This window comes from Bradyrhizobium sp. AUGA SZCCT0169 (genome assembly GCF_018130085.1).
Lineage (GTDB): Bacteria > Pseudomonadota > Alphaproteobacteria > Rhizobiales > Xanthobacteraceae > Bradyrhizobium.
Genome location: NZ_JAFCMC010000004.1, coordinates 56,395 through 171,737 on the forward strand (window position 1 = coordinate 56,395; position 115,343 = coordinate 171,737).

Below are 115,343 nucleotides of genomic sequence, written 5' to 3' on the forward strand. Positions count from 1 at the left end.
GCTCGACGGCGTGCGCTTCGACTCCGAATTGGGCGACAACGGCGAGAAGACCGGCCAGAATGGGCGCGACGGCAAATATGTCGAGCCGAAGTCTCATATCATCGTGACGACGCAGCCGCTGTTCGAGCGCTGGCTGCGCGCGCACAAGGACTGGTGGGGCAAGAAACTCAAGAACGTGCCGCAACAGATCGGCGCCGCGCTCAAGGACGAAAGCTTCTACACCCAGGCGATCTCGACGGATGCGGCGGTCGTGAACTTCAGCGAATTGCCGATCGCCAAACCCGCCTCCGCCACGTCAGCCTTTGCGATGCTGGGCGGGCGAACCCAGGACGCCGTGCCTGATGCCGCGGATGAAGTGTTCGTTTCGGCGCTGGCCAACGGCAAGGTCTACGTCGCCTATGGATCGATCAAGCCCAAGGTGGAGGTCCCGGCCTGCGTTGCGATCAAGGCGGATTACGACAAGAAGGCCGACAAGGCTGCTGACGATCTGCAGTCCAAGCGGATCGACAGCAAGGCCTACGACAAGCTCGGCGATCTCAGGCAAAAGGGCGAAGACGCCTACAAGAAATGCTTTACCGAGCGCGCGCCGCAGCAGCCGTCATTTGCTGAAGCAACCAGGCAGGCGCAGGCCTTGCTGGCGCGGGCGATGGGAAATTAGCGCGAGGCGACACAGCCAGGGCGTGAACCAGTTGATCCTGATCCGTCGCACGTGCACTCCGGCATGCATTGCACACCCAAGTCAGACAGCTAGCCATGCACCTTGCGCAACAGGAGGCGTTGCCTCGACACCTATCTCACTCACATCCACATGATGTAGCCTGCCCGCAGGAAGCGCCGCGCATTTCAGACGCTGGCTGTCGAGGAAACTACATCATGAAATATCTATTCCGCGCTCTTGCAGCGCTTGCCGTTCTGCTGACCTGCGCAAGTGGCGCTTGGGCACAAGGCTGGCCGAACCGGTCGATCCGCATGGTCGTCCCCTACACGCCGGGCGGCTACACCGATCTGATGGCCCGCCTGGTCGGGCAAAAGATCTCCGATGCGCTCGGCCAGCCCATCGTCTTCGAGAACAAGCCCGGCGCCAACGCCATCATCGGCACCGACGTCGTCGCCAAGTCCGCACCCGACGGCTACACGTTCGGCACCGTGATCGCGGCGCACGCGGCAAACGCCACGCTCAATCCAAAGCTGCCCTACGACACGCTGAAGGACTTCAGCTACGTGTCGCTGATGAGCGTCGCACCGCTGATCATGATCGCGCATCCCTCGGTGCCGGCGAACAATTTGAAAGAGCTGATCGCGCTCGCTAAGGCCAAGCCGGGCGAGCTCAATTTTGCGTCGAGCGGCATCGGCGCTGCGGCACATCTCACCATGGAGATGTTCATGAGCCGCACAGCCATCAAAATGCAGCACATTCCCTACAAGGGCACGGCCGGCGCACTGCAGGATACCGTCGGCGGGCAGATCAACGTGATGTTCGACATCGTTGGTCCGCTGATGCCGCAGGTGCGCTCCGGGAACGCCAAGGCGATCGTCGTCACCGCGAAAGAGCGCATCCCGGCGGCGCCCGACGTGCCGACGATGGCCGAACAGGGCGTGCCGGATTTCGTGTCCGGCACCTGGGCCGGAATCATCGCACCGGCGGGCACGCCAAAGGAGATCGTCGACCGCGTCTCCGCCGAGGCCAGGAAGGCGCTCGCCGACCCGGCATTGCAGGCAAAACTGGTCGAACAGGGCATCGTCCCGATGGGCAGCAGCCCGGAGGAATTCCGCGGCTTCGTCACGGAAGAGATCGCGCGCTGGCGCAAGGTGATCACCGACGCCGGAATCAAGATGGAATAGCGAGGGCTCGATCCGAAGCTAGCCCGGCCGTGCATCCGCCGGCCGGGTCTGCTTCAGCAATCGCGCGCAGACGATTCCGAGCGCGACCATGATGGCCGCGGCGGTGAGCAAGGTCGGCACCTTGCCGGCGTGCTGGATACCGAAGCCGTAGGCGATCGGGCCGAGCGTCTGGCCCATGAAAAAGAAGAACGAGTGCAGCGACAGCGCCGTCGCGCGCGCTTCGACCGACAGCTCGCTGGCAAATACCTGCAGGCAACCGTGGATCATGTAAAAGCCCCAGCCCATGAACAGCAGGCTCAAGGCCTGGAGCTTCCATTGCGGTCCCATCGCGACCGCAACGAGTTGCACCGCGACCAGCGTCGCACCGGCGAGCATCATGCCCTTGACGCCGATCCGGGGCAGGAAACGCGAAATCGTCATGGTGTAAAACAGGCCGCCGACCGCAAAGCCGGCGATCACGATGCCGGCGATCGAGAGCGAGGTCTCGCCGAGGTCGAACAGGAAGGCGGCGATGAAGGGAAACAGGCCAAGCACGCAGCAGCCTTCGATGAATACCGCCGAATAGCAGATGCGCGCGTTCGGGTTGGTGAAGATGGTGCGGTAGCCATGCGCGAGTGCCGAGAGGCTGGTCCGCGGCGGATTTTTCAGGTCGGCGCCCCGGAAACCGGCCGCCACCGCAATCGCCGCCAGCACCACCAGAGCGCCGAGGATCGCCAGCACGCCGCGCCAGCCCATGAAATCGCCGATCAATCCGGAGAACGAGGCGCCGAGCAGGTTCCCGGACATCGAGCCCATCAGCGTGCGCCCGATCGCAAGCTGGCGTTTCTCGGGGCCGACGAGATCGCTGGTCAGGCCGAGCGCAATCGGAAACACCCCGCCCGAGCCGATACCGGCGAGGATACGCGTTGCAAACAGTTCCGGGAACGACGTCGCCATCGCGCCCAGGATGTTGGCAATGCCAAGCAGCACCAGGCAGACGATCATCAGCCGTGCCTTGCCGAACATGTCGGCGGTGGCGCCGAGCACGGGCTGGATGATTGCGAAGGTGAACGCGAACACGGCGGCAAAGCCGGCAGCGGCGGCGATGCTGACGCCGAAATCCTCCGCGACGTGCGGCAACACAGGATCGAGCGCGCGAGCCGACAGGCTGGCCGCAAAGGTCGCGAGTGCGATGATGTTAAGGGCCGGCGGCAGGCGGTTGGTTGCTGCGGTCACGGCATGGCCCGCGCCATCAGCGCGCCGTGCTGTTGGCAGTTAGGTTCTTGGCGAGCGCATCGAACCCCATCAGGGTCTTCACCAGCGCTTCGAACTCGCGCAGCGGCACCATGTTGGGTCCGTCCGACGGCGCGTTATCAGGGTCGGGGTGGGTCTCGATGAACACGCCGGCCACCCCGACCGCGACCGCCGCGCGCGCCAGCACCGGCACGAATTCGCGCTCGCCGCCCGATGAAGTGCCCTTCCCGCCCGGCTGCTGCACCGAATGGGTGGCATCAAAAATCACCGGCGCGCCGGTGGTGCGCGCCATGATCGGCAGCGCGCGCATGTCAGACACCAAGGTGTTGTAGCCAAAGGATGCGCCGCGTTCGGTGACCAGCACGTTCGGATTGCCGCCTGATGTGATCTTGCTGACGACGTTGGCCATGTCCCACGGCGCCAGGAACTGCCCCTTCTTGACGTTGACGATCTTGCCGGTCGCGGCCGCCGCCGTCAGCAGGTCGGTCTGCCGGCACAGGAACGCCGGAATCTGCAGCACGTCCACCGCCTGCGCCACCTCGGCGCATTGCAAAGCCTCGTGGACGTCTGTCAGCACGGGCAGTCCGAGCGAGGAACGTATCTCGGCGAAGATCGGCAGCGCCTGCTTCAGCCCGATGCCGCGCGCGGCCGAGGCGCTGGTGCGGTTGGCCTTGTCGAACGAGGTCTTGTAGACGAGCCCGACGTTGAGACGACCCGCAATCTCCTTCAGCGCCGATGCCACTTCGAGCGCATGGCTGCGGCTTTCGAGCTGGCATGGCCCGGCGATGATCGAAATCGGCAAGTGGTTGCCGAATTTGACCGGACCAGCCGTCACCACCGGTGCTGCAGAGATGTTCGCGCTCAAGGGATTTTCCTTTGCTCAGCGCGGACCATGCCGGTCCGCGCCATCAGGATCAACCCTGTTTAACCCCGGAATATCAGGGTTGCACGCAAGGTTACTTCACCGAGGAGAAAGCCGTCGGGACCAGCAATTGACTGACGATGTTGTCGATGATCTGGCCGTCCTCTTCGCTCTTGGCGCGGCCGGCGATCCAGTCGGGGTCGGACTGAAATGCCGTCCATTTCTTTTCGCGGTCGGCGAGCGAATCCCAGGTGACGAAATAGGTCAGTTCCTGGTTGGAGGTCCCGATCAGCGTGGTGTAGAAACCGGCCTGCTTGATGCCGTGCTTGTCCCACAATTTCAGCGTCAGCGTGTCGAAGCGCTTCATCAGCGCCGGCAGACGGCCCGGCAGACAGCGATAGACACGCATTTCCATAATCATCGGCTTCACTCCCCTGATTGTTGTTCTTGCAGGTAACGGAAGCGGTTTGTCGCAACAATTGGCGCGTTCGTCAAAGGCTGGTGGCGCAGCCTCTCGTCACACCAGCCGCGACTGCACCACCGCCGCCTGAATGAACGATGCGAACAAGGGATGCGGCTCGAACGGGCGCGATTTCAGTTCGGGGTGGAATTGCACGCCGATGAACCAGGGATGGTCCTCATATTCGACGATCTCCGGCAGCACGCCGTCGGGCGACAGGCCCGAGAAGCGCAGGCCGTGCTGTTCGAGGCGGTCCTTGTAGGCGGTGTTGACCTCGTAGCGGTGGCGGTGGCGTTCCGAAATCTCGGTGGCGCCGCCATAGACCGCCGACACCCGGCTGCCGCGATTGAGCGCCGCCGGATAAGCGCCGAGCCGCATCGTGCCGCCGAGATCGCCGGACTTCGATCGCTTCTCGAGTTCGTTGCCGCGCAGCCATTCCGTCATCAGACCGACCAGCGGCTCCCTGGTCGGACCGAACTCGGTGGAATTGGCGTCCTCGATGCCGACGAGATTGCGCGCGGCTTCGATCACAGCCATCTGCATGCCGAAGCAAATACCGAAATACGGCACGTGGCGCACACGCGCGAACTGCGCCGCGCGGATCTTGCCTTCGGCGCCGCGCTGGCCGAAGCCGCCGGGCACCAGGATGCCGTTGACGTGTTCGAGGAACGGCGCCGGATCCTCGTGCTCGAACACCTCGCTCTCGATCCAGTCGAGATTGACCTTCACCTTGTTGGCGATGCCGCCATGCGACAGCGCCTCGATCAGCGATTTATACGCATCCTTCATGCCGGTGTATTTGCCGACGATGGCGATGGTCACCGCGCCTTCGGGGTTGCGCACCCGCTCGTTGATGTCGTTCCAGCTCTGCATCGCGGGCGGAATCTTCGGCGCGATGCCGAACGCGGCCAGCACTTCGTCATCGAGGCCGGCCTCGTGATAGGCTTGCGGCACCGCGTAGATGTTGTCGACGTCCCTCGCCTCGATCACGGCGCTTTCGCGCACGTTGCAGAACAGGCCGAGCTTGCGCCGCTCTTCCTTCGGTATCTCGCGGTCGGTGCGGCACAGCAGGATATCCGGCTGGATGCCGATCGAACGCAGCTCCTTCACCGAGTGCTGGGTCGGCTTGGTCTTCAACTCGCCGGCGCTCGGGATGAACGGCAGCAGCGTCAGGTGAATGTAAACCGCGTGCTCGCGCGGCAATTCGTTCTTGAGCTGACGGATGGCTTCAAAGAACGGCAACCCCTCGATGTCGCCGACGGTGCCGCCGATCTCCACCAGCACGAAATCATATTCGTCATTGCCGGAGAGGACGAATTCCTTGATCGCGTTGGTGACGTGCGGAACCACCTGGATGGTCGCACCGAGATAATCGCCGCGGCGTTCCTTGGTGATGATGTCCTGATAGATGCGCCCGGTGGTGATGTTGTCGGCCTTGGTGGCCGGACGCCCCGTGAAGCGCTCGTAATGGCCGAGATCGAGATCGGTCTCGGCGCCGTCGTCGGTCACGAACACTTCGCCGTGCTGATACGGCGACATCGTTCCGGGATCGAGGTTGAGATAGGGGTCGAGTTTGCGGAGACGGACCTTGTACCCGCGAGCCTGCAACAGCGCACCGAGTGCCGCTGAAGCCAGACCTTTGCCGAGCGAAGAAACCACGCCGCCGGTGATGAATATGTACCGCGCCATGGGACTCAACCTTTAAGGCCACTGCTCCGATTCGCCAAAACGAATCGCTTCGCTTGAGCGAACATTTTGCCGGGCTGTGGGTGACGTGAAAATTAAAGCGATTTCAGAGCATTGATGGGAAGTTCTGATGCAGGACGGTAGTCGCCGTCCTGCATAGCCACCCTGCTTTATTGCGAACGCGGTGCTTGCGGCCCCGACGGCGCCGGCGGGCTCTGCTGTTCGTCGACCTTCTTCAGCGTATCCAGAACGCCGCCGCTGGTCGGCGGCGCGATCGGGGTCCCTCCGGGCTGGGACGGCGTCGCCGGGCCCGTGAGAATCGAGCTGGGCTTGCGATCGAGCCCTGCGGACCAGGCCAAATACAGGCTGGTGACAAAGAAGCCTGCCGCCAGAATCGCGGTCATCCGCGTCAACAGGTTGGAGGTTCCGCGGCTCGACATGAAACCGGCGCCGCCGCCCATGCCAAGGCCGCCGCCTTCGGATTTCTGCAGCAATACCGCGCCGATCAGCACGGCGACGATCATGAGGTGAACGACAATAACGACGGCCTGCATTTCTAACCTTCCGTCACAAGCCATGAGCGCCGGGCTTCGGCTGCACTATTGAGCTTGCGGGTTTTCCTGAAGTTGCGCGGTGTTACACGATCGGACGGGGCATTGTCACCCCCAACAGCTGCTCCGGAGATAATTGCCGCAGGCTTTCCAACAAGCCGCGGAGCCGCACGAAGTCGCGACATTTCCAGCTTGCGAGCGGCGGCCGACTTCTCTTATAGTAGACATATGGATACTATTGTGGACGACTTGAGCAACCGGCTGGCGCAGCGCCTGCGTCTCGAGCGCGACAGCCGCGGCTGGTCGCTGGCCGATCTCGCCGAACGATCGGGGGTCTCGAAGGCCACCATCAGCAAGATCGAGCGTGCCGAAGTCAGTCCGACCGCGGTGGTGCTGGTCCGGCTCGCAAGCGCCTTCGACCTCACGCTTGCCGGCCTGATGTTGCGCGCCGAGGGCCAGGGCGAGCGCCTTTCGCGCGCCAGCGAACAGCCGGTCTGGCGCGATCCCGAGACCGGCTATCTGCGCACACAGCTATTTAATCGCCCCGATCATCCGCTCGAAGTCATCAGGGTCGAACTGCCGGCACGACAGCGCGTGACGCTGCCGGCCTCATCCTACGCCCATATCCGACAGGTGGTCTGGGTACAGGCGGGCGCACTCGTGATCATCGAGGCCGGCGAGAGGTATCTCCTCGGTACCGGCGATTGCCTCGGATTCGGCCCCCCCGCGGAGACGACCTTCGCCAACGAGAGCGCCGCACCCTGCATTTATGTCGTGGCGCTGGCCCGGAGCTAGCAACGATGTCGGAGGTTGCCTTCAAGAGCACCGCGATCGAACAGGCGAGCCCCGCCAACGATATCGCGGCCGGCCACAATGGCGGCCCACCACTCGACGATAAGCACCGGCCGGAATGGGGTGATGAGGGAATCGGAAATTACTTCTACTGGAAGGCTGCGCACCGCAGGGCATGGCACAACCCCTCGCCCGGCATCGTCGCCTTTCGCATTCAAAAGGCCGAACGGCTCGGACTCACTTATGAAGAGTACACGTTGGAAATTCTCGAACGCAGCCGACATCTCCAGATCGAGGATGTCGAGCGTATTGCAGAGATCAAGCAGGCCCGTGCGGCCAGGAAACGAGGGCTGAACGACATGCCTGATATCGAAATCAAACCCTTGAGCCCGTCGCCCGATATCCGCGCGAGCCTCAGTGAGATACTGATCGAGGCGGTGGCCCATGGCGGCTCGGTCAGCTTCATGCATCCGCTGGCACCAGAGGTCGCCAATGCCTTCTGGGACAAATCGCTGGCTGCGGCGGCGCGCGGAGAACGGATCATTCTCGGCGCCTTCGACGGCGATCAACTGGTCGGAACGGTAACGCTGGTGCTGGACCTTGCACTCAACCAGCCGCACCGGGCGGAAATCGTCAAGATGATGACGCGGGTCAGCCACCGCGGCCGTGGCGTCGCTAAGACGCTGCTATACGCGGCCGAACGCGTGGCGATCGATCATGGACGCCGGCTGCTGGTGCTCGACACCGCCGACGACGAAGGCGCTGCCGGACTATACGAGCGTGTCGGCTTCAAGTTGGCAGGGATCATTCCGGACTATGCGTACAAGCCCCTCGGCGGCATGACGGGCACGATGTTCTACTGGAAGCGGCTAAAGGACGCCGCGCCCATCTGAGCTCAACACCCCGCCGCGATCGCCAAAAAGTCCGCCGCCTTCAGGCTGGCACCGCCGACCAGAGCGCCGTTGACATTGGCGACCGCCATCAGTTCGGCGGCGTTCGAGGGCTTGACCGAACCGCCATAGAGAATCCGGATCTTGCCGCCCTCGGCCTTAAATCGGTCGGTGAGAACACCCCGGATAAACGCATGAACTTGCTCGACATCCTTGGCCGTCGGGGTCAACCCGGTGCCGATCGCCCAGACCGGCTCATAGGCCACCACCAGATTGGCTGACGTCGATCCGTCCGGCAGCGAGCCTTTGAGATGGCCACTGCAGACGTCCAGCGTCTGCCCGGCGTCGCGCTGGCCCTGGGTTTCGCCGATGCAGACGATGGCAGTCAGCCCTGCTCGCCAGGCGGCTTCCGCCTTCTGCCGGACCAGGGCATCGGTCTCGCCATGGTCGGCGCGGCGCTCGGAATGACCGACAATGATGGCGCTGGCGCCGGCATCGGCCAGCATTTCGGCCGAAAGGTCGCCGGTATGGGCGCCCGAGGCCTTCGGGTGGCAATCCTGGGCGCCGACGGCGAGTTTTGAGCCCTTGGCCTTGTCGGCCAAGGTGGCGATCAGGGTCGCCGGCGGGCAGACCAGCAGGTCGGCCTTGGCGGCCACCGCTGCGGCACCTTCGCGCATCGCTTCAAATTCGGCCAGGGAGGACTTGAGGCCGTTCATTTTCCAGTTGCCGGCGATCAGGGGCCGAATGGGGTCGGTCATGTCGATTTTCTCTCGAATATGGGGCCCCCTCCGCTAGCAGAGGCGCGCGACCAGTTCCAGATACCGCTTCAAGGTGATCTCTGAGCCGTTAACCGCTTCAATAGGCCCGTGCAGAGATCCTTAAGCTGATTCCGAAATTTTTAATAAATGCGGACCAGCCTCCGTTCCCGACAGGAGGTGTGCCATGCGTGATCATGACTTCGTGTCCGGCGGATTCCTCGCGCTAATCATAACCGCCCTTGTGATGTTGTGCTCAAGTTGGCTCGTTCTTGCGTTCAGCTAGCCCGGCGGAGTGCCTCGTCGGCAACTGATCAGAGAGCGTCCGGGGAATTTGTGGCTGACCGTCGGCCGCCGCCATTGGAATGGGCGGCCCGAGTTGAATGGGTGCGAAATACCCGCGTGAAACGGCGGGCCGATCTGACCTGAGTCTGTACGCAAAGAACAAGTTTGTTGTGTGACTCCTGACACATTCAAATTTGAACAGACGGCTAGCCTACCGACATGACAAACGACCGCCACCGTGGAGAGGGACCGTGCCTGAAATTCGCGAACTGAATATGGACGAGCTCGGGACCGTTAGCGGCGGCGGCGATGACTTCACAATGGCCGCGGCCCTTCAACTTGACGCAGCTGTAAAGGAAAGCGCAGCGCCGTCGAAGCCCGTTAGGCAAACATCGGGGGCCGCCGTTGCTAAAATTGTTCACCAGACCAGTATAGCGGATGCGGTTCTGCGGTAAGAACGCCGCGTGGCTGCGCGACAAATGAAACCGTGAAGCGCGTATCGACCGGCCTGCCTCTGCCGACGCAATTGACGGGCCCTGCGTGGGCTCGCTCCCGCTCCTTCCTATGCAATTTGTGCCAGCGCCGGCTGTAGCGCTCGGTACTACTACTAATTTTTCCCAATCTTCTTTTCCACGACGGAGCTGACTGTTAGCTTTCTGCATGGCGCTCTCGCAGAGCGCCTGGGTTTGTTCGATCTTGCGCTAGGACTCAATGAAGAGACAGCAGCATGCCCGACGTCGATCGGTTGTGGGCAACCATTCCAATCAGTGAAGACAATGCAGAGGGCGCCACTGAGATTTGGATGCGCTATGAACTTGGGGCGCGCGCAACAACGCATCACAAGTTGAACCGGTTAACCGCCGAGGGACGTATCAAGCGAATATCCCGCCTCATGCCAAATGGCGGCGAAGTGCATTTGTATTATCGAGCCGAATGATACGGATGCGGCTGCAGCCGGAAACAAGGTCTCAACGCTGAGACTTGGTCACGACGTAGTCGCGGACCAGCGTCGCCTCGACAATCAGGATCGATTCATGGCCGTGATGTGACTCGGATTAAGGCCGGGTATGCCCACCCGAGTCGTGCGGCCTACCGGTGCGTCGAACCGTCATCTCGATCGACAGTGAAAAGACCGGCATGCGAGTCGAGTTGCCGCTGCCGCAGCCGGAGACTACGCTCGAGGCCGGCCCCACCGGCGACGTCGGCGTCATCGTCCGTGGCGCGCCGTGGACCAAGGGCGCGCCGGGGGACCGAATTCGTGGCGTCGGCCAGACAGATCTGGCGGGTGAGGCCCGGAAATCGGTTCACGGCATGCGCACGGCCGCGGTGACCCGGGCGGCCGGAAATGTGGCGACCGAGCGCGAACCGGAGGCCGTTTTTCGGCTGGTCCGGTCGGCGGATGGCGACGCTGTACGCCAAAAGCGCGAACCGCGGCAGGCTTGCCGCGGGGGCCATCGGCAAGTTAGACCGTGCCGAGACCGAAAAAAGAACATCTATTCTCGCACCTATGGCTGAGGTGCGGGCGGGAAACCGAAAAAGCTAATGAAATCAGCCCCTTAATTTTTAGATAGAAGACGGACCCATGCTTCGAGGAATACGCAAAGCCTCATCAAACTGGCTCGGCAAGGCCGTCATGAGCGTCGTGATGGGCGTGCTGATTCTCAGCTTTGCTGTCTGGGGCATCGCCGACATCTTCAAGGGCTTTGGGCAGTCGACGCTGGCCAAGATCGGCAAGACCGAAATCTCGACCGAGCAATTCCGCCAGATCTACACCGACAAGCTGCAGCAGCTCGGCCGTCAGTTCGGCCGTCCGCTGACCCAGGAGCAGGCCCGCTTGTTTGGGCTTGATCGCCAGGTGCTGCAGCAGACCATCGCGGAAGCCGCCCTCGACGAGGAGGCGCGGCGCATGGGCCTTGCACAGTCGGATGCCGAGGCCATGCGGGTTATCTACAACGATCCCGCGTTCAAGGGATTGGGCGGCAATTTCGATCCGGCGCGCTTCCAGGCCGCGATCCGCCAGGCCGGCTACACCGAGCAGCGCTACCTCGCCGAGCGGCGGCGCCTGGGCTTGCGGCGCCAGATCGCGGACACCGTCACGGCCGGGCTCGAGCCGCCGAAGCTCATGATCGATGCCTTGACCCGGTACCAGAACGAGCAGCGCTCGGTCGATTACATCAAACTCGACGCCGCGCAGGCCGGCACCATCGACACGCCCTCGCCCGAGACGCTCGCCGCCTATTTCGAAGACCACAAGACCCAGTTCCGCGCACCCGAGTTTCGCAAACTGTCGTTCATCGTGGTCAGCCCCGAGGAACTTGGCAAATGGTCCGAAGTCTCCGACGAGGATGCGAAGAAGGTATTCGAGCAGAGCCGTAACCGGATCGGTACGCCCGAGAAGCGCGAAGTGCAGCAGATGGTGTTTCAAAACGCCGAGGAAGCCCTCACCGCGCGCAGCCGCATCACATCCGGAATGTCATTCGACGACGTCGCCAAGGAGCATAACGCCAATCTTGTTGACCTCGGCATGACGGCAAAATCCGCCATCATCGATCCGGCCATCGCCGACGCGGCGTTCGCGCTGCCCTCCGGCGAGGTGAGCCAGCCGATAAAAGGCCAGTTCGTCGTGGCGCTGGTCAAGGTCGGCAAGATCGAACCGGCTACGACGCCTTCCTATGAAAGCGTCGCGGCGCAGATAAAAAAGGAAATCGCGACCGAGCGGGCGCGCGGCAAGGTCGCCGAACTCCACAACAAGATGGAAGACGAGCGTGGCGGCGGCGCCAGCGTGGTCGAAGCCGCCCAGAAGCTCGGACTGACGGCAGTCACCATCGAGGCCGTCGACCGCTCCGGCCGCGGCCCTGACGGCCGGCCGGTCGGCAATATTCCGCGCGGTCTCGAAGTGGTCAGCCAAGCCTTCGCAAGCAATGTCGGCGTCGACAACGATCCGATCCAGTTTGCCGGCGGCTATGTCTGGTACGACGTACTCGGCGTTACACCGTCGCGTGAACGCACTCTCGACGAGGTCCGCGCCCAGGTCGAAACCAAGTGGCGCGAAGACCAGATCTCGAGCAAGCTGCGCGCGAAGGCGACCGAGATGGTCGGCAAGCTCGAGGGTGGCGGCACCTTGGTCGAAGAAGCCGCGTCGATCGGCTCGAAGGTCGAAACCGCAACCGGCTTCCGGCGCGACGCCGCTCCATCCGGCGTGCCCTCGAGCCTCATCACCGCGGCGTTTCGCACCGCCAAGGATGGCGTCGGACAAACCGCCCGCGCCGGGGGCAGCGAGTGGATCGTGTACCGCGTCACCGATGTCAGCATGCCCTCGGTCAACGTCGCGGCCGACGAGGTCACGAAACTGAAGGAGACATTGCTGCGGGGCCTCACCGACGAACAGATCGCGCAGTACGTCACGAAGATCGAGTCAGAGATCGGCACGACAATCAACCAGGCGGCCTTCGCACAGGTGACGGGCGCGAACAGCAACTGAGCATTATCCGGGACGTGGGCACCGGTTTTCCCTCGACAAGCGCGTAGCGTTTGCTCGAAGGTCATGCTCAAGCGATAAAGACGTCCCAATCCTGAAAGCAACGCGATGGACGACCTCAAATCTATCATCGGAAAAGTCGCCACCGGTGCGACGCTGTCGCGTGAGGAGGCTGCCTCCGCTTTCGACAGCATGATGTCCGGCGAGGCGACGCCCTCGCAGATGGGCGGACTATTGATGGCGCTGCGGGTGCGCGGCGAGACGGTCGACGAAATCACCGGCGCGGTGTCGGCGATGCGCGGCAAGATGCTGCGGGTCAAGGCGCCGGCGGAGGCCGTCGACGTGGTCGGCACCGGCGGCGACGGTTCCGGGTCGGTGAACGTGTCGACCTGCGCCTCCTTCATTGTCGCGGGCGCCGGTGTGCCCGTCGCCAAACACGGCAACCGCGCGCTGTCTTCGCGCTCGGGAGCGGCCGACGTATTGGCCTCGCTCGGTGTCAGGATCGATCTTTCGCCCGACCAGGTGGGCCGTTGCGTACAGGAAGCCGGCATCGGATTCATGTTCGCGCCCGCGCACCATCCGGCCATGAAGAACGTCGGCCCGACCCGGGTCGAACTCGCCACGCGTACGATCTTCAACCTGCTCGGACCGCTGTCCAACCCGGCCGGCGTCAAGCGGCAAATGGTCGGCGTATTCTCGAGGCACTGGGTGCAGCCGCTGGCGCAGGTGCTGAAGAACCTCGGCTCCGAGTCGGTCTGGGTGGTGCACGGCTCCGACGGTCTCGACGAAATCACCCTCACCGGCCCGAGTTTTGTCGCAAGCCTTGAGAACGGCAATGTCCGCACCTTCGAGGTGACGCCGGAAGAGGCCGGCCTCGCCCGCGTCGGCGGCGAAGCGTTGAAGGGCGGCGATGCCGACGCCAACGCGGTGGCGCTGCAAGGCGTGCTGAGCGGCAAGCCGAGCGCGTATCGCGACGTCGCTCTCCTGAATGCCGCGGCGGCGCTGATCGTCGCCGGCCGAGCCAGGGATTTGAAGGAAGGCGTCGCGCTGGGCACCAAATCGCTCGACGGCGGCGCCGCCGCTGCAAAACTCAAGCATTTGATCGCGGTGTCCAACGGCTGACCGCGGGAGCGCCCGACATGTCCGACATTCTGAGCCAGATCGAGACTTACAAGCGCGAGGAAATCGCCGCCGCCAAGCGCGAGCATCCGCTGGCAAGCCTTGAAGCGCTGGCCAAAACCGCGCCGCCGCCGCGCGGCTTTTTGCATGCGATCCGTGAAAAGCTTGATCGCGGTGACTACGCGCTGATCGCGGAGGTAAAAAAGGCTTCGCCCTCCAAGGGGCTGATCCGAGCCGACTTCGATCCGCCGGCATTGGCAAAAGCCTATGAAGCCGGCGGTGCGGCGTGTCTGTCGATCCTGACCGATACGCCCTCGTTCCAGGGCCACCTCGATTTCATGGTCGCAGCACGCGCGGCGACCAATTTGCCGGTGCTGCGCAAGGATTTCCTGTTCGACACCTATCAGGTGGTCGAGGCCCGCGCCCATGGCGCCGACTGCATCCTGATCATCATGGCCGCACTCGATGACGGCACGGCCAGAGATCTGGAAGATGCCGCCATCGCGCATGGCATGGACGTGCTGATCGAAATCCACGACCGCGCGGAGCTCGATCGCGCGCTAAAGCTTCGCTCGCCGATGATCGGCGTCAATAACCGCAATTTGCGCACCTTCGAGACCACGCTGGTGACCAGCGAGGCGCTCGCGCCGCTGATCCCCGGGGATCGCCTGATGGTCGGCGAAAGCGGCATCTTTACGCCGGCGGACCTTGCGCGCCTCGCGCGCGCCGGCATGGCGACCTTCCTGGTCGGCGAAAGCCTGATGCGCCAGGCCGACGTCACTGCGGCCACGCGGGCGTTGCTTGCCCGAACCGACGTGCCGCGCGCCACCGGGACGCGCTAGGCGATGGCGCGGAAGGCTTCCAAAGGCGGCGCCCTCACCCACATCGATGCATCGGGCGAAGCGCGGATGGTCGACGTGTCGGCCAAACCCGCCACCGAACGCGCAGCCGTTGCCGAAGGCCGCGTCGTCATGAGCAAGGCGACGCTCGAACTGATCGTCTCCGGCAACGCCAAAAAGGGCGACGTACTGGGCACCGCCCGCATTGCCGGCATCATGGCGGCCAAGCGCACCTCGGATTTGATCCCGCTGTGCCATCCGCTGGCGCTATCGAAGGTCACGCTCGACGTCACGCCCGACAAGAAATTGCCCGGCTGCGTCGTCCGCGCCACCGTGAAGGTCACCGGGCCGACCGGCGTCGAGATGGAAGCGCTGACGGCGGTGTCGGTCGCGTGCCTGACGATCTACGACATGATCAAGGCAGTCGAGCGCGGCGTGCGCATCGAAGGAATTCATCTGGTCGAGAAAAAGGGCGGCAAGTCCGGACATTACCGCGCCGGGGACTGATCGCAATCGGCGAGAAACACCGTTCCGTCCGCCGGTCGTGACCGAGTGACGGGTCACAATGATTTATCCGGCGTTGCGTTGCCGCTCGCGATAGCTGCGTGTTTTCATCCGGTTCCCGCACAGCGATGACATGCACCAGCGCCGCGTCGATGGTTTCGAGCGGTCGAAGAATACCCGGCGGCATTCGTCAGACGCGCACATTTTCAGCCGATCAAGCGTTCCATTTCTGGAGCCGTCATAGAGTTCTGCGACAATCGGCGACAGTCCTGCGAGCGCATCTTCGCGCGCTGCCTGCAGCACCATGCCGTCATCCCCTGCGGCCACGACCAGCGGAAAATATTTCAGCGCTTTGCTCAGCGCGCGAACCGCATCTCTGTTTCCGTGCCGCTCCAGCGGATCGCACTGCAGATAGTCGCGAACCAACGTCCGCAGCTCGGTCGCGGTTGCAAACATCGCCGGCGTGAGCTTTGCGCTGGTGGGCGCCAGCCCGCGCTGCGACATCCAGCTCGCGAGCTCCCGCGCGCTGATCAGCTCATCGCCTTGCGGATGCGGCACGCCGTGATGCGTGAAGTGCCTGACGTCGAGCGTATTGGCGAAATCATAGAGATTGGCCAGCTCGTCCGGAACGCCGAACTTTTTTGATTCCCGCGACATCAACACCAGTAAAGCATATTTACCGGTTGACAGCAAGAGACACCAGTATAACTACTATACAGGTGTCGACGCATGATCCGATTCCGACCATGTCGATGACGGAGACAGAGAATGGATATCGCCACCGCGGATTTGCATTACCTCGAGCTCACGCAGATTGCGGCGCGCATCAGGACGCGCCGGATTTCGTCGCCGGAAGTCACGCGCGCACACCTCGACCGCATCGCTGCCCTGGACGGTGAACTCGCCAGCTACGTCCAGGTGATGGCCGATGCCGCGATGGCCCAGGCCGAAACGGCGCACGCCGAAATTGCTGCCGGACGCTATCGCCGGCCGCTGCATGGCGTCCCGATTGCGCTCAAGGACCTGTTCTGGACCAAGGGTGTTCCGACGGCCGCCGGTACCGCCGTCCATCGCGATTTCCGTCCCGATCAAGACGCAAGCGTGGTGCGCCGCCTGAAGGAAGCCGGCGCGGTGGTGCTGGGCAAGCTGCAGCTTACAGACGGCGCCTATTCCGACCACCACCCGTCAGTGACTCCGCCAAAGAATCCATGGAATGCCGATTATTGGCCGGGCATTTCGTCGAGCGGCTCGGCGGTCGCAACGGCGGCAGGGCTTTGTTACGGCTCGCTCGCCTCCGATACCGGTGGCTCGATCCGATGGCCGTGCGCCGCCAATGGCCTGACCGGCTTGAAGCCAAGCTGGGGACGCGTCAGCCGCCACGGCGTGTTCGAACTCGCAGCGACCCTGGACCATGTCGGGACCATCGCCCGGAGCGCGGCGGATGCCGGCGCGATGCTCGGCGTCATCGCCGGACCCGACCGCGCCGATCCAACGGCCGTCCCCGCGCCCGTGCCCAACTATCTCGCCGCGGCCGGGCAGGATGTGCGCGGGCTGCGGATTGGGTTCGACGCGAAATGGAGCATCGACGGCGTGGACCTAGCAACCCAGCGGGTGCTCCGGGAAGCGATCGAGGTCATGCGTGCGCAGGGTGCTGATCTCGTCGACCTGCAGTTTCCCGACGTGAAGCAAGCCGTCGCCGATTGGGTTCCGAACTGCGCGGTGGAAGCCGCGGTCGCGCACGAAGCAACCTATCCGGCGCGCAAGCACGAATATGGTCCCGTTCTCGCTTCCGTCATCGAGACAGGCCGCGCGCTATCTGGGCTGGACTACCAGAAAATACTGCTGCGGCGACTGGAATTGCGCGGCCGGATCACATCGCTGTTCGAGACCGTCGATGTGCTGCTGATTCCAGTACACCCATTTCCGCCCCTGACCCTCGCCATGATCAAGACGCTCGGCGAGCAGCCGGACCTGATTGCCAGGCTGCAGGAATACACCTGCCCCTTCAACATGACCGGCCATCCCACCATCACCCTGCCCGGCGGCTTCTCCGCAAACGGGTTGCCGATCGCATTTCAGCTTGTGGCGGCGCATCTGGACGAAGCCACGCTGATACGTGCCGGCGCAGCCTTCCAGAGGAGCACATCCTGGCACCGTCGCCATCCCGCTCCGAGCCCGTGGAGGCAATAGTGAGTATCCAATCCGCGCTGCCCAACTCCCGCATCTTCTATGGCTGGTTCGTCGTGGCGGCCGCGTTCGCCGTAACCTTCGTCGGCTTCGGCTGCGCCTATACGTTCAGCGCGTTCCTGGAATCGCTGCAGCGCGATTTCGGCGCCTCGCGCGGCTCGGTCTCGCTGGTGTTTTCGCTCGCGGGCTTTCTCTATTTTGCCCTCGGCATCGGCAGCGGCCCTCTCGCCGACCGCTACGGCTCCCGCCGCCTCGCGCTGGCGGGCATGCTGCTGATCGGGCTCGGGCTCGCCGCGGCGGGTGCCGCACGCAATTTGCTCGAGGTCTATGCTGCTTACGGCCTCGGTGTCGGACTTGGCATCGGCTGCGCCTATGTGCCCGCGGTCGGCGCGGTGCAGCGGTGGTTCGTGCGGCGGCGCGGCTTTGCCTCCGGTCTTGCCGTGAGCGGCATCGGCGTCGGCACGCTGGTGATGCCGCCGCTGGCGACGCTGCTGATCGAGACGCTGGGATGGCGCGGCGCTTACCTGGCGCTCGGCGCCATCGCCGCCATCCTTGGCGGCGGGATGGCACTGCTGCTGGAGAACGATCCGCGCGCGCGTGGTCTCAACCCCGACGGCGATCCGGTCCTGCCGGGCGCCATCACGGCGCAGACGGAGGGCGCCACGGTCAGCGGGGCGATCCGCTCACCACACTTCATTGCGCTCTATGCCGCCTGCCTGATCTGCTCGTTCGGCCTGTTCGTGCCGTTCGTGCACCTCGTTCCCTATGCCGGGGATCACGGCGTTGCGGCCTCCTCCGCGGTGCTGCTGCTCGGTGTCATCGGCATCGGTTCTACCGCCGGCCGCTTCTTCCTCGGCGGGCTCGCCGACCGGATCGGCCGCCCGACCGCCCTGCTGCTGCTCTTCATCGGCATGGCAGGCGCGCTGGCGATCTGGCTGGTCTCGACGAATTTCTGGCAGCTCGCCGGCTTCGCCTTCGTCTACGGCATGATCTACGGCGCCTGGGTCGCAGTGCTTCCGGCCGTGGTGATGGACTATTTCGGCGGCCGCAACGTCAGCGGCATTATCGGCATCCTCTACACCAGCGTCGCGTTCGGTACCCTGATCGGTCCCAGCACCGCCGGCTACGCATTCGATCTCACGGGCGATTATACGCTGCCGATCCTGGCCGGCGTCGCCGCCAACATGATCGCCGCCGCCATCGTTGCAATCATGTTCCGCCCGACCCACGCCCCCCTTCGGAACTAGGCCCTGCCGAGGTTGTCATGGGCAGCATTCGCTACCTGGCTAACGTTTCGTTAACCAGGCTTGCTAACGTCAATTCCATCTCGGCGCGGTAGCACAGTCACGGACCGGAAGTACGCAACACTGCTTCCGGGATTAATTCCTGGCAGCGATCTCGTTCAATGGGTTCAGTCAACACCGCCTCTTTCACGATCAAGCCGATCTTTCGCGGCGGTCCGATCCGATGGCTGATCCTGGGCGGCGTGCTGCTGATCGCCGCGATCGCGATCGGCGCGACCATCATGGCCGGCAATTTCCGCGAACGCGCGCTGCGCAACAGCGAGCGCGAGCTGGAAAACACCGTGCTGCTGCTGGCCCGGCATTTCGATCAACAGCTCGAAGATTTCGAGGTCGTCCAAAAGGACCTCATCACCTTCATGCGCACCAGCGGGATCGCCACTCTGGAGAACTACAAGCGTCGGATGTCCACCGCGGAAATCCATCTGATGCTGAAGTCCAAGATGGACGCGCTGTCCTATGTCGGCAGCGTCAACGTCCTGGACGCCGACGGCCAGCTGATCAATTCGTCGGCCGCCTGGCCCGTGCCGCCAGTCAATGTAGCGGACCGGGCTTACTTCAGGACTTTCAAGTCCAGCCCGGATTCGCCGGCGATGCTGATCGAGGCCGTCCACAGCCGCATCACCGGCGCCTGGACCACCGTGATCCTGCGCAAGGTCACCGGACCAAACGGCGAATTCCTGGGCGCGATCGGCCGAGGCATCGAACCGGCCAATTTCGAGAGGTTCTTTGCCACGGTGGCGCTCGGCCCTGACGCCGCGATCGCCATGCACCACCGCGACGGCACGCTGCTCGCCCGTTATCCGCACGCGCAGGATTTGATCGGCAAGAATTTCAAGACCGGCCCGGCCCGCCAGCAACTGGTCTTCGACCAGGATCATACGACGTCCCGCCTGACCAGTCCGCTCGACGGCAAGGACCGCGTGATCTCCTCCCGCGCGCTGAGCAAATTTCCAATCGTAATCGTCGCGTCGACGACGACATCGGCCGCGCTCGCCGACTGGCGTGAGCAGATCAGCCTCCTGATCGCGGTGGCAGGCCTGTCCGTGCTGGCGATTGCCGTGCTGTTGTCCCTGGTGGTGCGCAAGCTCTTGCAGCAGCACCGCGCATCGCGACAGCGGCTGACGCTGGAAAAGCAGCGACTCGACACCGCCGTCAACAATATGACGCAAGGCCTGCTGCTGTTCGATTCCTCGCAGCGCCTCGTCATCTGCAACCAGCGCTATCTCGATATGTACGGCCTGTCGGCCGAGATCGTGAAGCCGGGCTGCAGTTTCCGCGACGTGATCGCGCATCGGAAACAGACCGGATCGTTCACCGGCGACGTCGACCGCTACGTCGTGCGGGTGCTGCGCGACGTTGGACAGCGCAACGCGATGATCATCACGACGCCCGACGGACGTTCGGTCCAGGTCGTCAACGAACCGCTGGCGGACGGCGGCTGGGTGGCCACCCATGAAGACGTTACGGAACAACGCCAGGCCGAGGAGCGCATCACCCACCTCGCCCATTACGACGCGCTGACCGACCTGCCGAACCGCACGCTGTTCCACGAACAACTCAAGCAGGAATTGCCTCACGTCGCGGCCGACCGGCAGCTTGCCGTGCTCTATATCGACATCGACGAGTTCAAGAGCATCAACGACTCGCTTGGACACATGATCGGCGACGAGTTGCTCAAGGCCGTCGCGGTCAGCCTCCGTGCCTGCGTGCGCGAGACCGATTTCGTGGCGAGGCTCGGCGGCGACGAATTCGCCATCGTGCAGACTGGGGTGACGGGCGCCGACGAGGTTACCGAACTCGTCCACCGCATCTATGATGCGATCCGCGCTCCTTACGAATGCCTCGGCCATCACGTGACCACCGACGCCTCGATCGGCATCGCGCTGGCGCCGAAAGACGGTTCCGACCTCGACCAGATCCTGAAGAACGCGGATCTGGCGATGTACGCCGCCAAGGCCGCCGGCCGCCGCACTCATCGTTTCTTCCAGCCGGAAATGGACGCCCAGGTGCGCGCCCGCCGCGTGCTGGAAATGGACCTGCGACAGGCCATCGTCGATGGCGGCTTCGAGGTTTATTACCAGCCGTGTCTGGACCTGCGGGACGGCAGGATCACCGGCTGCGAAGCGCTGGTGCGCTGGCGCCATCCGCAGCGCGGCATCATCTCGCCGGCCGACTTCGTCCCGATCGCCGAAGAGACCGGCCTGATCAATCAGCTCGGCGAGTGGGTGCTGACCACGGCGTGCGCCGAGGCCGCGACCTGGCCGGACGATGTCCGTCTTGCGGTCAACGTTTCGCCGGTGCAGTTCAAGAGCGGCACGCTGGCGCTGAAGGTGATGGCAGCCCTTGGGGCCTCGGGCCTGGCCGCGGGCCGGCTGGAACTCGAGATCACCGAAGCGGTGCTGATCCGCGACGACGAAGCGGCGCTCGCCATCCTGCACCAGCTTCGCGCCATCGGTGTCAGGATAGCGCTCGACGATTTCGGGACCGGCTATTCCTCGCTGAGCTATCTGAAGCGCTTCCCGTTCGACAAGATCAAGATCGACCGCTGCTTCGTCACCGATATCGGCGAGCCGGAAGGGTCGGCCAGCATCGTCGAGGCGGTGGTGAACATCGCCGCCGCGCGCCACATGACGACGACGGCGGAAGGCGTCGAGACCGAGCAGCAGCGCGAATTGCTGCGCGCGCTCGGCTGTTCGGAGATGCAGGGCTATCTGTTCAGTCCGCCACGACCCGGCGCGGACATCAAGCCCCTGCTGCTCGCGCACCGGCCTGCCGCCGCCGCGAGCCCGGTGCGGTCCCGCAGGCGCAAGCCCGCCGCTTAGGCCTGACGACATTCGTCATACGTCGCTCTTCCTTTTCCGTAGGGTGTCTCCTCGCTGGTTCCATCCTCGCAGGAACTTTCTGAAGTCGCTTTTCCGTGCTCTCGACATCGACACAAATCGACCTCGGAACGGGAACGGCTGCGCCACACCATCGTTTTTAGTTGGAGCAACCCGGCGGCTCGTTCGCCAGTTCGCTCCCGTGCAACACGACCGATGGCGCAGGTAACGTGCCGCCGTGTCGGTTGCGTACCATCGCCTATGCTGTTTGCAAGGTGAGGCTATGCGGCTCAAGCAGGCGGCATGCAAAGATGCGTGGAACGCGATGTGCCGCGCGACGGAACCAGCAAAAAAATTTGAGGAGGTACAGAAGATGGAAACCGGGATCATGAAGAGAAAACTTCTACTCAGTACCGCAGCGCTGTTGGCGGGCGTGACTGTCGCGACCGCACAGGGAATGCGCGAGGGCGCAGGTACCGGCGGCATCAGCGGCGCCGGTGAACACGGGATGTCCTCGGGCGCATCTGGCGGCCGTTCCTCGGGAGCCCAGATGCAAAACGAGACGCGCGGACAGGGAGGCATGAGAGAAGGCGGGCGGGCCGAAGGCCCGAGCGGCCGGCAGATCGATCGGAGCGAGACCCGTGGCAAGGAAATGCAGCGTTCGCAGACAACGACAGGACAGGCCGGGCGCGAAGGTTCCCGCGGCGAGGAGCAAACCGAGCGGCAGATCGATCGTAGCAACAAGGCCGAGCGTGGCCAGGCCCAGCGAGACCAGGGCCGCAAGGACCAGACCATCGGACAGGGTCGGAACAGCGAGCAAACTCGCAAGTCGGAAGGTAACAAGCCCGATGCTACGCGGCAGGACGGCGCTCAGACGCGTCAGCAAGATCAGTCCAAGGCCGCAACCCAGAACCAGAACAAGACCGGCGCTGATGCTCAGCAGCAGACGGGCAACCAGGCGCGACAACAGCAACCTGACACCGCTACGCAGAACCAGGGGACGACAGGCGCAGCAACCCAGACCCAGAGCGGTTCGGCAACCCAAGGCCCGACGCAAAATCAACCCGGCATCGCAACTCAGAACCAGGCGAGCCAGACCACCAGCCAGACTACCTCGGCTAGCGGCATGACGCTTAGCGCGCAGCAGCAAACAACGATCCACCAGTCGGTGATCTCTGCGAGCAACGCCCCGCGCGTCAACATCAATAGCGTCAACTTCGCAATCAACACCGGCGTGATCGTGCCTTCGCATGTGCATGCGGTGTCGATCTCGGCTTTCCCCGCCATGATCGATGTATTCCCGCAGTACCGCGATTACAGCTTCTTCGTCGTCGAGGACGAAGTCGTGTTCCTGGATCGCGAACGCCGCGTCGTCGACGTTGTGCCGGCCGGGCCGCGTGCGCGCTTTAGCAGCGGCGGTAACGGCGGAGGCACCATGGCGCTCAATCTCAGCGAGATCGAGATCCGCGAGGTACAGCGGGTTCTGATTGATCGCGGCTTGCTCACCACTGAAGCGGATGGCGTGTTGGGTCCCCGGACACGCGAGGCGCTGATCACCTTCCAGCGGCAGCAGGGCATCCAAGCCAGCGGCAGCATCGATACGAGCACCGTTGGCGCACTGGGACTGTCAAACCGGATTCAGACCGGCCAGAACGTAACCGGTAGCCAGTCGACCAGTCAGTCGACCAGCACTCCATCGAACACGACCGGCCAGGGCCAAGTCGGAGCGCAGCAACCCGTGACTCAGCAGAACGCGGCCGGACAGGGAAGCAACCAGACCAACCCGCCCCAGCAGCAGTCGACGACAGGCCAACAGCCGTCTGCCCAGAACCAGCCGGCGCAGCAGAACACGACCGGACAGGCCGCGCCGCAAAACCAATCCGCGGTTGGAGAGGGTAGCAATCAGCCGGCTGCAAACCAGAACACGCAGCCCGGGCAGACCACCGGCGCGGCGCCCTCAACTTCGGGCCAAGCCAACCCGCCGGCGCAAAACCCTGATCAGAATCCAAATAGCAAGTGACGAGACCACAAATCTCGAGCCCCGCTCCGGCGGGGCTCTTTTTTAAGTCTCTCGATCCGCGACGGCGCCGCTGCGGAATCTGCCTAGTTCGGCACCGCCCGCTTCGACGACGCGACCGCCGGCGCATTGGCGTTGACGGTGACGCCGCGCAGCAGATTGTAGGCGGCACCGAGCGCCTTGTCATCCTTGACGTCAGGCGGCACGTAGGATTGCGAACCGGTCTGCTCGGCGCCGTCGCCCGCCAGGTGGCCACGCATCGACGCTTCGCCCTTCAGCTCGGCGCGGCTCTTCAGTTCGTCCGGCACGTCCTGCAGCACCTCGATGTCAGGCGTGACGCCCTGGGCCTGGATCGATTTTCCGGACGGCGTGAAATAGCGCGCGGTCGTCAGTGCCAGCGCGCCGTTGGACTTGCCGAGCGGAATAATCGTCTGCACCGAGCCCTTGCCGAACGAACGCGTGCCGATGATGGTGGCGCGCTTGTGGTCGCGCAAGGCGCCGGCCACGATTTCCGAGGCCGATGCCGATCCGCCGTTGATCAGCACGACGAGCGGTTTGCCTTTGGTCAGATCACCGCCGCGCGCGACGAAACGCTGGGTTTCCTCCGGCGTGCGGCCGCGGGTCGAGACCACCTCGCCCCGCCCCATGAAAGCGCTCGACACCGACACCGCCTGATCGAGCAAGCCGCCCGGATTGTTGCGCAGGTCGATGACGTAGCCGACGAGCTTGTCGGATGGGATCGACTTTGAAATATCCGCGATCGCCTTGCGCAGGCCGTCGGTAGTCTGCTCGTTGAAGCTGGTAATCCTGATATAACCGATATCGCCGCCCTCGGTGCGGAAGCGCACCGGCCGCACCCGGATGATTTCGCGCACGATCGCGACCTCGACCGGCGTATCCGCGCCCTTGCGGACGATCTTGAGGCGGATCTTGCTGTTGGCCGGCCCCTTCATCTTGCTGACGGCCTGATCGAGCGTCATGCCCTGAATGGAATCATCGTCGATCTGCGTGATCAGATCGCCCGACATGATGCCGGCCTTGGCGGCGGGCGTGTCGTCGATCGGCGCCACCACCTTGACGAGGCCGTCATCCATCGTGACCTCGATGCCGAGCCCGCCAAATTCGCCATGCGTGGTCTCCTGCATGTCGCTCCAGCCCTTCGCATTCATGTAGCGCGAATGCGGATCGAGCGAGGAGATCATGCCGTTGATGGCGCCCTCCATCAGCTTGGAATCGTCGGGCTTCTCGACGTAGCTGGCGCGAATACGCTCGAACACGTCACCGAACAGATTGAGCTGCGAATAGGTGCCGTCGGTGCGGGCCGCAGCCTTGGCGGCCGCAACCAGATGCGCCCCCTGCGGTCCGGCGACCAGAAGGGTCAAACAGGCGCCGGTGACCGTGCCGAGGAGAAAGGTGAGATTCCTGCGCATTTGCGTTCCTTCTCGCTATCATCAGCCAAATTCAGGTGAATCGGCGTCCCGGGCTCCGGCGCGGCCAACCAACAACGGCTTTTTGGTCGGATCAAGGCGGTTTCGGCCCGGGCCATTACGGGTTTGCTAAGTATAGGGTTTCGGCGGGAAATGGGCTGGTTTTGGGCCCTCCTGAGCCGCCGGCCCAAAGTTATTGCGAAAGACATCAACTCCGAGCGCTCGAATGCGCGAAGCCGCGGCGTATGGGTCCCCCGATGCGCAATTGCGGAGTTTGTTGTTGCACCGTGCATCAAGCACACTTTCGCCTTCTCGCGACACATTGCGCCCGAGGTTTGCTGCAAACGTTCCGCCCTCCAAACACAGAGGGCGCAGGGAATGCCGGATGCGCGCTGCACCCGCGGTCTCATGTGCGATTGTGCTAAGAAAGCTGCACATGAGCATACAGGGCAGCGGAGAACATCCGACATTCCCTGCGCAATGGCTTTACGGCTTATGCCGTGATCTCCCCGGAGACGAGTTCTTGGTTGACTCCGTCGCTGCCGTTCGGCTCTCGCCTACCCGGCAACTTGACACCTGCAACGGGTGCCAGGACCACACGGTTTTGCCGTACGCTTATCCACGCCGTCGTCGAAGCGTAAACCAGCGTCCACCGCAACCCGCCCAACGTCCGTGACGACGGCCGACGCCCTTCTGACCAGGACGGGATGGGCGAACACATACCTCTGATTTTCCTTCTGGTAAACGGAAATATTTTTTATTCTGGGGCTTGACACGATTTCTGCTAATTCGAAACGACCTTGCCATCGGGCTGATCACCTGCCGTAACGGCGAGAGGCAGTTGAAGGGCGAGACGCTCCGCCATCGCAGCGCCAGCCGCGTCTTTGGTATCTCGGAACCATTTTTTTCCATCGATGTTTTGGTACCGGGGCCATCGCGCACGGCAGATTGCCGCCGTGGCAGATGAGCCGTTGGGTGCGGGTCGGTAGCGGCAGAAGCCATCGATGGACGACGACGACTTGTTCTTGGCCATGCTGGGACTGGCAATAGCCGCGGTAATGCTGGTGGCGGGCGCCCTTTTTCTCATAGCGAGACACGAGACGGGCGAACCGGTCACGCAGCCCGTTCCGGCCGTAATCTTTCCCTTGGAAGACATGCACGCTTTTGAGCAGTTGGGCGCCTCGCTCCTGAGCGGAGTATTGCCCTTCGAACGGTCCGCTTGTCGAAGGCTCTGGCGGTGTTGATTTTCTCTTCTACGAAGGAACCGAAGCCATTCGTTCTGGTTTGGCGGTACGCGCGATCACCGTTGCCGCGCATGGAGGTAGATGTCGTGGTGAAGAAGAGGCTGCACGATGGAGAGAAGCGCAATCTCACTCCCAACCCTGTCTGACGGACTGTCCCGCTACCTCGCGGAAATCCGCAGGTTTCCCATGCTGACCCCGGAGGAAGAGTGTTCCTACGCCCGGCGCTGGCGAGAGCAAGGTGATCGGGACGCCGCCTACCGGCTGGTTACCAGTCACCTGCGTCTCGTGGCCAAGATCGCCATGCGCTATCGGGGCTACGGGCTGCCGATGGCCGACATCGTGTCCGAGGGGAATGTCGGCTTGATGATCGCGGTGAAGCGCTTCGATCCGGAGCGCGGCTTTCGCCTTGCGACGTATGCGATGTGGTGGATCAGGGCCTCCATTCAGGAGTACATCCTGCGCACCTGGTCGCTTGTGAAGATGGGGACCGGTACGGCTCAGAAGAAACTGTTCTTCAAGCTTCGCCGAACCAAGGCGGAGATCTCCGCACTCGAAGATGGTGACTTGCGCCCGGAGCACGCTCAACTCATCGCTACCCGCCTGGGCGTGGAGCAACGGGATGTCATCGATATGGACCGGCGCCTTCGAGGTGACGTTTCCCTGAATGCCCCGGTCAACGATAGCCGTGAGGCCAGCGAATGGCAGGATTGGCTGGTCGACCCGTCCTCCGACCCGGAGATGGCGAGTGCCGAACGCGAGGAATACGACAAACGTCGTGCGGCGCTCAGCGGTGCGCTGGAAAGTCTAAACGCACGCGAACGCGAAATCGTTCAGGCCCGGCACCTTGCGGATGAACCGGGGACGCTGGAAGCTCTTGCGGCCAAATACGGCGTGTCGCGCGAACGCGTGAGGCAGATCGAAATGCGTGCGTTGCAAAAGCTAAAGGCTGGCGTGAAGGCGCGACTGCCGTTGGCCGCGAGGTGAACCAGAACTCGGCTGCGCGCCCCTCGAAAACTGCCCAAGGCAGCCACAAGGTCCCTGCGGGCAAGCAATAAAAAATTTTAGTCACCCCTCTTGAACCCGGTTTTTGCCGCGCCTAGGTGGGTTTTCGCCTGGGGGCCGTCGTGGCCCCCCGGCCTTATGACATCGTTGAACCGCAAAGGAGGAAACTCATGCATTTCCGTCCATTGCACGATCGCGTGTGTGGTGCGACGGCGCTTAATTGGTTCATGTTCGCCATGAGCTATGCAACGATCGCCTGGATCAGTTTTCGAACGATAGGAGGATGAGATGATCACTGATCAATCCCTGGTCTCCGCTCGTGCGGAGAAACAGAATGCTCTCGGACGGCGTCTGGTCCGGGGGATTCTCACGGCTTCGACCGCCATAGCCTTGACCCTGCCGTCGCTGGCGGCCTGGGGGCTGGATAGCCCGCGCAACACGCCGACGTCCGGCAACGCCTTCGAGCAAATCGCGCTGCCGCCGATACCGTATCTGGATTCGATGCCTTGGTTGGAGTGGAATGCCGGCGACGCGTTGAAGGTCGACACCCTGCTTGCGCCCCTCCCAGACCCGTGGGGACTCAAGCTGGCACCGGACGAGCGCGATAAAAGGAAGCCGGCGATCAGCTAATCCGAGCCCGATGCGATCTGCGCCGGCTTGCCGCAGATCGCATTTCCGGGTTTTCAGATTCATCATGCACGCACGGTGCAGCGCAACAGTTGCCCGAAAGGAGCCTCGGCCGTTCCGTCGCTTTACCTGCCATTAACAGCATGCCCAAGGTCGGCCAGGTCCCGAAGAAAATTTCACAGATTCCCTCTTGAAAATTTTTGCCGTTTTTCTAAGTCGGTTTTTGCCGGACGCCAGCTTGGGTCCGGCGAACCAGAGTGGGCGCCGGACGGTGTCCGACGCTCCTTCGTATCCATCTTGCTCTTAGGAGGACTTGGCTATGAGGACTTTTGACTTTTCGCCGCTGTGGCGTTCCACGGTCGGCTTCGACCATCTGGCGGACCAGCTTGACGCGAGCCTGCGGCAAACCGCCGACGATAACTATCCTCCCTACAACATCGAACGTTCCGGCGACGACGCCTATCGGATTTCGCTGGCGGTTGCCGGCTTTGGCGTGAACGATATCGCCGTCACCGCCGAACGGGACACGCTGATCATCGAAGGCAGCAAGCCCGAGGTCACGGAGCGCGAATACCTTTATCACGGCATCGCCTCACGGCCATTCCGCCGGGTGTTCAGTCTGGCTGACCACGTCAAGGTCAAGGAAGCGTTTTTCAAAGACGGCTTGCTGATCGTCGACCTGGTACGGGAAGTGCCGGAATCCATGAAGCCACGGCGGATCCCGATCCGTGGTGCGGAATCGTCTCCGCAGGTCGAGCGGAAGAAAGCGGCTTGAGCCGCGGCACGTTCGATGACGTACGCGCGCACCAGAGATCCGCGCGGAGCTTCTGCGCAAGAAAAGGAGGACAACATGGGTTTTCGTGATCTTATTCCGTGGTCGAGAAATCAGGAACTCGCGCCAACGCGCGAGAACTATGATCCGTTCATCACCTTTCACCGGGAGATGAACCGGCTGTTTGATGACGTATTCAGCGGGTTCGGAACGCTGGGACGCAGCGGCAGCCCGCTGATGGAAGGCCGCTTCGGCTGGCCGAAAATCGAACTGAGCGAGACCGACAAGGCGCTTACCGTTTCGGCCGAGTTGCCTGGCCTGACCGAAAAGGATGTTCAGGTCGAAATCGCCCACGGCGTCTTGAGGCTGCGGGGCGAGAAAAGGGCCGAGCGCTCGGACAACGGAAAGTACTTTTCCGAACGTTTCTACGGTTCGTTCGAGCGGCAAATCCCGCTCGATGGCGTTGTCGAAGAGAAGGCCGAAGCGTCGTTCCGGGACGGCGTGTTAACGATCACGTTGCCGAAATCCGAAGAGGCTCGTTCCGACGTCAAGCGCATTGCGATCAACAAGCAATGACACCGGCTGGAGGCGTTGCAAAGGCGCGCCTCCATCCACCTTCCCCCGTCTCTTAGAAAGGAGCGTTAAGGAGACAGTTCGATGACCAAGACCCGTTCGACCCCGACTGAACATGTTCTGTTCCATCCCGCCGCCCACTACGATTCACCGGATGATGTTTTGAACGATCGGCGCCTCTCCGACCCCGAGAAGCGCGTCGTGCTTTCTTCCTGGGCTTCCGACATCTACGCGGTGGAATCCTGCCCGGCGCTGCGGGACATCCCAGGAATCGGCCACACCATCCGGCTTGCCGACATTCTCGCCGCCTTGCGCCGCCTTGACGGCCAGGACGACGATCCCCCGCCGCGCGGTGGAGCGGCGATCCGGTTGCGGCGGCCCAGTTGGACCGCCGCGCTCTCCCGGAGATCGCAGCCATGCTGACGCCGACGATCCTCGCGCCTGTGCTGGCCAGCCGTGATTCTCGCGGCTAACGGACTACTCGCTTGGGCCGGAGAACGAAGCTCAGGAATTTGCTGAGTTGGGTGGGATTCGAAGACATGGTGGCGAGATGTTAGCAAGCTTACCCGGATGAACCAACGGCTGGGCGCAACGCCAGCTGATCAACGAATCCGCAAAACCCGCGCGCCGTTCCCGCATATCGCTGACGCAGGCACAATATCGAATTCATCTCCCATCCGCCGAAGAAAACTCCGGTACGGTTCTGCCAAATCCCGCCGCGACGGATGGAACGCAAGCAGGCTCGCGTTGACAGTCAAGACGCCGGACGGATGGATCGCTGCGAACGACGGCAAACACCTCGACCGCATGGTCGTAACCCTTGATGGGCTGCCTTCCGATCGAGGCCAGCGGGATGCGATCCCTGACCTGTTCGGTGACGACAGGGTCGACCAGTATCTCGGCGTCGTCGGCCAGACTGCAAAGCCGTGATGCCAGATTGATGACGTTTCCGATCGCCGTGTAGTCGAGGCGCCCTTGATAGCCGAGGGTGCCGACGGTCGCGGGGCCCATCGCGATGCCCACGCCGAAGCCCACGGTGCAGCCGCCGGCGGACCAGTTGTTGGCCAGGGATTGCACGGCGGCCTGCATGTCGATCGCAAGCCTGATGCCGCAATGCGCCGGGTCCTCGCACCTGACCGGCGCGTTGACGAGAACCATCACGCCGTCACCGGCGAAGCGGATCAGGGTGGCGGCATGGCGTGCCGTGACCGCGCCGATGGCTTCGTAATATTCTCTCAGCACGGCCAGAATGGCCTCGGGCTCGGCGCGGGCGGAAAACGCGGTGAAGCCGCGCAGATCGCCGAAAATCGCAACCACGTCACGCCGCTGTCCATCCAGCAGCCGCGGATCGGAGTGTTCCACCAGTTCGGCGACCTGCGGGGCCAGGAATTGCTTCAGGCGATTGATGCGCTCGGATTTCTGCTGCGATGCCCCGAGTTCCTCCGCCATCTGGTTGAACCGGACTGCCAATTGCTCCAGCTCGTCGCGGCTTTCGATCGCGATGCGATGATCGAGCTGTCCCATCCCGATCCGCTCCGCGCCCTCCTCGAGCTTGCGGATCGGCACCCACATGCGGGATGCGCGCCAATAGGCGAGCACCAGCGCAAAAACGGTTCCGATGGCGATGAACATCAGGCAACGCCACACCGTCGCGCGCATGGATTCAAACGCCTCGACGATCGGCTGCTGGGCAATCACGGTCCAACCCACATTCGCGGCCTGTACCGACAGCGCGACGAAATCTCTCCCGTCATCGCCTGTGGTGACGACCGCCGATCCATTCGCAGCTGACACAACCGATTTGAGCCGGCTGAACTCGCCTGACCCGGCGCCACTGCGCAGCACCAAGCTGATGTCCGGGTGAGCAATCAGGCGTCCTCCGTCATCGACGACAAGGGCGTGGCCGGTGTTGCCGATCTTGATCGCCGCGATGACATCCCAGATCAGTTTCAAATTGATGTCGGCAACGACGATTCCAGCGGCCGCGCGGTTTCCCGCGACGGCGATCCGCATGTAGGGCTCTGAATCGCGCTGATATCGCACCGGACCGTACCAGACCCGGTTCGCACGCGCCCCCACCACCGCGGGATCATCCGACATGTCCGTACCTCGATTGGTCCGGTTCAGACTCATCCTGGATACGAACACGCGTTCGGTGCCGGTCGGGTCAACCAGCGACACCGAAACGATCGCCGGCACCTGCTGCAGCAGCCGCAGCCCGTCGACCCTGCGCCGGTCGTCCTCGCCCTGGGTCCAGGGAAACTGCACGAGCCAGCCGAGCTGATCGCGTATGCCATCGGTAAAGGTCTGGATCCGGTCGGCCGCAGCGCGGGCCTCGATCTGGAGCACTTCATTGAGATGAAGGCGATGGTCGCGAAAGGAGAACCAGGCCTCGATCACGGAGCCAAGTGTGAGCGGCACCACCACTGCGACAAACAGTGTGACGAAGTACTTGACGAACAGGGAGCGCCGCGGCCGGGTCATGCTGGCGGCGCCCGGCAACTGGAGCTGCACGTCACGATGAGATGTGCCGGCCTCATTCGATCACCTTGTTGGCGCGAAACAGGATGGAGGATTTGTCCAGGTCGATGCCGAGCAGTTCAGCCGTCCGGAGATTGACGACCAGCTCGAATTTGGTGGGTTGCACAACAGGAAGCGTGGCGGGGTTTTCGCCGCGCAGGATCCGGTCGGCGTAGGTCGCCAGCGCGAAATAAGTCGCGCGCTGGTTGGCGCCATAGCTGATCAGCCCGCCTGCGTCGCAATACTCGCTCCATCCGAACATCGAAGGCAGCCGATGCTTGATGGCGAGCTGGGCGATTTTTTCGCAATGCACCAGCGTGAGAACATCCGGAAAGACGAGCAACCCATCCGGATGCGCGTCGCCCACCGCTCCAAGCGCGTGGTCCAGCTCGCTTGCCCCTGCAAAGGGAACATAGCGCAGCGCGATGCCGAGCTGCCGGGCGGCGTCCTGCGTCGCGCGCCACTCCGATTGTTCTCCCGGATGAAGACTGTTCGAGAGGACCGCCAGGGTGCGCAGGCTCGGAAAGATTTCCTTGAGCAGTTCAACCCGTTTCCCCGCCACATCGAGCGACAGGAAGGTCGAGCCGGTGAAATTGCCGCCCGGTTCCCCGAGACTCTTGACGAGGCCGAGCTCCACCGGATCGCCGCTCAACGCAAACAGGACCGGAACATCCGTTACCTCCGTCAGCGCGCGGGTCGCAGGGCCGCTCGACACGGCAAGGTCGACGTTGCCGCGCCGGACGTTCGATACCACCTCGCGCAGCGCCTGCGGATTGCCGGGCGCATAGTGCAATTCCAGGGCAACGTTCTTGCCCTCGACATAGCCCCGCGCGCGCAATCCTTCGCGGAACCCGTCGAGGAACGGGTCGGGCTGGGACCCGGTGGAAACCCAGAAAATGCGATAGACCCTTGTCGGATCATGAGCCAGTGCGGCGACCGGCCAAGCCATCGCAGCACCGACAAGCGTTATGAAATCTCTTCGTTTCATGCTGGCCACCATGGCCCAGACCGGCTTTCCAAGCTTCGAGCCGGCATTCAGATGAGCTGCAGATAATCTTGATTTTTCCCTTTTTTGGGCGGATCGGGGTACCGGGACGCGTCCGCGGCGATCTTCCAAGCCGCGGCGTCCCTACTCCACCCCATAGCGCGTGAAGTGATCGCCGATGCCGGCCTGGATTGTCCTGGCCGCCGAGATGTCGCTATCGCTGCCGGCCTTGTCGCCCTTCCTGAGCTTGGCAAGCCCGCGCCCATAGAGCGAGCTCGCCAGCTTCGGCTCGGTTCGCAACGCAGAATCATAGTCATCGATCGCCGCGTCGAGCTGGCCCATCTTCAGATGAACCAGCCCACGCGAGTCGTACGTTTCGGCATTGTTGGGTCCCGACTGAAGCGCCCTGTTGCAGTCCACCAGCGCGGTGTCCAACGGCCCGAGGACCGCACGTGTCCAGCACCGCCCGCTCCATCCGGCGGCCAGATCGGGCTGGACGCGAACCGCCTCGTCATAGTCCCGCGCCGCGCGATCGTACTCGTGCTTCTTCAGGTAGATTCCCGCACGGTTGGCGAAGGCTCGGCCGTAGTTGGGGTTGAGCTTGATCGCCTGATCGAGAGACTGGATGGCGAGGTCGTATTCGCCCTTTTTCAGGTGAATTACACCCCTGTTGTTGAACGGCCGGGCATCGCCTGGATTGAGCTTGATCGCTTGATCGAAATTAGGGATGGCGCGGTCGTAGTCGCCCCTTGAGGCATAGGCATTGCCACGATTGTTGTGGGCGACAGCCAGGGAGGCCGTCGTGAGTTGACCCGACCCGATAAGCGCCGTGCAAGCATTGATCCGGCGCTCGAGCGACGCGCGATGCGAACCGTTGCACAGCTCGAGATTCCCGAGATAGGTGCTGCTCTTCGGGTTCTGTGCCGCCGCCGGTGATCCGAACAGCAGCAAGGCGAGGATCGGCGCCAGGCCGAGGACAATGCGCCCGCTTATGTTGGATTCCATGTCAGGCTTCCGGGTCCTGGAATAAGGGGATGTGCGGTCGACCGCCTAGCACCCCCGACAGATTTTCAGATTTGACCCGGGAGGCGTTGGTTCGGATGGCGCCGCCGCCGGTCTCCCGGGCTTTCGCATGACCTTGCTCTTGCCTTCTTCAATCAGGGTGGAAAACTTGAATGTCCCATCGTCCGAAATTTCGACGTGCGGCGTGGTGCCTCGAATCCCCATTGTCGCGACGGGGGTATCGACCTTCATGTCGCCGGTCTTCGCGACGTGGCCGGCAACAAACGTGAAAGTTCCTTTGGTCAGGCTGAGCAAGGTCTTGTTGGACTTTCCGTTTGGGTCGTACACGAACTCGCTCAAGGCCATGCGCGCGTTGCTCGACAGATTGAACGCGGTGCCATCCGTAAAACTAATGCCGACCCGGCCATCTGCGCCGGTCGCGACCACGTCGCCCTCATAGACGACATCACCAACCTTCGCCTGACCGGCTTGAGCGTCGGCGCGAACCTGAATGACGCTTGCACCGGCGCGTTCGATGGTGACCGAACCTGTCGCGACAACGACTTTTCCAATCGGCTTGGATGCGACATCCTGAACCGCGGGCACCGCAGAACCGCGTTGCGCCTGAGCCGGGCCGGAGAAGAATCCGGCGATCGCCAGAGCGAAGCCTGTCAGCAAAACGGCAATCTTATGGTTGCACATGAACGGCCCCTTCCCGAGCAAATCTCGTTCGTGCGGCCACACCGGTTCCTTGAACCGCTGGCCAGGGCAATAATGGATGCGATTGGATATTATGCCGGACCGGCTGCTCCGCGCCACCTCCCCCAAAAGGAGTACCCCTTTTGCGCCGCGGGCCTCGTGCAGACTTTCCTCATCCCGTCCACCGGATTGCGCTATTTTGGCACAGACGATTTCCACGGTCAGTCGTTGGCTGACCGCGCCAAATGTTTTGACCTGAATGCGCAACAAGTAGCGGCAGGCCGGGACGGAACTCATGTTCACAGGGTCCCACGCCGAAACCGGGGACGATCGTAACGCGGCAGCGGAGCGGCTTCCCCGCGTCATCGGCAATGTTCAGACGGAAGCCGGTAGCCGCCCCCTCGGCCAGGGGGCGAAGAGCGATTGCCCGCACGCCGACAGGCCATTTCCCGGCATTTCGGGCCGCACGCACGCCCGGTTCGGCCTGCTGTGGCTTACAGCGCTGACCTTCTCCACGATGAAGGAAGCCGGAGCTGCGGACCCGAATGTCGTTTTCCTTGATGATGGCAGCATAACCTACAAGGATCTGGAGCACGGAAGCTTCGAGCTTGTGACCAAGGAGCCTATCCCGCGGCACTTCGTCGTTGAGGATCCCGGCGAAACGATCGTCCTGCGCGTCGAAGGATCCTCGATCAATATCAGCCGGGTCACAAATTCCTCCTCGCGAATGGCGGAGTTGCAGGCAGCCCAGCAGGAAGCGCTCGCCACCCTTGCGAAAGGCATGGAATCATCCGGATCGAGCACACCTCCTTTGGTCGATCGGCTGCCGGTGCAACCGATCAATTTTATCGAGACTGACGTCCCCACCCCAACGGGGGGTTCGCTCCTGCCGCTGCCGGTGCCCAACTTCCCTTCCACCCAAGTTATTATCGCACTGCCGCCTGTCCCGCCGACGCTGAATGCCGTGACAGGGCCGACCGAAATCGACACCTCGGCGTTTGACACCTTCACCGCGACGAGCGGAACTTTTGTTGCCAGCAGCACCAACAGCACCACACTGACTTACGGCATCAGCGGCGGGACCGCCGGCAGCACGGTACTGGATGGGGAGACATTCGATGTCTCGCAGACGGGCCCCTACGGCACGCTTTACCTCGACAGCACGACCGGCGATTACACTTTCGTTCCGGACAGTCACGCGATCAATGCGCTGACCGAGCCCACGACCACGAGCTTCACCGTCACGGTGTCTGACGGCGCGCTCGAAGCCAGCCAGACCTTCACGATCGCCATCAACGGCACCAACGACGCGGCTGTCATTTCCGGTGCCGCGACCGGTTCAACGGTCGAGGCCAGTGGCGTCGCCAACCGCGCGCTGGGCGCGCCGACCGTGACCGGCACGCTCACCAACACCGACGTCGACAATCCACACGATACCTTCACGGCGATCGAGACGCCCACTGCGAGCGCGGGCGGCTACGGCAGCTTCGCCATAACGGCGAATGGCGTGTGGACCTACACGCTCGACGAGACCAACGCCGCGGTGCAGGCGCTCAATGTCGGCGGCACGCTGACCGACACCTTCACCGTGACCACCGTCGACGGCACCGCCAAATTGGTCACGGTCACCATCCAGGGCGCCAACGACGCGGCCGTCATTTCCGGCGCCACGGCCGGCGCGGTGATCGAGGCAGGCAGCGCCGAGTACGGCACGCCGAGCGCGACCGGCACGCTGACGGACACCGATGTCGACAACACGCCGAACAGCTTCACGCCGGTTGACGCGCCGACCGCGAGCGCGGGCGGCCATGGCACCTACACGTTGACCGCGGACGGCCTGTGGACCTACGCACTCGACGATTGCGACCACGCGGTGCAGGCGCTCAACATCGGGGACACGCTGATCGACACCTTCACCGTGACCACCATCGACGGCACACCGCAGGTGGTGACGGTCACGATCCAGGGAACGAACGACGCGGCCATCATCCACGGCACCACCACCGGGTCGGTGACCGAGGCTGGGCACCATGAACCCGGCAAGCCGACCGCGTGCGGCACACTCACCAACACCGACATCGACAATACGCCCAATACCTTTACGGCCGTCAGCACGCCGACGGTGAGCGCGGGCGGCTACGGCACCTTCACCATGACGGCGGATGGCAAGTGGACCTACACGGTCGACGACAACAACGGCGCGGTGCAGGCGCTCAATAGCTGCGACACCCTTTGCGACAGCTTCACGGTCACAACCATCGACGGCACCGCCCAGGTGGTGAAGGTCACCATCCAGGGCGCCAACGACCCGGCCGTCATTTCCGGCGCCACAACCGGAAGCGTGATCGAGGCTGCTTGCCATGAATACGGCCAGCCGATTGCGTGCGGCACGCTCACCAACACCGACGTCGACAATGCGCCCGATACCTTCACACCGGTGTGCTGGCCGGAGGCGAGCGCGGGCGGCTACGGCACCTTCACCATGACGGCGGCGGGGGTGTGGACCTACACGCTCGACAACAACAACTGCACCGTGCAGGCGCTCAATAGCTGCGACACCCTTTGCGACAGCTTCACGGTCACCACCATCGACGGCACCGCCCAGGTGGTGAAAGTCACCATCCAGGGCGCCAACGACCCGGCCGTCATCTCCGGCACCACAGCCGGATGTGTGGTGGAGGCTGGTTGCGATGATCAAGGTAACCCGGTCGCGTGCGGTACGCTCACCAGCACCGACGTCGACAACACGCCCAATACCTTCACCCCGGTCTGCTGGCCGGAGGCGAGCGCGGGCGGCTACGGCACCTTCACCATGACGGCGGCCGGCGTGTGGACCTACACGCTCGACAACGCCAACTGCACCGTGCAGGCGCTCAATGACTGCGACACTCTTTGCGACAGCTTCACGGTCACAACCATCGACGGCACCGCCCAGGAAGTGAAGATCACGATCTACGGCACCAGCGACGGATTCGATTTCAAGGCGTCGGCTGCCGGCGAGTCATTCCAGTTCAACGACGAGATGATGGGCTTTGACGCTTCAAACGCCATCGATCCCCTTGATGTGGATTTCTCCCAAGCGGCAATCAGCCCAAGCGAAGGACAACTGGCGACGTCAGCGGGAGCACAAACGCTTGCGCCATTGTCAGGAAATCCCGCTGATGACAATTTTAGCTTTGTTCTGGAACCGTTGGCGAGCGCTGCCGCTTTTCATGCGCCGCACGACCTCATGGTGTGACGGCGCTGATGCAGGCTGCTTGCTGCGCGCGCCTTTTGAAGAAACCAAGCTTCTCGAAAGGCGCAGCAGGACTCTTACGCGGTGACCTTGTCGACCACCGCATCGATGCCCATGCGGATCGCGGTGCCGGTGGCAAAGGCAACCACGACGACCGGGATCCAGATGAATCCGCCCGAGACGGAGTCCAGTTCGACAGCATTCAGTTCGCGCGCGTCGGTGTTCAGCTTGGTCATATCAGTCTCTCCCGTTATCGGTGGAAGGACTGTCCCCACCACTCGTAAGAGATTGACAATCCGCAGCGCACCAAGGCCGCTGTGTCGGACGTCACACTCAACCCGGTGCGTGGAACGGGTGTAGCGCGCGGCGCAAACGCCAAAGAATCGTGAAGCCGCTGCGGATTGCGGCGGTGCGGCCTGGGCATTACCTCGCGCAATACGGTTTTGCCGGGAGCGAATATAATGCGCGCTGTTCTGGCCTTGGGCCTTTTGATCGCCCTCTGTGCTTCTGCCAACGCCGCAAAGGTGCAGCACTCCAAACCGCATGCGGGCCAGTCACGCCCGGCCCAACCTGTTGCTGCCACCAGGGGCTATGCCGTTCCCGGTTGGACCGACGCACAGACGCGGTATTGGATGGACAGCTTTCACGGCGGAACGGATTGACGCCGAGCGGCACAACTATCCGCGCATCACCGCATTGGCCTTCTCGGCGGCGGCGGTCATGGCAGTCTTCGCCGATTTCGCGCCCGAGACCACTTCATTCACGCCGATCATGAAGGCGTCCATGATGGGCCGGGATTGCGGATGGAAAAGGATCGCCTTCGCGCGGTCGACGTCGGCATTTTGCAAGTTGGTCAGTGCCGCTGCGGCGGCCTGCGGGCCGAACGCCTTCTTGAATTCCTCGCTCGACCAGGCCGACAGGCGTGTCGTCGCAAGCCCCGCCGCGGCGGTCTGCAGCGAGGTCGCCCTGCTTGTCGCCCACAGCAGAAAAAGGAAAGCGGCCCGCTTGTTTCGCGATTTGGAATTAATGCACGCCTGCCAGTGCGACATGAAGGGGACGGATGCCTGCCCGGGGGCATGCGGAAAGGCCGCAAATTCGGCCTGCTTCGTCACGCGGCTCTTGGCGGGATTGGAGATGTCGGTCGCGAAGTTGCTGCTGTCGATGGCCATGGCCGTCCTTCCCTGAAGGAAGTCGTCCAGCACGTGGTACCATTCATAGCTGCCCACGCCGACCGGCCCGGCCTGGCTGAGCAGCTGTCCGAACATCTCGACGGCCGCGATGGCCTCGGGGCTCGCGAAAGCAGCCTTGTTGTCCTTGACCATGTGTCCTCCATACGAGAACACGAAGCTCATGGCCGGCACGGACGAATTGCCGCCGGCCTGCGCGCGCATGGCAATCCCGGACATCGCGCTGGTCTTGACCGCCTTGGCGGTGGCAAGCAGCGCTTCGAAAGTCTGGGGAATCGGCAGGTTCCTGGCCGTTCGCGCATCGCTGTTGACAAACAAGGTCACCGCCTCGGAGGTGATCGGGATGGCGTAGCGCTCGCGGTCCGACCACAGTGGAAAGGCGCGGGCCGTCTTGAGAAGGTCGTTCTCGTCGTACCATCCAAGATCGGTCAGCGACTTGTCGGAATAATAGGCGTTCAGCGGCTCGAGCCATCCTGCCGAGATGCCCTGGCCATAGGTCGTCCACATGAAGACATCGGGGGTGTTGCTGCCACGGTTGAGCTGTATCGGCAGCGCGCCCAGATAGGCGGTCTCCAACCGGAAGTCGGTAGTGACGATGATACCGGTAAGCTTGGTGAAGTCCCACAACAACGGAGTGATCGCGTTCGACCAGGGATGGATTGCGCCCGCGAGCGAAATCGTCTGCCCCGCAAATTGCTTCCAGTCTATCGCGGCCTTGGCGTAGCTCGCGGCGGCATCCTCTGCAAAACCCCACCGCGGCAGCATGGCGAGCGCCGGCAAGGTGACGCCCGCCGTGCCCAATCCCTTGACGAAGCTCCGCCGGCTGGCCGAGCCTGGACTGCTCGGAAACTTTTCGCCTGGACCCATGTGGTTTGGAGCCATGTGGTTGCTCCTGCCGGGGGATCGGCCTTCACAACAAGCGGGCGGGGCCTTACCCGTGACGTTCTGGCCCCTTGCGTGTAATCTGCACGGTGGAGCTTGCCGGTTCCCGTCGCATCCCGCGGACCGCGGCTATATTTTCATTATAATAGCAATGTTCTGCGTCGGCATCAGAAAATAATCGCTCACGCGAGCATCGAAGACCAGGCCAATGTCAGTCACTCTGAGCCAGTCCTCTCGGTGGTTTGCTCGTCCACTCGCGCTGGTGGTCGCGGTTCTTCTAACTGTGGTTGTCGCGACCGGGTTTCTCGGCTTCAGATATTGGCAGGAGCGACAAGCGGCAGATCTCTTGTTCGAGCGTGGTCGCCAGGTGCTCGAGACGCTTGATCGGCTGCGGACGGTCATCGCCGACGTGGAGGCCCAAAGGCGCGGGTATCTGCTGACTCTGGACCCCTCATATCTCAAGGCCTATGGCGTCTCCGACGAAAGCGTGCGCCGAGACGCCCAGGCGCTCCAGGCTCTGGTAGCGAGCGATCCATTGCAGAACCATCGTGCCGGACATCTGGCGCTGACCGTTGCAGCAAAGCTGCGCGAGATCGACGACATCGTCAATACTGCCCGAACCAGCTCCGGGCCGGCAGCGCTGGCGATGATCCGCAGCCTGGACGAGATCCGGTCGCAAATCGACCAGATGGTGGACCACGAGCGCTTCCTGCGCGTGGATCAGGAGAGGCGCGCCGAGGCACTCGAACGCCGCAAAGCCTGGCTGATCGCTACGGCTGTCGTCGTTGTCGCGGTCCTGGCAGGGGCAGCACTGGCGCTCGCACGGTTCGAAGCGAGGCGCCGGCGAAAAGCGACCGAGGAGAACGTCCAGCTCCAGAGCGATATCGAAGCGCGTGACAGGAAGATCCGGCGCCTGGTCGACGCCAACATCATCGGGATCATCATCTGGGAGGTCGATGGGCGCATTCTTGAGGCCAATGACGAGTTTCTCCGCATGGTGGGATACGACCGGGAGGATCTCACCGCGGGTCGCCTGCACCGGACACAGCTGACGCCGCCGGGCTGGCGCGAGCGCGACGCGCGTACCGTGGCAGAGCTGAAGCGGATCGGGACGGCCCAACCGTTCGAGAAAGAGTATTTGCGGAAAGACGGTAGCCGCGTCCCCGTGCTGATCGGCGGGGCGATGTTCGAAGAAGGTACAAATCAAGGTGTTGGCTTTGTCCTCGATCTGACCGAGCGCAAGCGGGCGGAAGAGGCGCTGCGGCAAAGCGAGGAGCGCTTTCGCACCCTCGTGCAATTCTCCTTCGACGTGTACTGGGAGACCGACGCGCAGCATCGCTTTGTTCACCAGGAGTTCGCCGAGAACCTTGCCGACGCGCCGGCGTGGGGCGCCGAGATCGGAAAGACGCGCTGGGAAGTGCCCTACCTGGAGCCCGACGCAGAGGCCTGGCGCAAGCACCGGCAGACGCTCGATGCCCACCTGCCATTCCGTGATTTTGAGCTCGCGCGCCCTGCCCCCGACGGCAGCAAGCGTTACGTGTCCGTTTCGGGGCTGCCGATGTTTGACGAGTCTGGGCGCTTCGTCGGCTACCGCGGCGTCGGGCGGCACATCACCGAACGCAAGCGGGCCGAAGAAGCCTTGCGCTCCGCGCAGGCAGAACTCACCCACGCCAATCGCGTCGCCACGATGGGGCAGCTGACGGCCTCGGTCGCCCATGAAGTCAGCCAACCGATCGCCGCGACCGTGCTCAACTCCCAGGCCGCCTTGCGCTGGCTAGCCACTCAGCCACCGAACCTCGGCGAGGTTCGGCAGATCCTCGGCCAGATCACGGATGACGGCAAGCGTGCCGGCGAGGTCATCGGCTGGATCCGGGCCCTCATCAAGAAAGCTCCCCCGCGGAAAGAGCGCCTGGAGATCAACCAGGCGATCCATGAGGTCATAGCCCTGACCCGTGGCGAAGCGGTGCAGAACGGCGTCTGGGTGCGGACGCAACTCGCGGAGGGCCTGCCGCTCATTCAAGCGGATCGGGTCCAGCTGCAGCAGGTGATCCTCAACTTGATCATCAACGCCATCGAAGCGATGCACGGCGCCAGCGAGCGGACGCGGGAGTTGCTGATCTCTACTGCCGCAGATGCCCCGAACGGCGTGCTCGTCAGCTTGCGGGATACCGGTCCGGGACTGGATCCGGCGAGCCTCGATCACCTCTTCGACGCATTCTACACCACCAAGTCCAGCGGCCTCGGCATGGGACTAAGCATCTGCCGTTCGATCATCGAAGCGCAAGGGGGACGGATTTGGGCCGACGCCAATAAACCTTGCGGCGCCGCCTTCCATTTCACCCTGCCCTTGGAGCGCGAAGAGACCGCTGCTGCCGAGCACGCCGGCCCAATGCAGGCGGTATGAAATGCTGGTCGGGGGAGCAACGTGTTTTGCGAACCCGCATGCTCGCGCCGGCTTTCTCGCTGCTTATCGTCTAATAGCGTCCGCTCACCGATCTCCCGCATGTCGCTGCGCTCATGTGGGCTACTCGCTGCTCACACATGACGCAGCTTCATTGACAAATCGCTTCGCCCCAAAGTTGCATTCGCCTCCACCCCGTTAACCCCACTTCTTAAGCGCCCGTCCACCATTGCCGGATGGACCCGGCGCTTAACCATTCCGATTAACATCCCCTCAATCCACTCCCGACAATTCTAGCGATCGTAGCGGGGAGAGATTGTCGTGGACGGCTTTTCGTTGAATATCTTTGCCATCGAGTTCATCGGGCTGATGATGGTAGCGCTCTGCCTCGTCGTGCTTGCGCTGCCCTCGGGGCGCCGGCCGTCGAAGCACGCCCGATACGAGTAATTCTTTCCGGCCGGCCGGGCTTCGCCCTGTTGCGCCTAGGCCTCCTTGGCCGGAACCACCGTTTGCAGGGCTCGCCCCAAGCGCGTCCTGCCGCAAAGCGCACGCAGAAAGCGGTGCTTTGCCTCCACTCCAGGGCCAAATTTTGCCCAAAGACCCTTGACATACCAGCGCTTTCGGCGGAACGCCTGTCGAAAGCGTCATGGACTGTTCATGGATCTGATTACCACCACTTCCGACCTTGCGGCTGCCTGCGATCGCCTCTCCAAGCACCCGGTCATCACCGTCGACACGGAGTTCCTCCGGGAGACGACCTACTATCCCCTGCTCTGCGTCGTGCAAATGGCGAGCGCGGACGAAGCCGTCGTGATCGACACGCTGGCGGAGGGCATCGACCTCAAGCCGTTCTTCGAACTGATGGGCAATGAGGCGGTGCTAAAGGTGTTCCACGCCGCGCGCCAGGATATCGAGATCGTCTGGCACCAGTCCGGCACCATTCCGCACCCGATCTTCGACACCCAGGTCGCAGCGATGGTGCTCGGCTATGGCGACAGCATCGCCTATGACGCGCTGGTCGAGCGCATCACCGGCCACCGGCCGGACAAGACGCATCGCTTCACTGACTGGTCGCGCCGGCCCCTGACCACAGACCAGATGCACTACGCGGTCTCCGACGTCACCCATCTGCGCGACGTGTTCGCTGCACTCGATGCCGATTTGAAGAAGCGCGGCCGCAGCGAATGGGTCAGCGAGGAGATGGAAGTCCTCACCTCGCCGAAGACCTATGATTTCCATCCCGAGCGCGCCTGGGAGCGGCTGAAGACGCGGGTGCGCAAGCCCAAGGAATTGGCCGTGCTGATGGAAGTCGCAGCCTGGCGCGAACAGGAAGCGCAAAGCCGCGACGTGCCACGCAGCCGCGTGATGAAGGATGATGCGGTCGGCGACATCGCCACCCATGCGCCGACCTCGCTGGAGCGTCTCGCCAATTTGCGCTCGCTGCCGAAGGGTTTCGACCGCTCCAAATGGGGCAGCGACATCGTCGCCGCCGTACAGCGCGGCATCGCGCGCGATCCTGCGACCTTGCCGAAGCTCGAAAAGCCGCGCGGCAATTCGAATGGCGCTGCGATCGTCGAGCTCCTGAAGGTGCTGCTGCGAATGACCTCGGAGCGTCATGCCGTGGCCAGCAAGGTGATCGCAACCGTCGACGACCTCGAGCAGATCGCGGCCGACGACCAGGCCGACGTCGCCGCGTTGCATGGCTGGCGCCGCGAATTATTCGGCGAGGCGGCGCTGTCGCTGAAGCACGGCAGGCTGGCGCTCGCGATCGAAAAAGGCCGCGTGGTCAGGGTCGATCGGGATAAGGCGGTTTGAGACGCGGCAGCGGGGCCTTATGGTCCGAGACGCGCTTCGCGCTCCTCACCATGAGGGGCTGAGGGATAATCCAGCCCCGTCATGGCCGGGCTTGTCCCGGCCATCCACGTCTTTCCTTTCCAATCCAGCCGAAGAAAAGACGTGGATGCCCGGCACAAGGCCGGGCATGACGGATAGAGCGCGTCTACGAAACTACCACTTGAACTCGACGCCGAACGTGCCCTGGTGCGACTGCATCGCGGCGCGGAATTTGGCGTCGTAGTTGATGTAGAGGCGCGCGGCGTTGGTCAGGCTGAGCGAGGCCGAGGCGCCGGCATCCGCGCCGTACTGGCTTTCGCCGATGCCCTGGAAGGTCACGCTCTGGGCGCCGAGGCTGACCGTCGTGTCGGAGAAATTCTGCACGACGTTGTTGACGAACTTGCCGTAGGCCGACAGGTCCAAAATCTTCTGGTCGAAGATCCAGTAATGCCCGACCTCGGCACCAACAAGCACGCGGAAGCGCTGCACGCTCGCGCCCGTTGCCGTCACCGGATCGAGGCCACCGAACTCCTGGAACGCTCCGGTCTGCGCGCGGACATATTCGACCGCGCCCTTGGGCACGATGCGGTACTGGTCCTTGGACCAGTAATAGCTGATTTCGCTCAGCACGCCGTCGAGCCTGGCGTTGTAGCCGGCGGTCGCGAAACCCAAACCGGTATCGCGGCGCGAATTGATGTTGCCAAAACCGTGCACGATCACGCTGGCCCAGGTCCACGGCCCGGCATCGACGGAGGCGTTGAAGCCGAACTGGGTCAGGTCGATCCTGGCCGACTGCAACGCCAGCGGCACGTCGATGTCGGTGCGGCTCTGGTCGACGGAGAAGCCCACATTGACGCCGGTTGCGATGCGCGCGCCGATGCCGGCTACGCCGCCCCAGGTCTTGCGGGTGTCGCCGACGAAAAACCCGAGCGGACCGTTGTTGGCCGAAATGCCATAGCCCTCGAACCAGGTCCGGTAGCGCGGTGTTTCCGCAGCCTCGGAGGCGCCGCCGCCGCCGGGATTGGTCCGCATCATGCGGCTGAAGCCGCTAGTGGTGCCGAACCGTTCCAGGAAATTGCTGCCGAGATTGGTGATGGTTGATGTCGACGACACCGCTGAGTTGATCATCTGCGGCGTCGGGGACGGCGATGGTGTGGGCGTTGGCGTCGGCGAGGCCGTCGGTGTTGGCGTGGGGGTCGGTGTCGGCCTCAGCTGTGCCTGCGCGGAAGACACACTGAGCGCGAGCACGAACGCGATCGCCGCCAGTCGCGCCAAAGCGCGACCGCCCCCGATCCTCACCGCTCGCGATGCGCAGCGCATCTATTCCATTCCCGAAAAAAGCGCCCGCTCAAAAAAAATGCGCGACAAGCCGGTCAGCATGCCCGGATTTGCGCCCAGTTCGCGCAGAGCGTCAATCGCTTACGGGCCTGACACAGGATTGAATGGAAGCCGTTGTTGTTCGCCGGCCACAGTGCTTTGCACCGGGTGGCACTGGCCTAGTCCTGCGCGGGCCAGATCAGGGTTCCGTCCGGCGCGGCCTGTCCCGAAATCCTGCAGATATCTCCTTCGAGGCGGACCTTGCCGCTGGCGAGCAGCCGCAGCGCCGCGGGATAGATTCGGTGCTCGATGCCGAGGATGCGCTGCGACAGGGTCTCGGCGGTGTCGCCATCGGCCACCGCAACCGCGCCCTGCATCACAATCGGCCCCGCGTCGGTTTCCGGGATCACGAAATGCACAGTGGCGCCTGAAATCTTCACGCCGGTCGTGAGCGCCTGGCCGTGCGGATCGAGGCCGGGAAAGGACGGCAGCAGCGAGGGGTGGATGTTGAGCATCTTGCCATACCAGCGCTGGACGAATTCGGCGGTGAACAGCCGCATGAACCCGCCAAGGCAAATCAGCTCGACATTCTTTTCGTCCAGCGCCCGCTGCAGCACCGCCTCGAAGCCGGCGCGGTCCTTGCCGAACGGCTTGCTCTCGATGACGGTCGTGGGAATGCCGCTCGCAGCAGCCTTTTCCAGGCCACCGGCATCGGCGCGGTTGGAAATCACGGTGACGATTTCCGCCGGGAAATCCGCAAGCTTCGCCGCGTCGATCAGCGCGGCCATGTTCGATCCACGCCCGGAGATCAGAATGGCGACGCGGCGCTTCACGGCGTCACCGCGACAGGTCCAGATGACCGTTATAGACCACGCGGTGCTCGCCTTCCGCCGCGATCACTTCGCCGAGCAGGGCAACGGTATCGCCGCCCTCGGTGAGGATCTCGGTGACCCTGTCGACCGCATCCGGCTTGACGATCGCGACCATGCCGATGCCGCAGTTGAAGGTGCGCAGCAATTCGAGCTCGGCGATGCCGCCCTGCTCGGCCAGCCATTTGAAGACCGGCAACACCGGAAGCCGGGCCAGATCGATGCCGACCCCGAGATGCTTCGGCAGCACGCGCGGAATGTTGTCGGTGAAGCCGCCGCCGGTGATGTGGGCGAGGCCCTTGATGGCGCCGGTTTCGCGGATCGCGCGCAGGCACGACTTCACATAGAGCCGCGTCGGCGCCAGCAGCGCGCCGCCGAGCGTCATGACGGGCGAGAACGGTGCCGGCGCGTCAAAGCCGAGGCCGGCGTTTTCGACGATTTTCCGAACCAGCGAGAAGCCGTTGGAATGCACGCCCGAGGACGCCAAGCCGATCACAGCGTCGCCGATCGCAATATCCGGACGGGGCAGCAGCGTGCCGCGTTCGGCCGCGCCCACCGCAAAACCTGCGAGGTCGTAATCGCCGTCCTTGTAGAGGCCGGGCATTTCCGCGGTCTCGCCGCCGATCAGGGCGCAGCCGGACTCCCGGCAGCCCTCGGCGACGCCGGCCACGATGGCCGCCGCAGCTTCCGGATCGAGCTTGCCGCAGGCGAAATAGTCGAGGAAGAACAGCGGTTCGGCGCCCTGCACCACGAGGTCATTGACCGACATTGCCACCAGGTCGATGCCGATTCCGCCATGCAGGCCGGTCTCGATCGCGATCTTGACCTTGGTGCCGACGCCGTCGGTCGCGGCCACCAGCACCGGGTCCGTGAAGCCGGCTGCCTTGAGGTCGAACAGCCCGCCAAAACCGCCGATTTCGGCGTCGGCGCCGGCGCGGGCGGTGGCGCGCACCATCGGCTTGATGAGATCGACGAGGCGATTGCCCGCATCGATATCGACGCCCGAATCGGCGTAAGTGAGCCCGTTTTTGCGGTCGATCATGCTCAATTCCCGTCAGAAGACGGCTGGTTACGAGGATTTCCGCGATCCTGCAATGGCTCGCAAGGACCGGATGCATATACTATGTAGATAACAACCGGCCTGCCCCGCAAAGGGCCGGATCTGTTACGTAATCAGGGCCGGTAGCCGGGAAGCGACCGAGTTGAATATTCCGAATATCATTACGCTGGGTCGCATCATCCTGGTGCCCATTATCGTCTGGGCGATCGCCTCGAGGCAGATGGAGATCGCATTTGCGATCTTCGTGATTGCCGGCGTCAGCGACGCCGTCGACGGTTTCCTCGCCAAGCGCTTCAATATGACCAGCGAGCTCGGCGCCCTGCTCGACCCCCTCGCCGACAAGGCACTTCTGGTCTCGATCTACGTCTCGCTCGGAATCTGGGGCGCGGTGCCGCTGTGGATCGTGATCCTGGTGGTGTCGCGCGACATCATGATCGTCACCGCCGTGATCGTGTCATGGTTGTTCGACAAGCCTATCCCGATGAAACCCTTGATGGTCTCGAAGCTCAACACGGTGGCGCAGGTGGCGTTCGCCGCCCTGGTGCTGGCGTCGCTCGGCTTCAACTTCAAGCCGACGCCATACGACCTGATCCTGATGGGTTTTGTTACGGTCTTTACTTTGGTTTCCGTCTCCCTCTATCTCGTGGAGTGGGTGCGGCACATGAGTACGATCGAGGCCAAATAGGCGTTTTGTTCGAAGCGTTGTCCTCACGCGAACCGGTACCCACTTCGCTTGAAAACGCCATGGTTCCGGAGACTTGCGTGGCAGTTCGCGTTCAACCCCGTCAGCTTGCCTTTGCGCTGCCGCACGCCGAAAGCCTGACCCGCGACAATTTTCTGGAAGGGCCGGCCAATGAAGCGGGCCTGGCGCTGATCGAACGCTGGCCCGACTGGCCCAACCGCATCATGCTGCTGGTGGGCCCGGAAGGCTCCGGCAAGAGCCATCTCGCCGCGATCTGGGCCGAGCAAGCCGGCGCCCGCTCGATCTCAGCCCATGCCTTGACGCCAACTGCAGTACCCGGCGCGCTTGCGACGGGGGCGCTGGTGGTCGAGGACCTGAAACCGGGGGATTTCGACGAGCGCGCGATGTTCCACCTGATGAATCTGGGGCGGGAAGACGAAGCCTCCATTCTGATGACGGCGCGGATTGCGCCATCGGCCTTCGAGGTCGAGCTGCGCGATCTGCGCTCTCGGCTGCGCGCAGTGCCGACGGTGCCGCTATTGCCGCCCGACGATTTGCTGTTCCGCGGCCTGATCGTCAAATTCTGCGCCGACCGCCAGCTGAGCATCGACGAGACTGTCGTGAGCTATCTCGCCAGCCGGATCGAGCGGTCCTATGCGGCCGCGCGCCAGGCCATCGACCTCTTGGATAGCGAGGCGCTGCGGCTCGGCCGGCCGGTGACCCGGGCGCTGGCGGCCGAACTGCTCCGCAACGCCTGACGGGCGCTACTGCCGCTGCGCGCCATGTCACGCCCCCGCCGCCTTGACGGCAGCGGCCGGCGGAACATCAATGTCATCGAAACGTCATCCAACTATCACATGGTGCGCATGGCATCCGCCTAGATTGGCGCGGCGCTCCAACTGAGATGGATCGAAACTTCATGGACTCGGCGCAAGTTGTTGAAATAAAAGAAAAAGACGTAATTGCCGAAGCGCCGCTGGCGATCGCCACTAGCCCGGAGCGGTTCATCAATCGCGAGCTGTCCTGGCTGCATTTCAATCGCCGGGTGCTTGAGGAAGCCGTCAATCCCGGCCATCCGGTGCTGGAGCGGGTCCGGTTCCTGTCGATTTCAGCCAATAACCTTGATGAATTCTTCATGGTCCGTGTCGCCGGTATCAAGGCGCAGGTCCGTGAAGGTATTGCCGAACGCAGCCCGGATGGCCTGACCCCCTCCGAGCAGCTCGTCCGCATCAACCAGACGGTTTCGGAACTCGCCTCCGACCAGCAGGCGATCTGGAGCGATCTGCGCACCATACTGTCCCAGACCGGCATCATTCTGGTCGACAGCCACGACGTCACCAAGACCGAGCGGAGCTGGATCGAGGATCACTTCCTCCACAACATCTTCCCGCTGCTGACGCCGCTCGCGATCGATCCGGCGCACCCCTTCCCGTTCATCCCGAGCCTTGGTTTCACCATCGCGCTGCATCTGTCGCGGGTCGCCGACGGCAAGCCGATGAACGCGCTGATCCGCATGCCCGGCAAGATCGACCGCTTCATCCGCATGCCCGCGGGCAAGGACGGCGCGGTGCGCCTGATCACGCTGGAACAGGCCACCGGCCTGTTCATCGGCCGCCTGTTCCCCGGCTACACCGTCAAGGGCCAGGGCGCCTTCCGCATCATCCGCGACTCCGAACTGGAAATCGAGGAAGAGGCCGAGGATCTGGTGCGGCTGTTCGAGACCGCCCTGAAGCGGCGGCGGCGCGGATCGGTGATCCGGCTCGAGATCGAAGCCAAGATGCCGGAAGAGCTACGCGCCTTCGTGCAGCAAGCGCTTTCCACCGCCGACGACGAGATTTTCCTGGTCGACGGCGTGCTGGCGATGAACGAACTGTCGCAGCTGACGCGGCTCGACCGGCCTGACCTTGAATTCGTGCCCTATGTGCCGCGCCATCCCGAACGCGTGCGCGACCATGGCGGCGATATCTTCGCTGCGATCCGGCAGAAGGATCTGGTGGTCCATCACCCCTACGAATCCTTCGACGTCGTCGTGCAATTCCTGCAACAGGCCGCGCGCGACCCCGATGTGGTCGCCATCAAGCAGACGCTGTACCGCACCTCGAACAACTCGCCGATCGTGCGCGCGCTGGCCGAAGCCGCCGAAGCCGGCAAGTCGGTGACCGCCTTGATCGAACTGAAGGCGCGGTTCGACGAGGAAGCCAATATCCGCTGGGCGCGCGACCTCGAACGCGCCGGCGTGCAGGTGGTGTACGGCTTCATCGAACTGAAGACCCACGCCAAACTGTCGATGGTGGTGCGCCGCGAGGGCGGCAACCTCACCACCTATGTGCACACCGGTACCGGCAATTATCACCCCGTCACCGCGCGCATCTATACCGACCTGTCCTACTTCACCTCGGACCCGATCATCGGGCGCGATGCGGCGCGGGTGTTCAACTACATCACCGGCTACGCCGAACCCAGCGACATCGAGCGCATGGCGGTGTCGCCGCTGACACTGCGCAACCGCATCATCGAACACATCAAGGGTGAATCCAATTACGCCCGCCACGGCAAGCCTGGCGCGATCTGGATGAAGATGAACTCGCTGGTCGATCCTGATATCATCGATGCGCTGTATGAGGCCTCGCAGGCCGGCGTTTCGATCGAGCTCGTGGTGCGCGGCATCTGCTGCCTGCGGCCCGGGCTGCCCGGACTTTCGGAGAACATCCGCGTCAAATCCATCATCGGCCGGTTCCTCGAACACGGCCGAATCTACTGCTTTGGCATGGGTCAAGGCCTGCCGAGCACAAAAGCTGCTGTGTATATCTCGTCCGCCGACATGATGCCGCGCAACCTGGACCGCCGCGTCGAGGTGCTCTGTCCGCTGCAAAATCCTACGGTGCATCAGCAGGTTCTCGAACAGATCATGGTCGCGAACCTGAAGGATACCGAGCAAAGCTGGCAATTGTTGCCCGATGGGTCTTCAACGCGTATGAAGGCCGCGAAAGGCGAAGAGCCGTTCAATCTGCACAACTACTTCATGACGAATCCGAGTCTGTCAGGCCGTGGAAAGTCTCTCAAGGAATCTTCGCCGCGCCGCCTCACGCGCCGGAATGAGCGTCAGCATTCGTCCTAGCGGGTTGCGTCATATGGGGGATTGGCGGTGAAGCGGCCGCGCAAGCGCGCTAGCAGCGTCGCCGTCATCGATATCGGTTCGAACTCGGTTCGTCTCGTCGTCTATGAAACGATGGCGCGCAGCCTCGTCACGATCTTCAACGAGAAAGCGCTGTGCGGGCTCGGCCGCGAGGTCCAGACCACCGGGCTGCTGGCGACCGACGCCGTCGCCAAGGCGCTGACCGCGCTGCGGCGGTTTCGCGCGTTGTGCAAAATCCAGAAGGTCGGCCGCGTCTATGCGATCGCCACGGCGGCCTGCCGCGACGCCTCCAACGGCCCCGATTTCATCGCCAAGGCCGAGCGCATCTGCGGCGCCACCATTCAGATCCTGTCGGGACCGCGCGAGGCCAAATTGTCGGCGCTCGGCGTCGTCTCCGGCGTGCACAATCCCGACGGCATCGTCGGCGATCTCGGCGGCGGTTCGCTCGAACTGATCGACGTGCACCGCAACCGCGTCCGCAGCGGCGTCACGCTGCCGCTCGGCAGCCTGGCGCTGCAGGATCTGTCGGACAAATCGCTGAAGCGAGCCGAGCGAATCGTCTCCGACGAACTGTCCGACGTCGCCCAGCTCACGGCCGGCCGCGGCCGCACTTTCTATGCGGTCGGCGGCACCTGGCGTGCGCTGGCGCGCATCCACATCATCCAGAGCGACTACCCGCTGCGGGTGATGCACGGCTATTCGATCCCGGCGGCGGACGCGCTCGACTTCGCGCAGCGGCTGCGGCGGCTGGTTGCGGCCAACATGCTGGCCAATATCGAGATGATCTCCGACGCGCGGCGGCCGCTGCTGACCTACGCGGCGCTGGTGCTCGAACACATCATTCGCGTTGCCAAGCCCAAGACCATCGTGTTCTCGACCTTCGGCGTGCGCGAGGGGCTATTGTACGAAAAGCTGCCGCCATCCGAGCGCACCCTCGATGGATTCATCTGCGCCGCGCAGACGCTGAACCAGCTGTTGTCGCGCTCCGCCCGCCATGCCGAAGAACTGGTCTCGTGGACCGATCGTCTGGTCAGGGTCGTCAAGCTGCGCGAAACGCCGGAGGAACGCCGGCTGCGCCACGCCGCATGCCTGCTGTCCGACATCGGCTGGCGGGTGCATCCGGACCATCGCGGCGAAGAGACGCTAAGCCTGATCACCAACGGCAATTTCGGCTCGATCAGTCACCAGGGCCGCGCCTTTGTCGCGCTGTCGGTGTTTTACCGCTACGCGGGTCTCAGCGAGGAAAACGAACCGCCGGCGCGGATCCGCGAACTGGTGCCACCCGCCATGGACGAGCGCGCCAGAATGCTCGGCGCCGCGTTCCGCGTTGCGCATCTGATCTCGGCGGCGCGAACCGGTGTGCTGCCCGCGACGCACTTCCGCAGCCAAGGCCGCAAGCTGATGCTGGTGTTCGAGCACCGGATGGTCGATCTCGTCGCCGACCGGGTCGGCAGCCGTTTCAAGCAACTGGCCCGGCTGGTCGGACGCTCCGGATCGATCGTGCGGCGGTAAAGACAGAACTAGTCTAGAGTCCCTGTCTCATTGCACAACGGCCCCAAGCATGGATGCGATGGATCGCCGAGAGCTCACATCAAAAAAACGCCCGGGAGATTCCCGGGCGTTTCCGTATCGCGATGCCAGCAGTTCACTACGCGTTCCGCTGTGTGAACCCCTACGCCGCCTTGGCGGCGTGCTCGGCGGCGTGTTTTTCCTGGGCGCGTCTGCGCCACGTCGATCCTATCATCAGCACGATCGCGATGCCGATCAGGCCGCACACCACCTCTGCACCATGACCGCCATTGGCGAAGTGCAAGCCGATCGGGCCGAAAACGCGGTCGAGCGAAACGCCGACCGGGCCATCGGAAAGCGTACGCAAATAGGGAACGACGGCAGGATCGGTGGCCATGACCTCGCCGGCGACCCAGCCGAGCAGGCCTGCACCGGCCCACACCAGAGCGGGCATGCGCGTCAGCAGCGCCATGATCAGCGCCGCACCGGCAACGATCAGGGGAACGCTGATCGCAAGGCCGATCACCAGCAGCGGAATGCTGCCATTGGCGGCGGCCGCAACCGCAATCACGTTGTCGAGGCTCATCACGATATCGGCGATCGCCACGATCCGCACGGCGGCCCACAGATGCGCCGCCGCGTGAACGTCGCCCTCGCCTTCATGTTCGGGCACGAGCAGCTTGGCCGCGATGTAGAGCAGCGCCAGGCCGCCGACCAGCTTGAGGAACGGCAGCGCCATCAGCGACACGACGATGCCGGTGAAGATGATGCGCAGCCCAACGGCGACGCCGGCGCCGAGGATCATGCCCCAGAACCGCTGGCGCGGCGGCAGCCCGCGGCACGCCATCGCGATGACGAGCGCATTGTCGCCCGACAGCAGGATGTTGATCCACATGATCTTGCCGAGCGCGACCCAGAAGGCGGGCTGCTGCATCTCGGCCTGGAACTGCGTGAAGAAGGTCGAGATCGTCGCCGGATCGAAAATTTGCAGCACCCAGTTCACAGCATTTCCCCCCGGCGCGTGGCCGCCCTTGGACGGCGCTCGCGCGCCGCTCGTTTTGATTTAGCCGACGATTTCGTTGCCGGAGAAGAACTGCGCGATTTCGATCGCGGCCGTTTCCGTTGCGTCCGAACCATGCACCGAGTTCTCGCCGATCGACTTGGCGTGAACCTTGCGGATGGTGCCCTCGGCCGCCTTCGATGGATCGGTCGCGCCCATCACGTCACGATATTTCAGCACCGCGCCCTCGCCCTCCAGCACCTGCACCACGACCGGGCCCGACGTCATGAAGTCGACCAGTTCGCCGAAGAACGGACGCGCTTTGTGGACCGCGTAGAAGGTCTCGGCCTGGTCGCGCGTCATGCGAATGCGCTTCTGGGCCACGATCCGAAGACCCGCCTTCTCGATCAACGCGTTGACGGCGCCGGTCAGATTGCGCTCGGTCGCGTCGGGTTTGATGATCGAGAAAGTGCGTTCCATCGCCATGATTACGTCCTTACAAAACGCTGATTGAGAGTTGGGGGCTTATATCGGCGCAGTCCTGCGACGGCAAGCGACCAAGCCGCGTTTTTGACGCGATTTCGCTGGTCAGCCCCTGCCGCCCCGGATCGTCATCCGGGCCGGGCCTTCGGCCGAAAGCGCTTCGAGCCCTTTACTGCAGCCATTTCACGCCGGCCCGAGGGCGTTCAGCACGTAGCCTTTCAGGCAATCGGGCGTTGTGGACCGATCCGAAGCGAGCTCGCGGATGGCGCCATCCGCGCCGAACCCTCGATCACGCTTCGCAATCGGACGATCGTGTTTCGCAATCGATCGCTTGGCATTGCCGCGGCTTCTCCGAAATTGGCCGAGCCCTCTTCGTCGGCCTCGCTATTGCCCCCGTCGATGCAGGGAACCGGCGGACAGCGTTTCCCCGGCTCGCTTCTGATGCGCGCATACGAGCTCTGCAACCCCGAAACAAATTGCAGTCTCATGACTTTATCCTGCAGCAACTTGCTCAGATTTACTCAAAAGCGATGCTGGAACTCGCCATGGATAGCCAAATCAATCCCGTTTTCGAGCAGATCGATCACCGGACTTCGCGATCGATCTGCGATGCCGTCGGCGAACGGTTGCAGCAGTATATGCGTCCGGAAACCGAACTCTCGCCCCGCTTGCAGCAATTGATCAATGAGCTCCGCCGGCGTGAGAACGAGATGTGTTAACCTGTATCGGGAGCCTTTGGAGCGCCTAAGCCTTGGGAGCGCCCATTCGCCAGATAAATCGGTTGCGTTTGGCGGCGGGTCCGGTGACAAGGCCGCATGCTTTCAATCACCGACATCTCGATCCGGATCGCCGGACGGCTTTTGATCGACGACAGCTCCGTGCAAATCGTGCCCGGCGCGCGCGTCGGCTTCGTCGGCCGCAACGGCGTCGGGAAATCGACGCTGTTTCACGCGATTCGCGGTGATCTGCCGACCGAATCCGGCAGCATCTCGATACCTCCGCGCTGGCGCATCGGCAGCCTTGCTCAGGAAGCCCCCGACGGGCCGGAAAGCCTCATCAACGTCGTGCTGAAGGCCGACCTGGAACGCGACGCATTGTTGCAGGAAGCCGAGACCGCCGACGATCCGCACCGGATCGCCGAGATCCAGACCCGGCTGGTCGATATCGATGCGCATTCGGCACCCGCCCGGGCTGCTGCGATCCTCTCGGGCCTCGGCTTCTCGACCGCGGATCAGGCCCGCCCCTGTTCGGAATTCTCCGGTGGCTGGCGCATGCGCGTCGCACTCGCCGCGACGCTGTTCGCGGCGCCCGATTTGCTGCTGCTCGACGAGCCCACCAACTATCTCGACCTCGAAGGCACGCTCTGGCTGGAAGACCATCTGGCAAATTATCCGCGCACGGTGATCGTGATCAGCCATGATCGCGATCTCCTGGACACGTCGGTCGACCAGATCCTGCATCTCGATCGCGGCAAGCTGACGCTCTACAAGGGCACCTATTCGTCGTTCGAGGAGCAGCGCGCCACGCGCGAGATGCTCGACGCCAAGCATGCCAAGCGGCAGATGGACGAGCGCAAGCGGCTGCAGGCCTTCGTCGACCGTTTCAAGGCGAAAGCATCCAAGGCGCGCCAGGCCCAGTCGCGCGTGAAAATGCTGGAGCGGATGAAGCCGGTCACGGCGCTGGTGACGCAGGACGTGCGCGAGATTTCATTCCCGACGCCTGAAAAGATGCTGTCGCCGCCGATCATCGCGGTCGATGACGTCTCGGTCGGCTATGATCCCAAAAAGCCCGTGCTCAACCGCGTCACGCTGCGGATCGACACCGAGGACCGCATCGCACTCCTGGGATCGAACGGCAACGGCAAATCGACACTTGTAAAACTGCTGGCGAACAAGCTGCCGCCATTCTCGGGGCGGATCACGCGCGCGGAAAAACTGTCGGTCGGCTATTTCGCGCAGCATCAGGTCGACGAACTCAACCTCGATGGCTCGCCCTACGACCATGTCCGCAAGCTGATGCCCGAGACGCCCGAGAGCAAGGTGCGGGCGCGGGTCGGCGCCATCGGATTTTCCGGCAAGGCCGGCGACACCCTGGTGAAAAGCCTGTCGGGCGGCGAAAAGGCGCGGCTGCTGCTCGGCCTCGCGACGTTCTACGGCCCCAACATGATCATCCTGGACGAGCCGACCAACCATCTGGACATCGACAGCCGCGCCGCCCTCGCCGAAGCGATCAATGAATTTCCCGGCGCCGTCATCATGGTCTCGCATGACCGCTATCTGATCGAAGCCTGCGCCGATCAATTGTGGGTGGTCGCCAACCAGACCGTGACGACGTATGACGGCGATCTCGACGAGTACCGCAAAATGGTGCTGTCGATCCGCGACGTCAGACCCGCTTCGCGCGACCGTGGCAATGAGCGTGCGAAGGAAAACGCAAAGCCCGAACGCTCTCGAGGCGAAAAGCGCACGCCGCTGCGGCAAAAAATCGCCGAGGCCGAGGCCGAGATCGCGCGCATCAACGGCATCATCGCCAAGATCGACACCGCGCTGGCGCTGCCGGACCTGTTCACGCGCGATCCGAAGCAGGCCGCCCAGCTCAGCAAGGCCCGCGCCGGTGCCGCAAGCGCACTACAGCGCGCGGAAGAAAACTGGCTGGAAGCAAGTTCGCAATATGACGAGGCGACGGGCTGAAAGCGATCTTGGGCAAACCGCCCCCGCACCTGCGGAGCCGAGAATGGCGCAGAACATCTACGACAAGCCCGAGTTTTTTGCCGGTTACGGCAAGTTGCGCCGCTCAGTGCACGGGCTCGACGGCGCTCCGGAATGGCCCGCGATACGCGCGCTGCTTCCGAATCTCAACGGCAAGCGGATCGTCGATCTCGGCTGCGGCTTCGGCTGGTTCGCCCGGTGGGCAAAGATGCATGGCGCAGCGCATATCCTCGCGCTGGATATTTCCGAGGACATGATTGCTCGAGCCACCGCCGATACAAGCGATCCGGACATCGAATATGCGATCGCTGACCTCGATCATCTCGATCTACCCGAAGCCTCTTTCGATCTGGCTTATAGTTCGCTTGCGTTTCACTACGTGCAGGATTTCGAAAGACTGGTTCGGACGGTGCATCGCTCGCTCACGTCAGGCGCGCACCTCGTCTTCACGATCGAGCATCCAATCTACATGGCGCCGACCCGTCCGGGCTGGTCGGTTGATGGTGATGGCCGCAGGACGTGGCCGGTCAATCAATATTCCGTCGAGGGTCCCCGAAGGACAGATTGGCTCGCGAAAGACGTGCTGAAATATCACCGGACGATCGGAACAACGCTAAACATCCTGATCGGTGCCAACTTCACTATCCGACATGTTCAGGAGTGGAGTCCCGCAGACGATGAGGTTGCCAGCAACCCTGATCTGGCTGAAGAACTGGAGCGGCCGATGATGTTGTTGGTGGTCGCTCAACGCTGAGCGGATGCCACCTCCCCGAGCGGGTTGATGATCCGAACTTCCACCATTCCGGCTTACGTCGCCGCCGGCTTTCGCTTCGGCTTGGCGCCCCTCGGCTGTTGCACCGGCTCGGGCCCGCGCTCGATCGACGACAGACGTCCAGCGGTGAAGGTGTAGATGCCGGCGCGCTGGCCGCGCGAATAGGTGACGATCGCAACGCGATCGCCGCGGGGATTATTCGAGAAGTTGACGCTGTCGGGCGCGCCGATGCCGCGCACCACATCGCATTCGGTATGGCCAAGCGCGACGCTACCGGTCGTCGAGGGCGGCGTACCAGCCTGCGCATTGGCGTCGGCAGCGCCTGATGGCGGCGCCATTCCCGGACAGGCGCCGTCGGCGGAGACGAGCTCTTCTGCCGTGACCGGCTTGTCCGGCGTCAGCGGCGGCGTCTCGATCGAAATGCTCTTGATGAAGACGCGGCCGGGACGCGAGAACCAATCGGCATCCTTCGAAAGCAGGTCAGGCGCGCTGCTGCAGCCCGCGATCACGGGACCGAGCAGAAGCAACGCCACCAATGGCTTTCGATTGAACGTTCCGTCTCGCACGCTGGACCCAGGCTCCCCCGCCCTTGATATGTAACTACTTGTCCCAACATCACTTTGCGGCACGACCATGGCTACCCACAAGTCTGCCGGAAGAAACTTCAAATTATCATTAATTGTCTTATATCGCTATTGCCGGCGCTGCCAGCGGCCCCGCTCGTCGGCCTGCCAATAGGTCACCTCGAAGCCGCGGGCCTTGCAATCGGTCCAGACGCCACGCGCCGCGGTCAGCGCGTCGGCATCGTCGCCGTTGAACACCAGCACCAGGCGCTCGTAGCTGTCGGAATCCGCAGGGAGTGCGGCATTGTCGATCAGGAACCTGACATTGGCGCGATTCGGATTGCCCTCCTCAGTCGAAAGGATGATGGGCTGATCCGGCGCATCTGCGGCGCGCCAGGTGGCGTGCGGCAGGAACGAATCGTCGCTGTAGGTCCACAGATGCGCATCGAGCGCATCGGTGCGTTCCTGCGAGGTCGATTGCACGACCACGCGCCAGCCCCGCTCCAGCGACTTTTCCAACAGCGGCGGCAGGACGCTTTCGAGCGACATGTTCTGCAAATGGTAGAACAGGACTTCCGTCATGCAGGTTTTCTGCTCTTCCGCTAATATTGCGCTGCTATTTCTTGGCTTCGTAATATTCCGAGACCAGCCGGTCGAGCAATCGCACGCCGTAGCCGGAGCCCCAACTTTGATTGATGTCGGTTTTCGGCGCGCCCATCGCGGTTCCCGCGATGTCGAGATGCGCCCACGGTGTATCGTCGACGAAACGCTGCAGGAACTGGGCGGCGGTGATCGAGCCGCCGTACCGTGCACCGGCATTCTTCATGTCGGCAAATTGCGAATCCATCAGCTTGTCGTATTCCGGACCGAGCGGCAGTCGCCAGACTTTCTCGCCAGTCTCGAGGCCGACCTTGCTCAGCCGTTCCGATAACTCGTCATTGTTGGAGAACAGGCCGGCATGTTCGGTGCCGAGCGCGACCATGATCGCGCCGGTCAGCGTGGCCAGATCGACCATGAATTTCGGCTTGAACTTCTTGTTGACGTGCCAGAGCACGTCGGCCAGCACGAGCCGGCCTTCGGCATCGGTGTTGATGATTTCGATGGTCTGCCCCGACATCGAGGTCACGATGTCGCCGGGACGCTGGGCGTTGCCGTCAGGCATGTTCTCGACGAGGCCGATGGCGCCGACCACGTTGATCCTGGCCTTGCGCGCCGCCAGCGCATGCATCAGGCCGACGACGCAGGCGGCTCCCCCCATATCGCCTTTCATGTCTTCCATGCTGGCGGCGCCCTTGATGGAAATGCCGCCGGTGTCGAAGCAAACGCCCTTGCCGATGAAGGCAACCGGCTGCTCGCCCTTCTTGCCGCCGTTCCAGCGCATGATCACGGTGCGGCTGGGCCGGGTCGAGCCCTGGCCGACGCCGAGCAGCGCACCCATACCGAGCCTGGTCATCGCCTTGACGTCGAGCACCTCGACATTGACGCCAACCTTCTTGAGCTGACTGGCGCGGCGTGCGAACTCGATCGGGAAAAGCACGTTCGGCGGCTCGTTGACGAGCTCGCGCGCGATGATCACGCCGTCGACGACGTGGGATTCCGGCGCGAAGGCTTTTCGCGCAGCATTAACGTCGGCCACTGCAATCGAAACATCTGATCGCAAGGCGCCGTTTTCGTCCTTTTTCTTGGTCTTGTAGCGGTCGAATTTATAGGCGCGCAGCCGGACGCCCGCCGCGATGGCGGCGGCCTGATCGGGCTGCATCGCGCCATCCGGCAGTTCGGCGATGATGGTAACGGCGTCACTGGCGGCATTGAGCTTGCCGGCGGTGACGCCGCCGAATTTGAGAAAATCCTTCTCCTTCAGCGCCGACGATTTCCCGAGACCGACGACGATCAGCCGCGGCGCCTTGATTCCCTCCGGCGCCAGGATGTCGAGCGCCGCGCCGCTTTTGCCCTTGAACTGGTTGGCCGCCGCGGCCCGCTTGACGGTGTCGGCCGCTGATCCCAGCGCCTTGCGGGTCGCCGCGCCGAACTTCAGCGCATCGTCGCAAAACACCACCAGAATGCCGCGAACCGCCGCGGAAAACGGGATAAAGCCGACCTTGACGGCGTCGGACATAGGCAATTCCTCCAGAATTCAGGGGCTGATTTCGGGACCGGAAGCGGTCCCAAGGATACGCGGAGCGGTATTCAGAATGGTCTCGTCGGTGGCGGTCCCGATCGGCCGGGACCTCGGTTTGCCGCACTATGGCCTGTCAGCCGCGGCGCTGCCAAGCGCCTGCGTGGCCGCAAGGCCACAGGGGCCGAATAATTAACCATATCCTAGGGGTGCCACGGCCCGGCCATTTTGTTGACGGATCAAAGGGATGGTAGTGAGAGCGTAGATGGCTGAAAGGCTGGCGGCGCGACCTTGGGGATCCCGGTTTTCGGGATTGGTCGCAAGCCGCTCTTTTGGCACGCTAGGTGGGATCGTGCGGTAAACGATGGGGTCGATCGACAAGTATATCTTCCGCACGACGCTTGCGTCGTTTGCGCTGGTCCTGGTCAGCCTGACGGGCGTGATCTGGATTACGCAGGCGTTGCGCGGCATCGACCTGATGACCAGCCAGGGTCAGACCATCATCACCTTCCTCGGCATCACCAGCCTGGTGATTCCCGCGCTGGTTCTGATCATCGCACCGATCGCGCTGATGATCGCGGTCTCCCACACGCTGAACAAGCTCGCCACCGATTCGGAAATCATCGTGATGAACGCCGCCGGCTTTTCGCCGTTCCGGCTGTTCCGTCCCTTCTTCTACGCCACCTGCGTGGTGGCGCTGATGGTCGCCTTCATCGGCGCCTACCTCGCTCCCGACGGCATGCGCCGGATCAAGCAATGGGACGCCGAGATCACCGCCGACGTGCTGACCAACATCCTGCAGCCCGGTCGTTTCGCCCAGCTCGACCAGAACCTGACGATTCGCATCCGCGAACGCCTGCCGGGCGGCGTGCTCGCCGGCATCTTCGTCGACGATCGCCGCGATCCGAAGGAGCGCGTCACCATCATCGCGGATCACGGCACGGTGCTGAAGAACGAGAATGGCTCGTATCTCGTGCTGGAAGACGGCAACCTCGAGCGATTCGAAGCGGGCAAGCGCGACCCCGCACTGGTGGCGTTCGGGCGCTACGCATTCGACATGTCCAAATTCTCCAATCAGCGCGACACGATACTGGGGATTCGCGAACGCTACCTCTGGGAACTGGCTTCGCCGGATGAAAACGACCCGGTGTTCAAGAAACTGGGCGGGCAATTTTACGCCGAATTGCACGACCGCTTGATGGCGCCGGTGTATCCGTTCGCGTTCGCGGTCCTGACGTTCGCGTTCCTGGGCACGCCGCGCACCACGCGGCAGAGCCGCAATTTTTCGATCGGCGGTTCGATTATCGCGGTGTTCGGCCTGCGCATGGCCGGATTCGCCTGCTCCGTCATGGCGGTGAAGAATCCCACCGCCGCGCTGGTCCAGTATGTGATGCTGTTCGCATCGATCGGCGTCGGCCTGTGGATGATCGTCGGCGGCGTGGTGGTGGAACCGCCGGCCGGCCTGATCGAGGCGATCAACAAATCGAATGCGCGCCTCGCGCGGCTCTTTGGACGGCCGGCCACAGCATGAGCATGTTGACCAATACGCTCGGGCGATACTTCGCCGGCCGCTTCCTGGTCGCGGCAGTGGGCGTGTTTGCGAGCATCTTCGTGCTGCTGGTGCTGGTCGACTACATCGAAATGGTGCGCAAGACCTCGGGGCTGGCGTCGGCGTCGGCGATCACGGTCGCGCAGACGTCGCTGTACCGCGTGCCGCAGCTGCTCGAAAAGCTGATGCCGTTCTGCGTCCTGATCGGCGCGATGACCTGCTACCTTGCGCTGTCGCGGCGGCTCGAACTCGTGGTCGCGCGCGCCGCCGGCGTATCGGCCTGGCAGTTCATCTCGCCGGCGCTGGCCAGCGCGATCATCCTCGGGACCATCGCCACGGTCGCCTACAACCCGATGTCGGCCAACCTGCGCGAACTTTCCAAGCGGATGGAGGCCGAACTGTTCGGCTCGGCACCTGGCGGCGGCATCCAGGACGCGTCCGGATTCTGGCTCAACCAGATCAACAGCGAGGGTCAGACCATCATCAACGCCGCCCGCAGCGAGCGGCAGGGCGTGCGGCTGACCGGTCTCACGGTGTTCCGATTCGATACAAACCTGCAGTTCAAGGAACGAATCGAGGCCCGCGAGGCGTCGCTGGAAGAAGGCCGCTGGGTGTTCAAATCGGTGCGCCGATACTCCCTCGACAAGCCGCCGATCGAGCAGGAAAACCTGTACATCACAACCACCCTGACGCCGGCCCAGATTCGCAACAGTTTCTCGACCCCGGAAACTGTGTCTTTTTGGCAACTCCCCGGCTATATCCGATCTTCGGAGAGCTCGGGATTTGCGACCGCCGGCTACCGTTTGCAGTATCACAAGCTCATCGCACAGCCGTTTTTGCTGGCTGCAATGGTGATGTTGGCGGCGTCGGTCAGCCTTCGCTTCTTCCGGATGGGCGGCGTGCAAAAGATGGTTTTGAGTGGCGTGGGTGCGGGCTTTCTGCTCTACGTTCTGTCGAAAGTAACTGAGGATTTGAGCAAGGCTGAGTTGATGCATCCCATCGCTGCGGCGTGGTTGCCCGTATGCGTGGGCGGCCTCACCGGTTTTTTGGCCTTGCTGTACCAGGAGGACGGGTAGTGGCCGTTGTCGCCGCCCGCCAGTTGAGGTCGCCTGCGTTCAGGCGGTGCAGCCCGCTGCGCCGCTATCGGAACCGCTTGGCCACCGTTAGCGTCCCGATGATCGCCCTGCTCGCCGGCTTTGCCCTCGCAGGCGTGATCGGGCTTGCCTCGACGGCACCCGCCTCCGCGCAAGGCTTCACCTACAATCCGCGGCCGCCCAAAGCGCCGCCACGGCCCGTCAACAACAACGGGCAAATGCTCGTGCAGGCCGTCGAGGTCGATTACGACTACAACAACCAGCGTGTGTCGGCGGTCGGCAACGTGCAGATGTTCTACAACGGCACCAGCGTCGAGGCCGACAAGGTCATCTACGACCAGAAGACCAAGCGCCTGCATGCCGAGGGCAACATCCGCCTGACGGACGCCGAAGGCAAAGTCACCTACGCCAACATCATGGATCTGAGCGACGACTACCGTGACGGTTTCGTCGATTCGCTGCGCGTCGACACCGAGGATGCGACGCGGATGGCGGCAACCCGTGCCGACCGGACCAGCGGCAATTATACCGTGTTCGAAAACGGCGTGTATACCGCCTGCGCGCCCTGCAAGGACGATCCGAAGAAGCCGCCTTTGTGGCAGGTCAAGGGTGCGCGCATCATCCACGACCAGACCGAGAAGATGCTGTATTTCGAGAACGCCCAGCTCGAATTCTTCGGTGTGCCGATGGCGTATCTGCCCTATTTTTCGACGCCCGATCCTACCGTGAAGCGCAAGACCGGCTTCCTGATGCCGTTCCTCAGCTCGTACACGCCCTACGGCTACGGCGTGGAAACGCCGTTCTATTGGGCGATTGCGCCGGACTACGACGCGACCTTCAATCCGCGTATCACGACCCGGCAAGGCGTGCTGTTTCAGGGCGAATTCCGCCAGCGCCTGATCAACGGCTCGTATGCGATCCGCGCTTATGGCATCAACCAGCTCGATCGCAGCGCCTTCGCCGGCCAACCCGGCGACCGCGATCTCCGCGGCGGCGTCGAAACCAAGGGCCAGTTCGCCATCAACGACAAATGGACCTGGGGTTGGGACGGCGTGCTGCTGTCCGACTACTTCTTCATGTCCGACTACCGGCTGGCCCAGTACAGGGATGCGCTGGGATCTTTCCTGAGCCTGCCGACCGAAGCGATCTCGCAGCTCTATCTGACCGGCGTCGGCAATCGCAGCTTCTTCGACGCGCGCACGATCTACTACCTCAGCTTCTCCGGCAGCCAGGAGAAGGTTCCGGTCATCCATCCGGTGATCGACTATTCCAACGTGATCAACAGTCCGATCTTCGGCGGTGAGGTCAGCTACAAGACCAACTTCACCAGCTTGTCGCGCTCGACCGCGGCGTTCGACCCGATCACGACGCTCGCAAACACCACCGGGCTCTGCACCACCGCGTCCGCCGATCCGCTCGCGCGGGTCCCCTCGCAGTGTCTGCTGCGCGGCATCCCCGGCACCTACACAAGGTTCACCGCGGAAGCGCAGTGGCGGCGGTCGTACACCGACCCCTACGGCCAAATCTGGACGCCGTTCGCGATCGCCCGCGTCGACGCGGTCGATGCCTCGATTTCGAATCAGCCGGGCGTCTCGAATTTCCTGCCTGTCGGCGATACCACCGCGCTGCGCGTGATGCCGACCGTCGGCCTCGAATATCGCTATCCCTTCATCAACGTTCAGCCCTGGGGTACCACCACGATCGAGCCGATCGCGCAGGTCATCATCCGCCCCAACGAGACCTTTGCCGGCAGGCTGCCCAACGAAGACGCGCAGAGCATGGTGTTCGACGCCAGCAATTTGTTCGCGGTGGACAAGTTCTCGGGCTACGACCGCATCGAAGGCGGCGGCCGCGCCAATGTCGGCGTGCAGGCGACCACGCAGTTCGACCGCGGCGGCAGCATCAACGTGCTGTTCGGTCAATCCTATCAGCTGTTCGGCATGAACTCGTTCGCGGTCGCCGACCTGACCAATACCGGGGTCGATTCCGGCCTACAGAACACGCGCTCCGACTATGTCGCCCGCGTTAATTATTCGCCCAACCGGACCTATACGTTCAGCGTGCGCGGGCGCATGGACGAAGCGACGCTCAACCTCAACCGTTTCGAGGCCGAGGGCCGCGCGTCGTTCGACCGCTGGTCGGTCAGCCTGCTGTACGGCAATTATGCGGAGCAGCCGGCCCTTGGGTACCTGACCCGGCGCGAGGGCCTGCTCGGCAGCGCATCGGTCAAGCTGGCGACGAACTGGGTGGTGTCGGGTTCCGCGCGGTGGGATCTTGAAGCCAACAAGCTCAATCAGTACATCATCGGCGCAGGCTATGTGGACGACTGCTTCGTACTCGCTGCCAATTATGTGACGTCCTACACCTATTCCGCCGGCACCACGCCGCCGGTCCTCAGTCACGGGTTCATGCTTCAGATCGGACTGCGGACCATCGCGAATTCGTCCACGTCGGCCACCGGCGCCGGCGGCCTTCAGTAGCGTGGGCGAAGCCTTGTCGAACAGTTCCCGGCGTATTGCGGATCGAATTGGTTGATGCGCCTGACATGAGCATGACGACTATCAAGCCTCGACATCATCGCCTCCGGTCCCGGATCGCAGGCTGCTCGGTTGCGCTCGCCATGCTCACCAGCAGCGGCACTCACCTGCACGCGCAATCGATCGCCTGTATGGTCACTGGCGAGCCCATCACCAATCTCGATATCGAGCAGCGCACCAAGCTGAACTTCCTGACGACCCGCAAGCAGATGCCCCGCCAGGAAGTGATCGACCAGCTGATCGACGAAAAGGTGAAGATCCGGGAAGCCAAGAAATTCGGCGTCGACCCCACGGCGAGCGATGTCGATCAGTCCTACGCCCAGATGGGTTCGCGGATGCGAATCTCGACTGAGCAGCTGACAAAATCACTGGAAAGTCAGGGCATCCGGCCGGAGACCCTGAAGGCCCGCCTGAAGGCCGAGATGGTTTGGACCAGCCTGGTGCGCGGCCGCTACAAGGAGAGCCTCCAGGTCGGCGAAAAGGAAGTCAACGCCGCCGCCCAGGAAGGCGGCGAAGCGACGAAGGTCGAAGCCTTCGAATACAAGATGCAGCCGATCGTGCTGCTGGTGCCGCGGGGCTCCCCGCCGAGCGCGATCGAAGCGCGGAAAAAGGAAGCCGAAGTCCTGCGCGAGCGCGTCCAGAGCTGCGAGGCGGCCAACTCCTATTTCAAGGCGATGCAGAACGGCACGATCCGCGATTCCGTCACGAAAACATCGACCGAGCTTGCTCCCCCGTTGCGTGAGCTGCTCGACAAGACTCCGATCGGCCATCTGACCCCGCCGGAGATTACCAAGCAGGGCGTGGAAATGGTTGCCCTGTGCAGCAGGAAGCCCACCACCGTCGATTCGCCGAAGAAGCGGGAAATCCGCGAAAAGATGTATACCGAGAAGTTCGAGGCGAAGCAGAAAGCCTATCTGGCCGAGATCCGCAAAGCCGCAATGATCGAATGTCGTTGACGCATGGCAAAGCCCCTCGCGCTGACATCCGGCGAGCCTGCGGGCATCGGTCCCGACATCGCCATTGCAGCGTGGCTCCGGCGTAACGAACTCGGCCTGCCGCCGTTCTATCTGCTCGGCGATCGCAACTGCTTCGCCGAGCGGGCGAAGATTCTCGGATTGAAAATCGAACTTGCGGACACCAGTCCGGAGGATGCGGCCACAGCTTTTGCCGGCGCATTGCCTGTCGTGGCGACGGGCGAAGTCGCAACCGCGGCGCCGGGCCGGCCGGACAGCACCAGCGCAAGCGCCGCACTCGCTTCCATCCGTCAGGCCGTCGACCATGTCCGGGCCGGACGGGCCAGCGCCGTTGTCACCAACCCGATCGCCAAGAGCGTGCTGTACCGCGCCGGCTTCCGTCATCCCGGCCATACCGAATTTCTCGCCGAGCTTGCCGCCAATGGCGGGGCGGCACCGCAGCCGGTAATGATGCTGTGGTCGCCGGCGCTCGCGGTGGTGCCGGTGACGATCCATCTATCGGTGCGCGACGCGCTCGCGCAGCTTTCGACCGATCTGATCGTGACGACGGCCCGCATCGCGGTGGCCGACCTGAAAGCCCGCTTTGGCCTCGCCAGCCCGCGTCTGGCCGTATCAGGCCTCAATCCGCATGCCGGCGAAGACGGCTCGCTCGGCATGGAAGACATCGAGGTGGTGGCGCCGGCCGTCGACATCCTGCGGCGCGACGGCATCGAGGTCCGGGGGCCGTTGCCCGCCGACACCATGTTTCACGAGGCCGCGCGGAAAACCTACGACTGCGCGATCTGCATGTATCACGATCAGGCGCTGATCCCGATCAAGACCATCGCCTTCGAGGACGCCGTCAACGTCACGCTGGGATTGCCGTTCATCCGCACCTCGCCCGATCACGGCACCGCGTTCGACATCGCCGGCACCGGGCGCGCCAATCCGTCGAGCCTCGTCGCGGCGTTGCGGCTCGCCGCGCGCATGGCGGCGGCCAGGGCGTTTTCCAGCGAAGTGGATACCGGTTCGCGTCAAGAAAACGCGTCAAATCAAAAAGGCTCCACCCCTGAATGAGCGCGATCGACGATCTGCCGCCGCTGCGCGACGTCATCCGCGAACACTCCCTGTCGGCCCGCAAATCGCTCGGCCAGAATTTTCTGCTCGACCTCAACCTCACAGCACGGATCGCGCGCGCCGCGGGTCCGCTCGAGGGCGCCACCATCATCGAGGTAGGCCCCGGCCCCGGCGGGCTGACGCGCGCGTTGCTGGCACTGGGCGCGCGGCGCGTCATCGCGGTCGAGCGCGACGAACGCGCGCTTGCTCCGCTCGACTATATCGCCAGGCGCTACCCGGGACGGCTGGAGATCGTGCATGCCGACGCGCAGCATTTCGATCCCCGCCCCCTGCTCGGCGGCGAGCCAGCCAAGATCGTCGCCAACCTGCCCTACAACATCGCCACGCAATTATTGGTGGACTGGCTCTCGATTGAACCGTGGCCGCCCTGGTATGACATGATGGTGCTGATGTTTCAGCGCGAGGTCGCCGAGCGGATCGTCGCGAAAGAAGACGACGAGGCCTATGGACGGCTCGCCGTGCTGGCCAACTGGCGCGCCGAGACCAAGATCCTGTTCGACATATCGCCGGCCGCCTTCGTGCCGCAGCCCAAGGTTACGTCGTCGGTGGTGCGGCTGGTGCCGCGCGGCGCGCCGGAGCCGTGCGACCGCCGCGCGCTCGAGCAGGTGGCAGCTGCAGCCTTCGGCCAGCGCCGGAAAATGCTGCGCCAGAGCCTCAAATCGCTCTCGGTCGATCCGGCCCGGCTGGCCGCCGCCGCCGGCGTCGATGCGACCCGGCGCGCCGAGACGATCCCGGTATCCGGCTTTGTTGCCATGGCCCGTGAATTGACCAATATACGAACCACCAAATCAAACGTTCCCTGAGGAGAAAATGCCATGGCGCTGATGCGTCGCCAATCGCTGGTCAAATTCGATGCGCCCCTGTGCGAAACCATCGTCGACACGCCCAAGCCTCAAGGCAACGAAGTCCTGGTCCGCATCGAACGTTGCGGGCTGTGCCACTCGGACCTGCATATCCAGGACGGCTACGCCGATCTCGGCGGCGGCAAGAGGCTCGATACCACGCGCGGCATGACGCTGCCGTTCACGCTCGGCCATGAGATTGCCGGCGTCGTCGAGGAAGTCGGCCCCGATGCGCCGAAGGCCCTGATCGGAAAGAAGCAGGCGGTATTTCCCTGGATCGGTTGCGGCCAGTGCCGCGACTGCGCGAACGGCGACGAGAACCTCTGCGTCAAGCAGCGTTTCCTCGGCGTCTCCATCGACGGCGGCTTTGCCAGCCACGTGCTGGTGCCCGACGCGAAATATTTGCTGGATTACGATCCGCTGCCGGTCAACCAGGCCGCGACGCTGATGTGCTCCGGCGTCACCGCCTATGGCGCGCTCAAGCGCCTGGTCGATCGTCCGCGGCAGCGCAATCTGCTGCTGATCGGGCTCGGCGGCGTCGGCATGATGGGACTGTCATTCGCGCAGGCGATGTTCACGCAGAAGATCGCGGTAGCGGATTTAAGCTCGGCTGCGCGCGAGAGCGCCTTGAAAAATGGCGCCGCTGTCGCTTACGACCCGGCAGAGCCCGACGTGGTCAAGCGCATGATCAAGGAGACCGAGGGCGGCTTCGACGAGATCGTCGACTTTGCCGGCAATGAAAAATCGATGGCCTTTGCGGTCTCGGTCGTGGCGCGCGGCGGCAAGATCGTGGTCTCCGGCCTGATGGGCGGAAATTTCAGCCTGCCGATGGTGCAATGGGTCTACAAGCGCATGACCATCGAAGGATTCATGGTGGGCACCCTGGCCGAGGGCAAGGAATTGATGGCGCTGGCGCGCGCCGGCAAGATCAAGCCGACGCCGATGAAGGAAGAACCGATGACCGACGTCCAGAAATGGATCGACGAGTTGCGCGCCGGCAAGGTGGTCGGGCGTATCGTTCTGAAGAACTGAGGCGATGCAGGCGCGCAGCGTTGCCATGAATTGCGGCAACAGCGACGCTGTCGCGTCTTCCGAGGCATTACCGGTAAGTTAGTTGCACCGTCACCGTAGTTCCACGGAATCGTTGGCGGTGTTACTCCTGATCTTTCTTCCTCTATTCAACCAGCCAAAGCGAATCTTGTCCGGTCGTTGAATAACAGGCTTGAGGTCAAGCAAGGTATCCTAGGCCGCTTGCGCTTGCCATCGCTTGAAGGTGCTGCGCGTTTTCGAATCGAGATCGATCTTCATGGGCAGCATGCTGCAGCCGAGCGACCCGCAGGTGCCTCGTCGATGTGCACGCGATGATGCGGTCGCGATACCGAAACGCAACAGACGACCGCAATCAGATGTCGCGCGCGGAATTGTAATGATGGAACCAAGCGGACTCAGGTTAGATTCCATGCAGTTGGAATTTGGCAGGGGGCTCTAATGCCATACTTCAATTTTGATCTCGTCGTCGGTGCTGAGTTTAAAAACCAGGGCGGCATGATCCTCGAGAACACAGATTACGCGATCGATAAAGCAGATAGCCTCGCGAACGAGCTTTGCATCGTTCGTCCCGAGCTGTGTTCGACAGGATGTGCCGTGCGCGTTACTGACGGGGACAGCAACGAGCTCTACCGCACTCCGCTCGAGACTATCGGCCGCGGATGAAATCGTCCGGTCGTGCACCATGAGCGCATGATCTTGCGAATTGCTGCGATGCGTCCGAGTGCACTGTCACCGTAGACATGACGACTGAAAGACAAGTCGTCACGCACCGGCGAGCTGAATCAACTTGCGACCGATCGGCTTGGGCTGCTCGCTGCGCAACACCAGCGACGTCGTCACAGCGCCGTGCCTGGCCACAGCGTCCACGATCGTTTCCAGTTGTTGCGGGGACGGCACGAAAACCTTGAGGATGAAACAATCCTCTCCGGTCAGTCGCAGCACCTCCAGGACGTGAGGCATTTCGGAGAACTGCTTCAGGCAGGATTGAATATGTTCGTGGGTCGTGCGCACGCGGATTACGGCCATCATTCGGAGGCCCAGCGCGGCAGGGTTAATTCGAGCGCCATAGCCGGTAATGACGCCGCGCTCCTCCAGTCGCTTGACCCGTTCGGACGTCGCGGGCTGAGAAAGTCCGACCCTCCGGCCAAGCTCTGACATCGCGATACGTCCATCCTCCTGCATGGCTTCGATGATCGCGATGTCTGTGGGATCGAGGGCTACGACGTTGTTTTCTCGGGATGACATGGGTGAACCTTAAATCCATCGGTGCGCACGCTTCTTTTCCGATCATTTCCCATTCCCGATCGCAACGGAAGACGTCAACTTTGTCCCGTCACAAGGGATAACGGAGCGGACATGGTTGAGATCATTATGGTGCCGGGAATCGGAGGATCGGGTGAGTTGCACTGGCAAACCCGCTGGGAAGACGCAAACCCGCGATGGCACCGCCTTCAACCCTCGGACTGGAATCAGCCTGAACTCGATGACTGGATCGCGGCGCTTGATCGCGCGGTGGGTGCAGCCCGGCAGGCGCCGCTTCTCATCGCTCACAGCCTGGGGTGCCTCTTGGTGGCGCATTGGCAGCAAGTTTCAACGACGCCTGTAGCTGGCGCTTTCCTCGTGGCGGTTCCGAACCCGGAAGCGCAGGCCTTCCCCGTCGAGGCCGCCAGTTTTGCCAATCCGCCGCGGACGGAATTCAGGTTTCCCTCACTCATCGTCGCGAGCGCGGACGACCCGTATGGCACGGTCGAATATGCCCGAGAGAGAGCGAACCAGTGGGGATGCGGTATCGTTGAGGTCGGACAACTCGGACACATCAACGAGACCAGCAAGCTTGAGAACTGGCCGCAGGGAAGGGCGTTGCTCGCAGCTTTCGCCGCCGGCACCGCGAACCGACGGCGAGACAGTTAGAGCACCCGCCTCCAGATCGGATCGAGACCGCCCGCATCACCGCGCGCAGACGAAGCTGGCTGCGCTCTTGGAATCGCCCGCCTTGTATTGCGGCCAGGCCGGCCATTGGCACAGCGGCAGTGAGCGATCGACGGTGATCGGCAGCGCGGGCTGCTGTTCGACGACGACGAGATCGCCAGGCGCGCGGCCCTGCTCCACCCAATCGACGAGAACCGACAGCATGTCGACGCTCGACGGTGCGCCGCTGCCGACGTGATCGACACCGGGCGCGGCATAGAGGCGGACGAATTCGGCGGTCGCCGCCTCACCCATCCGCTTCTGCACCTGTTCGAAATAGCCGATCCCCGCGTAGGGGCTCTGCGCGTAGTCGGCCATGTATTCGAGCATGATGAGCTTGCCGCCACGGGTCTTGAACGCGCTGAGGTCAGGATTGGTCGAATCCATCAGCGCGGAAACCTCGCGCACCCGCTCGGCGAAATCCTCCACCCGGTATTTGCGGACATCGAAATTCGGATCGCGCGCGAAGATGTGCGCGATGCCGCCTGCACCGTAGACCCAGGCGATGCCGTTGGCGGGCACCGGTGGCAACGCCGGAGGCGCGGAGCCCAGCCACCACGCACTCCATCCGCCGGTCGGGCCGTAGGATTTCGTCGCTTCGCCGGAAACGCCCCAGCCCGGATATTCGGTGATGCCGTTGGCGAGCGCGAACGGGAATTTATAGGGTGCAAGCAGCGTGCGAATGGCGTTGACCTGCGCTTCGCTGAGGCACGTGTCGCCGCCAGCCCCGCTGGCGCAGAGCAGTTTCGCCGGGTCGAAGCGCGCCTTGCAGCCGACCGCATCTCCCACCAGGGCGTCGGCGACGCCGTCCTGCGCATCGCAGGCCGCGAGCACCGCGTCGTGCACAAGCTTGACCTGCGCCGGGCGAATCCAGCCCTCGCCCATCGTCGCAAGGCCGGCGCGGGTGCCGGCATGCTGCAGCCCGACCCAGTTAATTACGGGAACGCGGGCGAAGATGCCGTCGAAATCTGCGGGATAACGCTGCGCCATCGTGAGGCCCTCGCGTCCGCCTTCCGAACTGCCGACGAAATACATCCGCTCGGGCTTCGCGCCGTAGGCCCGCTCCATCAGCATGGCGGCAGCGTCGCGCACTTTCTTGTAGGAGGCATGTGCAAAATTGACGAAGGCCTCGTCGTTCGCAGCAAACAGCTGAGGCGGTTCGCCCGGCTTGGTCTCGTGACCGGAGTCAGTGCCGTAGGTCGCAAACCCCCGCGCCAGCGGCGAGGCGCTGTCGAACGGGGCGGCCGGCGGCAGGCTGAGGGCGGTGATCAACACGCCGTTGAATCCGCCGCCGCCATACTGCACCGAGCGGCCGTTCCATTGCAGCGGCAGATTGAGCTGAAAGCGGATCGGCGGCGCCTTCGGATCGGTCGGATCGATATGACCCAGCACGCGGCAGAATTGCGGGGTCGCGGGACTGATGCGGGCGGCGGGGGTTGGTCCGCCCGGCGCGACGGTCAGCGGCTTCGGCTCGGTCAGCGCGGCCGCGTCGACCTTGATCGCACCGCTGCCCGCACCCGACAATGCGGCGCATGCCGCGACCGGGTCGGCGCCGAGAGGCCGCTCGGCCGCAGCGGCCAAGGCTGGCAGTGCGATGAGGCCGGATAGAAATACCGTCGTCGTGATTGCGCGCGATGCGGCGAACTTCGTGATCATGCGATCCCCCCGCGGACTTCACTTTTTGGGTCCTGTCAGGCGAAACTGCCACAAAGCCTGACCGGCGTCACGCCTCGGCCCTGCAGCGACGCACCGCACCGCGCAGCGACGCTGTCGAAACATTACGCCGCACCGATCGGACATCCGGCCCGCTTTTCCCGGGCCACGCAGGCTGGTATCCTGCCGGCATATTGCGGGGAATTATTGGAAATGCGCGGGGCTTTCGACGGCAAAGTCTGGGCGTTTGCAGCGTTGGCGATTCTGCTGTCGCTGATGTCAACCGCGCCCGCCGCTGCCGAGAAACGTATCGCGCTGGTCGTGGGCAACTCCGCCTATCAAAACGTTCCCCGGCTCGACAATCCCCGCAACGACGCGGCGCTGATGGCAAACACGCTCGCCGGTCTCGGTTTTACCCTGGTCGGCGGCCGCGCCCAGCTCGATCTCGACAAATCGGCCATGGACACTGCCGTGCAGAATTTCGGCCGCCAGGTCCAGGGCGCCGATGTCGCGCTGTTCTACTACGCCGGCCACGGCGTTCAGGTGGCGGGTTCGAACTATCTGGTTCCAGTCGGCGCCAATCCGACGCGCGAGGCCGATGTCGATTTCCAGATGGTGGACGTCAACCTCGTGCTGCGCCAGATGCAGGGCTCGGGCACGCGGCTCAACATGGTGATCCTCGATGCCTGCCGTAACAATCCGTTCGGCGCGCGCGGCCTGCGCGCCTCCGACGGCGGGCTCGCCCAGATGCGCGCGCCGGAAGGCACGCTGATTTCCTACGCGACGCAGCCCGGCAACGTCGCGCAGGACGGCACCGGCGGCAACAGCCCCTACACCAAGGCGCTGGCGGCGACGATCAAGCAATCGGGCCTCGATATTTTCCAGACCTTCAACCAGGTCGGCCTCGCGGTGAAGCGCGAGACCGGCGGCGCGCAGCAGCCCTGGGTGTCGTCTTCGCCGATCGACGGCACGTTTTACTTTGTCGCGCCGAGTTCGCCCGCCTCGCCGCAAGTCGCAGTCGCACCGCAACCGGCGCCGCAGCTCTCCAGCACGCTACGCCCCGATCCCGACCGGATCCCGATCAAGGACGTGGCGCTGCTCAGGGAATTGAGCGACCGGCTCTACGAGCTCAATTTCGATCCGGAGCCGCTCGACAGCAAGAACGGCATGCGGCTGGCGATCAGCCAGTTTCAGGCCAAGAGCAGCATGACGCCGACCGGTGAGGCCACCGAGGGCGTGCTGACGCGGCTGCGCAAGATGGACGATCTCAAGCCCTGGGGCTCGATCGTCTACGGCCCTGACAGCAACAAATGGGGCATCTCCTGGAATCACGCGTCGCGGCGCGCGGCGGTCGACGATGCACTCAAGAATTGCGGATCGAGCAAATGTCCGCTCGAGCTCAGCTTCTATGGATCGCGCTGCGGCGCGTTTGCGATTTCGGGGAATTCTTACTCGCTGGTTCAGCGCGACACGGTCCAGCGCGCCAAGGAGGCCGCGCTTGGCGAGTGCAACAAGGCTGGCAAGTCTTGCCGCGTCATCGGTGCGGTCTGCGCCGATGGATCCGGCCGCTAGATTTTACATTCGAGACATTGAAAGCACCGGTTCATGCAAAACGCTGTTCAACGTTCGATCAAGGTTGGTGTGCTCTGCCTTTTGATGTCGGTTGGGTTCGGAACGACCAGCTTCGCGCAATCCGGCAGTGCCGGCGGCAGCATCGGCAATGACGAGAAATCGCTGTCGGGATCGCGCACGACGCCGCGGGCGGTTGAGACCGAAAAACCTGCACGACGCAGCAAACCGAGGCCCGAACCCGAGGAATCGCGTCGCGCTTCGCGGAAGAGCGGTGGCGGTGGTGGTGGCAATTTCGACGGCACATGGGTTGCCCAATCCCAAGGCTGCGGCAACAGCACCGAGCGGTTCGTGATCAGCGGCGGCAGGATCTCGGGTGAATTGAGTTCCGGTCAGGTCAGTTCAAGTGGCTCGACGACGTCAGGCGGATCCGTCTCGGGTTTGAGTTGGCGCAGCTCCGGCCGTTTCTCGGGCCGCAGCGGCTCCGGAACGTTCAGGCGATCGGACGGCTGTTCCGGAACGTGGACAGCGTCGAAACAGTAACATCGCACTTGGCTCGCGCTCGTCTCAGTTAAGGTCGGCATTACATTCGAAGAATTGAAGGCACCTGCTTATGCAAAACGCCGCCGGTCAACGCTCGGTCAGGATTGCTTTGTTCTCCCTGTTGATGTCAGCCGCATTCGGAGCAAGCGTCAGCCTGGCGCAATCCGGCAGCGCCGGCGGCAGCATCGGCAATGACGAGAAATCACTGTCCGGATCTCGCGCCACGCCGCGCGCGATTGAGACGGAGAAGCCCGCACGGCGCAGCAAGCCCGAAGCCGAGAGCCCACGCCGCGCCTCGCGCAGTGGTGGCGGTAGCGGCGGCAATTTCGACGGCGCGTGGATGGTTACATCGGTCGGCTGCGGCGGCACTACGACTAGCGCGGTGGTCGTGACCAGCGGCAGGATCATCGCCCAAGGCGTCAGTGGCAGCGTCAGCGGCAACGGTTCCGCCCGCACGGTCGGCAATTTCAACGGCCTCACGGTCACCAGTTCCGGCCGTCTCTCCGGCCGCAGTGGTTCCGGAACGTTCCGGCAATCGACCGGTTGCGGTGGAACGTGGACGGCCAGCAAACAGTAGCGTTCGCGCCTGTTTTCTAGGCTTCCGCCCGCTTCGCATATTGGGCTGGCGAGCCCCAATTATGCCCTACCCGCTCCGAAATTGCGGCCCATTACGACCCAAGTCTTTAACGAAAACTTGAGACGTAAGTGTCGCGTAAGCGTCGCGTATCATTATCGGGGATGGCCATGTCAAAGCGTTCAGCGAAATTCATCTCGGCGTTCTTCGCCAGTATTCTGGCGGGAACCAGTTTCGCTGCCGTTGCTCAGGACGCCGCCAAAGATAACAGCAAGGAGAACAGCGCGAAAACGGCGGACACCTGCCTGACGCGTCCAAAAGGGGCTTTGCCGGCAGGCGGTCATTGGTATTACCGGACCGATCACGCCACCAAACGCAATTGCTGGTACATCGGCGAAGCGAAGAACAAGACTGCGCGCGCCGCGCCGAAGGAATCTTCATCCGCGCCTGCAGCATCGGACTCCGCACCGGCGGAAACGGCCGATGCCGTTTCGCCGCAGCAGAGCATCAATGCGCGCAAATCGATCGCCAACGCGCGCGCCGAACTGACCGCGCCGCAAGCACGCGTCGAGGATCTGATCGAACCAAAGAGCACGGGCGCCGTGCCCGTTGCCAGCATCGCAAATAGCCAACTTGCGGCCACACCAACCGCACCGGACGCGCCGCCATCATCCATCGCATCGCGCTGGCCGGAATCCTCGGGCGTCACCTCTTCGAGCGGTCCGCGCCTTGCCGCGGCCGAGCCAGCGCAAAGCCAGCAGGCTCAACCCCCGCAGACCCAGAGCCTCCAAACCCAGAGCCTGCAAACCCAGGACGTTCAAACCCAAAGCCTTCAAACCAATCCCGCAACGGCGCCGCCGCCCGCCGTCGCCCCGGTTGCGCTCGCTGTCGCTGACGCATCGCAGGAAAGACGGTCGGCATCGATGCAGATGCTGCTGCTGGTAATGGCTGGTGCACTCGCGCTGGCAGGAATTACAGCAAGTCTGGTTTACCGGTTCGGCCGCGCGCAGGCGATCCCGCTGGAAGCGCGCAGTGATCGCCGAGCGATCTGGGATTCGGTCCCGACCGAACGGACCTCGCCATCGATGTTCCCGGACGAGACGCCGGTCTGGCGCAGCAATACTACCCGCAACGTTGCCCCCCAAGACCTTCCCCGCGATCCGCGCGCACCGGACGATCCGGAGCGGCGGGTGACCGAGATGCTGGCGCGATTGGCGCGCAGCGCGCACACGTAACGCCGGGCGCAGCGTCATCCGGATACGGACTCGGCCTGCTATTTTTCGAGCTGGCGCTGCAGGCCGCGAACGAATTCCGTCAGTCCGGTGCGGCGCTCGCGCTTGAGCCGCTCGGCCTTGAGGATCGACTGCACCTCGGCGAAGGCATGGTCGACGTCCTGGTTGATGACGATGTAGTCGTATTCCGCCCAATGGCTCAGTTCGTGGGTGGCACGGTCCATCCTTCCGCGAATGACCTCGTCTGAATCCTGGGCGCGGGTGTGCAGGCGCTTTTCGAGGTCGGCAGCCGACGGCGGCAGGATGAACACGCTGACCACGTCGGCGCGGGCTTTCTCGCGCAATTGTTGCGTGCCCTGCCAGTCGATATCGAACAGTACGTCCTGCCCGGCCGACAGCGCGGCCTCGACCGGCGCGCGCGGCGTTCCATAGCGATTGTCGAACACGGTGGCCCATTCGAGCAACTCGCCCTTCTTGGCCATTGCTTCGAATTTCGGTTTGTCGACGAAGAAATAGTCGCGCCCGTCGACCTCTCCCGGCCGCATCGGCCGCGTGGTCGCCGACACCGACATCTTTAGACCAGGCATCTTGTCGATCAGCATCCGCGACAGCGTGGTCTTGCCCGCGCCGGATGGCGAGGACAGCACGAACATCAGTCCGCGCCGCTCAACCCCGTCGAAACCACCAGCCGTCATCACTCACTCCAGATTCTGGACTTGCTCGCGGAACTGCTCCACCACGTTTTTCATCTCGAGCCCGGTATTGGTCAACTCCAGATCGTTGGATTTCGAGCAGCAGGTGTTGACCTCGCGGTTGAACTCCTGGGCGAGAAAATCCAGCCGGCGCCCCACCGGGCCGCCCTTACCGATCATCTCGCGGGCCTGGGCAACGTGGGAGGCGATGCGGTCGAGCTCCTCGCGGATGTCGGCCCTGGCCGCGATCATGATCGCCTCCTGATTGAGCCGGTCAGGATCGAAACGATCTGACGTTTCCAGCAGCGCTGCGACCTGTTCGGCCAACCGCGCCCTGATCGCCTCGGGCTTGCGGCCGGGCGCGGCCTCGGCCCTCTTCGCGAGCTTCTCGATCTCATCCATGCGCTGGTTGAGAATGTGCCCGAGCGTGACGCCCTCGCGGCGGCGCATCTCGACCAGATTGGCCAGTGCCTGCTCGAAGGCTAAAGCCGCGGCGTCTTTCGCCGCCTTGTCTTCGGCCTCATCGCTTTCGGGTTCAACCACCTCGATGACGCCCTTGATGCCGAGCAGACCATCGATGCTGGGCGCCACCGCGTCGATCTTGCCGGCGAGCACACCGGCCACCTTTACGATCGAGTTGAGCACGTCCTCATTGATGCGGATGGTCGAGACCGCATTGGCCCGCTTGACGTTGAGATTGGCGTAGACCGTGCCCCGCGACAGCACCTCGCCGGCGCGCTTCTTGGCGAAAGCCTCGAGTTCGTCCCATCCGGGCGGCAGCCGCAACCGCAGGTCAAAGCCCTTGGCATTGACCGACTTCAGTTCCCACTCGAACGTGTACGGCCCGCTGGCGCCGTTGCTCCGGGCAAAACCGGTCATGCTCGATAGCGCCATCGCGTAAAACTTTCCGAAACAGGGAGATGCGAGACTCGGGGTGCGGCGCGAGCTTAAAACGAATTCACGCCTGATGGAATTGCGTTAGCGCTGAACCACCGGCGCCGTGGTGGGCGATTGCGCCGCGCCCTGGCGGGCGCCGGGGGCGGCCGCAGGCGCCGCCGGACGTGCGGGCTGCCGCTTCGTTCCCGTGGGCTTCGGTGTCGTCGCCGTCGGGTTGGTGTCGGCCGCCGGCGCACCAGCCGCCGCAGGCGGTGCGGCCTCTTCGGCCGGTTCGACGGTGTCGTTCTGGATCTGCTTTTCCAGCACCCGCAGCTTGGCGACGTTCTTCTGGTGCTGGTCGTAGGTCTCGGTAAAGGTGTGTCCGCCGCTGCCATCGGCGACGAAGAACAGGTCGCGGGTCCGCGCCGGGTTGGCGACCGCCTCGAGCGAGGCGCGGCCGGGATTGGCGATCGGGCCCGGCGGCAAGCCCTCGATCACATAGGTGTTGTAGGGCGACGGCTGGGTGATCTCGGAGCGTTTGATCGGCCGGCCGAGCGTACCCTTGCCGCCCACCAGCCCGTAGATGATCGTTGGATCGGACTGCAGCTTCATCTTCTGTCGCAGCCGGTTGGTGAAGACGGCGGCGACCCGGCTGCGCTCGTCGGCACGGCCGGTTTCCTTCTCGACGATCGAGGCAAGCGTGATCAATGCCTCCGGCGACTTGACCGGAATGTCCGGATTGCGGCGTTCCCAGATTTCCGCAAGCATCCGCTTCTGCGTCTGCTGCATGCGCTGGACCACCTGGTCGCGGCTGGTGCCGCGCGGGAATTTATAGGTTTCCGGCAGCAGTGTGCCCTCGCGCGGCATTTCCTTCAGCGAGCCCGAGAACAGATCGTTGTCGGTGAGGCGCGCCACGATCTGCTCGGAAGTCAGGCCTTCGGGAATGGTGACGCTGTGCTGCACCACCTTGCCTTCGACGATGGTGGCGATGACATCGCGCAGGCTGGCGCGCTTCTGGAACGAATATTCGCCGGGCTTGAGATCGGAACTCGCCTTCAGCGCAAACACGCTGCCGATGAACAGCCACGGATTGACATTGATCACGCCCTCGCGCTGCAGCGCGTCGGCGATGTCCCTTTTGCCGGCGCGCGCCGGAATGTTGACGATCTTGTCTTCCAGCAGCGGACCCGGCGTCTCTAAAAGCTGGCGGCCGTAATAATACGCGGTCCCCGCGCCGATCATCAAAATGATCAGAATGGTGATGATGGCATTGCCGATCACGACAAACGGATTGCGGGCACGCTCCGACCGCTTCGGCGGCGGCGGTACCTGCTCGGGCTCCAGCGCAGCGCGCGGGCTCCGGGGGGAAATGGGCGGCCTTTCACTCATCGATGCAACCTGAATCCTGCCGGTTCAATCGTGGCCTGACAAACCCCTGCCCGGCCAATAGCATACGCCCACGTCTAGGAGTCATCGCCGAATACGGCAAAACGGTGGAGTCGCTCTAAACACTTGCTAACTAACTACGCGCCGAACGATGACGGAGGCGTTGGTACCTCCGAAACCGAAAGAATTCGACAGCGCGACGTTGATCTCGCGTTGGCGCGCCGCTTGAGGCACGAGATCGATCGCCGTCTCCACCGACGGATTTTCCAGATTGATGGTGGGCGGGGCGACGTTGTCGCGAATCGCAAGGATGCTGAAAATCGCCTCGATCGCGCCGGCCGCGCCGAGCAGATGCCCGGTCGACGACTTGGTCGACGACATCGACACCTTGGACGTTGCATTGCCGAGCAACCGCTCCACCGCACCGAGTTCGATCTCGTCGCCGATCTGCGTCGAGGTGCCGTGCGCGTTGATGTAGTCGATATCGGAAGCGCTGATCCCAGCGCGCTTCAACGCCGCACTCATGCTGCGGAAGGCACCATCGCCGTCCGGCGCCGGCGAGGTGATGTGATAGGCGTCACCGGACAGGCCGTAGCCGATCACCTCGGCGTAGATTTTCGCGCCGCGCTTTTTGGCGTGCTCATATTCCTCGAGCACCACGATGCCGGCGCCCTCGCCCATCACGAAGCCGTCGCGATCCTTGTCGTAGGGACGCGAAGCCCGTTCCGGCGTGTCGTTGAAGGCGGTCGACAGCGCACGCGCCGCGCAGAAGCCCGCCATCGCCAGCCGGCAGATCGGCGATTCGGTTCCGCCCGCCACCATCACCTCGGCATCGCCGAGCGCGATCAGGCGGCTGGCGTCGCCGATCGCGTGCGCACCGGTCGAACACGCGGTGACGACGGAATGGTTGGGTCCCTTGAGGCCGTGCTCGATCGAGACGTAGCCGGAAGCGAGATTGATCAGCCGCCCTGGAATGAAGAACGGCGAGACCTTGCGCGGGCCGCGCTCCTTGAGCAGCAGCGCGGTATCGGCGATGCCGGACAGGCCGCCGATTCCGGACCCGATCAGGGTGCCGGTCGCGCATTTGTCTTCTTCGCTCTCGGGATGCCAACCGGCGTCGTCGAGCGCCTGGCGCGCGGCGGCCATCGCAAAGATGATGAAATCATCGACCTTGCGCTGGTCCTTTGGCTCCATCCACTGGTCCGGATTGAAGGTGCCGCCGCTGCCGTCGCCGCGTGGAATCACGCAGGCGATCTGGCTGGAGAGATCGGCAACCTCGAAGGTCTCGATTCGCCTGGCTCCGCTCCGGCCGGCGAGGATACGCGCCCACGTTGCGTCAACGCCGCAGCCGAGTGGCGTAACCATGCCCAGCCCCGTGACGACAACCCGCCTCATATCAAAAACTCCGGCCCGAAACTGGCGGTCCATAACAAGAAACCGGGGGACCGTTCGACAACGGCCCGTCCGGCTCTATGCGCACCGCGCGGGGGCGTCAGCTTTTCGCGTTCTTTTCGAGAAATTTTGTCGCGTCGCCGACGGTCAAGATCGTTTCCGCGGCGTCATCAGGAATCTCGCAACCGAACTCTTCTTCAAATGCCATCACAAGCTCGACGGTGTCGAGGCTGTCAGCGCCAAGGTCATCGATGAAACTTGCCGCATCGACCACCTTCTCGGGTTCAACACCGAGGTGCTCGACCACAATCTTCTTAACCCGCTCGCCAATCTCACTCATCGTTCAACCTCGTGCTTGTTCCATTGGACCCGACCCCAAGATACCGCAAGACGATACGAGCCATCGTGGTCGTTAAACTTCCTTCGCAATCGCGCATAGTCTTGATTCGGCACGGTGGTAGCCGATAAAGGCCCGGCGAACGGCAGGCGTCGCCACGCCAATATACAGGGTTTCAAAATCCTGCAATGGCCTTGTTTGCCCATCCGTCGGTGGTTCGGTTATCATACTTCCCTACCGTTGACTACAAGCCCTCGGCCGGCCGCCCGAAACGGCCCTTGGCCGCATCGATCGGGCCGTTAAGCGGCTCAAATCATGGCCATTCCGCCGTTGACGTGGATGGTTTGCCCGGTGACGTAAGCCGCCTCGTTCGAACTGAGATAAACCGCCGCCGCGGCGATGTCCTCGGGCGTTCCCAGCCGTGCTGCAGGAACCTTCGACAGGATGGTCTCGCGCTGCTTGTCGTTGAGCGCATCCGTCATCGGCGTCTTGATGAATCCGGGCGCGATGCAATTGGCGGTCACGTTGCGCTTGGCGTATTCGCCGCCCAGCGTCTTGATCAGGCCGATGATTCCCGCCTTCGACGCGGTGTAATTGGCCTGTCCGGGATTACCGGTCACACCGACGATCGAGGTGATGGCAATGATGCGGCCGAAGCGCTTGCGCATCATCAATTTGGTCGCGGCGCGCGCCAGGCGGAAGGTCGCCGTCAGGTTGACGTTGATGACGTCGTCCCAATCCTCGTCGCGCAATTGCACGAACAGATTGTCGCGGGTGATGCCGGCATTGGCGATCAGGATATCGACCTGCCCCATCGCCGCTTCCGCCGCGGGCACCAGGGCCTCGACTTCCGCGCTGTCGGAAAGATTGCACGGCAGCACGTGGACGCGCTCGCCGAGCTTGGCGGCGAAGGCATCCAGCACTTCGCGGCGCGTGCCCGAGATCGCCACCGTCGCGCCCTGCGCATGCAGTGCCTGCGCGATGGCGTTGCCAATACCGCCGGTCGCGCCGGTCACCAGCGCCGTTCTGCCCGTCAAATCGAACATCGAAATCTCCTTGGTTCGGCAGCTTACTTCGAAGCCGCCAATGCATCCTTGGCGGCGGCAATGTCGCCGGGCCCACCGACGGATACGCCAACGGCACCGTCGGCGATGCGCTTGACCAGCCCGCTCAGCACCTTGCCGGCGCCGATCTCGAAAAACCGCGTGACACCGTGACCCGCCATGTAGGCGACCGACTCGCGCCACCGCACGGTGCCGGTGACCTGCTCGATCAGGCGGCGCCTGATCTCGTCGGGATCGGTGATCGGCGCGGCCAGCACGTTCGACACCAGCGGCGAAGCCGGCGCCTTGATCGTCACATCGACCAGCGCCTTCGCCATGGCGTCGGCCGCGGGCTGCATCAGCTTGCAATGGAACGGCGCGGACACCGGCAGCAGCATCGCGCGCTTGGCGCCCTTTGTCTTTGCGATTTCAAGCGCGCGTTCGACCGCGGCCTTGTCGCCGGAGACCACCACCTGCCCGCCGCCATTGTCATTGGCGGCCTGGCAGACCTGACCTTGCCCAGCTTCAGCCGCTACAGCCACCGCCGCCTCATAATCGAGGCCGAGCAATGCCGCCATGGCGCCGACGCCGACCGGCACGGCCTTTTGCATCGCAAGGCCGCGGGTGCGGAGCAGACGCGCGGTATCGCTGATACTGAGGCTGCCGGCCGCGGCCAGCGCCGAATATTCGCCGAGCGAGTGACCGGCCACGAAGGCAGCGTCCCGCCCGACCGAGAATCCGGCCTCGCTCTCCAGCACCCGCAAGGTCGCGATCGAGACCGCCATCAGCGCCGGCTGGGCATTTTCGGTGAGCTGAAGGGTTTCGGCAGGCCCCTCCCAGATGATCGCGGTCAGCTTTTCGCCAAGCGCCGCATCGACCTCGTCGAATACCGCCCGCGCGGCCGGAAAGGCTTCCGCCAGGGCCTTGCCCATGCCGACCGCTTGGGAACCCTGCCCCGGAAATGTAAATGCAGCCGTCATCGGCACTCCCTCATCAAGATGGGGCCGTAAGACACTGACCGAGCCCGGGATGTCAAGCCGCGTTGCGGAATCGCAAGGCCCTTCAACGGCCTTTCAGACGCTTTGGGCTAGAAGCCGCCGGCCTTCTGATCGCCGCCGACCTCGGCTCCGGCCCGCGCGCGGCGTGCGCTGCTCACCAGCTGGCCCGGGCGATCCTGCTGGTTCGGCTTCGCGGTCGCAAGGCGCAGCACCGCAGCATAGTTCGGCTGCACCTCCATGCGATCGGCATGCCGGCTTTGGCTGAGAATGCGGTGGACGCGCGGCAGGTTGTAGCAGGGCACGTAGAACAGCAGATGATGCTCAAGGTGATAGTTCACGTAATAGGGCGCGATGAACAGCCGCTCGAGGAAACCTGCATGGGTGGTGCGGGTGTTGCGCAAGGGATCGCTGCTGTCGGGCACCACGGCATGCTCGGCGATATTGCGGATGCGGGTGATCACCATCTGCCAGGTCAAGAGCGGCAGGAGCCATAACAGCGGATAGGCCCACCACACGCCGGCGACGGCGAGCCCTGCGAACATCGCCGCATTGACCGCGCATTGCGGGCCGAGCTTTTCCCAGAAGTGCGCCGCGCGCTGCGACAGCGGCCATTCCGCCGGGCCGAGCGCGTTGAGCAATTGCGCCTTGCGCTGCTGATAACCGGTCTGGCCGGTGATATCGCGCAGGAATTTGCGGCGATAACTCATCTTCGTGATCGGAAACGGCGCCGACAGAATGAGATCGGGATCGTCCTCCTGCTGGGTGCGCGCATGATGCTGCAGATGATAGCGGCGATAGGCGCGGGTCTCGGCAAAGACCGGATAGGCGCAGAACCACTGGCTCAGGGTCAGATTGGCTTTCTCGTCGGCCGACAGACAGCCATGCGCGCCGTCATGCATCAGGATCGCAAGCCCGAGCTGGCGCGAGCCGATGATGCCGACCGCCAGCAGAAAGGTCAGCGGATTGGGCCACCAGGCCACCAGCGCGATCGAGCCGATGATCAATGCCCAGGCATGCGCGATCAGGGCGACGCCTTTCCATGTCGAGCGCCGGCGCACGGCGATCAATTCATCTTCGCTTAGGAAATCACGGGCACGCATGCGAAGCGCTGTCATGACGGTGTCTCCCCTTCGGGTGAATCTGAAGCTGATGTGGGATTGCCGACGAGGCGCAGGCGGCCGCCGTCGCCGGCCGATTTCGTGGTCGCCTGCTCGCCCAGCACGCGCAGCATCTCGGCGGATAATTCGTCGGCCGAACGGCCCATGGCATAGCCCTCGACCATCACGCCGATCGCGACCGCCCAGAATCGCCGCGAGGTCGCGTCGGGATCGCGCAGCGTGCTCCAGCCGTGCCGTTCGATCTGGTTCGAATAGGCCCGGAGCCCCTCTCCGTGCAGCCGTTCGATGGTGCGCTCGACCAGCGGCGCGAGATCCTGGCGGCGGCGCGTCAGCGTCAGCGCCTCGGCAAAGAAGGCGACCGAATCCGTTGACGTCACGCTCTCGACCAGCGCGCGCGTGTAGTCGCGCGGCGTGTGCGCCGACAGCGCCGCCTGCTCGGCCGCACGGGCGACATAGAGCATGTCGCGGCAGGCGGCCTCGACGAACAGCGCTTCCTTGGTGCGGAAGTAGTAGGTGATCTGGCTCGGAAACGCGTCGGCAGCGGCGGCGATGTCCGAGATCGAGGTGCCTGACAGGCCCCGTTCCTTGAACAGGCGGCTGGCGCCATCCAGCAGGCGGGAGCGCATCTGGCGTCCGGCCGAACGCGTGGCGCGGACGGCGTGCTTGGGATCGCCGGCCAGTGCCTGAGCGGTTTCGACGGGATCGGAAACCATTTTGGGAGCCATTTTGCCCTCTTGTCCGTTATTTGTATGATATACAAACAAATATGTCAACGAGGCCCTTGGAGGCGGCGGTCGGCCAGGGCATCAACCCGGCCAAATCCCCGCATCAACGCTTGCCAGCGGGCTCAAAATCTCTATAAACCGCGCATCCGTGGATCCCGGCCGGGAGCTGAACGGACGGTCTCAGCAATCTCACCTTTCGGCGATGTTGATGTGGCAGGGCCAGTTGGCCCGTCGTCCCGTGCTTCCGCCTTCTGAGCATTATCGAGTCCTTTCCGAAGGTCTCGAAGGGCTTGCCGCCGGGAACCGCGCCAACACAGGAAAGGACACCCATGCCTCTTTATGAGCATGTTTTTCTCGCGCGTCAGGATGCGAGCACCCAGCAGGTCGAAGAGCTGACCACCCAGATGACGGGCATCGTCGAAGGGCTCGGCGGCAAGATCACCAAGACCGAGAACTGGGGCGTGCGCTCCCTCACCTATCGCATGAACAAGAATCGCAAGGCACATTTCGTGCTGATGAACATCGATGCGCCCTCCGCTGCGGTCACCGAGATCGAGCGGCAGGAGCGGATCAGCGAAGACGTCATCCGCTATCTCACCGTCCGCGTCGAAGAGCACGAGGAAGGTCCGTCAGCCATGATGCGCAAGGCCGATCGTGACCGCGAGCGCGACGATCGTGGCGGTGGTTTCCGTGGTGACCGCGAAGGCGGCTTCCGTGGCGATCGCGAAGGCGGTGGCTTCCGGGGCGACCGCGGGCCGCGCCGTCCGCGCGATGAAGACGCAGCGGTAGAGGAGTAAGAATCATGGCTGAAGCTGGTGCACGCCGTCCGTTTTTCCGCCGCCGCAAGACCTGCCCGTTCACGGGTCCGAATGCGCCGAAGATCGACTACAAGGATTCCAAGCTGCTGATGCGTTACGTTTCCGAGCGCGGCAAGATCGTGCCGAGCCGCATCACGGCCGTCTCCGCCAAGAAGCAGCGTGAACTCGCCCGCGCCATCAAGCGCTCGCGGTTCCTCGGCTTGCTGCCTTACGTTATTCGCTAAGACGATTTCGATCGGCGGCATCTGTGCCGCCGATCGCGACTTTTCATAAGGCTTCCGGGTCGTCCGGTCGCCGATGGTTGGGGTCCAAAGACCTCTAACCGCTCGAAAGGAGCGGGACAGCTGATGATCGTGATCATACTCATTGCGCTTGCGGCCGGCTCTGCGTCGGCGCTGATGTTCGCTTCGATCATCTCGGGCGCGCTGATCTCATTGCTGTTGTTCTATCTGGCCCCGCTGCCGCTGATGGTAGCAGCGCTTGGATGGGGACCGCTTGCGGCCACGATCGGCGGCATCGCCGCGGCCTCGGGCCTCGGTCTGATGTTCGGCCTGCCCTATTGCATCGCCTTTGTCATCACCGTCGCCCTGCCCGCCTGGTGGCTCGGCCATCTCGCGCTGCTCGGACGGCCGCTGCCCGCCGAGGAAGCCGGCAATGACGCCCCGCCTGCCGCGCCTGCGATGGAATGGTATCCGGTCGGCCGCATCCTGCTGTGGATTGCAGGCTTTGCGATGCTGACCACGATCACCGCCATGCTGACGCTCGGCAGCGACGCCGAGGCGATCACGGCGTCACTGAAACGCGGCCTGATGCGAATTCTGACGCCCCGCAATGCCGCGCCATCAGGTGACACCGAGCGGTGGGTTAGTGCGCTCGCAATCATCGCGCCGCCGGCAGCCGCCATCGTTGCCATGATGACGCTGACGCTCAATCTCTGGCTCGCCGGCAAGATCACCGCGACCTCCGGCCGCCTGCACCGGCCGTGGCCGGACCTGAAGAGCGCGGAGTTGCCGCCAATGACGCTGGTCGCGCTGTCGGTCGCACTGGCGTTCTGTTTCGTCGGCGGACTCCTAGCGTTGTTCGCGCAGATCACGGCCACCGCCTTGTTGATGGCTTACGCCATCATCGGCTTTGCCGTGCTGCACACGCTGACACTGGCGCTGAATGGCCGCGCGTTCTGGCTGTCCTGCGCCTATGCCGTCGTCGTGGTGTTCGGCTGGCCGGTACTGGCGTTGGTCGTGCTTGGCCTCGCCGACGCGGTATTCGGATTTCGCCAACGCTTCATGCGCGGCAGACCGCCGCCGGTGCCTGCAGCCTAACCATTCCACCCATCCACTCAAACCGGATCATCACCACTTCAAAAGGAGAACGAATATGGAAGTCATTTTGCTGGAACGCGTCGCCAAGCTTGGTCAGATGGGCGAAGTCGTCAAAGTCAGGGACGGATTTGCCCGCAACTTTCTGCTCAAGCGCGGCAAGGCGCTGCGCGCCACGTCGGACAATCGCGCCAAGTTCGACGGCATGAAGGCCGAGCTCGAGGCCAACAACCTCAAGGCCAAGGGCGAAGCCACCAAGGTCGCGGAGAAGATCAACGACCGCAACGTGGTCGTGCTGCGCCAGGCCTCCGAAACCGGCCAGTTGTTCGGTTCGGTCAGCGTGCGCGACATCATCGCCTCCTTCGAGGCCGACGGCGTCATCATCAGCCGCAGCCAGGTCATGCTGGACGCGCCGATCAAGACCATCGGCAAGCACTCGATCGCCATTGCCGTGCACCCCGAAGTCGAAGTCAGCGTCAGCGTCACGGTTGCACGCAGCGCCGATGAAGCCGAGCGCATCAACCGCGGCGAGGACATCTCGAGCCGTCAGGAAGATCAGGACGCCGCCGCCGAGGCGCTGGCCGCCGCCGGCGAGTTCTTCGATCCGGAAGCCCAGCACGACGACGAAGCGCCGGCCCCGGCTGCGACCGAGAAGTAACGCGCGGCTTTCTTTATCGCGCGTCTGTTTATGTGAGAACCAAGCCCGGCCGATCAGGCCGGGCTTTGGATTCGTGCCGCCGCTTTCTCGTCGAGCATCGCGATCGAGGCCAGCGCCGTTGCGGTGTGCTTTTCGACGCCGTGGGTGAGGCAATAGACATCGGCCGCGACCACCGCGACCTGACGTCCGGGCTTGATCACCCGCGCCCGGCAGATCAGCCGCTCGCCCACCGCCGGCGACAACAGATTCAATTTATACTCCGCTGTGAGCGCCGCCTGGCCGCGTGAGGTTGCAGCCGCGATGGTGGTCGCATTGTCGACCAGAAAGGCGGTGACGCCGCCATGAAACAGGCCGTGCTGCTGCAACAGCTCGGGCCGCCGGTCGACCTCGAGCGTGCAGGAACCGCGCGTCAGTTCGGACAGTTCGGCGCCGACATGGGTCATAAAACCCTGGCGGCCGACATTATCGCGGATGCGTGTGGCGATCGGCGCGAACTCCGGATCGGTATTGGTGATCATGGGGTCTCTCCTGTCCTGTGGCCGGCATCAATGGCGACCACCGCACGGGTGGCGCAGGCGATCAGAGTGTCGGCGTGGTCCCTGGGATCGGCGCGGTCGCGGCCCGACAACCAGGCGCGACAGAAGATCTGCGCAGGACCGATGATCTGACTGAAGAACAAGGTCGCCGTCATCGGCAGCAATTCGCCGCGCGCGATCAGCGGCGCGCGCCAGCGCTCGACGGCCTCGGCGAGACGCGAATTCTGCGCGCGCTGCGCACCACGGATTTCTTCGGTCCATTCGCTGCGCGAAATCTCGAACAGATAACGCGCCTCGCGCCGGTTGTTCACGACCCAGTCAAGATGCGCATGAATCAGCCGCGCCACGCCTTGCCTGGCACCGCAGGATTCGTCGATCCCAGCGAGTACCGCGGCGTGATAGCGGCCGAGGATTTCCAGGAACAGCGTGCCGGCCAGTTCCTTCTTCGATCCGAAGAAATGGAAGAAGCTGCCGTTGGACGCGCGCGCACGGGTTCGAATGGCGGCCACGGTTGCGCCCTCAAAGCCGTCGCGGTCGAACACCGCCAATCCCGCCGCCAGCAGATCCTCGCGCGCCGTGGTCACTACGCCAACCCCGCATTCCGAGTAGACCAATACTCTAGAGTATTACTCTAGAATTGATCGAGCAAGATCAGCGAGGAAAGTTGGGTCGGTAGACTATTGAGAAATGGGTGGTGCGGGCGGCCCGGCCGGCGCAATCGGCGGTGGAGGCGGCGGCGCAGATGCCGTCACTTCGGACGGAGTGGCCGGCGCAGTTGCTGCGGCAGGCGCCGATGGGCTTGGGATCGCGGCTGGCTCTTTCGGGATCGCGGCTGGTTCTGATGTACCGCTCGGGGTCGGTGCGGCGGCCGCTGGCGCGGGCGTGACCGGCGGGACTGGATCAGGCCGCAGCGGCGTTGATTCGCTGCCGCCGGTTTCCCTGGGCGCATCGACCTTGGCGGTCTCGGACTTGGCTGATTCAGGCTTGCTCGCTTCAGACTTGCTTGCTTCTGCTTCAGATTTGCCTGTTTCAGGTTTGCCCGTTTCAGACTTGCTCGGGTCAGAGATGCCCTCGCCCACCGGCTTGGCGGCTTCAGGCTTTTCGCCGGCATCCACCTTGGCGGTTTCGTGCTTGGCTTCTTCCTTGGCCGCCTCGTCCGGTTTCGGCGGCTCTTCGGCAGGTTTGCCACGCTTGCCGAGCTTCTGCTTGGCGCCCGTTTTGCTGTCGGTCGCGGCCTGCGGCGTCTGGCCATCGGCAGGCCTTGCGGCATCGGGCGGCTGCTGGCCCGGCCGTCGCTTGCCGTCGCGTCCGGGGCCTTGCGGCGTGAGGCCATCGGCGTCGGGCCGGGACGCCTCTTGCGTCGCGGCGGGATGTTGCCGACGGCCGGGCTGATCCGGCCTGGCAGCCTCTTGCTTGGCGCCCTTTGCCGCATCGGTCTTCGGCTGATCCTTGCTCTGAAAGCGCGCGTCGGCCGCGCCATTCGATATCAGGAACGAAGCGAGCACCCCGGCCATCTCGCCGCTGGTGGTGTAGTGCTGGCGCAGGAAGCCGGGCAGCGACGACGGCGACACGTTCTTCAACAGGCCGCGAGGGCTCTTGTGGCAGGCGGCGCAGGTGCCTGAGAAGAGCTGGGAAGGGGTCTTGCCGGAGTCCAGGTTTTCAGCCCCCGCCGTGAGACAGCCGACCAGAAGCGTCACCGTCGCCAGACTGAGCGCTCGGCTCAACATTCCCTGCTTCTCCAATTGGAATCGCTTCCAGCGTCGCACACCGCCGGCGGCGGTCCACCTTTTAGCCGATTATCCTACGAATGGAAGCTCACTTGTGACGCAACTGCGTGATCTCCACATTTGGGAATATCCGCTTTGACTCCAAGGCCCTAGCGCGTCGGGCTGATCACAACTATGATCTGATGACGCACATTGGAACCTTTGTTCCCGCCGTGCGTCGGTTGTAACGGGCCGGTCGTTCCATTGGTGCTTTGATGGATCGTTTGTTGCGTTATTTCCTGGGACAGTTCATCCGCCGCGGCACGATGACATTCACGGCCGCGAGCGGGACCACATTTACCTGCGGCGACGGCACCGGGTGGCCGGTATCGGCCCGGTTTCTGAGCCGGCGCACCGAACGGCGGATCCTCCTCAATCCCGAACTGGCGCTGGGCGAAGCCTATATGGACGGCACGTTCGTGGTCGAAAATGGCTCGATCGCAGACGCGCTGGCGATCCTGCTCGATCAGCCGGCCATGGTGCCGCAATGGGCACGGCTGCAATGGTGGATGCGCTATCTCGCCCGGCACATCAGTCAGTTCAACTGGCGCGGCAGGTCACGAAACAATGTCGCGCATCATTATGATCTCGACGGGCGGCTCTACTCGCTCTTCCTGGACGCCGACAAACAATATAGCTGCGCCTACTTCGAGACGCCGGATGCCATGCTGGATGATGCCCAGTTGGCCAAGAAGCGCCACCTCGCCGCCAAGCTCCGAATCGGGCGCGGCGACCGCGTGCTCGACATCGGCTCGGGCTGGGGCGGGCTTGGGCTCTATCTGGCCGAGATGACCGGCGCCGATGTTACCGGCATCACGCTCTCGACCGAGCAATTGCAGGTCGCGAACGCCCGCGCCGGGGAGAAAAAGCTGGGCCATCAGGCGAAATTCCTGCTCAGCGACTACCGCGACATTCCCGGTCCGTTCGACCGGATCGTGTCGGTCGGGATGTTCGAGCATGTCGGCGTCGGGTTTTATGAAACCTTCTTCAAGCGATGCGCCGAGTTGCTCAGCGACGACGGGATCATCGTGCTGCACTCGATCGGCCGCTCGACCGGCCCCGACGTGACCAGCCCCTGGATCACCAAGTATATTTTCCCGGGTGGCTACATCCCCGCGATGTCCGAAGTGATGCCGGCGATCGAGAGCGCCGGGCTTCTGGTCTGTGATATCGAAATCCTTCGGCTGCACTATGCGGAGACGCTGAAAGCCTGGCGCGAGCGCTTCATGGCGCGGCGCGAAGAGGCTGTACGGCTTTACGACGAACGCTTCGCCCGAATGTGGGAATTCTACCTGGCCGCGTCGGAGATGTCGTTCCGCAAGCAGAACCTGATGAATTTCCAGATCCAGCTCACCAAGCGCCAGGGCATCGTCCCGATGACGCGCGACTACATCGCGCGTGAAGAGGCGCGGCTGCGCGGAATCGAAACGGGAAAGCAGCCGCGGCTGCAAATCGCGGGCGAGTAGGCCGATTTTGAGCTGAATGTCTTAGTTTCGGAGGCTGTAGCCCGAGCCGTAGGCTATTCCGGCAGTTGCCGGGCGCGCGAGTTGCGCACGCAAAGCGTCCAATACGTCGATATCGCAGGGCACAGCACGCGATTCCGGGCGCGAGACAAGTTCCATGGTGTCGATCAGCATCGACAACCAAGCGCGCTGGTCGCCTCCTGATCGCCATGTACCGAGCTGTTGACCCATCGTCTTGTCCTTGATCCCGTGTCTTAACCAACCCGAAAGCCTAAAACCCGTTCCCGAATTCCTCGACCAGGATGCCGGCCAGAAAGTCCCGCGGATGTGATCTGGTTCACAGAGTTCGCCGGCCGGTTGCCGTAAAACTACTGAATGGCCCAGAAAACCTACTCAACCTCGCTCGTCCCTCGCGCCGATCTCATCGTCGATTACGCCTTGATCGCGACCGGCATAGGCTCGGCGCTGATCGCGTTGATCTTTCTCATCCTGGCTTGATCAATCGCTAACATCGCGGCCCGGATGACCTCCGCAGCCTGGTTAGGTCTGTCCAACTGGCGACAAGGTTCAGGCGGCCCTAACAGCTTTCCAAACATTTTCGTGAATGCGGCGGTACCGAGCGGCCGTAGCACGGCTTTGGCCAAAATCCGTCAAGTGCAATGCCGCAACGACCGACGGTGATTCACATCTCGCTTGTGTGAATCGGGCATAAGGCATGTAGGTACTTCCGCCCGGCACGAGGGGAGCGCTTTATCGCCACCCCAATCCGGCATCCCAAATACCGACCCAAATCCGAAGAACAATTCCGAGCATGGCGCTGACTGATTCGAACATTCTGAAACTCGCCCCCGACGCGGGAACTCCGGCCTATCGGAGTGCGCCGCACAATATCGAAGCCGAACAGAGTCTGCTGGGCGCGATCCTGGTGAACAACGACGCGTTCTACCGGGTTTCGGACTTCCTTGAGCCGAAGCATTTCTTCGAACCGATCCATCAGGCGATTTACGAGACCGCCAGCAGCCTGATCCGGATGGGAAAGGTTGCGACGCCCGTAACCTTGAAAACCTTCCTGCCTGCCGAGACCGACATTGGCGGCATGACGGTTGGGCAATACCTCGCCCGTGTCGCGGCCGAGGCCACCACCATCATCAACGCGCAGGACTACGGCCGAACGATCTATGACATGTCTCTGCGCCGCGATCTGATTCGGATCGGCGAGGACATGGTCAACGTCGCGTTCGACGCGCCGGTGGATTTTGCCCCGCGCGCGCAGATCGAGGACGCCGAACGCCAGCTCTACGAGCTGGCGGAGTCCGGCCGTTACGACGGCGGCTTCCAGCGTTTCGCGCAGGCGATGAAGACCGCGCTCGATATGGCGGCCAACGCCTATCAGCGCGACGGAAAATTGTCCGGCATTTCAACTGGCCTCCGCGATCTCGACTCCAAGATGGGCGGCCTGCAGCGGTCGGACTTGATCATCGTCGCCGGACGTCCCGGCATGGGCAAGACCGCGCTTGCCACCAATATCGCCTATAACATCGCCGAGGCGTACCAGCCGGAAATCCAGGCCGACGGCACCATGAAGGCGGTCAATGGCGGCGTTGTCGGCTTCTTCTCCTGCGAAATGTCCGCCGAACAGCTCGCCACCCGTATTCTGGCCGAACAAACCGGCATTGCGTCCAGCATGATCCGCCGCGGCGGGATCAAACAGGACGAATTCGACAGGATCCGCGACTACACCATCAAGCTCGAGCACTTGCCGCTGTTCGTCGACGAAACGGGCGGCCTTTCGATCTCGCAATTGACGGCGCGCGCGCGGCGGCTGAAGCGGCAGAAGGGCCTCGACATCATCGTGGTCGACTACATCCAGCTGCTGCAGGGCTCCGGCAAGAAAGGCAATGACAACCGCGTGCAGGAAGTCACGGAAATCACCACCAGCCTGAAGGCGCTCGCCAAGGAGCTCAATATCCCCGTGATCGCGCTGTCGCAGCTCTCGCGCCAGGTCGAAAGCCGCGACGACAAGCACCCGCAACTGGCCGACTTGCGTGAATCCGGTTCGATCGAACAGGACGCCGACGTCGTGATTTTCGTGTACCGCGAAGAATACTATTTGCAGAACAAGGAACCCAAAATCGGCACACCCGAGCACGAGAAATGGAAGCTCGACATGGAGCTTGCGCACGGCAAGGCCGAGGTCATCATCGCCAAGCAGCGCCACGGACCGACGGGTACAGTCCAACTGCAATTCGAAGGGCAGTTCACGCGGTTTAGCGATTTCGCCGAAGGGGATAATCTACCCTACCGCGGGCCCTAAGCGCGGTTTCCAGCGAAGCATCGGACCTGATCCGGGGTGCTGCCGGGTTCGCGTGAAGAAAACAGGTCAAAACAAGAATCTGGAGCGCGATCGGTTCTGATCAATCAGGACCGACCAGTGCCCCAGTCCCGCCTTCTGCGCGGTTGAACCATGGCGTTCGCCCGCGTAAAATGCGGCATGAACATCGCATCCGACCCCAAATCCATCCCGGCCAGCACCCTTCTCTCGCCCGAGGCGAACCAGGCTGCCGCGCTGGCGAGCGCCACCGGCGTGCTGACCGTCGATCTCGACGCCATCGTCGCCAACTGGCGCAAGCTCGAAAAGACCGCGGTGCCGGCCGAATGCGCCGGCGTGGTGAAAGCGGACGCCTATGGCTGCGGCGCCGAACAGGTCGGGCGCGCGCTGGCCAACGCCGGCTGCAAGACATTCTTCGTCGCGACCCTCGATGAAGCGCGCGTGCTCCGCGCGGCTCTGCCCACCGCAACGATTTATACGCTCGACGGCTTCTTCCAGAACACCGGCGACGCCTACGCCAAGCTCGATTGCAAGCCCGTGATCGGCGATCTCAACGAACTCGCCGAATGGGACGTGTTCTGCCGCCGCTCCGGCTGGTCCGGGGGGGCGGCCATCCACATCGACACCGGCATGAACCGGCTCGGCCTGACCGTGACCGAGGCGCAGGGTATCATTCCGCGCATCAATGCCGGCGATCACGGCATCACGCTTGTGATGAGCCACCTCGCCTCCGCCGAACTCCTCAACAACCCGCTCAACGCCAAGCAGCTCACGACCTTCCGCGAAATCGCGAGCCTTTTTGCCGGTGTGCCGGCGTCGCTGGCGAATTCTTCCGGCGTGTTCCTAGGCCCCCAGTTCCAGTTCGAACTGGTGCGGCCGGGTGCCGCCGTCTACGGCATCAACCCGACACCGGAAGCCGACAATCCGATGCAGCCGGTCGTCGAATTGAAAGCGCGCATCGTGCAGATCCGCAATCTGGAAAAGGGCGAGACCGTCGGTTATGGCGGCACCTGGACCGCGCGACGGCCGACGCGGGTCGCGATCGTCTCCGCAGGCTATGCCGACGGCTATTTCCGCGCCGCCAGCTCGAATGACGGCAGCCGCGGCGCCGAGGTGGTGGTCGCCGGCAAGCGCTGCCCGATCGCAGGTCGCGTGTCGATGGACCTGATGGCGGTCGATGTCACCGATCTGGAAAAGAACGCCGTACGCCGTGGCCACATGGTGACGCTGATTGGCGAAGGCATCACGGTCGATGAACTCGCCCATCATTTCGGCACCATCGGCTATGAAGTGCTGACCAGCCTCGGCAAGCGTTACGCGCGGATTTACAAGGGCGGCGACGCAAAGGCCGAGCCGCCGTCGGTAACGGCGCCAACACCACCGGCAATCGAACCAGTGCCCGCGACCGCTGAAACCGCCGCCGCGCCAGCCCAGGCCCCGCCTCCTCTGCCGACCTGACAATTCCTGTCAGGCATGAAGATCGCGACCTTCAACATCAACAACGTCAATCGCCGCCTGTCCAACTTGCTGCGCTGGCTGCGTTCGGCAAAACCCGATGTCGTGGCGTTGCAGGAGTTGAAAGCGGCCGACGCCGATTTTCCGGCTGCTGCGATCGAGAAGGCCGGCTATGGCGCGGTGTGGCGCGGCCAGAAGACCTGGAACGGCGTCGCCATCCTGGCGCGCAACGCCGAGCCGGTGCTGACGCGGACCGCCCTGCCCGGCGGCCCCGGGGATGACGAGGCGCGCTACATCGAAGCGGCCGTGAGCGGCATCATCGTCACCAGTCTCTATCTGCCGAACGGCAATCCGCAGCCCGGGCCGAAATTCGACTACAAGCTCGACTGGTTCAAACGGTTGCGCTCGCACGCCGCGAAATTCATCAGGCAGGATATCCCCGTGGTGCTGGCCGGCGACTACAATGTCGCGCCGACCGAACTGGATATCTATCCGACCAAATCATGGGACAAGGACGCGCTGATCCAGCCGAAAAGCCGCGCCGCGTTCAAGGCGCTGACGGCGCAAGGCTGGACCGACGCAATCCGCACCCTGCACCCGTCAAGTCAGATGTTCACGTTCTGGGACTACAAGCGCAACCGCTGGCCGCGCGACGCCGGGCTGCGGCTCGATCATCTGCTGCTGAGCCCGGTGCTGGCGCCGCGCTTGATGAAAGCCGGCGTCGACCGCAAGATCCGCGGCGAAGACGGCGCCAGCGATCATGCGCCGGCGTGGATCGTGCTGAAGTAGATGGCGGGAAACAAAAACCGCGAAAATAACCCCATGCAAAGAAAGGAACCTCTTGCAGTCGCTGCTGAATTTTCGGCGCAGCATGACGCCGAGGCCGCCCGAAAGCAGCCCGCGGTCGCCGGCATGGCCGCGAAAACCTTTTGACACGTCGGGCAAATCACCGGCACAGATCCATCATCCCCCCATTCCGCAAAACGCCCTTTGGCTTATCCGGCCAGCCTTGTCCGGCGCGATTGCGCTAGCTTGCGCGCGGCAGACGATCGCCCGCGGATCGCTCGCAATGTCCGCTATTCCCTCAACAGCGGACCTTTCGCGACGCTGCCGTCATGTCAGCTTTGGGCCAACAGCGGACGCATGCACCGCAGCAGGTTTGGCTACTTCTGCCTTGGCTTAAGACAGATGAAGAACAGCACCCCAACAGAAAAGAACAATAGAGCGATCGGCCAAGCAAGTATGGCGCGCGTCTTATAAATCTCAGACATCAGAGGCGGAGCAGGCACCGAATACGAGGCACTCTGGAGCATAGCGAGCAAAAAATAAATTCCGGCCGCGAAGAACAAGATCGCCAACGCGTATCTCGCGAACTCGGCGGCAGTTCTCCAGATAGTTTGCTTTTCCATTTTTTTTGGCCAGCCTCAAAAATCACTTACGCCGTGCCTTTCTAATCCAATCCGGATTGCCCAGCAAACAAGCAAGTAGAATGATGTCCGTTGCGGGTCATTCGCGTCGGTTTGGCGATGTCGGCGTTACGTCCGCTTGACTCCCGAAAGCCGACATGGATCGGGAGGTTCGGCAGGTCCGTTTCGTGCCAGGAACGGACTCAGGCACCTCAGCATTGTCATCGCTATTCGATCACCTCGTCGGCGCGGCCGAGCAGCGTATTTGGAATGTCGAGGCCGAGCGCCTTAGCGGTCTTGAGGTTGATATTCAGGGTAATGTCCGTCGCTTGCTCGACGGGAAGCTCCGCCGGGCGCGCCCCTTTGAGTATGCGATCAACATAGCCCGCGGCGCGTTGCCATAGCTTGAAAAGGTTGGTCGAGTATGACATTAGCCCCCCTCGCCGGACCGAGTCGCTGAATGGATAGATCGCCGGCAAGCGCCGCTCTGCGGTGAGCGCGATCAGCCGGGGGATGAGGGGTATCAGAGACGGATCGTCGGTGACGATGAGGCCGTCGAGGCCCGGGTCTGCCAGAGCGGCGAAGCTGCTCTCGATGTCCGCCGGCCGCACCGGGAGCGCTATCAGCTCGAGACCGAGCGCGGGTGCCGCTTTCTGCACGAGTTCGACTTGGTTAGCATTCGTCGGATTGTCAGGATTCCACAACACGGCGACACGATGCACCTTCGGTGCCGCCTCCTTCAGCAGTTCCAGCCACTTGACGCCATATTCGCCGGAGAGCGGCGACAGCCCGGTGATGTTGCCGCCCGGTCGAGCAAGACTTGCCACAAGACCCGTTCTCACGGGATCTCCACTCATGCAGACGATCGGTACCGTGGATGTTGCGTTGCGCAGCCAGCGAAGTGGGGGTGCCTGGAGTCACGAGAACATCGACATTGAGCGTGAGAAGTTCGGCGATCAGCGCAGGCACGTGCTCCGGCTTTCCGTCGGCGTAGCGTTCTTCTAAAACGAGGTTGCGCCCGACGACGTACCCCCGGTCCGCAAGTCCCTGACGGAATCCGGTCTGGTTGTACACGTCCGTCCCGCGGGCGCCGCTCCAGACGTAGCCGACGCGTGGCACCGCTAGTTGCTGCGCGCGGGTTGCGAGTGGCCACGCTACCACCGAGCCGCCGAGAAGCGTGGCAAAATCGCGGCGATTCATTTCGTTACCTCGCGGCGCGCGCTACCGCCACATTATGAACCCGTAACTCGGAATTTTGAATGGGTGAGTGGCGAAATAACCGTCAGTCCGAGATGGGTCATGCGCGTCGTTCTGACCGCCTCTCTTACTTCCGGTCTTCCCTGGTGAGCGGACATCGTCACGGTCGGTCCGTATGTCTCAAAAGTGCCACAAGGAAACATGACTCTGCCGAAGGACCGTGCGAGCATAGGCGCCTTGGAGACGAGATGAGGTCCGATCCTGATGAGGTCCAAAACCTTCGCCATCGCGATTGCCGTTGCAACAGGATCCGTCCTTTCCACTGCGTCGTTTGCTGCCGAGCTAACGACTGAAAATGACCCCGAAAGTGTTGGTTTCGCGTCCGAGCGGCTTGAGCGCATTGGCGCCTGGTATCAGGCCCGGGTCGATGCGACAGACCTCCTCAGCAAGGATACCGGCGATCTATCGGGCGCCGTCGTCGGAATCGCCAAAGGCGGCAAGCTCGCTTATCTGAAAGCCGTCGGCTTTCAGGATCGCACCAAGTCCGTGCCGATGAAATCAGATTCGATCTTCTGGATCGCGTCCATGACCAAGCCGGTCACCAGCGCTGCCGTCCTAATTCTAGTTGATGAAGGCAAGCTCGAGCTCGATGCGCCCGTCACGACATACTTGCCCGAATTGGCGAACATGCAGGTCGGCATCGCCACATCTGACGCGGCGACCGGCAAGACCAGCGTCGCGCTTGAGGCCCAGCATCACCCGATGACTGTGCGTGATTTGTTGCGACATACGTCCGGTCTGGTCTACCCGCCGCAATTTTTGGGCTCGCCGATCAACCAGCTCTAAGCCAACGCAGTCTTCGCACGCGACAAAACCCTCGATGATTTCGTGAAAAGCCTTCGCAATCTCCCTCTCGCGCATCAGCCCGGCAAAGTGTGGGAGTACAGCTGGAGCACCGACGTACTGGCCCGAGTCATCGAAGTGATCTCGGGACAGCCGTTTGACGCCTTTCTCGAGAACAGGATCTTCAAACCGTTGCGCATGCTCGATACCGGCTTCTACGTGCCGCCAGACAAGATCGATCGCCTTGTCGACGCCCCGGAGCCACGCAATCCGCAATTCGACGTAACGAGGCCGCGCAAACTGCTTTCTGGCGGCGGAGGACTGGTCTCTACGGCCGCTGACTATCTGCGGTTCAGCCAGATGCTCCTCAATGGCGGCGAACTGGAGGGAACGCGGATCCTGAAAGCGGAAACGGTCCGGTCGATGACGACGAACTCCCTGCCGTCGGATGTCCGGTTTGCGATGAACTTCGTGGGCCCATCGGTCGGATCCACCTGGGGGCTTGGCCTCGCGGTTCGCACCAACCCGGACTTCAGCAATGTGCCCGGATCAAGCGGCAGCTATAGCTGGAACGGTTTGTGGGGCAATTTCTTCTGGGCAGATCCAGCCGAACATCTGGCCGCGGTATTGATGATTCAGGTCGTCCCGAGCAAAGCCAACCTCTACCGGGCAGCCCTTCGCAATCTGACCTACGGCGCGTTGCGCGTGCCCGAACCCGCCGGCTTTGCGCCGCCGGCTAGGCCGATTGCGCTCGGCGCTGCCGCGCTCGACGACTATGTCGGAAAGTATGATTTCGGACAGTCGTCCAGCGCGCGCGACAAAATGAATTCGAGCAGCAGCGCACCCGGCATTGGCGCTGAGATCGAATTGACTGGCGGCGGGGTGCGGATTCGCCGCGCGCTCGACAATTCGCCGTCGGCAAACGCGGGGCTGAAGTCAGGTGATGTCATTACAGAGATTGACGGTGCCCCCGTAACCGGCCTGACGGTGAACCAGGTCATCGCCAGACTGCGCGGTCCGGTGAATGTCCAAGTCAAGCTCAAGCTCACTCGTGCTCAGAGCGGACCGTCGGAAGTCGCCCTCACGCGAGCGCCGATCTATGTCCCCAATGTCGAGCTAGAGATCCGGATGGACGGTGGAGGCCTTGTCGCTGAGGCGACCGGCCCCTGGCCCATTCTAGATTTCACGAAAGGTAAGGCCGTGGCCTTGAAGCCGGTATCGGGTAGCGAATTCTTCGTTGATGGGCCTGATCACACTCGGATTGCCTTCGCTAAAGACTCTACCGGAAAAACGGCAACCGCAACGCTCAATCCTGGTCCTTGGGAGCAAAAAGGCACACTTGTGGGTAAGCGCTAGTCATAGCGTTTGTGCCAGTAGGATGTATTCGCCAAGTCCGCTCCGGGTCACTTTCAGAACTCGGCACTCGCAATGGAGATGTCCGGTCTAACATCGTGAACGGAAATTGTCTGATCAGCCGCGCTGGTTGGATAGGAGAGCCAGTCTACCCGCCGAATTTCTTGTGCAGCATGACGCCGAGAATATTGGAGTAATCGTCGGTCCACAGCGCGCTCGACCGGTCCGGCTGCAACGGCGTCCAGCTTTCGGCAATGCTGCCGGTGGCGGCCGCATCGCGCGCCAGGACGACGAGGCGTGCATTGGCTTTCATCGTGGTCAGCAGATCGCCGGCGCTGGTATCTTCCCGCAGATAGGCGACAAGCCCAAGGGAGTGCGCGACGTTACCCACAACGGGCGCGAGATCGAAGTACCGGTTCGAGATATGCACCACGATCACACCATGCGGCGTGAGCTTTGAAAGATAACCCGCAACCGCTTCGCGCGTCAGCAGATGCACCGGAATCGCATCCGACGAGAATGCATCGAGCACGATCAGATCATAGCGGTCGGTTGATGCCTCCAGCGTCAGGCGCGCGTCGCCGGCGACAATCGGCGCATCGGGGGCGCATTTCGACAGGAACTCGAAGCGACGCGGATCGCGCGCGATCCGGATCACTTCGGGATCGATCTCGAAGAAGGTCCAGCGCTCCCTGCCCTTGCGATGACAGGCCAGCGTGCCGGTACCGAGGCCCACGACGGCCACATGGTCGAGGCTGCCCCGCGCGGCACGGGCAGCGTCAATGGCTTGTGCGTACGGACCGCCCGGATAGTAATAGGTCTGCGGCAAGAGCGGGCCGGTGACCGGCGTGCCATCATCGTTGCGCAACCGCTGCGCGCCGTGAATGGTGGTGCCGTGGTAGAGCAAGCGGGCACTGCCGCCGTTGATCTCCGCGACCTTGTGGACGCCGAAGAAACTGCGCGCGGTTTCGATCGGCGCAATGCCGGGCCGCCACAGGGCGGTTACCGCAAAACTCAGGACTACGAGCCCGACGAAGCGCATCGGCCATTGCCGCTGAAACAGCATCGCCGCTGCCAGCAGCGCCAGCAGGACCTGGAAGGCCAGTTCAAATGTTGCCGGCGGCTGATAGCGCGTGACGTACCAGACCAGCGCCAGCGCTCCGCTGATCGCAAGCCATGGCAACGCTCCGGTCAGCACCTTGCGGACGCCGCCGGTAAAAATGCCAGGCGTGCACAACAGCGCGAGCGCGATCAGGATCGGATATTCGTAATTGCCATTGAAGATCTGCGGCGCGACGAGCCCCGCAAAGACGCCACCGATCACCCCGCCAAGGGACGTGCAGAGATAGAACTCCGTCAACCGCCGCGGGCTCGGCCGCCGCGCGTAAAGTTCGCCGTGGCACAACAGCGTCAGCAGCGCGAAGACGACGAGGTTGAGGGCGATGGTCGTCAGCCAGAACACCTTCTCACCGCCGATCAGGCTGACCGCGAGCGGCGCCACCGCGAACGGAACGAAGCGCACCACATTGGCGTGGGCGATCCATGACCGCTCGCGGAACACGGCGACGAAAGTCAGCAGGTAGATCGCAAGCGGCACCACCCACAGGAATGGTGCGGCGGCGATATCGGTCGTCAGATAGGCAGTGACCGCGATGACGAGCCCCGATGGCACGGCGGCGAGAGCGATCCACCGCATCCGTTCGCCGGTACTGGCGCCGATATCGTCGGAAACCTCGACCTTTGCGGCGACAGGCTTCGCACGCGACGTCAATACCGCGACCAGGCTCAGGAGCATGGCGAGCAGCGCAAATCCGATCGACCACGCCGCCGCCTGCGTCTTCAACGTGAGAAACGGTTCGATGACAACGGGATAGGCGAACAGTGCCGCGAACGAACCGAGGTTGGACGCGGCGTAGAGAACGTAGGGATTGCCGGCCCGGCTGTGCCCGCTGCCTGCGAACCAGCTTTGCAGCAGCGGCGCGCTGGCCGACAGCGTGAAGAATGGCAGGCCGATCGAGACCGCGAACAGGCCGAACAGCCAGAGCGCCGTCCCATCCGGTGGCGGAACACCCCATCCAGGGGCGATCGCGATCGGCAGCATCGTCGCGGTTGCGCCGAGCAGCGCAAGGTGGAACATTGCAGCCCAACGCGGCGCAAGCACGTGGTTCAGCAGATGCGCGTAGGCATAGCCGCTGAGCAGCACGGTCTGGAAAAACACCATAGCCACCGACCACACCGCGGGAGCGCCGCCGAGTTTCGGCAACACCATCTTGGCGAACATCGGCTGGATCGAGAACAACAGCAGCGCCGAGACGAACAGCGTCGCGACATACAGCAGCGGCGTCAGCCGGACCACCATCGCCTGCCGATCGCAGTCGGGCGCAATCCGATCGGAAGCATTGAAAAGCGACATAGTCCCCCTGGCACACCGGCAATTTGTGGTTGCACGGTAGCCAATCAGTCCTGAGCAAAGTCTTAACCCGGCAGCCGGGAATCGCTAACCTGCGCCATGGTAAAGGCCGCCTTGACGGACGCCGCGGCGGAACCCTCGCTCCCAACTAAAATATCGAAAACAACCCCATGCAAAGTAGCCGGTGATCGTCGGCGTGGGGGCTCCGAGAACGCGCGCAAGCACGGCCTCTTCACAAAGGTCGCAACTGCCGAGCGCAAGCGGATTGAGGCCCTTTGGCCGCTGCACGCAAGATGCTGCAAGAGCTGAAATGATTTCGTGCCGCCGGACCCTGAGTGTCTGACTCAAAATGCGATCAATAAAACAACGCCATGTACGGAACATCGTCGTGCCCGGCCTTGCCGCCTCCGCTAAAGCTTCGGCGAGCCGACCATTCGTGGCCTCGTCGGAGCCCTGGCGGAGACGGGTGCCGGGCATCCACGTCTTGCCTTCCATCAAGCAAGAAAGACGTGGGTGGCCGGGCATAGGCGAGCGGAAGCGACGCCGTCCTACAGACGGCTATGCCTGGCCATGACGAAATAAAGAATCTCTTTCACGCAGGTAGGAAGGGTCCGAAAATGCGGGCTGCTCTTTCGATCAGGTTCTAAGTTCTGCGTCAGCCCTTTTTCGTGTGACCCCAGATCTGGTCCCAGTCCTCGCCCGCGGCGTCGACGACACGGCCGTCGGCCTCGAAGAACTTGTTCGGGACCTGGAAGATCGCGAGCATCAGCCCGCCCTCTGGGCACCAGGCGACATGACGGCTGCCCTGCTCGCGCCAGATGTATTCGCCGGCCTTGCATTCGATGCCCTTTGCCGGCCCCTCCTTGTCGACCAGGCTGCCTTCGAGCACGTAGGTCTGCTCGATGTTGACATGCTCGTGGTCGGGCAGCACCGCGCCGGGTTGAAACCGCATCAGCGCGGTCATGAGGCCGGTCTTGCGATCGAACAGCAGCGTCTTGGCTTCGCAACCGGGAAAACGGGTCTTCTGCCACTCCATGTCGGCCGGCCGAACGAGATGCGAATGCGTGTCTGCGGTCTCTGGGCCTTTCGGCGCAACGGCGTCCATGGCGATCCTCCGTCTTGTTGATTTGAGATGATCCTAGAGCCTTTTCCGTTCCGATGAAATCGGAACGGGGCTCTAGATTCTCGATTTGACGCGTTTTCTTGACGCGAACCGGTTGCCCACTTCGCTGGAAAACGCTCTGCCAGCTTTGCCCGCAACCGCCAGCCGGGTGCGGCACGCAGGAAACCCGCATCCTGCCTTGCTGGTGTCCGCCCCCAATTGTAGGATCAACAGACCTGCCACTCCTGCGACGTATGGTGAACGATGGCGGCGCTGCAACATTCGCGTTTCTGCAAGGGCTGCTGGGAGCAGATGCACATGCCCGTGCCGCTCCGCGGGATCATCTCGGTGCCGTTCCGGGCATTTGGCGTTCGCCCGAGCCGAATGAACCCCAACACCTGCACGATCTGCGAGCTGATGTTCACGAAGGTGATGCGAGCGCGCAAGATCACCATCGACGCGACCGTGATGTTTGCCGATCTGCGCGGCTATACCAGCCTGTCCCAGTCGAAATCACCGGAGGCCGTCTCGGGCCTGCTCGACGCGTTCTACGATGAATGTGCGGGCGCGATCTGGGCGCATGAGGGCCTCCTCAACAAGACGATCGGCGACGCCGTCATGGCCGTGTTCAATTTTCCGTTGCGGCGCGACGACCATGTCCGCAATGCCCTGCTTGCGGCGCGCGATATTCAGAACAACTGGCGCGAACGGCGCGACGGTCTTGCGGCCGCGCTCGGCCTGAACGCCGGCGACCTTGGGATTGGTATCGGCATTCACGCCGGCGAACTCAGTTTTGGCGAGTTCGGCCGGTCGCATCGCGACCTCACCGCCATCGGCACCGTCGTCAACACCGCCTCCCGCGCGCAGTCGGTCGCCGAAGCCGACCAGATTCTCGTGACGCAGGAGGTCTATCAGCGCGCCCGGCCGGATTTGCAGGACAGTCATTCGAAGACCTTCCAGCTCAAGGGATTCGATGCCCCGATCGAGCTTTACGCGGCATAGCCCTGCCTCTCTTCCAGAGCTCCTTGCTCACCAGAGGTTCTTGCCGTCGATAACCGTCACCGGCACGGCGTCGAGATCGACGTCGTCGAACAGCCGGGCATTGACGCCAACCTTGGGATTTTCAAAGTCCGGCTTGCCGGTCGACCAATCAGGCGATTCCCCATAGGTCCCGCAGCCGCAATTGGCGCAGAAATGATGTTTGATGGTTCGGCTGCCCCACTGGTAAGTGGCGACGTTTTCCGGCGGCGAAGTCAGGCGAAATTGCGCCGGCGTGTAATAGGCCCATAGTGCGCCGCGCTTCGAACATAGCGAACAGGTGCAGCGGGTCACGTCGGCCGGCATCTCGTCCACCTCGAATTGCGTCTGGCCGCAATGGCAGCTTCCCTTGATCGGCATCATCTGTTCCTTTCGAATATTCCGACACGGCGGCAGCGTTCATAACCGGTACCTGCTGCCAGCATGCTGTCAGCAACCGGCAACCCCACCCCCTTCACGCGAATGTCATTGGCCGCGCCGGGACCTCGCCGCAACCTTCGGACGAACCAATGCTGCGTATTTTCAATCGTTTGGCAACGCGCGACGGCGTTGGCGCGGCTTGGTTATCCGCAGGCCTTCAAGCCGCGGTCATGTGGCTGTCAAGGAGGCCGCCTAAAGCTCCGGCATGAGCTACGAACCCGCCACCATCGCAACGCTTCGGCGCGCGCTCGACGAGGTCATCAAGGACAACCGCTTCCGTCAGCGGAAGTCGCACTCGGCCCTCGAGGTTGCCGAACATCTTTTGGCCCTGGCGGCTGTCGGCGAGCGCGATCTGGAAAGATTGAAGGCGTCCGCCTTTCAGAAACTGATTTCAACCGCCGAGCGGCTTCCGAACAAGGCCGCTTGAGTCGGACGACGCCGGGGTCCGGTGATTGCATTGCAAGCGACGGTCGGCCTCACCGGCCAGGCGATCGAGGGGGAAGAAAATGAAACGCCGCGTTGCGATCGTTCTCTCACTTTGCACGCTGGCGATCGTCGCCTACTTCACCGCCAGCAAATGGCTCATTCGCCACGAGACGCTGCTGTCGCACGACATCCTGCGCGACAGCCGGCGGGTTGCCGTCGACGTCGCCGTGCGGCGCGACCGGGCCATGCAGGCAGCCGCCGAAATGATCGAACTGCCGGTCGTGATCATCAGCCACGGCAACACCGTCAAGCACACGGAGTACTCGTTCCTCGCCAACACCTTTGCCGCCCGGGGCTATCTGGTCGGCAGCATCCAGCACGACATCGAAACCGACGAGCCGATGGTGACCAGGATCGGCGAGGAGTATGTCGGCCGCCGGCCGCAATATAATCGCGGCATTTTCAACATCATGTTCGCGATCGAGGAAATGAAGAAGGCGTATCCGAATGCGGATTACCGACGCCTGACCCTGGTCGGTCATTCCAATGGCGGCGATATCTCGATGTACTTCGCCAGCCGGCGTCCCGAACTGGTCAAGAAAGTGGTGACGTTGGACAATCTGCGGGTGCCGTTCATTACCGACGGCAACATCAAGATCCTGTCATTCCGATCCACCGATCCGCATTTCAAACCCGACCCGGGCGTCATCCCGGATGACGAGATGTGCCGGAAGGCCGGTATCACCGTGGTGAACACGGCGTTTCAGCACAACGAACTGAGCGATCGCGGTTCCGACCGCGTCAAGTCAACGATTCAGGCGCTGGTCCACAAATTCCTCGATGACGACGGCTCGTTGAAACCGGGACTGATCAAGCCCGAGGATTCCCCGAACGATCCGTTTGCGATGGTGACGGCGTCCGTGCCGCGCTGAAACCGCTTCCGTCCGGATCCGCTGCCGGTGTGATCCAAAAATTGCTAGGCTTGCTGTTCCCGCCGCCACGAATCGCGGAGACAGCAGAGCTTGGGTTTCCTCTTCGTCCTCACCGTCGGGCTTCTCGCCGGCACCATCAGCGGCATCGTGGGCACCGGTTCCTCGATCATGCTGATGCCGGTTCTGGTCTATCAATACGGGCCAAAGGAGGCCGTGCCGATCATGGCGGTCGCCGCCGTGATGGCGAACCTGTCGCGTATCCTGGCCTGGTGGCGTGAGGTCGACTGGCGCGCCTGCCTCGCCTACTCGGTCACCGGAATTCCGGCTGCGGCACTCGGCGCACGGACGCTGCTGGCCTTGCCGTCGCACGCCGTCGATATCGCGATCGGGCTGTTTCTGATCGCGATGGTGCCGGTGCGGCATTGGCTTGACCGCCACCAGCTTAAAGCGCGCCTCTGGCATCTCGCCGTCGGTGGCGCTGTTATCGGCTATCTCACCGGCATTGTGGTGTCGACCGGGCCGCTCAGCGTACCGCTGTTTCTGTTTTACGGGCTGAACAAGGGCGCGTTCCTCGCCACCGAGGCCGCAAGCTCGCTCGGGCTTTACTTGAGCAAATCAGTCACCTTCGAACGCTTCGGCGCACTGACGCCGGATGTTGCGCTGAAGGGCCTGATCGCGGGCTCCTCCCTGATGTTCGGGGCCTTCATCGCCAAGCGCTTCGTGCTGCACCTTCAACCCCAGATGTTTCGCCTGCTGATGGACGGCATCATGCTGGTGGCCGGGCTTTCCCTGCTTTGGTCGGCTCTATCAGCCTGAAATCCGTTCCTTCCGACGTGAACCAACCTCGCGGTCCAGGAGACGAAGTGACGTGCATCACATCCAATTCCGGGTGAGGCCTTAGACGTTGCGTGGCTTGAACAGTGATTTTCAGCCACAGGAGATTTTGAAATGAACAGGGGCATTATCGGCGCCGTCGCGGCCGTCATTGTCATCGGCCTCATTGCAGCCGGAAGCTGGTACACCGTCGATCAGACCGAGCGCGGCGTGCTGCTGCGCTATGGCGCTGTTATCGGTACCGCACAGCCGGGCCTCGGCTTCAAGATCCCGCTGATCGACAGCGTCGAGAAGGTGAGCGTCAAGACCACGACCTTCTCCTGGGACAAGATGAATTCCTATTCCTACGACCAGCAGCCCGCCGATCTCAAGATCAGTGTCACGTTGCGGGCATCGCCGGAAAAAGTAACGGATCTCTACGCCAAATTCGGCCGGCTGCAGGCAGCGGTCAATCAGGTGGTCAGCCCTGCCGTCAACCAGCAGGTCAAGATCGTGTTCGGCCGCTATACCGCGGTGAAAGCCATTCAGGAGCGCGGCGCCCTCAACAACGCGATCCGGGACGCCATTACCGCTTCGCTCAAGGATGATCCGATGATCATCGTCGAGAGCGTGCAGCTCGAGAACATCGAGTTCAGCTCGACCTATCTGCATTCGATCGAACAGCGCATGCTGGCCGAGGTCGAGGTGCAGAAGCTGCAGCAGAACGCCGAGCGCGAGAAGGTTCAGGCTCAGATCACAGTCACGCAAGCCAACGCCAAGGCCAACGCCGTCCGCGCCGAAGCGCAGGCCTCCGCCGACGCGCTGCGGCTGAACGGCGAAGCCCGCGCCACCAACATCAAGCTGACCGGCGAAGCCGAAGCCGCCGCGATCGAAGCCCGCGCCAAGGCGCTCGGCACCAACCCGAACCTCGTGACCCTGGTGCAGGCCGAGCGCTGGAACGGCGTGCTGCCGACCACCATGGTACCCGGCTCCGCGGTGCCGTTCGTCTCGGTCAAATAATCTTCGAAAACATCCGGAAGCGGTGATGCCTGGGATCGCGATCTCAGCGATCATCGTCTCAGGAAGGTCCCATGCGAAATGTCATCACCATGGCGGGCGTCGCGCTCGCTGCCGCCCTCGCCGCGCCGGCCTCGCACGCCGCAGAAAGTAATTTTGACGGGCTCTGGGCCAAGACGGCGAAGGACTGCCGCAACAAGGAAGGCCCGGACAGCAAGACGCTCATCGACATGAGCAAGCCGATCGGCGGCAAGCCCGCGCCGATGGTCGACCAATATGAAAATCACTGCCGGATCGACCGCAAGACCGTGGTCGGAGACGGCATCAATCTCTCGGTCACCTGTTTTGAATTCTGGGATTATTTCAACAAGGGCGTCGAGCCACGGAAAGCGACCGTCAAGCTCGCGCCCGGCCCGAACGGCACCATCAAGATCGACGGCAAGCCGTATCTGCGCTGCAAGGCCCCTAGCAGCCGTTGAGCCCGGGCATCGCGAACCGCATTTGAAAAATGCGCTCCGATGACATCATGCTGACGCCAACAATGCCCGGTATAATGGCATAGTGCATGATCCGATCAATTCGGCCTTGAGGGCGATGTCTTGAGCGCAATAGCTGATGTGGCTGCTATCACCGATCCCGGCAACCGGGTGGCGGGGAAAACCGACGTTCAGCAAGACACCCTGAAATTCGCGGAGGCCGCGCTTACCGACAGCAAGCGCGAGGGCTTGCTGCTCGCCGTTCGGGCTCGCTGGGTCGCGCTGGCGGTGACGGCCGCCACCCTGCCGATCATCAATCCGGAATGGGAAGTTCTCTATTACGTCCTGATGCTCGGCCTGTTTGCCCTGATCGGATGGGCGCAGCTCAAGGTCGGCAAGGCCGAGCGGTCGTGGCAGGAGCTTATTCTGATATTTTGCGACCTGCTGCTGATGACCTTCCTGACCGTCGTACCCAATCCCTGGAGCACGGTCGATTGGCCACTTGCGATGCAGTACCGGTTCGACAGCTTCATTTACTTCTTTGTTTTCCTGGCGACCGCGACGCTGGCCTATTCATGGCGCACCGTTGTGGCGATGGGGTTCTGGACTTCCGCGCTGTGGGCGATCGGCGTCGGCTGGGTCTACCTGCAGCCGCAAACCCACGCCGCGCTGTCGGAACGGGTGCGGGCCGCCGTCGGCGCCGACGTCAGGCTGTTCGATATCATCGATCCCTCGTCGATCGGTTTTGGCGCCCGGTTCCAGCAGATCACCGTGTTCCTGATCGTCGCCATGACGCTGGCGCTGGCGGCGCGGCGTTCGAATGCCCTCTTGATCAGCCACGCCGGCATCGAACGCGAACGCACCAACCTGGCGCGCTATTTCTCTCCCAATGTCGTCGAACAGCTGTCCAAGAACGACGATCCGCTCAAACAGGTGCGAACGCAGAATGTCGCGGTGCTGTTCGCCGACATCGTTGATTTCACCGCCTATGCGGACGGCCGCAGCCCGATGGAGGTGATCGGAACGCTGCGCCAGTTCCACGAGCGGATGGAACGGGACGTTTTCCGGCACGCCGGCACGCTGGACAAATATCTCGGCGACGGACTGATGGCGACGTTCGGCACGCCCTTCACCAGCGAGTCCGACGCCGGCAACGCGCTGCGCTGCGCGCAGGCCATGATCGGATCGATCGCCGAACTCAACCGCGAACGAAAAACCCGCAACGAACCTCCGATTCGGGTGAGCATCGGATTGCATTACGGTCAGGTCGTGCTGGGCGATATCGGATTGAACCGGCTCGAATTTGCCGTCATCGGCACGGCAGTGAACGCCGCCAGCCGCCTTGAAGCGCTGACCCGCGATTACGGCTGCGCCCTGGTGGCCAGCGACGAACTGGTGCAGCGCGCGCGGGCAGAGACCGGCAGCTCGGATGCCGACTTCTTGCACCTTGTCAGAAAGCCACCCCGGACCATTCGCGGTCTCGAGCAACCAGTCGGGATCTGGACGCGGGGGTACGAAGTCGAAGCTGAGGGCACGGTTCGAGGTTGACCTTGCACGGCGTCAGGGCGCATAGGCCACGGCAGAATTGAACCCGCGTATGGCTGACCCAATGCCCCGATCCAAACAATATCCAAATGACTCCTTCTACGTCGAACCGCGCAGCGGCGAGCGTTATCCGCTGGATGTGCCGCGCTGGTGCGGCGACGGGCAAAAGCCGCTGCTGATCAGCCCGCAGCCCGGCATCACCAGAGACGAGATCGATCGCGGCACGCGATCGCTGTGGCGCTATCGGGCCTCGCTGCCGGTCGAGATTGCAAAACCGATTTCGCTCGGCGAAGGCTGCACCCCGCTGGTGCAAAAGGAATGGGACGGCTTCCGGCCGTTCTTCAAGCTGGAATGGTTCAACCCGACCTGCAGCTTCAAGGATCGCGGCACCACGGTGATGCTGTCCTATGTGCGGCAGCTCGGCATCGATGCGGTGCTGGAAGACTCATCTGGTAATGGCGGCGCGTCGGTTGCGGCCTATGGCGCGGCCGGCGGCATGCGGGTGAAGATACTGGCGCCGGCCTATACGTCACCGGCCAAGGTCGCGCAGGTGCGCGCCTATGGCGCCGAGGTGCAGCTTGTCGAAGGGCCGCGCGAAGAGTCGCAAGCCGAGGCGATCCGCCAGTCCAGCGAGATTTTCTACTCGTGCCACAACTGGCAGCCGTTCTTCCTGCAGGGGACCAAGTCGGTCGCCTATGAGATCTGGGAGGACTTCAACTTCACGGCGCCCGACAACATCATCATCCCGGTCGGCGCGGGCAGCAACCTGCTCGGCTGCCACATCGGCTTCTCCGAAATGCTTGCCGCCGGCCAGATCAGCAAACTGCCAAAACTGTTTGCCGCGCAACCGCTCAATTGCTCGCCGCTGGACGCCAGCTTCCAGGCCGGCGTCGACACGCCGATCGATCGCGCCGTCCACAAGACGATCGCGGAAGGCACCGCGATCGCACATCCGCTGCGGCTCAAGGAAATGATCCACGCCTTGAAAGACAGCGGCGGGGAATCGGTGGCCGTTTCCGAGGACGAGATCGTCACCGCGTTGAGGCGGCTGGCGCGGCTTGGCCTGTTCGTCGAGCCGACATCGGCCAGTGTCGCGGCGGCGTTCGCAAAGCTTGCGGCGCGAGGCGTCATCAAGGAGCGCGAAAATACGGTGCTGTTGATTTCAGGCACCGGCATCAAGACGGCGTCCACGATTGCCGAGCTGTTTTAATTCCGACTTGGGCCCACCCAGCCTTTGACTTGGCTCTGGAACCGCTATAGAACAAAATAAGAACGAGCGCCTCACCGGGACTTCATGGCCAAATCCACCCTCTCCTTTGTCTGCCAGAACTGCGGCGCGGCGTTTAATCGCTGGCAGGGCAAGTGCGAGGCCTGCGGCGAGTGGAACACGCTGTCCGAGGAAGACACGACGGGCGCGACCTCGATGCCGGTCTCGATCCGCTCCAAGCGCAGGGGGAGAACTTTTGCGCTGGAATCGCTGACCGGCAAGAGCCAGGACGCGCCCCGACTCTCCTCCGGCATGGTCGAACTCGATCGCGTCACTGGCGGCGGCTTCGTCCGCGGCTCGGTGTTGCTGGTTGGCGGCGATCCCGGCATCGGCAAATCGACGCTGCTGACGCAGGCCACCAGCATGATGGCGCGTGCGGGGCATCGCGCGGTCTACATTTCAGGCGAAGAAGCCGTCGCTCAGGTGCGGCTGCGTGCCGAACGGCTCGGCCTTGCCGACGCGCCGGTGCAGCTCGCGGCCGAGACTTCCGTCGAAGACATCGTCTCGACGCTGTCCGAGGGCGCGGTGCCACGCCTGATCGTGATCGATTCGATCCAGACCATGTGGACCGATACGGTCGAATCAGCCCCCGGGACGGTCACGCAGGTCCGCGCCTCGGCGCAGGCGCTGATCAGGTTTGCCAAGAAATCCGGGGCCACGATCATCCTGGTCGGGCACGTGACCAAGGACGGCCAGATCGCCGGCCCCCGCGTGGTCGAGCACATGGTCGATGCGGTGCTGTCGTTCGAGGGCGAAGGCTCGCAGCAATTCCGCATCTTGCGCGCGGCGAAGAACCGCTTCGGCCCGACCGATGAAATCGGCGTGTTCGAGATGACCGGCCTCGGCCTGCGCGAGGTTTCCAATCCCTCCGAATTGTTCCTGTCGGAGCGCGACCTCGGCAGTCCCGGCACCGCTGTGTTCGCCGGCATCGAGGGCACCCGCCCGGTGCTGGTGGAATTGCAGGCGCTGGTGGCGCCGACCACCCTCGGCACGCCCCGGCGCGCTGTGGTCGGCTGGGACCCGAGCCGGCTCTCGATGGTGCTGGCTGTGCTGGAGGCCCATTGCGGGGTCAAACTGTCCGGCTTCGACGTCTATCTGAACGTGGCCGGCGGCCTGCGGATCCAGGAGCCCGCGGCCGACGTCGCGGCCGCCGCCGCCCTCGTCTCGTCGCTGGTCAACGCGCCGCTGCCGACGGATGCGGTCTATTTCGGCGAGATTTCGCTGTCTGGCGCCGTCCGGCCGGTGGCGCAAACCTCGGCGCGGCTGAAGGAGGCGGCAAAACTCGGCTTTGGCCGCGCAATACTGCCCGAATCGGCGCGTGGCGAGGCCGGCGGCGACGCGGGTCTGGTGCTGAACAGCGTTGGCGGATTGACCAGCCTAGTCGCTGAAATTGCCGCGCGAGGCACGCCCAGAGCCAATCGAGAGGGTAACCGGGAGGCCAATCGCGAGGGCCCAGCGGAGAAAAATGCCACACCGGCGCGATTCCGTCGCGAGAACGGCTAAAGCGGCGTGACGTCACCCGCCCTCGCCGCTATACAACGCGCGCGAAAGGCGCGTGGGATGGCGTGATATCCGGCCTTGCGGGACACGCCATATGACCGTCACCTAGAACTTTCACCGACACGCCGATTCGCAGAACTTTAGGAATTTACGAGCGGACCTGACCAGCCGATGCCGATAACGATACTCGATCTCGTCCTGCTTGGTGTGATGCTGATTTCGGGGCTGCTCGCCATGGTGCGCGGCTTCATGCGCGAGATTCTGTCGATCGCGGCCTGGGGCGCGGCGGCCCTGGTCACGCTGTATGCTTTCTCGAAACTGCTGCCGACCGCCAAAACTTATTTCAATAACGACACGGTGGCGGCCGTCGTGGTGGTGGCCGGCACCTTCATCGCGACGCTGGTCGTGGTGTCGATCATTACAGTGCGAATTTCGGACATGATCCTGGATTCCCGAATCGGCGCGCTGGATCGCACGCTCGGGTTCCTGTTCGGTCTCGCCCGCGGCCTGCTGATCGTGGTCGTCGCCTTCCTGTTCTTCAGCTGGCTGGTTCCGGACAAGCAGCGGCCCGACTGGATCACCGGGGCGAAGTCCCGGATGGTGCTGCAGGGAACCGGAGATTGGTTAATGGCGCTCTTGCCGGACGACCCTGAGAACACCATCTTAAAGAGATTCAAGAAGAATAAACCCGACGACGATTCAACTGACGCCGAGCCGGCAGCCCCGGCGTCCGGTGATGGCTACAGCAAACCTGCCCGCGACGGCCTTAAAAAGCTGATCGAGAAACCTGCGAGCAAGTAACTCTTGGCCAAAAGAGAGGCGATGGACGCGATGCAAAACCCTTCCGATCCCGCCGAGCAACTTGACCGAAACTCCGGTCCGATCGATTTGCAGGACGATCTCGAAGGCGACACGCTACGCGAGGAATGCGGCGTGTTCGGCATCTTCGGCCACCCCGAGGCCGCCGCCATCACCGCGCTCGGACTACACGCCCTTCAACACCGCGGCCAGGAAGCCGCCGGCATCGTCTCCTTCGACGGCAGCCGCTTTCATAGCGAACGCCGGCTCGGTCTTGTCGGTGATACCTTCTCCCGCCGCGAGGTGATCGAGCGTCTGCCCGGCAATGCCGCCGTCGGCCATGTCCGCTATGCCACCACCGGCGCCACCATCCTGCGCAACGTGCAGCCGCTGTTCGCCGAGCTCAATGCCGGCGGTTTCGCGGTCGGCCATAACGGCAACCTCACCAACGGTCTGACGCTGCGCCGCGAACTCGTGCTCCACGGCGCCATGATGCAGTCGACCACCGACACCGAAGTGATCCTGCATCTCGTCGCACAGTCGAAGCGCACCCGCTTCATCGACCGGTTTATCGAGGCGCTGCGCACGATCGAGGGTGCCTATTCGCTGACGGCCTTGACCAACAAGAAACTGATCGGCGCGCGTGATCCGCTCGGCATCCGTCCCCTGGTACTCGGCGACCTCGACGGTCACCCGATCCTGACCTCGGAGACCTGCGCGCTCGACATGATCGGAGCCAAATATGTCCGCGACATCGAACCCGGCGAAATCGTCGTGTTCGACGACAAGGGCGCGCACAGCCACAAGCCGTTTCCGCCAAAACCGCCGCGGCCCTGCATCTTCGAATACATCTATTTCTCTCGGCCGGATTCCATCGTCGGCGGCCGTTCGGTCTATGAAGTTCGAAAAGCCTTCGGCGCACAGCTCGCGCGCGAAAGCCAAGTCGAGGTCGATGTCGTGGTGC

The 115,343-nt window shown here is 63.2% G+C and carries 105 protein-coding genes and 2 pseudogenes (2 of these 107 only partly in view); 66 read left to right on the forward strand and 41 right to left on the reverse strand.

Translation table 11 applies throughout. The features are described from left to right. Together JQ609_RS05900 and JQ609_RS05905 are read left to right on the forward strand one after the other, a co-directional pair. Positions 1-658, forward strand: partial view of a hypothetical protein gene (locus JQ609_RS05900; RefSeq protein WP_212272370.1) — the 3' portion only. Its footprint begins 311 nt before the window's first position; only the last 658 of its 969 coding nucleotides appear in the window; the start codon falls outside the window, past its left edge; its stop codon occupies positions 656-658. Positions 659-873: 215 nt separating this feature from the next. Then, positions 874-1,842, forward strand: a complete 969-nt coding sequence (locus JQ609_RS05905; protein WP_212272371.1) for a tripartite tricarboxylate transporter substrate binding protein — start codon at positions 874-876, stop codon at positions 1,840-1,842. A gap of 18 nt (positions 1,843-1,860) precedes the next feature. Here the strand turns inward: JQ609_RS05905 and JQ609_RS05910 are convergent, their stop codons facing one another. The 5 genes from JQ609_RS05910 to secG form a co-directional block, all read right to left on the reverse strand. Continuing rightward, positions 1,861-3,057, reverse strand: coding sequence for an MFS transporter (locus JQ609_RS05910; RefSeq protein WP_212272373.1), 1,197 nt, complete (start codon positions 3,055-3,057; stop codon positions 1,861-1,863). Positions 3,058-3,073: 16 nt separating this feature from the next. Further along, positions 3,074-3,940, reverse strand: a complete 867-nt coding sequence (kdsA, locus tag JQ609_RS05915) for a 3-deoxy-8-phosphooctulonate synthase (RefSeq protein ID WP_212272374.1) — start codon at positions 3,938-3,940, stop codon at positions 3,074-3,076. A 91-nt stretch (positions 3,941-4,031) separates the two neighbouring features. Next, positions 4,032-4,358 (reverse strand): NIPSNAP family protein, encoded by a 327-nt coding sequence (locus JQ609_RS05920; RefSeq protein WP_212272376.1) that lies wholly within the window; start codon positions 4,356-4,358, stop codon positions 4,032-4,034. A 96-nt stretch (positions 4,359-4,454) separates the two neighbouring features. Continuing rightward, positions 4,455-6,086 (reverse strand): CTP synthase, encoded by a 1,632-nt coding sequence (locus tag JQ609_RS05925; RefSeq protein WP_212272377.1) that lies wholly within the window; start codon positions 6,084-6,086, stop codon positions 4,455-4,457. A gap of 167 nt (positions 6,087-6,253) precedes the next feature. Next, positions 6,254-6,637 carry a preprotein translocase subunit SecG gene (secG, locus tag JQ609_RS05930; RefSeq protein WP_192739556.1) on the reverse strand — a complete coding sequence of 128 codons (384 nt, stop codon included), beginning with the start codon at positions 6,635-6,637 and terminating at the stop codon, positions 6,254-6,256. 225 nt (positions 6,638-6,862) lie between these two features. Here secG and JQ609_RS05935 point away from each other — a divergent pair, with 225 nt between their 5' ends. Then, positions 6,863-7,429, forward strand: coding sequence for an XRE family transcriptional regulator (locus JQ609_RS05935; RefSeq protein WP_212272379.1), 567 nt, complete (start codon positions 6,863-6,865; stop codon positions 7,427-7,429). Between the two features lie 356 nt (positions 7,430-7,785). Further along, positions 7,786-8,319, forward strand: coding sequence for an N-acetyltransferase (locus JQ609_RS05940; protein ID WP_212272752.1), 534 nt, complete (start codon positions 7,786-7,788; stop codon positions 8,317-8,319). 2 nt (positions 8,320-8,321) lie between these two features. On the opposite strand, the gene tpiA is transcribed toward JQ609_RS05940, so the two are convergent. Then, positions 8,322-9,074: a triose-phosphate isomerase gene (gene tpiA / locus JQ609_RS05945; RefSeq protein WP_212272381.1), complete on the reverse strand. Its 753-nt coding sequence runs from the start codon at positions 9,072-9,074 to the stop codon at positions 8,322-8,324. Between the two features lie 1,009 nt (positions 9,075-10,083). Between tpiA and JQ609_RS05950 the strand changes: the two genes are divergently transcribed. The 6 genes from JQ609_RS05950 (at position 10,084) to moaC (ending at position 15,299) form a co-directional block, all read left to right on the forward strand. Then, the gene (locus JQ609_RS05950; protein ID WP_212214392.1) at positions 10,084-10,293 is read left to right on the forward strand and encodes a hypothetical protein; all 210 of its coding nucleotides are present in this window, start codon (positions 10,084-10,086) and stop codon (positions 10,291-10,293) included. Positions 10,294-10,451: 158 nt separating this feature from the next. Next, complete coding sequence (locus tag JQ609_RS05955; RefSeq protein WP_212272382.1) at positions 10,452-10,871, forward strand: hypothetical protein; 420 nt, start codon at positions 10,452-10,454, stop codon at positions 10,869-10,871. Positions 10,872-10,938: 67 nt separating this feature from the next. Continuing rightward, positions 10,939-12,837 (forward strand): peptidylprolyl isomerase, encoded by a 1,899-nt coding sequence (locus tag JQ609_RS05960; protein ID WP_212272384.1) that lies wholly within the window; start codon positions 10,939-10,941, stop codon positions 12,835-12,837. Positions 12,838-12,942: 105 nt separating this feature from the next. Next, on the forward strand, positions 12,943-13,956 hold the full coding sequence (trpD, locus tag JQ609_RS05965; protein WP_212214398.1) for an anthranilate phosphoribosyltransferase: 1,014 nt from the start codon (positions 12,943-12,945) through the stop codon (positions 13,954-13,956). A 17-nt stretch (positions 13,957-13,973) separates the two neighbouring features. Next, a complete protein-coding gene (gene trpC / locus JQ609_RS05970; protein ID WP_212272385.1) occupies positions 13,974-14,795 on the forward strand; it encodes an indole-3-glycerol phosphate synthase TrpC in 822 nt (273 codons plus the stop codon). A gap of 3 nt (positions 14,796-14,798) precedes the next feature. Beyond that, positions 14,799-15,299 (forward strand): cyclic pyranopterin monophosphate synthase MoaC, encoded by a 501-nt coding sequence (moaC, locus tag JQ609_RS05975; RefSeq protein ID WP_212272399.1) that lies wholly within the window; start codon positions 14,799-14,801, stop codon positions 15,297-15,299. 63 nt (positions 15,300-15,362) lie between these two features. On the opposite strand, the gene JQ609_RS05980 is transcribed toward moaC, so the two are convergent. Next, entirely contained in the window at positions 15,363-15,953 is a 591-nt protein-coding gene (locus JQ609_RS05980) for a CGNR zinc finger domain-containing protein (protein WP_212272401.1), read from the reverse strand. Between the two features lie 111 nt (positions 15,954-16,064). On the opposite strand from JQ609_RS05980, the gene JQ609_RS05985 reads away from it, so the two are divergent. The 4 genes from JQ609_RS05985 (at position 16,065) to JQ609_RS06000 (ending at position 23,626) form a co-directional block, all read left to right on the forward strand. Beyond that, entirely contained in the window at positions 16,065-17,486 is a 1,422-nt protein-coding gene (locus JQ609_RS05985) for an amidase (protein WP_249127692.1), read from the forward strand. Beyond that, complete coding sequence (locus tag JQ609_RS05990; protein WP_212272403.1) at positions 17,486-18,730, forward strand: MFS transporter; 1,245 nt, start codon at positions 17,486-17,488, stop codon at positions 18,728-18,730. The genes JQ609_RS05985 and JQ609_RS05990 overlap by 1 nt, the downstream gene beginning before the upstream one ends. Before the next feature lie 158 nt (positions 18,731-18,888). Continuing rightward, a complete protein-coding gene (locus tag JQ609_RS05995; protein ID WP_212272405.1) occupies positions 18,889-21,609 on the forward strand; it encodes an EAL domain-containing protein in 2,721 nt (906 codons plus the stop codon). Between the two features lie 280 nt (positions 21,610-21,889). After that, a complete protein-coding gene (locus JQ609_RS06000; protein ID WP_249127694.1) occupies positions 21,890-23,626 on the forward strand; it encodes a peptidoglycan-binding protein in 1,737 nt (578 codons plus the stop codon). A gap of 83 nt (positions 23,627-23,709) precedes the next feature. On the opposite strand, the gene JQ609_RS06005 is transcribed toward JQ609_RS06000, so the two are convergent. Next, the gene (locus JQ609_RS06005) at positions 23,710-25,053 is read right to left on the reverse strand and encodes a S41 family peptidase (RefSeq protein ID WP_212272407.1); all 1,344 of its coding nucleotides are present in this window, start codon (positions 25,051-25,053) and stop codon (positions 23,710-23,712) included. Positions 25,054-26,402: 1,349 nt separating this feature from the next. Between JQ609_RS06005 and rpoH the strand changes: the two genes are divergently transcribed. The 5 genes from rpoH (at position 26,403) to JQ609_RS06030 (ending at position 29,691) form a co-directional block, all read left to right on the forward strand. Next, on the forward strand, positions 26,403-27,278 hold the full coding sequence (gene rpoH, locus JQ609_RS06010) for an RNA polymerase sigma factor RpoH (RefSeq protein ID WP_212272409.1): 876 nt from the start codon (positions 26,403-26,405) through the stop codon (positions 27,276-27,278). Positions 27,279-27,584: 306 nt separating this feature from the next. Next, positions 27,585-27,926, forward strand: a complete 342-nt coding sequence (locus tag JQ609_RS06015) for a hypothetical protein (protein WP_212215251.1) — start codon at positions 27,585-27,587, stop codon at positions 27,924-27,926. A 316-nt stretch (positions 27,927-28,242) separates the two neighbouring features. Beyond that, complete coding sequence (locus tag JQ609_RS06020) at positions 28,243-28,698, forward strand: Hsp20 family protein (RefSeq protein WP_212272411.1); 456 nt, start codon at positions 28,243-28,245, stop codon at positions 28,696-28,698. 75 nt (positions 28,699-28,773) lie between these two features. Then, positions 28,774-29,271 (forward strand): Hsp20/alpha crystallin family protein, encoded by a 498-nt coding sequence (locus JQ609_RS06025; RefSeq protein WP_212215248.1) that lies wholly within the window; start codon positions 28,774-28,776, stop codon positions 29,269-29,271. 81 nt (positions 29,272-29,352) lie between these two features. Beyond that, positions 29,353-29,691, forward strand: a complete 339-nt coding sequence (locus tag JQ609_RS06030) for a hypothetical protein (RefSeq protein WP_212272413.1) — start codon at positions 29,353-29,355, stop codon at positions 29,689-29,691. 243 nt (positions 29,692-29,934) lie between these two features. Here the strand turns inward: JQ609_RS06030 and JQ609_RS06035 are convergent, their stop codons facing one another. The 4 genes from JQ609_RS06035 to JQ609_RS06050 all read right to left on the reverse strand — a co-directional run bounded on the left by JQ609_RS06035 (position 29,935) and on the right by JQ609_RS06050 (position 34,771). Further along, a complete protein-coding gene (locus tag JQ609_RS06035; protein ID WP_212272416.1) occupies positions 29,935-31,752 on the reverse strand; it encodes an adenylate/guanylate cyclase domain-containing protein in 1,818 nt (605 codons plus the stop codon). 52 nt (positions 31,753-31,804) lie between these two features. After that, positions 31,805-32,776 carry an ABC transporter substrate-binding protein gene (locus JQ609_RS06040; protein WP_212208023.1) on the reverse strand — a complete coding sequence of 324 codons (972 nt, stop codon included), beginning with the start codon at positions 32,774-32,776 and terminating at the stop codon, positions 31,805-31,807. 141 nt (positions 32,777-32,917) lie between these two features. Then, on the reverse strand, positions 32,918-33,724 hold the full coding sequence (locus JQ609_RS06045; protein WP_249127696.1) for a tetratricopeptide repeat protein: 807 nt from the start codon (positions 33,722-33,724) through the stop codon (positions 32,918-32,920). Positions 33,725-33,823: 99 nt separating this feature from the next. After that, entirely contained in the window at positions 33,824-34,771 is a 948-nt protein-coding gene (locus JQ609_RS06050) for a FecR domain-containing protein (RefSeq protein ID WP_249127698.1), read from the reverse strand. Between JQ609_RS06050 and JQ609_RS06055 the strand changes: the two genes are divergently transcribed. Beyond that, positions 34,770-37,712, forward strand: coding sequence for a VCBS domain-containing protein (locus JQ609_RS06055; protein WP_212272421.1), 2,943 nt, complete (start codon positions 34,770-34,772; stop codon positions 37,710-37,712). The genes JQ609_RS06050 and JQ609_RS06055 overlap by 2 nt on opposite strands. Positions 37,713-37,786: 74 nt before the next feature. Here the strand turns inward: JQ609_RS06055 and JQ609_RS06060 are convergent, their stop codons facing one another. After that, positions 37,787-37,945: a hypothetical protein gene (locus JQ609_RS06060; protein WP_212272423.1), complete on the reverse strand. Its 159-nt coding sequence runs from the start codon at positions 37,943-37,945 to the stop codon at positions 37,787-37,789. A gap of 441 nt (positions 37,946-38,386) precedes the next feature. Then, on the reverse strand, positions 38,387-39,778 hold the full coding sequence (locus JQ609_RS06065) for an ABC transporter substrate-binding protein (RefSeq protein ID WP_249127700.1): 1,392 nt from the start codon (positions 39,776-39,778) through the stop codon (positions 38,387-38,389). Between the two features lie 208 nt (positions 39,779-39,986). Here JQ609_RS06065 and JQ609_RS06070 point away from each other — a divergent pair, with 208 nt between their 5' ends. The 3 genes from JQ609_RS06070 to rnd all read left to right on the forward strand — a co-directional run bounded on the left by JQ609_RS06070 (position 39,987) and on the right by rnd (position 43,994). Next, on the forward strand, positions 39,987-42,182 hold the full coding sequence (locus JQ609_RS06070; protein ID WP_212272426.1) for a PAS domain S-box protein: 2,196 nt from the start codon (positions 39,987-39,989) through the stop codon (positions 42,180-42,182). A gap of 318 nt (positions 42,183-42,500) precedes the next feature. Continuing rightward, the gene (locus tag JQ609_RS35480; RefSeq protein WP_283813833.1) at positions 42,501-42,626 is read left to right on the forward strand and encodes a hypothetical protein; all 126 of its coding nucleotides are present in this window, start codon (positions 42,501-42,503) and stop codon (positions 42,624-42,626) included. A 210-nt stretch (positions 42,627-42,836) separates the two neighbouring features. Further along, positions 42,837-43,994, forward strand: a complete 1,158-nt coding sequence (gene rnd, locus JQ609_RS06075; protein WP_212272428.1) for a ribonuclease D — start codon at positions 42,837-42,839, stop codon at positions 43,992-43,994. A 192-nt stretch (positions 43,995-44,186) separates the two neighbouring features. Here rnd and JQ609_RS06080 read toward each other — a convergent pair whose 3' ends face one another. From JQ609_RS06080 to purM, 3 genes are all read right to left on the reverse strand, one after another. Continuing rightward, positions 44,187-45,140 (reverse strand): autotransporter outer membrane beta-barrel domain-containing protein, encoded by a 954-nt coding sequence (locus JQ609_RS06080; protein ID WP_312014807.1) that lies wholly within the window; start codon positions 45,138-45,140, stop codon positions 44,187-44,189. A gap of 368 nt (positions 45,141-45,508) precedes the next feature. Further along, complete coding sequence (purN, locus tag JQ609_RS06085; RefSeq protein WP_212272432.1) at positions 45,509-46,162, reverse strand: phosphoribosylglycinamide formyltransferase; 654 nt, start codon at positions 46,160-46,162, stop codon at positions 45,509-45,511. A gap of 4 nt (positions 46,163-46,166) precedes the next feature. Then, on the reverse strand, positions 46,167-47,240 hold the full coding sequence (purM, locus tag JQ609_RS06090; RefSeq protein ID WP_212272434.1) for a phosphoribosylformylglycinamidine cyclo-ligase: 1,074 nt from the start codon (positions 47,238-47,240) through the stop codon (positions 46,167-46,169). A gap of 160 nt (positions 47,241-47,400) precedes the next feature. On the opposite strand from purM, the gene JQ609_RS06095 reads away from it, so the two are divergent. The 4 genes from JQ609_RS06095 to ppx all read left to right on the forward strand — a co-directional run bounded on the left by JQ609_RS06095 (position 47,401) and on the right by ppx (position 52,588). Then, positions 47,401-47,943: a CDP-alcohol phosphatidyltransferase family protein gene (locus JQ609_RS06095; protein WP_192740702.1), complete on the forward strand. Its 543-nt coding sequence runs from the start codon at positions 47,401-47,403 to the stop codon at positions 47,941-47,943. A 77-nt stretch (positions 47,944-48,020) separates the two neighbouring features. After that, positions 48,021-48,698 carry a chromosomal replication initiator DnaA gene (locus tag JQ609_RS06100; RefSeq protein WP_212208013.1) on the forward strand — a complete coding sequence of 226 codons (678 nt, stop codon included), beginning with the start codon at positions 48,021-48,023 and terminating at the stop codon, positions 48,696-48,698. 161 nt (positions 48,699-48,859) lie between these two features. Next, positions 48,860-51,058: an RNA degradosome polyphosphate kinase gene (locus JQ609_RS06105; RefSeq protein WP_212272436.1), complete on the forward strand. Its 2,199-nt coding sequence runs from the start codon at positions 48,860-48,862 to the stop codon at positions 51,056-51,058. A 27-nt stretch (positions 51,059-51,085) separates the two neighbouring features. Continuing rightward, the gene (gene ppx, locus JQ609_RS06110) at positions 51,086-52,588 is read left to right on the forward strand and encodes an exopolyphosphatase (protein WP_212208011.1); all 1,503 of its coding nucleotides are present in this window, start codon (positions 51,086-51,088) and stop codon (positions 52,586-52,588) included. 160 nt (positions 52,589-52,748) lie between these two features. On the opposite strand, the gene JQ609_RS06115 is transcribed toward ppx, so the two are convergent. Together JQ609_RS06115 and ndk are read right to left on the reverse strand one after the other, a co-directional pair. Next, positions 52,749-53,588, reverse strand: a complete 840-nt coding sequence (locus tag JQ609_RS06115; RefSeq protein WP_212208010.1) for a TerC family protein — start codon at positions 53,586-53,588, stop codon at positions 52,749-52,751. A gap of 60 nt (positions 53,589-53,648) precedes the next feature. After that, on the reverse strand, positions 53,649-54,071 hold the full coding sequence (gene ndk / locus JQ609_RS06120) for a nucleoside-diphosphate kinase (RefSeq protein WP_212272445.1): 423 nt from the start codon (positions 54,069-54,071) through the stop codon (positions 53,649-53,651). Between the two features lie 230 nt (positions 54,072-54,301). Here ndk and JQ609_RS06125 point away from each other — a divergent pair, with 230 nt between their 5' ends. The 3 genes from JQ609_RS06125 to JQ609_RS06135 all read left to right on the forward strand — a co-directional run bounded on the left by JQ609_RS06125 (position 54,302) and on the right by JQ609_RS06135 (position 57,530). Further along, positions 54,302-54,787, forward strand: coding sequence for a hypothetical protein (locus JQ609_RS06125; RefSeq protein WP_212272784.1), 486 nt, complete (start codon positions 54,302-54,304; stop codon positions 54,785-54,787). Positions 54,788-54,883: 96 nt separating this feature from the next. Further along, positions 54,884-56,758, forward strand: coding sequence for an ABC-F family ATP-binding cassette domain-containing protein (locus JQ609_RS06130; protein WP_212272447.1), 1,875 nt, complete (start codon positions 54,884-54,886; stop codon positions 56,756-56,758). A gap of 43 nt (positions 56,759-56,801) precedes the next feature. After that, positions 56,802-57,530: a class I SAM-dependent methyltransferase gene (locus JQ609_RS06135; protein ID WP_212272449.1), complete on the forward strand. Its 729-nt coding sequence runs from the start codon at positions 56,802-56,804 to the stop codon at positions 57,528-57,530. Positions 57,531-57,583: 53 nt separating this feature from the next. On the opposite strand, the gene JQ609_RS06140 is transcribed toward JQ609_RS06135, so the two are convergent. The 3 genes from JQ609_RS06140 to JQ609_RS06150 form a co-directional block, all read right to left on the reverse strand. Next, the gene (locus JQ609_RS06140; RefSeq protein ID WP_409363387.1) at positions 57,584-58,075 is read right to left on the reverse strand and encodes a hypothetical protein; all 492 of its coding nucleotides are present in this window, start codon (positions 58,073-58,075) and stop codon (positions 57,584-57,586) included. A 165-nt stretch (positions 58,076-58,240) separates the two neighbouring features. After that, positions 58,241-58,693, reverse strand: coding sequence for a DNA polymerase III subunit chi (locus JQ609_RS06145; RefSeq protein ID WP_212208007.1), 453 nt, complete (start codon positions 58,691-58,693; stop codon positions 58,241-58,243). 34 nt (positions 58,694-58,727) lie between these two features. Continuing rightward, entirely contained in the window at positions 58,728-60,227 is a 1,500-nt protein-coding gene (locus JQ609_RS06150; protein WP_212272457.1) for a leucyl aminopeptidase, read from the reverse strand. Positions 60,228-60,591: 364 nt separating this feature from the next. On the opposite strand from JQ609_RS06150, the gene lptF reads away from it, so the two are divergent. The 8 genes and pseudogenes from lptF to JQ609_RS06190 all read left to right on the forward strand — a co-directional run bounded on the left by lptF (position 60,592) and on the right by JQ609_RS06190 (position 70,052). Next, a complete protein-coding gene (gene lptF / locus JQ609_RS06155; RefSeq protein ID WP_212208005.1) occupies positions 60,592-61,758 on the forward strand; it encodes an LPS export ABC transporter permease LptF in 1,167 nt (388 codons plus the stop codon). Further along, the gene (gene lptG / locus JQ609_RS06160; RefSeq protein WP_212272460.1) at positions 61,755-62,852 is read left to right on the forward strand and encodes an LPS export ABC transporter permease LptG; all 1,098 of its coding nucleotides are present in this window, start codon (positions 61,755-61,757) and stop codon (positions 62,850-62,852) included. The genes lptF and lptG overlap by 4 nt, the downstream gene beginning before the upstream one ends. A 98-nt stretch (positions 62,853-62,950) precedes the next feature. Beyond that, a complete protein-coding gene (locus JQ609_RS06165; RefSeq protein WP_212272764.1) occupies positions 62,951-65,350 on the forward strand; it encodes an LPS-assembly protein LptD in 2,400 nt (799 codons plus the stop codon). Positions 65,351-65,415: 65 nt separating this feature from the next. Continuing rightward, a complete protein-coding gene (locus JQ609_RS06170; protein ID WP_409363385.1) occupies positions 65,416-66,363 on the forward strand; it encodes a SurA N-terminal domain-containing protein in 948 nt (315 codons plus the stop codon). Between the two features lie 3 nt (positions 66,364-66,366). Continuing rightward, positions 66,367-67,362: pseudogene (gene pdxA / locus JQ609_RS06175) on the forward strand (4-hydroxythreonine-4-phosphate dehydrogenase PdxA); the annotation flags it as partial. A gap of 71 nt (positions 67,363-67,433) precedes the next feature. Next, positions 67,434-68,300 (forward strand): 16S rRNA (adenine(1518)-N(6)/adenine(1519)-N(6))-dimethyltransferase RsmA, encoded by an 867-nt coding sequence (gene rsmA / locus JQ609_RS06180; RefSeq protein ID WP_212208002.1) that lies wholly within the window; start codon positions 67,434-67,436, stop codon positions 68,298-68,300. 12 nt (positions 68,301-68,312) lie between these two features. Further along, positions 68,313-69,371 carry an alcohol dehydrogenase gene (locus JQ609_RS06185; RefSeq protein WP_212208001.1) on the forward strand — a complete coding sequence of 353 codons (1,059 nt, stop codon included), beginning with the start codon at positions 68,313-68,315 and terminating at the stop codon, positions 69,369-69,371. A gap of 456 nt (positions 69,372-69,827) precedes the next feature. Then, positions 69,828-70,052: a hypothetical protein gene (locus JQ609_RS06190; protein ID WP_192740718.1), complete on the forward strand. Its 225-nt coding sequence runs from the start codon at positions 69,828-69,830 to the stop codon at positions 70,050-70,052. Positions 70,053-70,151: 99 nt separating this feature from the next. Here the strand turns inward: JQ609_RS06190 and JQ609_RS06195 are convergent, their stop codons facing one another. Continuing rightward, positions 70,152-70,634, reverse strand: coding sequence for an Lrp/AsnC family transcriptional regulator (locus JQ609_RS06195; protein WP_212208000.1), 483 nt, complete (start codon positions 70,632-70,634; stop codon positions 70,152-70,154). Between the two features lie 111 nt (positions 70,635-70,745). Here JQ609_RS06195 and JQ609_RS06200 point away from each other — a divergent pair, with 111 nt between their 5' ends. Beyond that, on the forward strand, positions 70,746-71,300 hold the full coding sequence (locus JQ609_RS06200) for an alpha/beta hydrolase (RefSeq protein WP_212272465.1): 555 nt from the start codon (positions 70,746-70,748) through the stop codon (positions 71,298-71,300). A 36-nt stretch (positions 71,301-71,336) separates the two neighbouring features. Here the strand turns inward: JQ609_RS06200 and JQ609_RS06205 are convergent, their stop codons facing one another. Then, positions 71,337-73,013 carry a tannase/feruloyl esterase family alpha/beta hydrolase gene (locus JQ609_RS06205; protein ID WP_212207998.1) on the reverse strand — a complete coding sequence of 559 codons (1,677 nt, stop codon included), beginning with the start codon at positions 73,011-73,013 and terminating at the stop codon, positions 71,337-71,339. A gap of 273 nt (positions 73,014-73,286) precedes the next feature. Here JQ609_RS06205 and JQ609_RS06210 point away from each other — a divergent pair, with 273 nt between their 5' ends. Continuing rightward, entirely contained in the window at positions 73,287-74,582 is a 1,296-nt protein-coding gene (locus tag JQ609_RS06210) for a caspase family protein (protein ID WP_249119203.1), read from the forward strand. Positions 74,583-74,629: 47 nt separating this feature from the next. On the opposite strand, the gene JQ609_RS35730 is transcribed toward JQ609_RS06210, so the two are convergent. After that, positions 74,630-74,920, reverse strand: a complete 291-nt coding sequence (locus JQ609_RS35730) for a hypothetical protein (protein ID WP_212207996.1) — start codon at positions 74,918-74,920, stop codon at positions 74,630-74,632. A 272-nt stretch (positions 74,921-75,192) separates the two neighbouring features. Here JQ609_RS35730 and JQ609_RS06220 point away from each other — a divergent pair, with 272 nt between their 5' ends. Next, complete coding sequence (locus JQ609_RS06220; RefSeq protein ID WP_212272467.1) at positions 75,193-75,699, forward strand: hypothetical protein; 507 nt, start codon at positions 75,193-75,195, stop codon at positions 75,697-75,699. Between the two features lie 167 nt (positions 75,700-75,866). Continuing rightward, positions 75,867-76,931 (forward strand): hypothetical protein, encoded by a 1,065-nt coding sequence (locus JQ609_RS06225; RefSeq protein ID WP_212207994.1) that lies wholly within the window; start codon positions 75,867-75,869, stop codon positions 76,929-76,931. Positions 76,932-76,969: 38 nt separating this feature from the next. On the opposite strand, the gene gmk is transcribed toward JQ609_RS06225, so the two are convergent. The 9 genes from gmk to JQ609_RS06270 form a co-directional block, all read right to left on the reverse strand. Then, positions 76,970-77,623: a guanylate kinase gene (gene gmk, locus JQ609_RS06230; protein WP_192740726.1), complete on the reverse strand. Its 654-nt coding sequence runs from the start codon at positions 77,621-77,623 to the stop codon at positions 76,970-76,972. Positions 77,624-77,626: 3 nt separating this feature from the next. Beyond that, positions 77,627-78,514, reverse strand: a complete 888-nt coding sequence (locus JQ609_RS06235; RefSeq protein WP_212207993.1) for a YicC/YloC family endoribonuclease — start codon at positions 78,512-78,514, stop codon at positions 77,627-77,629. Positions 78,515-78,598: 84 nt separating this feature from the next. Then, positions 78,599-79,885, reverse strand: coding sequence for an endolytic transglycosylase MltG (gene mltG, locus JQ609_RS06240; protein ID WP_212207992.1), 1,287 nt, complete (start codon positions 79,883-79,885; stop codon positions 78,599-78,601). 126 nt (positions 79,886-80,011) lie between these two features. Continuing rightward, positions 80,012-81,277, reverse strand: a complete 1,266-nt coding sequence (gene fabF, locus JQ609_RS06245) for a beta-ketoacyl-ACP synthase II (RefSeq protein ID WP_212272470.1) — start codon at positions 81,275-81,277, stop codon at positions 80,012-80,014. Positions 81,278-81,374: 97 nt separating this feature from the next. Further along, positions 81,375-81,614, reverse strand: coding sequence for an acyl carrier protein (locus tag JQ609_RS06250; protein WP_006020277.1), 240 nt, complete (start codon positions 81,612-81,614; stop codon positions 81,375-81,377). Positions 81,615-81,919: 305 nt separating this feature from the next. Then, positions 81,920-82,657 (reverse strand): 3-oxoacyl-[acyl-carrier-protein] reductase, encoded by a 738-nt coding sequence (gene fabG / locus JQ609_RS06255; RefSeq protein ID WP_212272473.1) that lies wholly within the window; start codon positions 82,655-82,657, stop codon positions 81,920-81,922. Positions 82,658-82,680: 23 nt separating this feature from the next. Continuing rightward, on the reverse strand, positions 82,681-83,634 hold the full coding sequence (gene fabD / locus JQ609_RS06260; RefSeq protein ID WP_212207989.1) for an ACP S-malonyltransferase: 954 nt from the start codon (positions 83,632-83,634) through the stop codon (positions 82,681-82,683). Between the two features lie 107 nt (positions 83,635-83,741). Continuing rightward, complete coding sequence (locus tag JQ609_RS06265) at positions 83,742-84,767, reverse strand: fatty acid desaturase family protein (protein ID WP_212207988.1); 1,026 nt, start codon at positions 84,765-84,767, stop codon at positions 83,742-83,744. Then, positions 84,764-85,495 (reverse strand): TetR/AcrR family transcriptional regulator C-terminal domain-containing protein, encoded by a 732-nt coding sequence (locus JQ609_RS06270; RefSeq protein ID WP_212207987.1) that lies wholly within the window; start codon positions 85,493-85,495, stop codon positions 84,764-84,766. The genes JQ609_RS06265 and JQ609_RS06270 overlap by 4 nt, the downstream gene beginning before the upstream one ends. Before the next feature lie 329 nt (positions 85,496-85,824). Here JQ609_RS06270 and rpsF point away from each other — a divergent pair, with 329 nt between their 5' ends. The 4 genes from rpsF to rplI all read left to right on the forward strand — a co-directional run bounded on the left by rpsF (position 85,825) and on the right by rplI (position 88,287). Next, positions 85,825-86,292, forward strand: a complete 468-nt coding sequence (rpsF, locus tag JQ609_RS06275; RefSeq protein ID WP_192740693.1) for a 30S ribosomal protein S6 — start codon at positions 85,825-85,827, stop codon at positions 86,290-86,292. A gap of 5 nt (positions 86,293-86,297) precedes the next feature. Then, positions 86,298-86,537, forward strand: a complete 240-nt coding sequence (gene rpsR, locus JQ609_RS06280) for a 30S ribosomal protein S18 (protein ID WP_002711478.1) — start codon at positions 86,298-86,300, stop codon at positions 86,535-86,537. Between the two features lie 123 nt (positions 86,538-86,660). Next, positions 86,661-87,632: a hypothetical protein gene (locus tag JQ609_RS06285; RefSeq protein WP_212207985.1), complete on the forward strand. Its 972-nt coding sequence runs from the start codon at positions 86,661-86,663 to the stop codon at positions 87,630-87,632. Positions 87,633-87,687: 55 nt separating this feature from the next. Continuing rightward, complete coding sequence (gene rplI / locus JQ609_RS06290; protein WP_212207984.1) at positions 87,688-88,287, forward strand: 50S ribosomal protein L9; 600 nt, start codon at positions 87,688-87,690, stop codon at positions 88,285-88,287. A 53-nt stretch (positions 88,288-88,340) separates the two neighbouring features. Here rplI and JQ609_RS06295 read toward each other — a convergent pair whose 3' ends face one another. From JQ609_RS06295 to JQ609_RS34915, 3 genes are all read right to left on the reverse strand, one after another. After that, positions 88,341-88,805 (reverse strand): PaaI family thioesterase, encoded by a 465-nt coding sequence (locus JQ609_RS06295; RefSeq protein WP_212272475.1) that lies wholly within the window; start codon positions 88,803-88,805, stop codon positions 88,341-88,343. Continuing rightward, positions 88,802-89,407, reverse strand: coding sequence for a TetR/AcrR family transcriptional regulator (locus JQ609_RS06300; protein ID WP_212207982.1), 606 nt, complete (start codon positions 89,405-89,407; stop codon positions 88,802-88,804). The genes JQ609_RS06295 and JQ609_RS06300 overlap by 4 nt, the downstream gene beginning before the upstream one ends. 164 nt (positions 89,408-89,571) lie before the next feature. Then, the gene (locus JQ609_RS34915; RefSeq protein ID WP_409411166.1) at positions 89,572-90,303 is read right to left on the reverse strand and encodes a pentapeptide repeat-containing protein; all 732 of its coding nucleotides are present in this window, start codon (positions 90,301-90,303) and stop codon (positions 89,572-89,574) included. 501 nt (positions 90,304-90,804) lie between these two features. Here JQ609_RS34915 and JQ609_RS06315 point away from each other — a divergent pair. The 6 genes from JQ609_RS06315 (at position 90,805) to JQ609_RS06335 (ending at position 96,769) form a co-directional block, all read left to right on the forward strand. After that, entirely contained in the window at positions 90,805-92,055 is a 1,251-nt protein-coding gene (locus JQ609_RS06315) for a cyclopropane-fatty-acyl-phospholipid synthase family protein (protein WP_212207979.1), read from the forward strand. A 372-nt stretch (positions 92,056-92,427) separates the two neighbouring features. Beyond that, positions 92,428-92,550, forward strand: coding sequence for a hypothetical protein (locus tag JQ609_RS35485; RefSeq protein WP_283813416.1), 123 nt, complete (start codon positions 92,428-92,430; stop codon positions 92,548-92,550). A 313-nt stretch (positions 92,551-92,863) separates the two neighbouring features. Next, positions 92,864-94,366, forward strand: a complete 1,503-nt coding sequence (locus tag JQ609_RS06320) for a replicative DNA helicase (protein WP_212272480.1) — start codon at positions 92,864-92,866, stop codon at positions 94,364-94,366. A gap of 177 nt (positions 94,367-94,543) precedes the next feature. Next, on the forward strand, positions 94,544-95,839 hold the full coding sequence (gene alr / locus JQ609_RS06325) for an alanine racemase (RefSeq protein ID WP_249127704.1): 1,296 nt from the start codon (positions 94,544-94,546) through the stop codon (positions 95,837-95,839). Between the two features lie 15 nt (positions 95,840-95,854). Then, the gene (locus JQ609_RS06330) at positions 95,855-96,625 is read left to right on the forward strand and encodes an exodeoxyribonuclease III (RefSeq protein ID WP_212272485.1); all 771 of its coding nucleotides are present in this window, start codon (positions 95,855-95,857) and stop codon (positions 96,623-96,625) included. Further along, positions 96,626-96,769 (forward strand): hypothetical protein, encoded by a 144-nt coding sequence (locus tag JQ609_RS06335; protein ID WP_212272487.1) that lies wholly within the window; start codon positions 96,626-96,628, stop codon positions 96,767-96,769. Positions 96,770-97,469: 700 nt separating this feature from the next. Here JQ609_RS06335 and JQ609_RS06340 read toward each other — a convergent pair. Further along, a complete protein-coding gene (locus JQ609_RS06340) occupies positions 97,470-98,084 on the reverse strand; it encodes an ABC transporter substrate-binding protein (RefSeq protein ID WP_312014808.1) in 615 nt (204 codons plus the stop codon). 13 nt (positions 98,085-98,097) lie between these two features. On the opposite strand from JQ609_RS06340, the gene JQ609_RS06345 reads away from it, so the two are divergent. From JQ609_RS06345 to JQ609_RS34925, 3 genes and pseudogenes are all read left to right on the forward strand, one after another. After that, positions 98,098-98,247: a hypothetical protein gene (locus JQ609_RS06345; protein WP_212272786.1), complete on the forward strand. Its 150-nt coding sequence runs from the start codon at positions 98,098-98,100 to the stop codon at positions 98,245-98,247. Positions 98,248-98,703: 456 nt separating this feature from the next. Beyond that, positions 98,704-99,948: pseudogene (locus tag JQ609_RS34920) on the forward strand (serine hydrolase domain-containing protein); the annotation flags it as partial. A gap of 156 nt (positions 99,949-100,104) precedes the next feature. Continuing rightward, positions 100,105-100,638, forward strand: coding sequence for a S41 family peptidase (locus JQ609_RS34925; RefSeq protein ID WP_249127731.1), 534 nt, complete (start codon positions 100,105-100,107; stop codon positions 100,636-100,638). Positions 100,639-100,783: 145 nt separating this feature from the next. Here the strand turns inward: JQ609_RS34925 and JQ609_RS06355 are convergent, their stop codons facing one another. Both JQ609_RS06355 and JQ609_RS06360 read right to left on the reverse strand, forming a co-directional pair. After that, entirely contained in the window at positions 100,784-103,048 is a 2,265-nt protein-coding gene (locus JQ609_RS06355; protein ID WP_212272491.1) for a fused MFS/spermidine synthase, read from the reverse strand. A 652-nt stretch (positions 103,049-103,700) separates the two neighbouring features. Continuing rightward, the gene (locus tag JQ609_RS06360) at positions 103,701-104,150 is read right to left on the reverse strand and encodes a cupin domain-containing protein (RefSeq protein WP_212272493.1); all 450 of its coding nucleotides are present in this window, start codon (positions 104,148-104,150) and stop codon (positions 103,701-103,703) included. A gap of 270 nt (positions 104,151-104,420) precedes the next feature. Here JQ609_RS06360 and JQ609_RS06365 point away from each other — a divergent pair, with 270 nt between their 5' ends. Beyond that, positions 104,421-105,149, forward strand: coding sequence for an adenylate/guanylate cyclase domain-containing protein (locus JQ609_RS06365; RefSeq protein WP_212272765.1), 729 nt, complete (start codon positions 104,421-104,423; stop codon positions 105,147-105,149). A 27-nt stretch (positions 105,150-105,176) separates the two neighbouring features. On the opposite strand, the gene JQ609_RS06370 is transcribed toward JQ609_RS06365, so the two are convergent. Beyond that, positions 105,177-105,545 (reverse strand): GFA family protein, encoded by a 369-nt coding sequence (locus JQ609_RS06370; protein ID WP_192740678.1) that lies wholly within the window; start codon positions 105,543-105,545, stop codon positions 105,177-105,179. 265 nt (positions 105,546-105,810) lie between these two features. Between JQ609_RS06370 and JQ609_RS06375 the strand changes: the two genes are divergently transcribed. From JQ609_RS06375 to purF, 10 genes are all read left to right on the forward strand, one after another. Continuing rightward, on the forward strand, positions 105,811-106,032 hold the full coding sequence (locus JQ609_RS06375) for a hypothetical protein (protein ID WP_212207971.1): 222 nt from the start codon (positions 105,811-105,813) through the stop codon (positions 106,030-106,032). A gap of 79 nt (positions 106,033-106,111) precedes the next feature. Beyond that, positions 106,112-106,963, forward strand: a complete 852-nt coding sequence (locus JQ609_RS06380) for an alpha/beta fold hydrolase (protein ID WP_212272495.1) — start codon at positions 106,112-106,114, stop codon at positions 106,961-106,963. Positions 106,964-107,053: 90 nt separating this feature from the next. After that, positions 107,054-107,779 (forward strand): sulfite exporter TauE/SafE family protein, encoded by a 726-nt coding sequence (locus tag JQ609_RS06385; RefSeq protein WP_212207969.1) that lies wholly within the window; start codon positions 107,054-107,056, stop codon positions 107,777-107,779. Between the two features lie 132 nt (positions 107,780-107,911). Next, entirely contained in the window at positions 107,912-108,796 is an 885-nt protein-coding gene (locus JQ609_RS06390) for a prohibitin family protein (RefSeq protein WP_212207968.1), read from the forward strand. Positions 108,797-108,867: 71 nt separating this feature from the next. Next, positions 108,868-109,272, forward strand: coding sequence for a hypothetical protein (locus tag JQ609_RS06395; RefSeq protein ID WP_212272497.1), 405 nt, complete (start codon positions 108,868-108,870; stop codon positions 109,270-109,272). Between the two features lie 120 nt (positions 109,273-109,392). Beyond that, entirely contained in the window at positions 109,393-110,817 is a 1,425-nt protein-coding gene (locus tag JQ609_RS06400) for an adenylate/guanylate cyclase domain-containing protein (RefSeq protein ID WP_212272499.1), read from the forward strand. Between the two features lie 61 nt (positions 110,818-110,878). Next, positions 110,879-112,024, forward strand: a complete 1,146-nt coding sequence (locus JQ609_RS06405; protein ID WP_212272501.1) for a threonine synthase — start codon at positions 110,879-110,881, stop codon at positions 112,022-112,024. An 84-nt stretch (positions 112,025-112,108) separates the two neighbouring features. Continuing rightward, positions 112,109-113,584 carry a DNA repair protein RadA gene (gene radA / locus JQ609_RS06410; RefSeq protein ID WP_212272503.1) on the forward strand — a complete coding sequence of 492 codons (1,476 nt, stop codon included), beginning with the start codon at positions 112,109-112,111 and terminating at the stop codon, positions 113,582-113,584. Positions 113,585-113,752: 168 nt separating this feature from the next. Then, the gene (locus tag JQ609_RS06415) at positions 113,753-114,382 is read left to right on the forward strand and encodes a CvpA family protein (RefSeq protein WP_192740670.1); all 630 of its coding nucleotides are present in this window, start codon (positions 113,753-113,755) and stop codon (positions 114,380-114,382) included. A gap of 30 nt (positions 114,383-114,412) precedes the next feature. Further along, positions 114,413-115,343, forward strand: partial view of an amidophosphoribosyltransferase gene (gene purF / locus JQ609_RS06420; RefSeq protein WP_212208037.1) — the 5' portion only. It continues 578 nt past the right edge of the window; the window shows 931 of its 1,509 coding nt (coding positions 1-931); the start codon lies at positions 114,413-114,415; its stop codon lies beyond the right edge, outside the window.

Bases quoted from the DNA above. Each gene is read 5' to 3' on its own strand.
- JQ609_RS05905 (WP_212272371.1), top strand. From the start codon at position 874: ATGAAATATCTATTCCGCGCTCTTGCAGCGCTTGCCGTTCTGCTGACC.
- JQ609_RS05920 (WP_212272376.1), bottom strand. From the start codon at position 4,358: ATGATTATGGAAATGCGTGTCTATCGCTGTCTGCCGGGCCGTCTGCCG.
- JQ609_RS05925 (WP_212272377.1), bottom strand. From the start codon at position 6,086: ATGGCGCGGTACATATTCATCACCGGCGGCGTGGTTTCTTCGCTCGGC.
- secG (WP_192739556.1), bottom strand. From the start codon at position 6,637: ATGCAGGCCGTCGTTATTGTCGTTCACCTCATGATCGTCGCCGTGCTG.
- JQ609_RS05935 (WP_212272379.1), top strand. From the start codon at position 6,863: ATGGATACTATTGTGGACGACTTGAGCAACCGGCTGGCGCAGCGCCTG.
- JQ609_RS05940 (WP_212272752.1), top strand. From the start codon at position 7,786: ATGCCTGATATCGAAATCAAACCCTTGAGCCCGTCGCCCGATATCCGC.
- tpiA (WP_212272381.1), bottom strand. From the start codon at position 9,074: ATGACCGACCCCATTCGGCCCCTGATCGCCGGCAACTGGAAAATGAAC.
- JQ609_RS05950 (WP_212214392.1), top strand. From the start codon at position 10,084: ATGCCCGACGTCGATCGGTTGTGGGCAACCATTCCAATCAGTGAAGAC.
- JQ609_RS05960 (WP_212272384.1), top strand. From the start codon at position 10,939: ATGCTTCGAGGAATACGCAAAGCCTCATCAAACTGGCTCGGCAAGGCC.
- trpD (WP_212214398.1), top strand. From the start codon at position 12,943: ATGGACGACCTCAAATCTATCATCGGAAAAGTCGCCACCGGTGCGACG.
- trpC (WP_212272385.1), top strand. From the start codon at position 13,974: ATGTCCGACATTCTGAGCCAGATCGAGACTTACAAGCGCGAGGAAATC.
- moaC (WP_212272399.1), top strand. From the start codon at position 14,799: ATGGCGCGGAAGGCTTCCAAAGGCGGCGCCCTCACCCACATCGATGCA.
- JQ609_RS05980 (WP_212272401.1), bottom strand. From the start codon at position 15,953: ATGTCGCGGGAATCAAAAAAGTTCGGCGTTCCGGACGAGCTGGCCAAT.
- JQ609_RS05985 (WP_249127692.1), top strand. From the start codon at position 16,065: ATGGATATCGCCACCGCGGATTTGCATTACCTCGAGCTCACGCAGATT.
- JQ609_RS05995 (WP_212272405.1), top strand. From the start codon at position 18,889: ATGGGTTCAGTCAACACCGCCTCTTTCACGATCAAGCCGATCTTTCGC.
- JQ609_RS06000 (WP_249127694.1), top strand. From the start codon at position 21,890: ATGCGGCTCAAGCAGGCGGCATGCAAAGATGCGTGGAACGCGATGTGC.
- JQ609_RS06005 (WP_212272407.1), bottom strand. From the start codon at position 25,053: ATGCGCAGGAATCTCACCTTTCTCCTCGGCACGGTCACCGGCGCCTGT.
- rpoH (WP_212272409.1), top strand. From the start codon at position 26,403: ATGGAGAGAAGCGCAATCTCACTCCCAACCCTGTCTGACGGACTGTCC.
- JQ609_RS06015 (WP_212215251.1), top strand. From the start codon at position 27,585: ATGATCACTGATCAATCCCTGGTCTCCGCTCGTGCGGAGAAACAGAAT.
- JQ609_RS06020 (WP_212272411.1), top strand. From the start codon at position 28,243: ATGAGGACTTTTGACTTTTCGCCGCTGTGGCGTTCCACGGTCGGCTTC.
- JQ609_RS06025 (WP_212215248.1), top strand. From the start codon at position 28,774: ATGGGTTTTCGTGATCTTATTCCGTGGTCGAGAAATCAGGAACTCGCG.
- JQ609_RS06030 (WP_212272413.1), top strand. From the start codon at position 29,353: ATGACCAAGACCCGTTCGACCCCGACTGAACATGTTCTGTTCCATCCC.
- JQ609_RS06035 (WP_212272416.1), bottom strand. From the start codon at position 31,752: ATGACCCGGCCGCGGCGCTCCCTGTTCGTCAAGTACTTCGTCACACTG.
- JQ609_RS06040 (WP_212208023.1), bottom strand. From the start codon at position 32,776: ATGAAACGAAGAGATTTCATAACGCTTGTCGGTGCTGCGATGGCTTGG.
- JQ609_RS06055 (WP_212272421.1), top strand. From the start codon at position 34,770: ATGTTCACAGGGTCCCACGCCGAAACCGGGGACGATCGTAACGCGGCA.
- JQ609_RS06050 (WP_249127698.1), bottom strand. From the start codon at position 34,771: ATGAGTTCCGTCCCGGCCTGCCGCTACTTGTTGCGCATTCAGGTCAAA.
- JQ609_RS06060 (WP_212272423.1), bottom strand. From the start codon at position 37,945: ATGACCAAGCTGAACACCGACGCGCGCGAACTGAATGCTGTCGAACTG.
- JQ609_RS06065 (WP_249127700.1), bottom strand. From the start codon at position 39,778: ATGGCTCCAAACCACATGGGTCCAGGCGAAAAGTTTCCGAGCAGTCCA.
- JQ609_RS06070 (WP_212272426.1), top strand. From the start codon at position 39,987: ATGTCAGTCACTCTGAGCCAGTCCTCTCGGTGGTTTGCTCGTCCACTC.
- rnd (WP_212272428.1), top strand. From the start codon at position 42,837: ATGGATCTGATTACCACCACTTCCGACCTTGCGGCTGCCTGCGATCGC.
- JQ609_RS06080 (WP_312014807.1), bottom strand. From the start codon at position 45,140: ATGATCAACTCAGCGGTGTCGTCGACATCAACCATCACCAATCTCGGC.
- purM (WP_212272434.1), bottom strand. From the start codon at position 47,240: ATGATCGACCGCAAAAACGGGCTCACTTACGCCGATTCGGGCGTCGAT.
- JQ609_RS06105 (WP_212272436.1), top strand. From the start codon at position 48,860: ATGGACTCGGCGCAAGTTGTTGAAATAAAAGAAAAAGACGTAATTGCC.
- ndk (WP_212272445.1), bottom strand. From the start codon at position 54,071: ATGGCGATGGAACGCACTTTCTCGATCATCAAACCCGACGCGACCGAG.
- JQ609_RS06130 (WP_212272447.1), top strand. From the start codon at position 54,884: ATGCTTTCAATCACCGACATCTCGATCCGGATCGCCGGACGGCTTTTG.
- JQ609_RS06135 (WP_212272449.1), top strand. From the start codon at position 56,802: ATGGCGCAGAACATCTACGACAAGCCCGAGTTTTTTGCCGGTTACGGC.
- JQ609_RS06145 (WP_212208007.1), bottom strand. From the start codon at position 58,693: ATGACGGAAGTCCTGTTCTACCATTTGCAGAACATGTCGCTCGAAAGC.
- JQ609_RS06150 (WP_212272457.1), bottom strand. From the start codon at position 60,227: ATGTCCGACGCCGTCAAGGTCGGCTTTATCCCGTTTTCCGCGGCGGTT.
- lptF (WP_212208005.1), top strand. From the start codon at position 60,592: ATGGGGTCGATCGACAAGTATATCTTCCGCACGACGCTTGCGTCGTTT.
- lptG (WP_212272460.1), top strand. From the start codon at position 61,755: ATGAGCATGTTGACCAATACGCTCGGGCGATACTTCGCCGGCCGCTTC.
- JQ609_RS06165 (WP_212272764.1), top strand. From the start codon at position 62,951: ATGATCGCCCTGCTCGCCGGCTTTGCCCTCGCAGGCGTGATCGGGCTT.
- JQ609_RS06170 (WP_409363385.1), top strand. From the start codon at position 65,416: ATGAGCATGACGACTATCAAGCCTCGACATCATCGCCTCCGGTCCCGG.
- rsmA (WP_212208002.1), top strand. From the start codon at position 67,434: ATGAGCGCGATCGACGATCTGCCGCCGCTGCGCGACGTCATCCGCGAA.
- JQ609_RS06185 (WP_212208001.1), top strand. From the start codon at position 68,313: ATGGCGCTGATGCGTCGCCAATCGCTGGTCAAATTCGATGCGCCCCTG.
- JQ609_RS06190 (WP_192740718.1), top strand. From the start codon at position 69,828: ATGCCATACTTCAATTTTGATCTCGTCGTCGGTGCTGAGTTTAAAAAC.
- JQ609_RS06195 (WP_212208000.1), bottom strand. From the start codon at position 70,634: ATGTCATCCCGAGAAAACAACGTCGTAGCCCTCGATCCCACAGACATC.
- JQ609_RS06200 (WP_212272465.1), top strand. From the start codon at position 70,746: ATGGTTGAGATCATTATGGTGCCGGGAATCGGAGGATCGGGTGAGTTG.
- JQ609_RS06205 (WP_212207998.1), bottom strand. From the start codon at position 73,013: ATGATCACGAAGTTCGCCGCATCGCGCGCAATCACGACGACGGTATTT.
- JQ609_RS06210 (WP_249119203.1), top strand. From the start codon at position 73,287: ATGTCAACCGCGCCCGCCGCTGCCGAGAAACGTATCGCGCTGGTCGTG.
- JQ609_RS06220 (WP_212272467.1), top strand. From the start codon at position 75,193: ATGCAAAACGCCGCCGGTCAACGCTCGGTCAGGATTGCTTTGTTCTCC.
- JQ609_RS06225 (WP_212207994.1), top strand. From the start codon at position 75,867: ATGTCAAAGCGTTCAGCGAAATTCATCTCGGCGTTCTTCGCCAGTATT.
- gmk (WP_192740726.1), bottom strand. From the start codon at position 77,623: ATGACGGCTGGTGGTTTCGACGGGGTTGAGCGGCGCGGACTGATGTTC.
- JQ609_RS06235 (WP_212207993.1), bottom strand. From the start codon at position 78,514: ATGGCGCTATCGAGCATGACCGGTTTTGCCCGGAGCAACGGCGCCAGC.
- mltG (WP_212207992.1), bottom strand. From the start codon at position 79,885: ATGAGTGAAAGGCCGCCCATTTCCCCCCGGAGCCCGCGCGCTGCGCTG.
- fabF (WP_212272470.1), bottom strand. From the start codon at position 81,277: ATGAGGCGGGTTGTCGTCACGGGGCTGGGCATGGTTACGCCACTCGGC.
- JQ609_RS06250 (WP_006020277.1), bottom strand. From the start codon at position 81,614: ATGAGTGAGATTGGCGAGCGGGTTAAGAAGATTGTGGTCGAGCACCTC.
- fabG (WP_212272473.1), bottom strand. From the start codon at position 82,657: ATGTTCGATTTGACGGGCAGAACGGCGCTGGTGACCGGCGCGACCGGC.
- fabD (WP_212207989.1), bottom strand. From the start codon at position 83,634: ATGACGGCTGCATTTACATTTCCGGGGCAGGGTTCCCAAGCGGTCGGC.
- JQ609_RS06265 (WP_212207988.1), bottom strand. From the start codon at position 84,767: ATGACAGCGCTTCGCATGCGTGCCCGTGATTTCCTAAGCGAAGATGAA.
- JQ609_RS06270 (WP_212207987.1), bottom strand. From the start codon at position 85,495: ATGGCTCCCAAAATGGTTTCCGATCCCGTCGAAACCGCTCAGGCACTG.
- rpsF (WP_192740693.1), top strand. From the start codon at position 85,825: ATGCCTCTTTATGAGCATGTTTTTCTCGCGCGTCAGGATGCGAGCACC.
- rpsR (WP_002711478.1), top strand. From the start codon at position 86,298: ATGGCTGAAGCTGGTGCACGCCGTCCGTTTTTCCGCCGCCGCAAGACC.
- JQ609_RS06285 (WP_212207985.1), top strand. From the start codon at position 86,661: ATGATCGTGATCATACTCATTGCGCTTGCGGCCGGCTCTGCGTCGGCG.
- rplI (WP_212207984.1), top strand. From the start codon at position 87,688: ATGGAAGTCATTTTGCTGGAACGCGTCGCCAAGCTTGGTCAGATGGGC.
- JQ609_RS06295 (WP_212272475.1), bottom strand. From the start codon at position 88,805: ATGATCACCAATACCGATCCGGAGTTCGCGCCGATCGCCACACGCATC.
- JQ609_RS34915 (WP_409411166.1), bottom strand. From the start codon at position 90,303: ATGGCGCGGCCGACGCGCGCTTTCAGAGCAAGGATCAGCCGAAGACCG.
- JQ609_RS06315 (WP_212207979.1), top strand. From the start codon at position 90,805: ATGGATCGTTTGTTGCGTTATTTCCTGGGACAGTTCATCCGCCGCGGC.
- JQ609_RS35485 (WP_283813416.1), top strand. From the start codon at position 92,428: ATGGCCCAGAAAACCTACTCAACCTCGCTCGTCCCTCGCGCCGATCTC.
- JQ609_RS06320 (WP_212272480.1), top strand. From the start codon at position 92,864: ATGGCGCTGACTGATTCGAACATTCTGAAACTCGCCCCCGACGCGGGA.
- alr (WP_249127704.1), top strand. From the start codon at position 94,544: ATGAACATCGCATCCGACCCCAAATCCATCCCGGCCAGCACCCTTCTC.
- JQ609_RS06330 (WP_212272485.1), top strand. From the start codon at position 95,855: ATGAAGATCGCGACCTTCAACATCAACAACGTCAATCGCCGCCTGTCC.
- JQ609_RS06335 (WP_212272487.1), top strand. From the start codon at position 96,626: ATGGCGGGAAACAAAAACCGCGAAAATAACCCCATGCAAAGAAAGGAA.
- JQ609_RS06345 (WP_212272786.1), top strand. From the start codon at position 98,098: ATGCAGACGATCGGTACCGTGGATGTTGCGTTGCGCAGCCAGCGAAGT.
- JQ609_RS34925 (WP_249127731.1), top strand. From the start codon at position 100,105: ATGAATTCGAGCAGCAGCGCACCCGGCATTGGCGCTGAGATCGAATTG.
- JQ609_RS06355 (WP_212272491.1), bottom strand. From the start codon at position 103,048: ATGTCGCTTTTCAATGCTTCCGATCGGATTGCGCCCGACTGCGATCGG.
- JQ609_RS06360 (WP_212272493.1), bottom strand. From the start codon at position 104,150: ATGGACGCCGTTGCGCCGAAAGGCCCAGAGACCGCAGACACGCATTCG.
- JQ609_RS06370 (WP_192740678.1), bottom strand. From the start codon at position 105,545: ATGCCGATCAAGGGAAGCTGCCATTGCGGCCAGACGCAATTCGAGGTG.
- JQ609_RS06375 (WP_212207971.1), top strand. From the start codon at position 105,811: ATGAGCTACGAACCCGCCACCATCGCAACGCTTCGGCGCGCGCTCGAC.
- JQ609_RS06380 (WP_212272495.1), top strand. From the start codon at position 106,112: ATGAAACGCCGCGTTGCGATCGTTCTCTCACTTTGCACGCTGGCGATC.
- JQ609_RS06390 (WP_212207968.1), top strand. From the start codon at position 107,912: ATGAACAGGGGCATTATCGGCGCCGTCGCGGCCGTCATTGTCATCGGC.
- JQ609_RS06395 (WP_212272497.1), top strand. From the start codon at position 108,868: ATGCGAAATGTCATCACCATGGCGGGCGTCGCGCTCGCTGCCGCCCTC.
- JQ609_RS06405 (WP_212272501.1), top strand. From the start codon at position 110,879: ATGCCCCGATCCAAACAATATCCAAATGACTCCTTCTACGTCGAACCG.
- radA (WP_212272503.1), top strand. From the start codon at position 112,109: ATGGCCAAATCCACCCTCTCCTTTGTCTGCCAGAACTGCGGCGCGGCG.
- JQ609_RS06415 (WP_192740670.1), top strand. From the start codon at position 113,753: ATGCCGATAACGATACTCGATCTCGTCCTGCTTGGTGTGATGCTGATT.